Source organism: Geodermatophilus sp. CPCC 205761 (assembly GCF_051383655.1).
In the GTDB taxonomy this organism is placed as follows: Bacteria; Actinomycetota; Actinomycetes; order Mycobacteriales; family Geodermatophilaceae; genus Geodermatophilus.
Genome location: NZ_JALPKQ010000014.1, coordinates 1 through 112,451, shown reverse-complemented (window position 1 = coordinate 112,451; position 112,451 = coordinate 1). Strand labels below are relative to the sequence as shown.

Sequence of the window (112,451 nt, the reverse complement as noted above, 5' to 3'; positions counted from 1 at the left end):
GGCGCCGCTCGCCGGGAGCAGGTCGAGCAGGCGCGGGGTGTCCTCGAGCGGCGTCGTCGTGACGGCGGGCGTGACCGACCGGGGGGAGGTCACGGCGGCCGCTGTCACGGACCCAGCGTAGGCAGCCCGGTAGCGTCCCCGCCGTGGGAGACCGGGGAGAGGACGCACACACCGCCGGCCTGCGGGCCGGTCTGGACAAGCGCCCCGCCGACGTCGCCGCGATGTTCGACCAGGTCGCCGCGCGCTACGACCTCACCAACACGGTGCTCTCCGCCGGACTCGACGCCTCCTGGCGGCGGGCCACCCGCGAGGCCCTGGGCGCGTGCCCTGGGCAGACGGTGCTCGACGTCGCCGCCGGGACGGCGGTCTCCACGGTGGAGCTGGCCGCCGGCGGGGTGACCGCGATCGCGTGCGACTTCTCGCAGGGGATGCTGCGGGCCGGCGCCGCCCGGGCGGTGCCCAAGGTGGCCGGCGACGCGATGGCCCTGCCGCTGGCCGACGAGAGCGTCGACGGCGTCGTCATCTCCTTCGGCCTGCGCAACGTCGCCGACCCCGACGCCGCGCTGCGCGAGTTCTCCCGGGTGACCCGGCCCGGCGGCACGCTGGTGGTCTGCGAGTTCTCCAGTCCCACCTGGACGCCGTTCCGCACCGTCTACACCGAGTACCTGATGCGCGCGCTGCCGCGGATCGCCCGCGCGGTGAGCAGCAACCCCGACGCCTACGTCTACCTGGCCGAGTCGATCCGGGCCTGGCCCGACCAGCCGGCGCTCGCCGCCCGGCTGGCGGCGGCCGGGTGGGCCGACGTCGGCTGGCGCAACCTCACCGGCGGGATCGTCGCGCTGCACCGCGGCCGCAAGCCCCGCGCCTGACCCCCGGCCCCGCTGCAGGGGCCCTCGGCGAGCTCGCGAGCGGTGGGGTAGCGGGTGTTTCTGGGCGCCGCTCGGAAGCCGACTTGTCACCCGTGTCACAGCCGGGCCTAGAGTAGTGACCGACAGACTTTGTGAAGCAATTCACAAAGTCGGGCGCGGAACTCCGGGGAGGGGTCGAGGTGGACGGCGGCGACCGGCGGGCCGACGTGGTCGTCGTCGGCGCCGGCCCGGCGGGGTCGTCGGCCGCCTGGCACCTCGCCCGGGCCGGCCTCGACGTCGTCGTCCTGGAGAAGTCCCGGTTCCCCCGCGAGAAGGTCTGCGGCGACGGGCTCACCCCGCGCGGGGTCAAGGCGCTCGCCGACCTGGGCGTGGACACCACCGGCTGGGTGCGGCACAAGGGGCTGCGGGTCACCGGCGGCGGCCGGGTGGTCGAGGTCGACTGGCCGCGGCTGGACCACTGGCCCGCGTACAGCCTGGTGCGCAACCGCCGCGACCTCGACGCCGGCCTGGCCGCGCACGCCGAGACCGCCGGCGCCCGGCTGGTGCAGGACGTCACGGTCACCGACCCCCTCCTCGACGACGCCGGCCGGGTCGCCGGCGTGCACGCCACCGAGGGCCCCGACCGGGTGCCGGTCACCTGGCGGGCCCGGCTGGTCGTCTCCGCCGAGGGGCTCTCCGGCCGGCTGGGCAAGGCCCTCGGCCTGGTCCGCCGCGAGGACCGGCCGATGGGCGTCGCCGTCCGTCGGTACGTGTCCTCCCCGCGCGCCGACGACGACTACCTCGACATCTCCTTCGACCTGTCGGCGTCCGGGCCCAGCGCGGACGGCATGCCCGGGTACGGCTGGGCCTTCGGCATGGGCGACGGCACGAGCAACGTCGGTTTCGGCCTGCTCGACACCCGCCGCGGCTCCGGCGCCGAGCCCCGGACGGTGCTCCGCGAGTGGCTGGCCACCCTCCCACCCGAGTGGCAGTACGACGAGGAGCACGCGGTCACGCCGCTGCGGGGCGCGGGCCTGCCCATGGCGCTGCACCGGCGCCCGGCGTACACCCGCGGGCTGCTGCTCGCCGGGGACGCCGCGGGCACGGTGAACCCGTTCAACGGCGAGGGCATCAGCTACGCGCTGGAGACCGGCGCCATGGCCGCCGAGGCCGCGGCCGAGGCGCTGGCCCGCCCCGAGGGCCCGGCCCGGGAGGCCGCGCTGCGCCGCTACCCGGCCCGGCTGCGCGAGGAGTACGGCCGGCACCACCGGCTGGGCACGGCGTTCCTCGCCCTGCTCGCCCGGCCGGGCCTGGTCCGCTTCGCCACCGCGCACGGGCTGACGCGGCCGGCGATGGTCACGGCCGCGCTGAAGCTCATGGGGAACCTCTCCGACGGGCGCGACGGCGATCGGTTCGACCGCGTCGTCGCCGTCCTCACCCGGCTGGCACCGGCGGTCTGAGCCATGCGCGCCGTCACGTCCAGCCGCCATGTCGACACGCTGTGTCGAAGGTCACCTGCTGCCCTGTCCGTGATCTCCGCCGCCGTAGGGTGCCGCTGATGCTCTCGACCTACGTCCCGATCGTCGGGCTGTTCGCGCTGGCCGCGGCGTTCGCGCTGTTCTCGGTCACCGTCGCCCCGTTCGTCGGGCCCCGCCGGTACAACCAGGCCAAGCTCGCCGCCTACGAGTGCGGCATCGAGCCGGTCGACCAGCCGCTCACCGGCGGTCGGTTCCCGGTCAAGTACTACCTGGTCGCGATGCTCTTCATCGTCTTCGACATCGAGATCGTCTTCCTCTACCCGTGGGCCGTGGCCAACGACGCGCTCGGCGTCTTCGGCCTGGTCGAGATGGTCGTGTTCATCGGCACCGTCTTCATCGCGTACGCCTACGTCTGGCGTCGCGGCGGGCTCGACTGGGACTGACAGGAGCGCACCCATGGGACTCGAGGAGAAGCTGCCGAGCGGCGTCCTGCTGACCACCGTCGAGAAGCTGGTCAACTGGACCCGCAAGTCCTCGCTGTGGCCGGCGACGTTCGGGCTGGCCTGCTGCGCGATCGAGATGATGGCCACCGGCGCCGGGCGCTACGACCTGGCCCGCTTCGGCATGGAGGTCTTCCGCGCCTCCCCGCGGCAGGCCGACCTGATGATCGTGGCCGGCCGGGTGAGCCAGAAGATGGCGCCGGTGCTGCGGCAGATCTACGACCAGATGCCCGAGCCGCGCTGGGTGCTGGCGATGGGCGTCTGCGCCAGCTCCGGCGGGATGTTCAACAACTACGCGATCGTGCAGGGCGTCGACCACATCGTGCCGGTGGACATGTACCTGCCCGGCTGCCCGCCGCGCCCGGAGATGCTCACCGACGCGATCCTCAAGCTGCACCACAAGATCATGAACGAGCCGCTGGGGCCGAAGCGGGCCCGCGAGCTCGAGCGCGCCCGCGAGGAGGGACGCGCCGAGGACCTGCTCGTCGAGATGCCCTCGACGGTGCGGGTGGACAAGACGGCGCGGGCGGCCTACGAGCGGGCGGCCGCGGAGCGGCGCACCGGCCAGTTCGCGATCGAGCAGCGGGGCGGGAACGCCGTCCTGCTGCCGGAGCCCCATGTGCGGAGCACGTCATGAGCAACGACGGCGGGTTCCCGACCCCGGGACCGGACGGCGGCCAGCAGGGGATCGGCGGTGGCGGACCGGACGGTGGCTTCCGGCGCGGCGCGTTCGGCGTCTCCGGCAGCGGCGACACCTCCGGGTTCGGCGGCCTGGTCCGCGTGGAGCCCGGCGGCGCGGTCGCCCTGCACTCCACCGACCGGCCCTACGGCGGCTACTTCGACGAGGTCACCGACGCCCTGGTCGATGCGGTCGGCGAGGCCACCTACGCCGCCGCGGTGCAGCGGGTGGTCGTCGACCGCGGCGAGATCACCTACTTCGTCGCCCGGGAGCACCTGCTCACGCTGGTCCAGGCCCTGCGCGACGACGAGGCGCTGCGCTTCGAGCTGTGCAGCAGCGTCTCGGGCGTCGACTACCTCGACAGCGGCGGCCCGGCGGCGACGTCGAACCGGCCCCGGCTGCACGTCGTGCTCCACCTGACCTCGATGACCTACCGCCGGCGCATCCGCCTGGAGGTCGCGGTCACCGCCGAGGACCCGCACGTCCCCTCGGTCACCGGCATCTACCCGACGGCGGACTGGCACGAGCGGGAGACCTGGGACATGTTCGGGATCGTCTTCGACGGCCACCCGGCGCTGACCCGGATCCTCATGCCCGACGACTGGGACGGCCACCCCCAGCGCAAGGACTACCCGCTCGGCGGGGTGCCGGTCGAGTACCACGACGCCACCATCCCGCCGCCGGACACCCGCCGGAGTTACAGGTGAGGACGACGGGCGAGCGAGCATCGCAGGGAGCGCCAGCGACCGAGGAGCGGAACGAGTCCGGAGTCGAACGGGAGGCATTGTGAGCACCACCTACGACCCCTACGCCGGCTCGCGGGAGACCACCGAGGGCCGGGTCTACACCGTCACCGGCGGCGACTGGGACCAGACGCTCGGCACCGAGGCGTATGGCGAGGAGCGGCTCGTCGTCAACATGGGGCCGCAGCACCCCTCCACCCACGGCGTGCTCCGCCTGGTGCTCGACCTCGAGGGCGAGACGGTCACCAAGGCGCGGGTGGTCATCGGCTACCTGCACACCGGCATCGAGAAGAACACCGAGTACCGGAACTGGACGCAGGGCACGACGTTCGTGACGCGGATGGACTACCTGTCCCCGCTGTACAACGAGGCCGGCTACTGCATGGCCGTCGAGAAGCTGCTCGGCATCGAGGTGCCGCAGCGGGCGCAGACGATCCGCGTGCTGGTGATGGAGCTCAACCGGATCGCCTCGCACCTGGTCGCCCTGGCCACCTTCGGCATGGAGATGGGCGCGCTGACCGGCATGACCAACGGCTTCCGGGAGCGGGAGCTCGTCCTCGACCTGCTCGAGGAGATCACCGGCCTGCGGATGAACCACGCCTACATCCGCCCCGGCGGCCTGGCGCAGGACCTCCCGGTCGGCTCGGTCGAGCACATCCGGGAGTTCCTCGAGCTCATGCCGGCCCGGGTCACCGACTTCCACAAGCTGCTCACCGGCCAGCCGATCTGGCAGGCCCGCCTCAAGGACGCCGGCTACCTCGACGTCACCGGCTGCATCGCGCTCGGCGTCACCGGTCCGGTGCTGCGCGCCGCGGGCCTGCCGTGGGACCTCCGCAAGGTCGAGCCGTACCTGGGCTACGAGACCTACGACTTCGAGGTGCCGACCGCCGACACCTGCGACGCGTGGGGCCGCTACCTCGTGCGCATGGCCGAGGTGAACGAGTCGCTGAAGATCATCGAGCAGGCGCTGGACCGGCTCGAGCCGGGGCCGGTCATGGTGCAGGACCGGAAGATCGCCTGGCCCGCGCAGCTCTCCCTCGGTCCCGACGGCATGGGCAACTCCCTCGAGCACGTCCAGCACATCATGGGCCAGTCGATGGAGGCCCTGATCCACCACTTCAAGCTGGTCACCGAGGGCTTCCGGGTGCCGGCCGGGCAGGTCTACGTGCCGATCGAGTCCCCCCGCGGCGAGCTCGGCTACCACGTGGTCAGCGACGGCGGCACCAGGCCGTGGCGGGTCCACGTGCGCGACCCCAGCTTCGTCAACCTGCAGGCCACGGCGGCGATGAGCGAGGGCGGCATGATCGCCGACGTCATCGCGGCGATCGCCTCGCTCGACCCGGTGATGGGAGGTGTCGACCGGTGAGCGCGCTCCCCGGATCGGCCGAGGGGACGGCGGTCACCGGGCTGGACTCCAGCCCGGTGGAGCCCGCGGCCGCCGACCTGCCGCCGCTGACCGAGCAGACCCGGCTCGAGGCGCGCGAGATCATCGCTCGCTACCCGCAGCCGCGCTCGGCCCTGCTGCCGATGCTGCACCTGGTGCAGAGCTACCAGGGCTACGTCTCGCCCGAGGGCGTGGCGCTGTGCGCCGAGGAGCTCGGCCTCACCAAGGCGGAGGTCGGCGCGGTGGCGACCTTCTACACGATGTACAAGCGCCGTCCCACCGGCCGGCACCTGGTCAGCGTCTGCACCAACACGCTGTGCAGCGTCCTGGGCGGGCAGCGGATCTTCGACGCGCTCGCCGCCGACCTCGCCGTCCACCACGACGAGACCGCCGCGGACGGCTCGATCACCCTCGAGCACGCCGAGTGCCTCGCGGCCTGCGACTACGCGCCGGTGGTCACCGTCGACTACGAGTTCTACGACCAGCAGGACGTCGACGGCGCCCGCGCCCTGGTCGCCGCGCTGCGCCGCGGCGAGAAGCCGCACCCCACCCGCGGCGCACCGCTCACCGACTTCCGCGGGATCTCCCGGCAGTTGGCGGGGTTCTCCCAGTACGAGGACCCCTACGACATGGCCGCCGCCATCGACGCCGAGGGGCGCATCGAGCCCACGCTCGCCGGGCTGCGGCTGGCCGTGGAGCGTGGCGAGTCCGCCCCGCCGATGCCCGGTCCCGAGCAGCCACCGGCCGACGCCGGCGAGCCCCGGGAGACGGTGCAGCCCACGGGTCGCACCGGACAGACCCCGGGGGAGGAGGCGGCCGACGCGCGCGTCGCCGCCGCCGACACCCCGGCGGAGAAGGCGGGCGCCGCCGGAGCGCACCCCGACGCCCCCGAGCCGGCCGGACGGCGGCTGCCGGACGGGGAGACCGGCACCGAGACCCCGCCCGCGGCCCAACCCGCGACCGGGACCAAGCCCCGCACCTCGCCCCGCCCGAATCCACGCCGAGCCAAGAGCAAGGAGGCCTGACCCGTGCCTCTCGCACCCGTGCTGACCTCCCGCTGGGGGGCCGAGCGGTCCTGGCGGCTGTCGACGTACGAGTCCCTCGACGGCTACACCGCGCTGCGCACCGCCCTGGGGATGAGCCCCGACGAGCTGGTGGCGCTGGTCAAGGACTCCGGCCTGCGCGGCCGCGGCGGCGCCGGCTTCCCGACCGGCATGAAGTGGAGCTTCATCCCGCAGCCGAAGCCGGGGGAGACGCCGACCGGCCCGGCCGCGATGCCCAAGTACCTGGTGGTCAACGCCGACGAGGGCGAGCCGGGCACCTGCAAGGACCTCCCGCTGATGATGGCCGACCCGCACTCGCTCATCGAGGGCGTGGTCATCGCGGCGTACGCGATCCGGTCGCACCTGGCGGTCATCTACGTCCGGGGCGAGGCGGTGCACGCCCACCGGCGGCTGCAGTCCGCCGTCGAGGAGGCCTACGCCGCCGGCTACCTCGGCCGCGACGTCCTCGGCTCGGGCTACGACCTGGAGCTGATCGTCCACGCCGGCGCCGGTGCCTACATCTGCGGCGAGGAGACCGCGCTGCTGGACTCGCTGGAGGGCTACCGGGGCCAGCCGCGCCTGAAGCCGCCGTTCCCCGCCGTCGCCGGGCTGTACGGCGCCCCGACGGTGATCAACAACGTGGAGACGCTGGCCAGCGTGCCGTTCGTCGTCCGCGGCGGGTCGGACTGGTTCAAGGAGTTCGGGCCGGAGAAGTCGCCCGGGCCGAAGATCTACTCGCTGTCGGGCCGCGTCGTCCGGCCGGGGCAGTACGAGGCCCCCATGGGGACGACGATGCGCGAGCTGCTGGAGATGGCCGGCGGCGTCCGCCCCGGCCACGAGCTGAAGTTCTGGACGCCGGGTGGCTCCTCGACGCCGTACTTCACCGCGGAGCACCTCGACGTCCCGCTCGACTTCGACTCCGTCGCCGCCGCGGGCTCGATGCTCGGCACCACCGCGCTGATGGTGTTCGACGAGACCGACTCGATCGTCGAGGCGACCCTGCGGTTCACCGAGTTCTACGCGCACGAGAGCTGCGGCAAGTGCACCCCGTGCCGGGAGGGCACCTACTGGCTGGTCCAGATCCTCGACCGGCTCGTGCACGGGCGGGGCACGGCGGCCGACCTCGACCTGCTGACCGACACCTGCGACAACATCCTGGGCCGGTCCTTCTGCGCCCTCGGTGACGGCGCGACCAGCTGCATCGCCAGCTCGCTGAAGTACTTCCGCGACGACTACGTCGCGCTGCTGCCGCCCGAGGAGCAGGCGCGGCTCGGCCGCAGCCTGCCGATCGAGCCCGTCACGGTCGGAGCCGCATAGTGACCGAGCTTGCGAGGGCACCCAGGGACCGAGCGACGCTCGTCACCGGTCCGACGAGCGCGCGCGAGGAGGACCAGTGACGACTCCCCAGCCCGCACCGGCCGCGGTGCCGGCGGTGCCCGGCCCGCACACGCCGCCGGACGCCGTCCACTGCGTCATCGACGGCTTCGACGTCGCCGTGCCCAAGGGGACGCTGATCATCCGGGCCGCAGAGCAGGTCGGGATCCAGATCCCCCGGTTCTGCGACCACCCGCTGCTCGAGCCGGTCGGCGCCTGCCGGCAGTGCCTGGTCGAGGTGGAGGGCCAGCGCAAGCCGGTGGCCTCGTGCACCATGCCGGTGACCGACGGGATGGTGGTGAAGACCCAGCTCACCAGCCCGGTCGCGGACAAGGCGCAGCAGGGGACGATGGAGCTGCTGCTCATCAACCACCCGCTGGACTGCCCGGTCTGCGACAAGGGCGGCGAGTGCCCCCTGCAGAACCAGGCGATGAGCAACGGCCGCACCGAGAGCCGGTTCGTCGACGTCAAGCGGACCTATCCCAAGCCACTGCCGATCAGCAGCGAGGTCCTGCTCGACCGCGAGCGCTGCGTGCTGTGCGCCCGCTGCACCCGCTTCTCCCAGCAGGTGGCCGGCGACCCGTTCATCGAGCTGTTCGAGCGCGGTGCCCTGGAGCAGGTCGCCATCTACGAGGACGAGCCGTTCTCCTCCTACTTCTCCGGCAACACCACCCAGATCTGCCCGGTCGGCGCGCTCACCAGCGCCCAGTACCGGTTCCGCTCCCGCCCCTTCGACCTGCGCAGCGAGCCCAGCGTCTGCGAGCACTGCGCGTCCGGCTGCGCCCAGCGCACCGACTACCGCCGCGGCAAGGTCCTGCGCCGGCTGGCCGGTGAGGACCCGGCGGTCAACGAGGAGTGGAACTGCGACAAGGGCCGCTTCGCCTTCCGCTACGCCGCCGCCAACGACCGGCTGACCACGCCCCTGGTGCGGCGGGACGGCGTGCTGGAGTCCGCGTCATGGCCCGAGGCCTGGGCCGCGGCGGCCGAGGGGCTGCGCGCCGCGCGGGCGGCCGGCGGCGTCGGCGTCCTGCCCGGCGGCCGGCTGACGGTCGAGGACGCCTACGCCTACGCGAAGTTCGCACGGGTCGCGCTCGGCACCAACGACGTCGACGCCCGCGCCCGCGCCCACTCGGCCGAGGAGCTGGCCTTCCTCGCCGCGCACGTCGCCGGCACCGGGCCGTTCAACGGCGCGGTCACCTACGCCGACCTCGGGGACGCCCCGGCGGTGCTGCTCGCCGGCTTCGAGCCGGAGGAGGAGTCGCCGATCGTCTTCCTGCGGCTGCGCCGCGCCGTCCGCACCCGCAAGCTGCCGGTCTTCGACCTCGCCCCCTTCGTCACCCGGGCCGCCGAGAAGCTGCAGGCCACGGTGCTCACCACCCTGCCCGGCACCGAGTCCCGCTCGCTGGCCGCGCTCGCCGAGGGCACGTGGGGCGGGCCTGCGGTCGACGCGCTGCGCACGCCCGGCGCGGTCGTGCTGGCCGGGGAGCGGCTGGCCGAGGTGCCCGGTGCCTTCTCCGCGCTGGCCGCACTCGTGCGCGCCACCGGTGTCCGCGTGGCCTGGGTGCCGCGCCGCGCCGGCGAGCGCGGCGCCGTCGAGGCCGGCGCGCTGCCCATGCTGCTGCCGGGCGGCCGCCCGGTCAGCGACGCCGGGGCGCGAGCCCAGGTCGCCGCCGCCTGGGGCGTCGCCGAGCTGCCGGTCACCCCCGGCCGCGACACCACCGGCATCCTCACCGCCGCCCGCGACGGGCTCCTCGGCGGCCTGCTCGTCGGCGGGGTGGACCCGGCCGACCTGCCCGACCCGCGGCTGGCCGAGGCGGCATTGGCCGCCGCGGGGTTCGTGGTCAGCCTGGAGCTGTTCCCGAGCGCCGTCACCGAGCACGCGGACGTCGTCCTCCCGGTGGCCGCGGCCCCGGAGAAGGCCGGGGCCTACCTGGACTGGGAGGGCCGGCTGCGTCCGTTCGACGCCACGCTGCACGGCACCGGCCAGCTGCCCGACGGCCGCGTGCTCCAGGGCCTGGCCGACGAGCTGGACGTCGACCTGCGGCTGCCGGCGCCCGAGGTGGCCCGCGCGGAGCTCGCCGCGCTCGGGGTCGTCGCGGAGCGTCCTGATGTCCACGGTCTGGACGTCGCGCCGGCGGCCGACCCCGCCCTGGCCGACGACGAGGCGGTGCTCGCCTCGTGGCGGCAGCTGCTCGACGTCGGGACGCTGCAGCGCGACGAGCCCGAGCTGGCCGGCACCGCCCGCCTCCCGGTCGCCCGCCTCGGCAAGGACGTCGCCCGCCGCCTGGACCTGGCCGACGGGGACCGGGTCACCGTCTGCGGCGCGATGGGGGAGGTCAGCCTGCCCGTGCTGGTCACCGAGATGCCCGACCAGGTGGTCTGGCTGCCGATGCGCGCTCCCGGCAGCGAGATCAGGACCCAGTTGGGCACCCCGCCCGGCGGCGTGGTCCGCCTCGTCGCCGGAGGTGCCGCATGAGCGTCCTGGCCGCCGCCGACCAGCCCACCCTCGAGGACTTCGGCACCGACGTCTGGTGGATCGTCCTCATCAAGATCGTCGGCGTGTTCGTCGTCCTGGTGCTGCTGACGCTGTTCGCCATCGTGTTCGAGCGCAAGGTCGTCGCCCGCATGCAGCAGCGGATCGGTCCCAACCGGGTCGGCCCGCGCGGCTACCTGCAGAGCCTCGCCGACGGGCTGAAGCTGGCGTTCAAGGAAGACATCATGCCGGCGCTCGCGGACAAGCCGGTCTACTTCCTGGCCCCAGTGATCGCGACCATCCCGGCGTTCCTCGCGTTCTCGGTCATCCCGCTGGGCCCGACGGTCAGCATCTTCGGCCAGCGCACCCCGCTCCAGCTGACCGACGCCCCCATCGGCGTGCTCGTCGTCCTGGCCTGCTCGGCGATGGGCGTCTACGGCATCGTGCTGGCCGGCTGGGCGTCGGGCTCGACCTACCCGCTGCTGGGCAGCCTGCGCAGCGCCGCGCAGATGGTCAGCTACGAGATCGCGATGGGGCTGTCGATCGTCGCGGTCTTCCTCTACGCCGGCTCGATGTCGACCTCGGAGATCGTCGCGGCGCAGGCCGACGGCAACCGGGTGTCGTTCTTCGGCCTGGAGTTCACCGGACCCAGCTGGTACGCGATCCTGCTGCCGATCTCCTTCGTCATCTACGCCATCGCGGTCGTCGGGGAGACCAACCGGGCCCCGTTCGACCTGCCGGAGGCCGAGAGCGAGCTGGTCGGCGGCTTCCACACCGAGTACTCGTCGCTGAAGTTCGCGCTGTTCTTCCTCGCCGAGTACATCAACATGGTCACCGTCTCGGCGCTGGCCGCGACGCTGTTCCTCGGCGGGTGGCGGGCTCCGTGGCCGCTGTCGATCTGGGACGGCGCCAACGCCGGCTGGTGGCCCCTGCTGTGGTTCTTCCTCAAGGTCGTCGTCGCGCTGTTCGTCTTCATCTGGCTGCGCGGCACCCTGCCCCGGCTCCGCTACGACCAGTTCATGCGGTTCGGCTGGAAGGTGCTCGTCCCAACGGCGCTGGTCTGGATCCTCGCCGTCGCCACGATGCGCACCGTCGCCCGGGAGGCCGACCTGTCCACCGGGCAGGTGGCGTTGTTCGTCGGCGTGCCGATGGCCCTGCTCGTGCTCGCCGGGCTGCTCATCGCCAGCCGGGCCAGCTACCGGGAGACCCGGATCGCGGCGACCAAGGCCGCGGCCGGCTCCATCCACCCGACCGACGCCGAGCCGGAGGTGCTGCCCCCGGCCGGGCCGCGCCGGCGCCCGGCCCAGCCCGCCGGCCCGAGCCGGGCCGAGGGCGGTTTCCCGATCCCGCCCATGGACCTCAAGGTCCCGCCGTCGCCGCGGCTGCGCCGGCGGGAGCCGGTGGCACCCGACGGCGCCGTGGTCGGCACCGGACGGCGGTCCGCCGCCACCAGCCAGGAGGACGGCGATGCCTGAGTGGAACCCGTCGGACGAGAAGGGGCTGGCGCCGACCTCGCGGGGCGAACTGGCCCGCCGGGACCCCGACGCCGGCCCGGTCAAGCGGACGAGCTGGCTGCCCGGCCCGGGCCAGGGCTTCGGCGTCACCTTCGCCCAGATCTTCCGCAAGGTGACCACGGAGGAGTACCCCGAGGTCCCGAAGGTGACCAAGCCGCGCTACCACGGGCGGCACGTGCTCAACCGGCACCCGGACGGGCTGGAGAAGTGCGTCGGGTGCGAGCTGTGCGCGTGGGCCTGCCCGGCCGACGCCATCTACGTCGAGGGTGGCGACAACACCGAGGACGAGCGCTACTCGCCGGGTGAGCGGTACGGCCGCATCTACCAGATCAACTACCTGCGCTGCATCTTCTGCGGGCTGTGCATCGAGGCCTGCCCGACCCGCTCGCTGACCATGAGCAACGACTTCGAGCTGGCCGACGACAACCGGCGGGACCTCATCTACACCAAGGAGCAGCTGATGGCCCCGCTGCTGCCCGGCATGGAGGCCCCGCCGCACCCGATGCGGCTGGGCGACGACGAGAAGGACTACTACGTGCGCGACCGGCAGGCCGCGCCGCCCCGTGACCCCGCGGCCGGGGCGCGGGAGGACCAGCCCGTGGCCGAGGGGGCGGCGGGGCGGGCGGAAGGCGCGGTGCAGGCGTGAACGACGTCGTCATCGGCGCCGGCGAGGCCGTCGTCTTCTGGGTGCTGGGCCCGATCGCCCTGGCCGGCGCGCTGGGCATGGTGCTCTCGCGCAACGCCGTCCACTCGGCGCTGTGGCTGGTCAACACGATGCTGGCGCTGGGCGTCTTCTACGTCGTCCAGGAGGCGCCGTTCCTCGGCGCGGTGCAGATCATCGTCTACACCGGCGCGATCATGATCCTCTTCCTGTTCGTGCTCATGCTGGTCGGCCGTGACTCCTCCGACTCGGTGGTGGAGACCCTCCGCGGGCAGCGGGTGGCCGCCATCGTGCTGGGCATCGGCTTCGCCGGGCTGGTCGGCGCGGGCATCGCCCGGGCCACCCAGGACCTCCCGCTGACCGGCCTGGCGGCGGTGCAGGGCGGGGCGACCAGCAACATCGAGGCGATCGCCGAGCTGATCTTCACCCGTTACCTGCTGGCGTTCGAGGTGACCAGCGCGCTGCTGATCACCGCCGCCGTCGGCGCGATGGTGCTCGCCCACATCGAGCGCGAGCCCGGCACCCGGCGCACCCAGAAGGAGCTCTCCCGCGCCCGGTTCCTCACCGACCGGCCGCAGACCTTCCCCGGCCCCGGCGTGTTCGCCCGGGCCAACTCCGTGGCCGCGCCGGCGCTGCTGCCCGACGGCCGGCTGTCCGAGGACAGCTTCGCCACCGGGATCGATCCCCAGGAGGTCGACCAGATGCCGCGTCCCACCGGCCGGGCCGAGCTCGGCAGCCCCGACGCGGCGCTGGGGTCGCTCGACCCCACGGTCAGCGACACCCCCGGCGGCCGCGACGGAGGGCAGCACAGGTGAGCGGGCTCGCGAGCTCACCCGGGAGCAGAGCAGCCCGGCGAGCGGGGACGACGAGCGCCGGCGAGGAGAAGCCGTGAGCCTCACGCACTACCTGGTGCTGGCGGCGATGCTGTTCACCATCGGCGCGGTCGGCGTGCTCGTGCGGCGCAACGCGATCGTCGTCTTCATGTGCATCGAGCTGATGCTCAACTCGGTGAACCTCACGCTGGTCACCTTCGCCCGGTCCAGCGGGACCGTCGACGGCCAGATCATGGCGTTCTTCGTCATGGTCGTCGCCGCGGCGGAGGTCGTCGTCGGCCTCGCGATCATCATGTCCATCTACCGGACCCGCCGGTCGGCGTCGGTCGACGACGCCAACCTGCTCAAGTACTGACGAGACGGGGACTCCGGGAATGGACACCGTGCCCGCCGACGGGCTGCTCGTTGCCTCCTGGCTGCTGATCGCGCTGCCGCTGGCCGGCGCCGCCGTGCTGCTGCTCGGCGGCCGCCGCACCGACCGCTGGGGCCACCTGCTCGGCACCGGGACGGTGGTCGCCGCGTTCGTGCTCGGCCTGCTCTGCACGTTCGCCGTGGACGGCCGGCAGGTCGACGTCGACCTGTTCACCTTCATCTCCAGCGGGTCGCTGGACGTGCAGGCCGGCCTGCTGGTCGACCCGCTCTCGGTGGCGTTCGTCCTGCTGATCACCGGGGTGGGCGCGCTCATCCACATCTACTCGATCGGCTACATGGCGCACGACCCGCGGCGCCGGCGGTTCTTCGCCTACCTCAACCTCTTCGTCGCCGCGATGCTGCTGCTCGTCCTCGGCGACAACTACGTGGCCCTCTACGTCGGCTGGGAGGGCGTGGGCCTGGCCTCCTACCTGCTCATCGCCTTCTGGCACGAGCGCCCGGAGGCGGCCACCGCCGCGAAGAAGGCGTTCGTCATGAACCGGGTCGGCGACGTCGGGCTGGCGCTGGCGATCTTCCTGATGTTCGCCCAGCTCGGCACCGTCACCTACGAGGGTGTCTTCGGCTCCGTCGGCGCGGTGGCCGGCGGCACGGTCACCGCGATCGGCCTGCTGCTCCTGCTCGGCGCCTGCGGCAAGTCCGGCCAGTTCCCGCTCCAGGCGTGGCTGCCCGACGCGATGGAGGGCCCGACCCCGGTCTCCGCTCTCATCCACGCCGCGACCATGGTCACCGCCGGCGTGTACCTGATCTCCCGGAGCGCGCCGGTCTTCGACGAGACGCCGACCGCGCGGGCCGTGGTCCTCGCCGTCGGTGCGATCACGCTGATGATCGGGGCGATCGCCGGCTGCGCGCAGGACGACATCAAGAAGGTGCTGGCCTACTCCACGGTCAGCCAGATCGGCTACATGTTCCTCGCCGTCGGTCTCGGCCCGGTCGGGTACGTGGCCGGCCTGACCCACCTCTTCACGCACGGCTTCTTCAAGGCCGGGCTCTTCCTCGGCGCCGGCTCGGTCATGCACGCGATGAACGACTCGGTCGACATGCGCCGCTACGGCGGGCTGGCCTCGACGATGCGCATCACGTTCGTGACCTTCGGCCTGGGCTACCTGGCGCTGATCGGCTTCCCGTTCCTGTCCGGCTTCTTCAGCAAGGACGCGATCATCGAGGCCGCGCTCGACCGCGGCGACGGCTGGGGCTACGTGCTCGGCGGGCTGGCCATCCTGGCGGCCGGCCTGACCGCGTTCTACATGACCCGGCTGATGCTCATGACCTTCTTCGGCCGGCCGCGCTGGGAGGACGGCGTCCACCCGCACGAGTCCCCGCCGGTCATGACCGTGCCGATGATCGTGCTCGCCGTGGGCTCGGTGTTCGCCGGCTTCCTGCTGGTCGTCGTCTTCCCGCTCGAGGAGTGGATGGCCCCGGTGTTCGGCGAGCCGGAGGAGGCCGAGCACGTGGTCGCGCCGCTGGTCGTGAGCGTGCTGGTCACCGTGGTGATGGCGCTCGGCGTGCTCGCCGCCTGGCTGTTCGTCGGACGGCGCGAGGTGCCGGTGGCCGCGCCGGCGCGGGTGTCCCCGGTGGTGCGGGCCGCCCGCCGCGCGCTCTACGCCGACACGGTCAACGAGTCGCTGTTCATGCGCCCCGGCCAGTGGCTGACCCGCGCGCTGGTGTTCGTGGACAACCGCGGGGTGGACGGCGCGGTGAACGGGATGGCGGCCGCGCTGGGCGGGTCGTCGTCCCGGCTGGGTCGCACCCAGACCGGCTTCGTCCGCTCGTACGCCCTGTCGATGCTCGGCGGCGCGGTCATCGTGGCCGGGGCGCTGCTGGCGGTGACGGCCGGGTGAGCGGGCTGCTTTCCGATCGAGAGGCGACGTCGTGAGTGACTTCCCGTTCCTGCTCGCCATGATCGCCGTCCCGGCGGTGGGGGCCGCGGTGGTCGCGGCGCTGCCCACGGGCCGGGACGAGGCGGCCAAGCGGCTCGCCCTCGGCGTCAGCGGGCTGGTCCTCCTGCTCGCCGTCCTCGCGACGATCGCCTTCGACTCCGGCGGCGACCGGTTCCAGCTGACGACGTCGGTCTCCTGGATCCCCGACTTCGGCGTCTACTTCGCCCTCGGCGTCGACGGCATCGCCCTGGTCATGCTGCTGCTGGTCGGCGTGCTGGTGCCGGTCGTCGTGGTCGCCTCCTGGCGGGACACCCCGCCCGGCGGCCGGTCGATGCAGACCTTCTTCGCCTGGCTGCTGCTGCTCGAGGCGATGATGGTCGGCGTCTTCGCGGCGACCGACGTCTTCCTGTTCTACGTCTTCTTCGAGGCGATGCTCGTCCCGATGTACTTCCTGATCGGCAGCTACGGCGGGCCGCGACGGCAGTACGCCGCGGTGAAGTTCTTCCTCTACAGCCTGGTCGGCGGCCTGGTCATGCTGGCGGCGGTGATCGGGCTGTACGTGGTGAGCCGGAGCGAGCTGGGCGAGGGCACCTTCGCGTTCGACGCGCTCCGGCAGCTCGAGATCGACCCGGGTGTGCAGAAGCTGCTGTTCCTCGGCTTCTTCATCGCCTTCGCGATCAAGGCGCCGCTGGTGCCCTTCCACACCTGGCTGCCCGACTCCGGTGCCGAGGCGCCGATCGGGGGCGCGGTGCTGCTGGTCGGCGTCCTGGACAAGGTGGGCACCTTCGGGTTCATCCGCTACTGCCTGCCGCTGTTCCCCGACGCATCCCGCGACCTCGCACCGTTCGTGCTGGTGCTCGCCGTGGCCGGCATCCTCTACGCCGCGCTGCTGGCGATGGGGCAGAACGACATGAAGCGGCTGGTCTCCTACACCTCGATCGCGCACTTCGGCTTCATCGCGCTGGGCATCTTCGCCTTCACGACCGAGGCGACCACCGGCGCGGTGCTCTACATGGTCAACCACGGCATCGCGACCGGCCTGCTGTTCCTGGTCGTCGGCATGCTCATCGCCCGGGGCGGCTCCCGGCTGATCGGCGACTACGGCGGCGTCGCCCGCCAGGCGCCGCGGCTGGCCGGCGTCTTCCTCATCGCCGGGCTCGCCTCGCTGGCACTGCCGGGCACCAACAGCTTCGTCAGCGAGTTCCTCGTGCTGGTCGGCTCGTTCCCGTCGCGGCCGGTGTTCACCATCGTGGCGACCGTCGGCATCATCCTGGCCGCGCTCTACGTGCTGCTCATGTACCAGCGCACGATGCACGGCCCGCCGCGCGGCGTGCTCCTGGAGACCGGCGAGGGGACGCCCGCCGGCACCGGCACCGGCACGGGCGCCACCGGCACCGGCACCGGCAGTACCGCCGCCGGCAGCACCGCGACCCTGACCGCCCCGACCGCCCCGACCGCCGCGCCTGCCCGGCTGCGGGTGCGCGACCTCGGCCGCCGCGAGATGGCCGTCGCCGCCCCGATGGTCGCGCTGGTCATCGTGCTCGGCTTCTACCCGCAGCCGCTCATCGACCTCATCGAGCCGGCCGTCGCCGCCACCATGAGCGACGTCGGCGCCGACCCCGCCGGCGTCGAGCCGGCCACCACCGACGCCGGGGAGACCGACTGATGCTCAGCGCGGCGGACGCGATCGAGGCCCCGAGCCTGTCGCTGGGCGCCCTCGCCCCGTTCCTCCTCGTCTTCGGCGCGGCCTGCATCGGGGTCCTCGTCGAGGCGTTCCTGCCCCGCGAGCACCGGCACCCGGTCCAGGTGGCCGTGGCGCTCGCCGGCACGCTCGGCGGGCTGGTCACCAGCCTGCTGCTCGCGGGGGAGCGGGAGGTCACCGCCGGCGGCGCGCTCGCCGTCGACGGCGCCGCGGTGTTCCTGCAGGCCACCATCGCCGGGCTCGGCGCGCTGTCGCTGCTGCTGTTCGCCGAGCGCTCGCTGGACCCGGCGCGGTCGGCCTTCGTCGCCGCCGCGGCGGTGCCCGCCGGCAGCCCGCGCGACCGGGAGCTGATGACGGCGTCGCGGGTGCAGACCGAGGTCTACCCGCTGGCCACCTTCGCCATCGGCGGCATGATGCTGTTCGTCGCCTCCAACGACCTGCTCATCATGTTCGTCGCGCTCGAGGTGCTCAGCCTGCCGCTGTACCTGATCAGCGGGCTGGCCCGCCGCCGGCGGCTGCTCTCGCAGGAGGCGGCGGTCAAGTACTTCCTGCTGGGCGCGTTCGCCTCCGCCTTCTTCCTCTACGGCCTGGCGCTGGTCTACGGCGCCACCGGCAGCGTCCGGCTGGCCGACATCCGCTCCGCCTCGGCCGCCGGCGGCACCGACGTCCTGCTGGTCCTCGGGCTGGCGCTGCTGATCGTCGGGCTGATGTTCAAGGCCAGCGTCGCGCCGTTCCACTCCTGGACGCCGGACGTCTACCAGGGCGCCCCGACGCCGGTCACCGCGTTCATGGCCGCCTGCACCAAGGTCGCTGCGTTCGGGGCGATCCTGCGGCTGCTCTACGTCGCCTTCGGCACCAGCGAGTGGACCTGGCGACCGCTGCTCTACGGCATCGCGATCGTCTCGATGGTCGTGGGCGCCGTCCTCGGCCTCACCCAGACCGACCTCAAGCGGATGCTCGCCTACTCCTCGATCGCGCACGCGGGCTTCCTGCTCACCGGCGTCATCGGCCTCGGTGGCGGTGCGGAGGGCGACGGCTCGGGGCTGGGCCCGACGATGTTCTACCTGCTGGCCTACGGCCTGACCACGATCGGCACCTTCGCCGTCCTGACCCTGGTCCGCGACGGCGACGGCGAGGCCACGCACCTGGCCAAGTGGGCCGGCCTGGCGCGTCGGTCCCCGCTCACGGCGGCGGTCATGGGCCTGTTCCTGCTCGCGCTCGCCGGCCTCCCGCTCACCAGCGGCTTCACCGGGAAGTTCGCCGTCTTCCGGGCGGCGATCGACGACGGCGCGTGGCCGCTGGTCGTGATCGCGCTGCTGGCCAGCGCGGTGGCGGCGTTCTTCTACCTGCGGGTGCTCGTGCTCATGTACTTCAGCGAGCCGGCGGCCGACGGCCCGACGGTCGGCGTCCCCGGTCTACCGACCACGATCGTGCTGGCCGTGACCGTCACCGCGACCGTCGTCCTGGGGGTCGTGCCCGGGGCGGTGCTGGACCTGGCCGAGCAGGCGGCTATCTTCGTCGGTTGATGACCGGAGCCAGCGCCGCCCTCGACGGGGACACCCCGGCCGACACCTGGCAGCGGGTCTCGACCCCCGCCTCGACGATCGGGCCGTGGCTGCCCGAGGGAGACCTCGGCGCGCGGCTCGCCGAGGGGCTGGCCCGGGTCGAGGACGCGCTGCTGACCGCCGTGCAGAGCGAGCACGCCTTCATCCAGGAGGCCGCCGGTCACCTCGTCGCCGCTGGCGGCAAGCGGTTCCGCCCGCTGCTGGCGCTGCTCGCCGCCGAGCTCGGCGACCCGCGCGCGCCGGGAGTGACCGAGGCGGCGGTGGTGTGCGAGCTCACCCACCTCGCCACGCTGTACCACGACGACGTCATGGACGAGGCCGCCGTGCGCCGCGGTGCGCCCAGTGCGAACAGCCGGTGGTCCAACAGCATCGCCATCCTCACCGGCGACTTCCTCTTCGCGCGGGCCTCCGACCTGCTCGCCGACCTCGGCCCGGACGCGGTGCGCATCCAGGCACGCACCTTCGAGCGGCTGGTGACCGGGCAGATCCGGGAGACCGTCGGCGCCCGCCCCGGCGACGACCCGGTCGCGCACTACCTCGAGGTGCTGGCCGACAAGACCGGCTCCCTGGTGGCCACCTCGGCCCGGTTCGGCGCCTCGTTCGCCGGGGTGGACCCCGTGCTCGTCACCGCGCTGACCGCCTTCGCCGAGGAGGTCGGGGTCGCCTTCCAGATGTCCGACGACCTGCTCGACATCGTCAGCGAGGGCGGCGCCTCCGGGAAGTCGCCCGGCACCGACCTGCGGGAGGGCGTGGCGACGCTGCCCGCGCTGATCGCCCTCGCCGGCGACGACCCGGCCGAGGCGCGGCTGCGCCAGCTGGTCTCCGGCCCGATCACCGACGACGGCGAGCACGCGGAGGCGCTGGACCTGCTGCGCTCGTCGGCGGCGCTGGCGCGAGCGACCGAGGTGCTGGGGGAGTACGCCGACCGGGCCCGGGTGCGGCTGGCCGCGGTGCCGGCCGGGTCGGTCCGTGAGGCGCTCTCGGCGCTGTGCGACTACGTGGTCACGCGCACCAGCTGACCATCCGGGGCATCCTGTGCGGGTGTCCAGCCGCCTGACCTGCCTGGTTGCCGCTGTCCTGCTGCTCGCCGCCTGCAGCGGGACGGCGGAACCCGCTGGCCCGGGCACGCCGACCGCCGCCTCGTCACTCCCACCGGCCAGCCCGTCCGGCTCACCCACGTCGGCGCCGACGTCGCCGGCGCTCGACGTCGCGGTGGTCGTCGACGGGCTGGACCACCCCTGGGACGTCGCCCAGGCGCCCGACGGCACCCTGCTCGTCGACGAGCGCGGGGGCGGCCTCACCGCGGTGCTGCCGGACGGCGCGGTGCAGGAGGTGGCGGCCGACTTCGACGACCTGTTCGCCGACGGGGAGACCGGCCTCATGGGGCTGGTGCTCGACCCCGCGTTCGACCGGAGCCGGCGCTTCTACACCTGCCAGGGCCAGGAGGACGGCGGCGAGCGGTCGATCGCGGTCGTCGCCTGGACCGTCGACCCGGCCTGGCGCAGCGCGACCCGGGTCGCCGACCCGCTGCTGGGCGGCATCCCGGTCAACGAGCGGTCCGGCCGGCACGGCGGGTGCCGCCTGCGCTTCGACCCGACGGGCGCGCTGCTGGTGGGCACCGGCGACAACGCCGTCGGGACCAACCCGCAGGACCTCGGCACCCTCGCCGGCAAGGTGCTGCGGATCGACGCGGCCACCGGCGCCCCGGCGCCGGACAACCCGTTCGCCGGCCGCGGCGGCGCGGCGGCGTACGTCTGGACGTACGGGCAGCGCAACGTGCAGGGGCTGGCGGTCCGGCCCGGCAGCGGCCAGGTCTACGCCGCTGAGCAGGGCACCGACCGGGACGACGAGGTGACGCTGCTGCGCGCCGGCGGCAACGGAGGCTACGACCCGGACGGCCGCGGCAGCTACGACGAGAGCGTGCCGATGACCGACCCGGCGCTGCCCGACGTCGTGCCGGCCACCTGGGCCTCCGGGGACCCCACGATCGCGACCTGCGGGGCCACCTTCCTCGACGGGGACCAGTGGCAGGGCTACGAGGGGCTGCTGCTGGTCGGCGTCCTCAAGGACCGTGGCGTGCTGGCGCTGCTCATCGCCGACGACGGGCGGCTGCTCGAGCAGTTCCGGTTGCCCGAGCTGGAGGGGTCGTACGGCCGCATCCGCACGGTGCAGCAAGGGGGTGACGGCGCACTCTACGTGACCACCGACAACGGGGGTGGTGAGGATCAGCTACTGCGGGTGACGCCGCGCTCCTGACCCGCTACCGGCGGCCGAGGTTTTCTCCCAGCGGGTTGTGACCGAACTCACAGGTTCGACAGGGTCGCCGGGTCAGGTTCCACGGTCGCATCCCGCGGCCGAGTGACAAGGGGAAAACCATGCACCGCTCACGTCTTCTCGTCGTCGTCCCCGCCGCCACGGCGCTGGTTCTCACCGGCCTGTCGCCCGCCTGGGCCGATGACGGGCATCCCGACCGCCACGGGCACGACGATGCCTGGGCCAAGGTCCTCCGGATCGACGACGAGGCCGAGCTGGACGATCGCGGCCGCGTGCTCGAGGTCAGCTTCGAGTACAAGTGCGAGGAAGACGACAGGAACAGCGTCACGGCCGACGTGACGGCCGTGAACAGGCACGAGGACCTCCGCTACGAGGCGGACGACGCCGATCTCAACTGCGACGGCCGCGCCCACTGGATCACCGTCCGGCTGGCCAAGGAAGAGGACAGGGCCCGGGAGGGCGACAGGGTCGACGTGACGGTGGAGATCAACGAGGACGGCGACGAACTCGACTCGGAGACCCGGCGTGACGTCGAGGTCGTGGACGAGGAGAACGGTGACCGCGACGGTGACCACCACCACGACGACAAGGACCACGACGACCCTCACTGAGCCAACGGCTCTGAGGGACTGACCTCCGACACGAGAAGGGGCGCCCGGACCTGGTGGTCCGGGCGCCCCTTCTCTGGTGTCTGTCAGGCGCTGACGGTCCAGGTGTCGCTGCCGGTGAGGATGGCGTCGAGGTCGGCCGGGGTGGTGGCGGTGGCCTGGTCGAGCTGATCGGCCATCATCCGGTCGTAGGTGGGCTTCTGCACGGCCCGGAAGACGCCCATCGGGGTGTAGCGGAGGTCCTGGGAGGACAGCCGGGACAGCGCGAAGGCGTAGGAGGGGTCGGCGCGGTGGGCGTCGTGGACGACGATGTCGGCCTCGTCGGTCTGGGTGGTCTCGGCGATGGCCAGCCCGCCGAACGGGTCGCGGACCACGCAGGAGGCGCCGTCCGGGCCGAACACCAGCGGCCGGCCGTGCTCGAGCGGGATGGTCCACTGCGGTCCGGTGGCCGGGTCCTTGAGCAGGTCGAAGGCGCCGTCGTTGAAGATGTTGCAGTTCTGGTAGATCTCCACCAGCGCGGTGCCCTGGTGTTCGGCGGCCTGCCGCAGCACGTCGGTCAGCCCCTTGCGGTCGGAGTCCATCGCCCGCCCGACGAAGGTGGCGTCGGCGCCCAGCGCCAGGGAGACCGGGTTGAACGGGTGGTCCAGGGAGCCCATCGGGGTGGACTTGGTGACCTTGCCGACCTCGCTGGTGGGGGAGTACTGGCCCTTGGTGAGCCCGTAGATCCGGTTGTTGAACAGCAGGATGGTCAGGTTCACGTTGCGGCGCAGGGTGTGGATGAGGTGGTTGCCGCCGATGGACAGCGCGTCGCCGTCGCCGGTGACCACCCACACCGACAGGTCCGGGCGGGAGGCGGCCAGGCCGGTGGCGATCGCCGGGGCGCGGCCGTGGATGGAGTGCATCCCGTAGGTGTTCATGTAGTACGGGAACCGGGAGGAGCAGCCGATCCCGGAGACGATGACCATGTCCTCGCGGGCGATGCCGAGGGAGGGCAGGAAGCTCTGCACGGCGTTGAGGATCACGTAGTCCCCGCAGCCGGGGCACCAGCGCACCTCCTGGTCGGTCTTCATGTCCTTGGCCTTGAGCGCCGTCTGCTTGTCGCCCTGGGTGGCGACCGACGCGGAGATGGCGTCGGCGATCGGGCCTCCGGGTGCGTCGGGCATGCCGAGGTCGTGCACGTGGTCGGTGGTGGTCATTCCGCCCCTCCGATGGGGTCGGCGGCGAGGGGGGCGCCGCTGGTGGAGTCGATGACGTCCTGCAGCACCGCGGCCAGTTCGGCGGCGCGGAAGGGCAGCCCGCGGACCTGGGTGTGGGACTGGACGTCGATCAGGTACTTGGCGCGCAGCAGCAGCGCGAGCTGACCGAGGTTCATCTCCGGGCAGACCACCCGCTCGTAGCGGGCCAGCAGCTCGCCCAGATCGGCGGGCAGCGGGTTGAGGTGCCGCAGGTGCAACTGCGCGACCGACCGCCCCGAGCGGCGGATCCGCCGGCAGGCCGCGCCGATCGGCCCGTAGGTGGAGCCCCAGCCGATCACCGCCACGGTCGCGTCGCCGTCGGGGTCGTCGACCTCGGTGGGCGGCAGCGTGGCCGCGATCCCGTCGACCTTGGCCTGGCGCAGCCGGGTCATCAGGTCGTGGTTGACCGGGTCGTAGGAGATGTTGCCGGTCTTGTCGGCCTTCTCCAGGCCGCCGATGCGGTGCTGCATGCCGGCGGTGCCGGGGATCGCCCACGGCCGGGCCAGCGTGTCCTCGTCGCGCAGGTAGGGCAGGAACTCGCCGTCGGCGCCGTTGGGCTCGGTGGCGAAGCCGACCGCCGGCGTCAGGTCGGGCAGGTCGTCGACGTCGGGGATCGGCCAGGGCTCGGCGCCGTTGGCCAGATAGCCGTCGGACAGCAGGATCACCGGCGTCCGGTAGGCCAGCGCGATCCGGGCGGCCTCCAGCGCGGCGTCGAAGCAGTCCCCCGGCGAGCGCGGGGCGATCACCGGCAGCGGCGCCTCGCCGTTGCGGCCGAACATGGCCTGCAGCAGATCCGACTGCTCGGTCTTGGTCGGCAGCCCGGTCGACGGGCCGCCGCGCTGCACGTCGATGACCAGCAGCGGCAGCTCGGTCATCACCGCCAGCCCGATCGCCTCGCTCTTCAGCGAGATGCCGGGACCGGAGGTGGTGGTCACGCCCAGCGCGCCGCCGAAGGACGCGCCGATCGCCGACGCCACCCCGGCGATCTCGTCCTCGGCCTGGAAGGTCCGCACACCGAAGGACTTGTGCTTGGACAGCTCGTGCAGGATGTCGGAGGCGGGGGTGATCGGATAGGCGCCGAGGAACACCGGCAGCCCGGACCGCTGCCCGGCCGCCACGATGCCCAGCGCCAGCGCCTGGTTGCCGGAGATGTTGCGGTACCGGCCCGGCGCCATCGGGGCGGGCTTGATCTCGTAGGAGACGGCGAACGCCTCGGTGGTCTCGCCGTAGTTGTAGCCGGCCCGGAAGGCGGCGATGTTGGCCGCGGCGATCTCGGGCTTGCGGCGGAACTGCCGCTCCAGGAACCGCACCGTGCCCTCGGTGGGCCGGTGGTACATCCAGGACAGCAGGCCGAGGGTGAACATGTTCTTGCTCCGCTCGGCCTCCTTCTTGCCCAGCCCGGAGTCGGCCAGCGCGTCCAGGGTCATCGAGGTCAGCGGCACGGCCACGGTCTGCCAGCCTTCCAGCGACCCGTCCTCGAGCGGGTTGGTGGCGTAGCCGACCTTCGCCAGGTTGCGGGGGGTGAACTCGTCGGAGTCCACGATCAGCAGCCCGCCGCCGGGTAGGTCGGACAGGTTCGCCTTCAGCGCCGCCGGGTTCATCGCCACCAGCACGTCCGGGGCGTCGCCGGGGGTCATGATGTCGTGGTCGGCGAAGTGCAGCTGGAACGACGACACCCCGGGCAGGGTCCCCGTCGGCGCCCGGATCTCGGCCGGGAAGTTCGGCAGCGTGGACAGGTCGTTCCCGAAGGACGCCGTCTCGCTGGTGAACCGGTTCCCGGTCAGCTGCATCCCGTCACCGGAGTCACCGGCCAGCCGGATAACCACCCGGTCCAGCTCGACGACGCTCTTGACGAAGGGCGCGGAGCCCTCGCCGGCGTCGGCGGTGACGGGCGTGTTGGTCGCAGTCATCAGTGGTGTACCTCCACCGGCCGAGATTACGTGGCTCACCCGTCACGGTTCCCGTGACGGGGGTCACAAGTGCAGAACGTCCGGGGTTCCCGGCACCGCCACGGTGCAACCGGACCGGCATCGGCCGCATTCCGTGACCGTGTCGCAGCCGCCGGGCCGGCCCTCAGGGGAACGGCGCCCCCGGGGCCGCCGTTGACCCGGGCGTGCAGCGCTGGAGCAACGGGCTGAAGACCGCGGTCCTCCTCGGTCTCATGGGGGCGCTGATCCTCGCCGCCGGCGCGCTGATCGGCGGACGGGGCGGACTCTTGATCGCACTCGTCGTCGCCCTCGCGGTCAACGGCTACGCGTACGTCAACAGCGACACGCTCGCCCTGCGGGCGATGCGTGCCTTCCCGGTGACCGAGACGCAGGCCCCGGCGCTCTACGCGATGGTCCGGGAGCTGGCCACCGGGGCCCGGCAGCCGATGCCCCGGCTCTACGTGAGCCCGACCGACCAGCCCAACGCGTTCGCCACCGGCCGCAACCCGCGCAGGGCGGCCGTCTGCGTCACCCAGGGCATCCTGGAACTGCTCGACCGCCGGGAGCTGCGCGGCGTCCTCGCCCACGAGCTGTCGCACGTCTACAACCGCGACATCCTCATCAGCTCGGTCGCCGGCGCGATGGCGACGGTGGTCACCTATCTCGCGCACATGGCGATGTTCGCCTCGCTGTTCGGCGGCCGGTCCGACGAGCGGGGCGGCGGCAACGCCCTCGGCAGCCTGCTGCTGGTCTTCCTGGGCCCGGTCGCGGCGGGGGTGGTGCGGATGGCGGTCAGCCGCAGCCGCGAGTACCAGGCCGACGCCTCGGGGGCCGCGCTCTCGCACGACCCACTCGCGCTGGCCGCGGCGCTGCGCAAGATCGAGCGCGGCGCCACCGCCCGGCCTCTGCCGCAGGAGGACCGGCTGGTGACCCAGAGCCACCTGATGATCGCCAACCCGTTCCGCGGTCAGGGGCTCGCGTCGCTGTTCACCACCCACCCGCCGATGGCTCAGCGGATCGCCCGGCTGGAGCAGATGGCCCGGGAGCCCGACCAGCGCTGAGAGGGCGGGGCCTTCGTCAGCGGTAGTTGTCGAACTGCAGGGCGACGTCGAGGTCCTTGCCGCGCAGCAGCTGCTGGACCGCCTGCAGGTCGTCGCGCTTCTTCCCGCTGACCCGCAGCTGGTCACCCTGGATCTGGGCCTGGACGCCCTTGGGCCCCTCGTCACGGATGATCTTGGCGATCTGCTTGGCCTTGTCCGACTCGATGCCCTGCTTGATCCGCGCGGAGATCTTGTAGGACCGCCCCGAGGACTGTGGCTCGTCGGCGTCCAACGACTTGAGCGAGATGCCACGCTTGATCAGCTTCTCCTTGAAGACGTCGAGCGCGGCGGCGACCCGCTCCTCGGTGTCGGCGCTGAGAGTCACGCCCTCCTCGCCGGCCCAGGCGATCGTGGCGTTGGTGCCGCGGAAGTCGAAGCGCTGGGAGAGCTCCTTGGCCGCCTGGTTGAGGGCGTTGTCGACCTCCTGGCGGTCGACCTTGCTCACCACGTCGAACGATGCGTCGGCCATCGGGTGCTCCTCTCGGTCCGCCGCGCGCCGTCCGGAGCCCCGGTGGGACACCGGCGAGGCCGGGCGACGTCGTCTTGTACGCTTCCCGGGTACCACCACGGCGGGTTGCCCGAGTGGCCAATGGGAGCGGACTGTAAATCCGTCGGCTTAGCCTACGAAGGTTCGAATCCTTCACCCGCCACGGGTACGACCAGGGTCCCCGACCTCCGCTGAGGTCGGGGGCCCTGTGCTGTCTCAGGGGGCCGTGGGGGCCCGGGCGCTCGCGACGGCGGTCCGCTCGAGCGGCTCCCCGCCGAGGAACAGCCAGCCGAAGGCGATCTGCACGCTGCGCGTGCACGTCACCGTGACCTCCGCCCCGTCGGTGTCCGTCGACCACGCGTCGAGCCCGCCGCCGCCGTCGGCGAGCTGGTCGGCGACGGCGGCCTGCGTGCTGGCCCGGGTGAGCGGCAGCGTCGCCCCGACCCCCGTCGCGTAGAGCGCCGCCTCGTCGGTCGCGTTCGCGGCCGCGAGGGCCGCCCCGTCGCACACCGACTGCACCTCCTGCTGCTCGAGGAAGGCGTCCGAGGCCGCGATCGCGCCGAACGCCATGAGCGCCGCGACCAGCCAGCACACGAGGACCAGCGGCAGTGTCGAGCCACGCTCGGCGGCGTCCCCGGTCTGTCGCACGCGGGGCAGCGTAGGGGGCGTCCTCGATCTCTCCACGGCCTGTGGACGCCGCTGTGGACGCGTGTGGACGGTCGGGGGACGCCCCCGGTCCGCCGCGGCCGCCCCTGTGGACCGCCCCCGACACGCCGACGGCACGACACGCGAGACCCCGCCGGCACCAGCCGTCCCACCGCCCCCTCGTGTCATGCGTTCGGGTGACACAGTGCCATTTTCGACCACGGACAGTGACGACATAGCGAGGCGTCACCCCGTCGTGATCTTCCGTGCTTGTCCCGATCGGGTGACGGGCAGCAATCTTCCCGGCGCGGTCCGTACCGAACGACGCTCTGCCCCCGCGCCTGGGTGACTGCCGCGCTCTTGGAGCAGTCCTTCATGCCTGAGGAGGCGTCATGCGCACGAACACGTCCGACCGTGGCACCCGCTGGAACCGTGGCACCCGGTGGAACCGTGGCACCCGGTGGAACCGCGGGACCCGCTGGAACAGCTGACCGGCCTCTGACGAAGGGTGGCCGGCCCGTTTGCCGGCTGCCCCTTTCGGGGTGCACGCTCGAACCGGAGCCGCCTGCAACCCGACTGGCGCTGTTAGCCTCTCGGCCGCACTTCTCCCTCACTTCTTCGCTGGGAACGGGTGACCGTGGCCGAACTCGATCCGAGCGCGCCCGCGCGGTGGTCGGCGTTCCGCCAACCGTCCGTGGTGGCGTTCGGCAGCATCGCTCTGGCGCTGCCGTTCGTCGTCTACCTGCTGGGCACGGCCACCGCGCCGGTGGACCTGTGGGTGGTGCCGGCGTTCTTCGCCGCCTTCCTCGTCGCCGAACGGCTGACGCTGGCCGTCGAGGTGCGCTCGCACACCTTCACCTGCTCCGTCGGTGAGGTCGTGCTGGTCGTCGCCCTCGTCGAGATGGGCGGCACCTGGACGGCGGTCGCGTGGGCGGCCGCGATCTGGGTGATCAGCGTCCGCGACCCGATCGCCATCTCCAAGACCCTCACCAACGTCGCGGCGACCGTCATCCAGGTCGGCGTCGTGGTCCTGGTCCTGGACAACCTGCCGGTCGGTCCGCTCACCGACCCGCTCACCTGGCTCTGCTACATCCTCGCGGTCGCCACGGCCACCGCCGTCGGCACGCTCATCGTCATCGCGGCCATCGCCATCACGCAGGGCAACCCGGGCCGGGTGATGCTGGCCCGGCTGTTCGTCCCCGTGCTGGTCGTCTACCCGCTCTCGGTGGTCATCGGCCTGGTCGCCTCGCTGCTGGTCGACCGGACCGCGTGGGCCTGGCTGCTGCTCCTGCCGGTGCTCGTGGCCCTGGCGCTGCTGTACCAGCGCTTCGCCCGGGTGGCCCGGGAGAGCGAGCGGCTGGAGCGGGTCTACGAGTTCGCCCGGCGGGTGGAGCAGGTCAGCTCCGACGAGGACGGCACCCGGCTGATCGTCGAGGCGGTCAAGGAACTGCTCAACGCCGAGCGCGTGGCGCTGTGGCTGCCGCCCTACCTGGACGAGGGGCCGCGCCTGGTCGTCGCGACCGAGGACGGCCGCAGCTGGTACGACGGCCCGAGCGACCCCGACGACCTCATCCGCCGGCGGGCCACCGACGGCTCGGTGGACGGCCCCGTCCTCGTCTCCCTGGCGCGGGCGACCGACGCCGAGGCCGCCGCCCTCGCCCGCCGCGGCGCCGAGGACCTGCTCGCCGCTCCCGTGGCCACCGCGGCCGGGGAGCCGGGTTACCTGGAGATCTGCGACCGGCGCAGCGACGTCGTCTCCTTCGTCGACGGCGACCGCGCCGCGCTGGACTCGATGCTGACCCACGTCAACGCGGCGATCCGGCAGCAGCAGCTGCTCACCCAGATCCGCTACGACGCCGACCACGACCGGCTCACCGGGCTGCCCAACCGGCAGCGCCTCGCGGTGGAGATCGACCAGCTGCTCGCCGCCGACCCGGTGGCCGGCCGCGCCGGGCTGATCCTCGCCGCCCTGGACAACTGCACCGAGGTCACCGACACCCTCGGGCACGCGGCCAGCGACGAGCTGCTGCTGGTCACCGCCGGCCTGCTCCGGGAGCACGCGCCCCCGCAGGCCCTCGTGGCCCGCATGGAGGGTGAGCAGTTCGCCGTCCTGCTGCCCGGGCTGTCCCTCGCCGCCACCGAGCGGGCCGCCCGGCGGCTGCGGGAGGCCACCTCCACGCGGGCGCGGGTGGCCGGCCTGGACCTCGAGGTGACGCTGTCCATCGGCGTGGCCGCGGCCCCGGTCCACGGCACCGACGCCGGCACGCTCATGCAGCGGGCCGACGTCGCGCTGCTGGCCGGGTCCGGCTCCAGCGGCGTGGCGAGCTACCACCCGGTGCTCGACCAGCAGAGCCTGCGCCGGCTGCAGCTGGGCACCGAGCTCGAGCAGGCGATGGCCGAGGGCCAGATCAGCGTCGTCTTCCAGCCGATCATCGACGCGCGGTCCTCCGACATCGTGTCGGTCGAGACGCTGGTCCGCTGGGCGCACCCGCGGTACGGCGCGATCGCGCCGGACGACTTCATCCACCTGGCCGAGCAGATCGGCCGGATCGGGCTGCTCACCGACCACGTGCTCGACCTGGCGCTGGCCCGCTGCCGCAAGTGGCTGGACCAGGACATCGCCCTGTCGGTGGCGGTCAACCTGTCCGCGCGCTGCCTGGCCGAGCCGGACCTCGTCGACCGGGTGCGGCGCGCGCTGCGGCGGCACGGGGTCCCGGGGGAGCTGCTGACGCTGGAGCTCACCGAGGGCAGCGTCGTCGACGACTCGGTGCGCAGCAGCACCGTCCTGGCCGACCTGCACGCCCTGGGCCTGCGGCTGTCGATGGACGACTTCGGCACCGGCTACTCGTCGCTGTCCCAGCTGCGCCAGCTGCCGATCGACGAGGTGAAGATCGACAAGTCCTTCGTGCTGGGGATGTCCACCAGCCAGGGCGAGTCGTTCATCGCCCGGTCGATCATCGAGCTGGCGCACAACCTGGGCCTGCGGGTCGTCGCCGAGGGCGTCGAGGACGAGCTGACCCGCAACCTGCTGGCCGAGATGGGCTGCGACAAGCTGCAGGGCTTCCTGGTCAGCCGGCCGCTGCCCGACGAGCGGCTGGAGAGCTGGATCCTGGCCCGCACCGGCGTCCGCTCGGCGGCTCCGGGTGCGCCGCACCGGCGGCTGTTCGTCCGCACCTGACGGCGCGCCGGAAACCCCGGCGACGGACGGCCGACGGCGTCGGGTACAGTTCTCGACGGCTCCGGCCACCGCCCCTTTAGCTCAGTCGGCAGAGCGTCTCCATGGTAAGGAGAAGGTCTACGGTTCGATTCCGTAAAGGGGCTCCGACCGACCGGTCCTGTCGCGAGACCGGGCCGCACGGTCTCCCGGCGGTGTAGCTCAGCCAGGCAGAGCAAGCGGCTCATAATCGCTGTGTCACCGGTTCAAATCCGGTCACCGCTACTCTCGACGGACCCCGCACCTCGGGGTCCGTCGGCGTGTTGCACCACCGCGCGGGCACCCGTCCGCGCGCACCGGGTCCGGCAGGCCCGTTCCGACAAGGCGAGGAGCCTCCATGGCAGCCACCGACGTCCGTCCGAAGATCACCCTGGCGTGCCAGGAGTGCAAGAACCGCAACTACATCACCCGCAAGAACCGGCGCAACGACCCCGACCGGCTCGAGCTGAAGAAGTACTGCCCCAAGGACCGCCGCCACACCGTCCACCGCGAGACCCGCTGACCCAGCGGTCTCTGCGGCAGGGAGGGCGGGAGCATGGCGCTTGATCCGACACTGGTCGGGCGCAGCTACCCGCCCTCCGCCGTCTACGAGGTCGGCCGCGAGAAGATCGCCGAGTTCGCCGCCGCGATCGGCGAGACCGACCCGGTCCACCGCGACGCCGGGGCCGCCCGCGCCGCCGGCCACCTCGACGTCATCGCCCCGCCGACGTTCGCGATCGTGCTGACCCTCTCCGCGGCCGGCGTCGTCGTGGAGGACCCCGACGTCGCCCTCGACTACAGCCGCGTGGTGCACGGCGAGCAGCGGTTCACCCACCACCGGCCGATCCGCGCCGGCGACCGGCTGGTCGCGACGCCCACCATCGAGGCCGTCCGCAGCGTGGCCGGCAACGACCTGCTCACCACGCGGGTCGACGTCGCCACCGAGGAGGGGGAGCCGGTCTGCTCCGCGTCCTCGATGCTCGTGGCCCGGGGGACGGCATGACCGTGCGCGCCGCCGACGCACCCGTCGGCACCGAGCTGCCCGAGCAGACCTACCGGGTCACCCGCGCCGACCTCGTCCGCTACGCCGGCGCCTCCGGGGACTTCAACCCCATCCACTGGAACGAGCGGGTGGCCACCGGGGTCGGCCTGCCCGGGGTCATCGCCCACGGCATGTTCACGATGGCGCTGGCCGCCCGCGCCGTCACCGCGTGGACCGGCGACCCGGCCGCCCTCGTCGAGTACCAGGTCCGCTTCGGCCGGCCGGTGGTCGTCCCCGACGACGACGCCGGTGCCGAGGTCGTCGTCCGGGGCAAGGTGGGCACCCTCGCCGACGGCGGCCGCGCCCGCGTCGACCTCACCGTGACCAGCGCCGGGGAGAAGGTGCTGTCCCTGGCGCGGGCCACCGTCCAGTTGGCGTGAGCACCCGCCGCCACCTCTCGTTCCCCCTCGCCGCGCTGCTGCTCCTGTCCGGGTGCGGCACGTCGTTCGTCGACACCCTCGCCGCCGAGCAGGAGAGCGCGGCGCCTGCGGACGCCCCGCCTCCCGGGTGCGGCGAGCGGGCCGCGCCCGACCCCGACCGCCCCGTCGTCCGGCTGGACTTCCGCCTGGACGCGGCCCTCCGCACGGTCACCGGCACGGAGCGCGTCGTCTTCACGCCCGACCGCCGCACCGACGAGCTGGTGTTCCGGCTGGTGCCCAACTCGCCGTCCGCCGCGGCCGGCGGCAACCGGCTGGCCGTGGACGGCGCGACCGGGGACGACGTCGCCGGCGGCGGCTACGAGGACGCCGGCGCCGAGGGGCCGGGCGGGCTCTACGTCGTCCGGCTGGACCGGGAGCTGGCGGCGGGCGAGTCCACGGAGGTGTCGCTGGAGTTCACGCTGACGCTGGGCCGGGGCGAGTTCGAGCGGGTGGGCGCCGCCGACGGCGTCTCCTGGTGGGCCAGCGGCGCGCCGCTGCTGGCGTGGGAGCCCGGCGCCGGGTGGGCGCGGGACCCGTTCGTCGAGATCATCGGCGAGACCGCCGTCAGCCCGGTCGCCGACACCCGCATCAGCGTCTCCGCACCGGCGGAGCTGACCGTCCTCATGACCGGCGACCAGGAGGAGCCCTCCGCCGAGCGCGACGGCCGGCGCACCTGGACCTCCACCGAGCCGGTCGCCCGGGACGTCAGCGTGGCCGTGGGGGAGTTCGGCACCGCCACGCGGACCACGCCCGGCGGGGTCGAGGTGACCACCGGCGTCCTGCCCGGCGCCGCGGTCGCTGCCGACGCCCTGGCCGACCGAACCGTGGCGGCCATCGGCGACCTCGAGGTCCGCTTCGGCGCCTTCCCGTACCGCACGCTCACCGTGCCGCTGCTGCCCGATCTCGGCGGCGGCATCGAGTACCCGAGCTCGATCCTCCTGGCCGGCGCCAGCGAGCTGGTGCTGGTGCACGAGGCGGCGCACATGTGGTTCTACGGGATGGTGGGCGACTCCCAGTTCCGCGACCCGTGGCTGGACGAGGCCTTCGCCAGCTACGCGGAGTCGGTGGCGTTCCCACCCGATCCGGCCCAGGTCGCGCAGGGGCTGGCCCTCCCCGGCGACGTGGGGGTGGCCATGGACGAGTTCCGCAGCGTCGAGGACTACTTCGCCCGCGTCTACGGCAAGGGCGCGGCGGCGCTGCACCGCGCTCGGGAGGCGGCCGGCGCCGAGGCCTTCGACGCGGCGCTGCGCTGCTACGTGGACACCAACGCCTGGACCATCGCCACCCCGGACGACGTCGCCGCGGCTCTGGCCGACCTGCCCGCCGCCCTCGACGTCCTCCTGGCGGCCGGCGCCGTCCGGCCGGAGGACCTGCCCGACTGAGGCCCCCTGCAGGGTCCCGGCGCGAGCCTGCGAGCGGTGGGGGGCAGGGGGTCCTTGTTCTCAGCCGGCGGACCCCAGCAGGCGCTGCATCCGGGTCACGCCCTCGACCAGGTCGTCGTCACCGAGCGCGTAGGACATCCGCAGGTAGCCCGGGGTGCCGAACGCCTCGCCGGGGACGACGGCCACCTCCGCCTCCTCGAGGATGATCTCGGCCAGCTCCACGCTGTCGTTCGCGGTGCGCCCGGCGATCGGCCGGCCGAGCAGCGACTTGACCGACGGGTAGACGTAGAACGCGCCCTGCGGCTCCGGACAGGCCACCCCGGGGATCTCGCGCAGCATCGACACGATCGTCCGGCGGCGCCGGTCGAAGGCCTCCTTCATGCGGGCCACCGCCGACAGGTCGCCGGTCAGCGCGGCGATCGCCGCCGCCTGCGACACGTTGGCGACGTTGGACGTGGCGTGGGACTGCAGGTTGGTCGCCGCCTTGACGATGTCGGCGGGTCCGACGATCCAGCCGACCCGCCAGCCGGTCATCGCGTAGGTCTTGGCCACCCCGTTGACGACGACGCAGCGGTCGGCGAGCTCCGGCACCAGCACCGGCATCGACGGCGCGGTCACCCCGTCGTAGGTCAGGTGCTCGTAGATCTCGTCGGTGAGCACCCAGATCCCGTTGTCCAGCGCCCACCGGCCGATCTCCTCCACCACCTCCGGCGGGTACACCGCGCCGGTCGGGTTGGACGGCGAGCAGAACAGCAGCACCTTGGTCCGCGGCGTCCGGGCCGCCTCGAGCTGGGCGACCGAGACGAGGTACCCGCTCTGCTCGTCGGCGACCACCGGAACCGGCACGCCACCGGCCAGCGCGATCGCCTCGGGGTAGGTCGTCCAGTAGGGGGCGGGCAGGAGCACCTCGTCGCCGGGGTCGAGCATCGTGGCGAACGCCTCGTAGACGGCCTGCTTGCCGCCGTTGGTGACCAGCACGTTGGCAGCCGAGACCTGCAGCCCGGAGTCGCGGGCGGTCTTGGCGACGATCGCCTCCTTGAGCGCCGGCAGCCCGCCCGCGGGCGTGTACCGGTGCATCGCCGGCTGCGAGCAGGCGGCGACGGCGGCCGCGACGATGTAGTCCGGCGTCGGGAAGTCCGGTTCCCCCGCGCCGAACCCGATCACCGGCTTGCCCGCGGCCTTGAGGGCCTTGGCCTTGGCGTCGACGGCGAGCGTCGCCGACTCGGCGATCGCGGCGATGCGGCGGGAGATGCGGCGCTCGGCGGGCGGCAGCTCGGCGGACGGGGCGGCGGACTCCGAGGAGGAGACGGCGGTCATGTGCTCATCGTGTCAAAGGGCGGAGCTGCCGGTCGCCCCCGTTCCCGGCTACCCCGTGCCGGCGTCCCGGCGGAGCCGGACGTGGGCCACCGCCCGGGACGGGGCGAACTCCACGCTGGACCAGCCCTCGAGCGCGTCGCCGAGCTCACCGAACAGCCGCTCGCCGTCCCCGAGCAGCATCGGGACGACAGCCACGTGCAGTTCGTCGAGCAGACCGGCCAAGAGGTACTGCCGGATCGTGGACGCGCCGCCACCGAGCCGGACGTGCCGGTCGCCGGCCGCGGCCCGGGCGCGGTCGAGCGCGGCCTCGATCCCGTCGGTCACGCAGTGGGAGGTCGTGCCGCCGGCCATCGGGACGCTGTCGCGGGCGTGGTGGGTGAGGACGAAGACGTCGTGGTGGAAGGGCGGTCCTCGCCCCACCAGCCGGTCACTCCTCGTCGCTCCACGGGCCGCGAACGGGGCCGAACACGTTGCGGCCCATGATCGTGGCGCCGATGTCCTGGTCGCCGAGGGCGCGGAACCGGCGGTCGACCTCCGTGGCGTCGGGGGAGAAGATCCAGTCGTGCAGGCGCTCGCCGCCGATCCCGAGCGGGTCGGCGGGGCTCTGCGCGGGGCCGGCGGCGTAGCCGTCGAGGGACACGGAGAGGTCGTGCACGCGCAGCTCGGTCACGGAGGACAGACCGGGTCGGGGTGGTGGAACTCATCCGCGTCTCCGCGTCCTCCTGCCGGGAGCGCGTTGGCTGCCGGGCCCGGCGGTCCCGTACACTCGCTGTCCTGGGGCAGGTGGCCCCGCCACCGGCGTGCCCCGGATCCCCTGCGGGGCCCGGTGTCGCCCGGGGCGGGCATCCGGTCCCGGCCTCCTAGGGGTGTAGCTCAATTGGCAGAGCAGCGGTCTCCAAAACCGCAGGCTGCAGGTTCAAGTCCTGTCACCCCTGCCCGTGCCGCCGGCCGTCCCGCCGGCGACGTGCACGACCCGCAGGACAGCACCGACCCGGACAGACGGCCCGAGAGCAGCGGCCACCACCACCGACTGAGCGAGGCGCAGTGAGCGACGAGAAGCCGGCACGCGAGGACGACCCTCGCGCCGCCTCCGACGCCGACCTCACCGACGAGCAGCTCGACGCCGAGGCGCCGGGCGTCGACGACGCGGCCGAGCTCGAGGCCGCCGAGGCCGCGGTCGCCGCCGAGGCCGAGGCCGACGAGGACAAGGTCGTGGCCGCACCGGCCCGTCGACGCGGTGGCCGGATCACCGCCGGCGACGACGAGGACGACGACGAGCCGGTGGCCTCGCGCACCCGGCGTCCCGCCCGGGAGCGCACCGCGGCCCGCCCGGCCGGCCGGACCACCGACGGCAGCGGCACGCGCTCGCGCGCCGCGGCGGAGAAGGCCCGCGCCGAGGAGGTCCGCCAGCGCCGCAGCCTGCGCCGGTTCCTCCGCGAGGTCGTCGCCGAGCTGCGCAAGGTCATCTGGCCGGGCCGGCGTGAGCTCATCACCTACACGACCGTCGTCATCGTCTTCGTGGCCTTCATGGTCGCACTGGTGGCCGGCCTGGACCTCCTCTTCAGCGCGGGTGTGCTCGCCGTCTTCGGCTGAGCCCGTCCCCGCGCCTGCACGCCACCGACAAGGAAGAGACACCTGTGACCGACCCCCGCGAGCCCTTCGACACCGACAGCGCCGTCGAGGAGATCGATCTCGACGACGACCGCTTCGACGTGCGCGGCAGCGCGGACCTGGAGACGGGCGCCGGTGAGACCGGCGCCGCCGAGGGCTCCACCGACACCGCCGACCAGGACGCGCTCACCGGCGTGGCCGACGCGATCCCCGAGGTCGAGGACGGCGACGTCGACAGCCTGGTCTCCGACCCGCTCACCGAGCCGGCGCCGTCGTCGGACGTGGAGCCGGAGGAGGACGAGGACCCGGTCGAGGCGCTGCGCAAGGCGCTGCGGATCGCCCCCGGCGACTGGTACGTCGTGCACTCCTACGCGGGCTACGAGAACAAGGTGAAGACCAACCTCGAGTCCCGCATCCAGTCGCTGGACATGGAGGACTACATCTACCAGATCGAGGTGCCCACCGAGGAGGTCACCGAGATCAAGAACGGCAAGCGCACGCAGGTCAACCGCAAGGTCTTCCCCGGCTACCTGCTGGTCCGGATGGAGCTCAACGACGAGTCGTGGGGCGCGGTGCGCAACACCCCCGGCGTCACCGGCTTCGTGGGCGCCACCTCCCGGCCCTCGCCGCTGACCCTCGACGAGGTCGCCAAGATCCTCGCCCCGGCGACGACGCCGCAGGCGGCCAAGGCCACCGAGGCGCAGGCCGCCACCGCGGCCGCCCCGACCGCCGTCGTCGACTTCGAGGTCGGCGAGTCGGTCACCGTCATGGACGGGCCGTTCGCCACGCTGCCCGCCACGATCAACGAGATCAACGCCGAGCAGCAGAAGCTCCAGGTGCTCGTCTCGATCTTCGGCCGGGAGACGCCGGTCGAGCTCTCGTTCAGCCAGGTCCAGAAGATCTGAGCAACGGCTCCGCTGGTCCCCGACCCTCGCTCCGCTGGGGCCGGGGCCCTGCACAGGGGCCGCACCGTTCCATCCCGTCACCAAGAAGGAAGTCATGCCCCCCAGGAAGCGGTTGACCGCGGTCATCAAGCTCCAGATCAACGCCGGTGCGGCCACGCCCGCCCCGCCCGTGGGTCCGGCGCTCGGCCAGCACGGCGTCAACATCATGGAGTTCTGCAAGGCGTACAACGCCGCCACGGAGTCGCAGCGCGGCAACGTGATCCCGGTCGAGATCTCGGTCTACGAGGACCGCTCGTTCACCTTCGTCACCAAGACCCCGCCGGCGGCGCGCATGCTGCTCAAGGCCGCCGGTGTCGAGAAGGGTTCCGGCGAGCCGCACAAGACCAAGGTCGCCACCGTCACCCGCGACCAGGTCCGCGAGATCGCCCAGACCAAGATGGCCGACCTCAACGCCAACTCGCTCGACGAGGCCGAGAAGATCATCGCCGGGACCGCCCGGTCGATGGGCATCACCGTTCAGTAACGGCCCTCTCCCGGGTCCCGCCCCGAGCTCCCGAGGGGTGGGGAGGAGAGGGTCCTCCACGTGGGAGGGCCACGCCAGGCCCGTTCACCACACGACTCCCGGCCGCGTGCCGGGGGAGAGGACACACCATGGCGAAGCACGGCAAGAAGTTCCGCGAGGCGGCCGCGAAGGTCGACCGCGAGCAGCTGTACACCCCGCTGCAGGCGGCCACCCTGGCCAAGGAGACGTCGCCGACGTCCTACGACGCCACCGTCGAGGTGGCCATGCGGCTGGGTGTCGACCCCCGCAAGGCCGACCAGATGGTCCGCGGCACGGTCAACCTGCCGCACGGCACCGGCAAGACCGCTCGCGTCATCGTCTTCGCGACCGGTGACAAGGCCGCCGAGGCCGAGGCCGCCGGCGCCGACGTCGTCGGCTCCGACGACCTGATCGAGCGCATCCAGGGCGGCTTCCTGGACTTCGACGCGGCGATCGCCACCCCCGACCAGATGGCCAAGGTCGGCCGGATCGCCCGCATCCTCGGCCCCCGCGGCCTGATGCCGAACCCGAAGACCGGCACCGTGACCCCCGACGTCACCAAGGCCGTCAACGACATCAAGGGCGGGAAGATCAACTTCCGCGTCGACAAGCAGGCCAACCTGCACCTGGTCATCGGCAAGACCTCGTTCGACCAGACCAAGCTGGTGGAGAACTACGCCGCGGCGCTGGACGAGGTGCTGCGGGCCAAGCCGGCCGCGGCCAAGGGCCGGTACCTGAAGAAGGTCACCGTCTCCACGACGATGGGCCCGGGCATCCCGGTCGACCCGAACCGCACCCGCAACCTGACGGTGGACGAGCCCACCTCCTGAACCCAGGAGCGGGCCGCCCGGAGGCCCCGTCGCGCAGGAGCGCGGCGGGGCCTCCGTCGTTCCTCGGTCCTCTCGGCGCCCCGTCCGGCGGTGTGCCCCGACGCGCGGTGCGGAGCCGGATCCCCCCGGGGCACCCGCGCGACGTCGCCCGGGCAGCCGCTGCGCCGTCCAGGGGACAGGGTCCGTCGACCGCGGAACCGGGCGGTCACCGCCGCGCGCGATCCATCGCGTACTCTTGGCGGCGTTCCCCCCAAGACCGTTGGTCGTCGCACGTCCGCGTGCGATCGAAGGTCCCGGATCCCGGGCGACCCGCGCAGGAGGACGGTTCGATCGATGGACGCCGTGCGTCCGTCCCTCGCCCCGTGCGCCCTGCGCCGGGGCGTTCCTCGTCTCCGGGGCCGACTCGATCGCCCGCAGTCGTGCCGCGTCCGGTGGTCGCCCGACAGACGAGAGGAGGCCCATGCCCACGCAGGCGAAGGCCGCGGTGATCGACGAGATCACCGAGCGGTTCCAGTCGTCCAGCGCGGCGGTGCTCACCGAGTACCGCGGGCTGACCGTGGCCCAGCTGACCCAGCTGCGCCGTTCCCTCGGTGAGGGCAGCAGCTACGCCGTCGTCAAGAACACCCTGACGAAGCGCGCCGCGGAGCAGGTCGGCTTCGCCGACCTCGCCCCGCTGCTCAACGGGCCCACCGCGATCGCCTTCATCGAGGGCGACCCGGTGACCGCGGCCAAGGCCATCCGTGACTTCGCGCGCGCCAACCCGCTGCTCGTCGTCAAGGGCGGCGTGGTCGAGGGCCGCACCGTCGGCGCCGGTGAGGTCACCGCCCTCGCCGACGTCGAGCCGCGCGAGGTCCTGCTCGCCAAGCTGGCCGGCGCGATGAAGGGCAACCTCACCAAGGCCGCGGGTCTTTTCCAGGCCCCGCTGTCCCAGGTCGCCCGCCTCGCCGCCGCGCTGCAGGAGAAGAAGGAGTCCGCCGAGGGCTCCGCTGCTCCGGCCGCCGGCGACGACGCTGCTGCTGCTGACACCACCCCGGCCGCCCAGGCCACCGATGACACCGCTGCCGCCGCGGACGCCGCGGCCAGCACCGACTGACCCAAGGAGACACCATGGCCAAGCTGTCCACTGACGAGCTGCTCGACGCCTTCAAGGAGATGACCCTCCTGGAGCTGTCGGACTTCGTGAAGCAGTTCGAGGAGACCTTCGAGGTCACCGCTGCTGCCCCCGTCGCCGTCGCGGCCGCCCCGGCCGCCGGTGGCGGCGCTGCCGCCGAGGAGACCGTCGAGCAGGACGAGTTCGACGTCATCCTCGAGAGCGCCGGCGACAAGAAGATCCAGGTCATCAAGGAGGTGCGCGGCCTGACCTCGCTCGGCCTCAAGGAGGCCAAGGACCTGGTCGACGGCGCGCCGAAGCCGGTCCTGGAGAAGGTCGCCAAGGACGCCGCGGAGAAGGCCAAGGCCGCCCTCGAGGGCGCCGGCGCCACCGTCACGGTCAAGTGACCCCCCACCCGGCGCTCGCCGGGTGAGCACCACCTCGCACGACCCGCAGGGGCCGTCCTCCTCCCGGAGGGCGGCCCCTGCGGCGTGTCCGGCCGCCCCCGCGGCGTGTCCGAGTGCCGCCTCCGGCCGGAAAATCGCGGCGTGGCTGCTGACCGGAGGCCGTCAGACTGGCATCATCAACTCGTCGTCATGGAGAGGGCCCCTCGGACCCCGCCGGTCGGCTGCCCTTTCCGGGATGTGTGTCCGGTCGCACGGACCCCCCCGACGTGGACAGCCCGCCCGAGCAGGGGTAGGGTTCTCTGTTGCGCTGCCCCCTGACTGCCTGCCCGCTACCGACGGGTCACCAGTGGTGCCCGGGACCCGTCCCGGGACACCCGGTGGACCCTCCTGGTGCAGGACGACGCGGACAGCCCCGCCATTAACGACGACGACCCAGGACGAACAAGCACCCACCGCCCGCACGTCGTGAGGTCCTTGGAAGGACGCATCTTGGCAGGCTCTCGCCCCACCAGCATCAACCCCGGCACCACCGAGTCAGGTACCACCCAGAACACCCCGCAGGCCCCCCAGTCCGGCCCCCGCACCGGCGAGGCCGACCAGCAGAAGATCCCCGGCGCGCCGCTGCGGGTCTCGTTCGCCAAGATCTCCGAGCCCCTCGAGGTGCCGGACCTGCTGGCCCTGCAGACCGCCTCCTTCGACTGGCTCATCGGCAGCCCCGAGTGGCGGGCGACGCTCTCGCCCGAGGAGCAGGCCGACGCCGTCGGCGGCCTCGCCGAGATCCTCGAGGAGATCTCGCCGATCGAGGACTTCAGCGGCTCGATGTCGCTGTCCTTCTCCAACCCGCGCTTCGAGGACGTCAAGGCGTCCCTCGAGGAGTGCAAGGACAAGGACATGACCTACGCGGCGCCGCTGTTCGTCACCGCCGAGTTCATGAACAACACCACCGGCGAGATCAAGAGCCAGACGGTGTTCATGGGCGACTTCCCGATCATGACGAGCAAGGGCACGTTCGTCATCAACGGAACCGAGCGCGTCGTCGTCTCGCAGCTGGTCCGCAGCCCGGGCGTCTACTTCGACAAGACCCTGGACAAGACGTCGGACAAGGACGTCTTCAGCGCCAAGGTCATCCCCAGCCGGGGCGCGTGGCTGGAGTTCGACGTCGACAAGCGCGACACCGTCGGCGTCCGGATCGACCGCAAGCGCCGCCAGCCGGTCACCGTCCTGCTCAAGGCCCTGGGCTGGACAGAGGACCGCATCCGCGAGCACTTCCAGTGGTCGCCCACGGTCCTGGCCACCCTCGAGAAGGACCACATCCCCGGTCAGGACGAGGCCCTGCTCGACATCTACCGCAAGCTGCGGCCGGGCGAGCCGCCGACGCGCGAGTCGGCGCAGGCGCTGCTGGAGAACCTGTTCTTCAACTCCAAGCGCTACGACCTGGCCAAGGTGGGCCGGTACAAGGTCAACAAGAAGCTCGGCGTCGCGGTGCCGCAGAGCACGCTGACGCTGACCGAGGACGACATCGTCGCCACGATCGAGTACGTCGTCCGGCTGCACGCCGGCGAGCCGGACCACGGCGTCGACGACATCGACCACTTCGGCAACCGTCGCCTGCGCACCGTCGGCGAGCTGATCCAGAACCAGATCCGGGTCGGCCTCTCCCGCATGGAGCGCGTCGTCCGCGAGCGGATGACGACCCAGGACGTCGAGGCGATCACGCCGCAGACCCTGATCAACATCCGGCCGGTCGTCGCCTCCATCAAGGAGTTCTTCGGCACCAGCCAGCTGTCCCAGTTCATGGACCAGACCAACCCGCTCGCGGGCCTGACCCACAAGCGCCGCCTCTCGGCGCTGGGTCCGGGCGGTCTGTCGCGTGAGCGGGCCGGCATGGAGGTCCGCGACGTCCACCCGAGCCACTACGGCCGGATGTGCCCGATCGAGACGCCGGAAGGCCCGAACATCGGCCTGATCGGATCGCTGTCGGCTTACGGGCGGGTCAACGCGTTCGGCTTCATCGAGACGCCGTACCGCCGCGTCAACAACGGTGTGGTCAGCGAGTCGATCGACTACCTGACCGCCGACGAGGAGGACCGCTTCGTCGTCGCCCAGGCCAACTCGCCGCTGGACGCCGCCGGCCGGTTCGCCGAGGACCGCGTCCTGGTCCGCACCAAGGGCGGTGAGGTCGACTACCTCGTCCCCGAGAACGTCGACTACATGGACGTCTCGCCGCGGCAGATGACCTCGGTCGCGACGGCGATGATCCCGTTCCTCGAGCACGACGACGCCAACCGCGCGCTCATGGGCGCCAACATGCAGCGTCAGGCCGTCCCGTTGCTGCGCAGCGAGGCGCCGCTGGTCGGCACCGGCATGGAGCTGCGTGCCGCCGTCGACGCCGGCGACGTCGTGGTGGCCGAGAAGGCCGGTGTGGTCGAGGACTCCACCGCCGACTACGTCACCGTCATGGCCGACGACGGCACCCGGCAGACCTACCGGCTGCTGAAGTTCCGCCGCTCGAACCAGGGGACGTCGATCAACCAGTCCCCGGTCGTCGAGGAGGGCCAGCGGGTCGAGGTCGGCCAGGTCATCGCCGACGGTCCGTGCACCGACCAGGGCGAGATGGCGCTGGGCAAGAACCTGCTCGTCGCCTTCATGCCGTGGGAGGGCCACAACTACGAGGACGCGATCATCCTGTCGCAGCGCCTCGTGCAGGACGACGTCCTGTCCTCGATCCACATCGAGGAGTTCGAGGTCGACGCCCGCGACACCAAGCTGGGCGCCGAGGAGATCACCCGGGACATCCCGAACGTCTCCGAGGAGGTCCTCGCCGACCTCGACGAGCGCGGCATCATCCGCATCGGTGCCGAGGTCGTCCCCGGCGACATCCTCGTCGGCAAGGTCACGCCCAAGGGCGAGACCGAGCTGACCCCCGAGGAGCGGCTGCTGCGGGCGATCTTCGGTGAGAAGGCCCGCGAGGTCCGCGACACCAGCCTCAAGGTCAAGCACGGTGAGTCCGGCAAGGTCATCGGCGTCCGCGTGTTCTCGCGCGAGGACGGCGACGAGCTGCCCGCCGGCGTCAACGAGCTGATCCGGGTCTACGTCGCCCAGATGCGCAAGATCTCCGACGGTGACAAGCTCGCCGGCCGCCACGGCAACAAGGGCGTCATCGCGAAGATCCTGCCGCAGGAGGACATGCCGTTCCTCGAGGACGGCACCCCGGTGGACATCGTCCTCAACCCGCTCGGCGTGCCGGGCCGGATGAACGTCGGCCAGGTCCTGGAGACCCACCTCGGGTGGGTCGCCAAGCAGGGCTGGCAGGTCGAGGGCACCCCGGACTGGGCGAAGAACCTGCCCGAGGCCGCGAAGTCGGCGGCCCCCGGGACCCGGACCGCGACGCCGGTGTTCGACGGCGCCAAGGAGGAGGAGATCGTCGGCCTGCTGGGCTCGACGACCCCGAACCGCGACGGCAACCGCATGGTCGAGCCGACCGGCAAGGCGCGGCTGTTCGACGGCCGTTCCGGCGAGCCGTTCCCGGAGCCGATCTCGGTGGGCTACGTCTACATCCTGAAGCTGCTGCACCTGGTCGACGACAAGATCCACGCCCGGTCGACCGGCCCCTACTCGATGATCACGCAGCAGCCGCTGGGTGGTAAGGCGCAGTTCGGTGGCCAGCGCTTCGGTGAGATGGAGTGCTGGGCGATGCAGGCCTACGGCGCGGCCTACGCGCTGCAGGAGCTGCTCACCATCAAGTCCGACGACATCCTGGGCCGCGTCAAGGTCTACGAGGCGATCGTCAAGGGCGAGAACATCCCCGAGCCGGGCATCCCGGAGTCGTTCAAGGTGTTGCTCAAGGAGCTGCAGTCGCTCTGCCTGAACGTGGAGGTCCTCTCCGGCGACGGTCAGGCGATCGAGCTGCGCGACACCGACGACGAGGTCTTCCGGGCCGCGGAGGAGCTGGGCATCGACCTGTCCCGCCGCGAGCCCTCCAGCGTCGAGGACGTGTGATGTTCCGCGCCGGGTCTCTCCCCGCGAACTCCGAGGGACCCGGCGCGGCCACAAAGCCAACGACAAAGAAGAAAAGCATCACTAGCCCCGGAAAGGGGTCCACTCAGTGCTCGACGTCAACTTCTTCGACGAGTTGCGCATCGGTCTGGCCACCGGCGACGACATCCGCCAGTGGTCGCACGGTGAGGTGAAGAAGCCCGAGACCATCAACTACCGGACACTGCGTCCGGAGAAGGATGGCCTCTTCTGCGAGAAGATCTTCGGTCCCACCCGGGACTGGGAGTGCTACTGCGGCAAGTACAAGCGGGTCCGGTTCAAGGGCATCATCTGTGAGCGCTGCGGCGTCGAGGTGACCCGGGCCAAGGTCCGCCGCGAGCGGATGGGCCACATCGAGCTGGCCGCTCCGGTCACCCACATCTGGTTCTTCAAGGGCGTGCCCTCGCGCCTGGGCTACCTGCTCGACCTGGCACCCAAGGACCTCGAGAAGATCATCTACTTCGCCGCCTACCTGATCACCTCGGTCGACGACGAGACCCGCCACCGCGACCTCCCGACCATCGAGGCCGAGATCAGCGCGGAGAAGCACAACCTGGAGTCCCGCCGGGACGCCGACGTGGAGGCCCGCCAGCAGAAGCTGGAGGCCGACCTCGCCGAGCTCGAGGCCGAGGGCGCCAAGTCCGACGTCCGCCGCAAGGTGCGCGAGGGCGGCGAGCGCGAGATGCGCCAGCTGCGCGACCGTTCCCAGCGGGAGATCGACCGCCTCGAGGAGGTGCTCGACACCTTCCGCAAGCTGGAGGTCAAGCAGCTCATCGCCGACGAGGGCCTCTACCGCGAGCTGCGCGACCGCTTCGGTGAGTACTTCGAGGGCGGCATGGGCGCCGCGGCGCTGCAGAAGCTGCTCGCCGACTTCGACCTCGACGCCGAGGCCACCTCGCTGCGCGAGACGATCCGCACCGGCAAGGGCCAGCGCAAGCTGCGGGCCCTCAAGCGGCTGAAGGTCGTCGCGGCGTTCCAGCAGACCCGCAACTCGCCCATGGGCATGGTGCTGGACTGCGTCCCGGTCATCCCGCCGGACCTGCGCCCGATGGTGCAGCTCGACGGTGGCCGCTTCGCCACCAGCGACATGAACGACCTGTACCGCCGGGTGATCAACCGGAACAACCGGTTGAAGCGGCTGCTGGACCTCGGCGCGCCCGAGATCATCGTGAACAACGAGAAGCGGATGCTCCAGGAGTCCGTGGACGCGCTGTTCGACAACGGCCGTCGCGGCCGGCCGGTCACCGGCCCGGGCAACCGTCCCCTGAAGTCCCTGAGCGACCTGCTCAAGGGCAAGCAGGGCCGGTTCCGCCAGAACCTGCTCGGCAAGCGCGTCGACTACTCCGGCCGTTCGGTCATCGTCGTCGGCCCGCAGCTCAAGCTGCACCAGTGCGGCCTGCCCAAGCAGATGGCGCTCGAGCTGTTCAAGCCGTTCGTCATGAAGCGGCTGGTCGACCTCAACCACGCGCAGAACATCAAGTCCGCGAAGCGGATGGTGGAGCGCGCCCGTCCCGTCGTCTGGGACGTGCTGGAGGAGGTCATCACCGAGCACCCGGTGCTGCTGAACCGCGCGCCGACGCTGCACCGCCTGGGCATCCAGGCCTTCGAGCCGCAGCTGGTCGAGGGCAAGGCCATCCAGATCCACCCGCTGGTCTGCACCGCGTTCAACGCCGACTTCGACGGTGACCAGATGGCGGTGCACCTGCCGCTGTCGGCCGAGGCGCAGGCCGAGGCGCGGATCCTGATGCTGTCGTCGAACAACATCCTGTCGCCGGCCGACGGCCGCCCGATCACCGCGCCGACCCAGGACATGGTGCTGGGCCTCTACCACCTGACCACTCTGGTGGCCAGCCCGCTGGAGGCCGACGGCGGCCAGCCGCGGTCGTTCTCGTCCACGGCCGAGGCGATCATGGCCTACGACCAGGGCGGTCTCGGGCTGCAGGAGCGGGCCTGGATCCGCCTCGACGAGGTCTTCGGCGTCGACAACGGCACGGTGAACGAGCCGTGGGAGCAGCCGGAGGACTGGACGCCGGGCACCCCCGCCCGCGTGCTGACCAGCCTGGGCCGGGTGCTGTTCAACGAGGCCCTGCCCGAGGACTACCGGTTCGTCAACTACCAGGTGCCGAAGAAGGAGCTCGGGGCCATCGTCAACGACCTCGCCGAGCGCTACCCCAAGGTGCAGGTCGCGGCGACGCTGGACGCGCTCAAGTCCGCCGGGTTCCACTGGGCCACCCGCGCGGGGATCACGATCGCCATCGACGACGTGGTCACCCCGCCGGCCAAGCAGGAGATCCTGGACCGGCACGAGGCCGAGGCCCGGCAGATCGAGAAGCAGTACGAGCGCGGTGTCATCACCGACACCGAGCGTCGTGGAGAGCTCATCGAGATCTGGACCCGCGCGCGGGCCGAGGTCAGCCAGGCGATGGTGGACAACTTCCCGACCACCAACCCGGTCTGGGTCATGGTCAACTCGGGCGCCCGAGGCAACATGATGCAGATCAGCCAGATCGCCGGTATGCGTGGTCTGGTCGCCAACCCGAAGGGCGAGATCATCCCGCGGCCGATCAAGGCCAACTTCCGAGAGGGTCTGTCGGTGCTGGAGTACTTCATCTCCACGCACGGTGCCCGCAAGGGTCTGGCCGACACCGCGCTGCGTACCGCTGACTCGGGCTACCTCACCCGCCGGCTGGTCGACGTCTCCCAGGACGTCATCATCCGCGAGGAGGACTGCGGCACCGACCGCGGCGTGATCATGCCGATCGCGACCGTCGTGAACGGCACGCTGACCCGGGACGCGCACGTCGAGACCAGCGTCTACGCCCGTGCCCTGGCCGCCGACGTGGTGGCCGAGGACGGCACGCTGATCGCGCAGGCCAACCAGGACCTGGGCGACGTGCTCATCGCCGCGCTGGTCGAGGCGGGGGTCGCGGAGGTCAAGGTCCGCTGCGTCCTGACCTGCGAGTCGCTGCTCGGCACCTGCGCCACCTGCTACGGCCGGTCGCTCGCGACCGGCAAGCTGGTGGACGTCGGCGAGGCGGTCGGCATCATCGCCGCCCAGTCCATCGGTGAGCCCGGCACCCAGCTGACGATGCGCACCTTCCACACCGGTGGTGTCGCGGGTGAGGACATCACCCACGGCCTGCCGCGTGTGGTGGAGCTCTTCGAGGCCCGCGTCCCCAAGGGCAAGGCCCCGATCGCCGAGCTGGCCGGCACCGTGCGCATCGAGGACGGCGAGCAGTTCCGCAAGCTCACCATCACCCCGGACGACGGTTCGGACGAGGTCGTCTACGACAAGCTGTCGCGCCGGTCGCGGCTGCGGGTCGAGGACGGCGCGCACGTCGAGGTCGGCGAGCAGCTCACCGAAGGTGCGGTCGACCCGCACGAGGTGCTGCGGATCATGGGCCCGCGCGAGGTGCAGCTGCACCTGGTCCGCGAGGTCCAGGAGGTCTACCGCAGCCAGGGCGTGTCGATCCACGACAAGCACATCGAGGTGATCATCCGCCAGATGCTCAAGCGGGTGACCATCATCGACTCGGGTGCGACGGAGTTCCTGCCCGGTGCGCTGGTCGAGCGGACGCTGTTCGAGACCGAGAACCGTCGGGTGGTCGCCGAGGGCAGCGAGCCGGCCTCGGCCCGCCCGGTGCTCATGGGCATCACCAAGGCCTCGCTCGCGACCGAGTCGTGGCTGTCGGCCGCCTCCTTCCAGGAGACGACCAAGGTGCTCACCGACGCGGCGATCCAGGGCAAGAGCGACAGCCTGCTCGGTCTCAAGGAGAACGTGATCATCGGGAAGCTGATCCCGGCCGGTACCGGCATCAGCCGCTACCGGAACATCACGGTCGAGCCGACCGAGGAGGCCCGCGCCGCCGTCTACACCATGGCCGGCTACGACGACGGGCAGTACTACAGCCCCGACGTCTTCGGTCAGGGCACCGGCGAGGCCGTGCGCCTCGAGGAGTACGACTGGCGGGGCTGAACCCCCGGTAGTGCCTGAGGAGGGCCCCGCGGACCATCAGGTCCGCGGGGCCCTTCCGCGTCCCCGTGGCGGACTTCCGGCGCGGACGGTCCGGCTTCAGGACTCTCGGCGCCGAGAGTCCGGTGACGAAACGGTGTCGGAAGGCGACGGGATCAGGACGCCAGGCGCTTCATCGTCTCCACCGTGCGCAGCCGGCTCGTCCGGTCGTCGGCGAGCGGCTGGAGCATCAGCGTCGTGACGCCGGCCTCGCGGAAGGCGGCGATCCGCTCGGCCACGTAGGACTCCGGACCGATCAGCGACGCCGCCCGCGCCAGCTCCTCCGGGACGGCGGCCGCCGCCTCGTCCTTCTTGCCCGACAGGTAGAGGTCCTGGATCAGCTCGGCCTCGGCCTCGTAGCCGTAGCGCCGCGCGTGGTCGTTGTAGAAGTTCTTGCCCCGCGCCCCCATGCCGCCGATGTACAGCGCCAGCTGGGGCCGGACGGCGTCCACCAGGTGGTCGACGTCATCGCCGATCGCCACCGGCACGCCCACCACGATCGCGAGGTCGCCCAGCTGCGGGTCGCGCCGGGCCTTCCCGGCCGCCAGGGAGTCGCCCCACACCCGCGCCGCCTTCTCGGGCACGAAGAAGATCGGCTCCCACGCGTCGGCGATCTCCGCGGCCAGCTCCACGTTCTTGGGCCCGATCGCCGCGAGCAGCACCGGGATCCGGTCGCGCACCGGGGTGTTGATCAGCTTGAGCGGCTTGCCGAGGCCGGTGCCCTGCTCCGGCGGCAGCGGGATCGTGTACTTCGGGCCGTCGTGCACCAGCCGCTCCCGCCGCCAGACCTGCCGGCAGACCTCCACGACCTCGCGGGTGCGCTGCAGCGGGGCGTCGTAGGGGACGCCGTGCCAGCCCTCGATCACCTGCGGGCCCGAGGCGCCCAGGCCGAGGGTGAACCGGCCGTCGGAGACGTAGTCCAGCCCGGCCGCGGTCATCGCCGTCAGGGCGGGGGTGCGGCTGTAGATGGGGAAGATCCCGCTCATCAGCTGGACGCGCTCGGTCACGGCGGCCAGGTAGCCCAGCTGGCTCACCGCGTCGAAGGTGTAGACCTCCGCGACCATCGCGAGGTCGAGCCCCGCGGACTCGAGGTCGCGGATCTCCGCGGCGGTCTCCCGGAACCCACCGCTGTAGCTGGCCTGGATGCCGATGCGCACGTCCACTCCTCTGGTCGACGGCGCCACCGTCGGCGCCGGGCCCGACCGTATCGGCAGGAGCGGAGCGGCCCGAGGTCGCTCAGAGAGGACGGACGACGCCCACGACCTCGGTGACCACGCGGACGCCGTCGACGTCGCCGGGCACCCGGGTGGCCGCGTGCGCGTCGGCCAGGTCGACCTTCACCACGTACCCGCTCTCCCGGCGGGCCAGCCCGACCCCGACCACGTCCGGATCGGCGGCCAGCCGCGCGCTGAGGGCGCTCTTGGCGGCTCGGGCGGACGCGCGGTCGGTCATGCACCCATGGTGCCCCCGATCAGGCCGGCGCGACAGTAGCCGGACCCTGCCCCCCACCCCTCGCAGGCTCGGGGCGGGGCCCTGTAGGGGGCCGCCGTCCTCCTCCCCACCCCTCGTCGGCTCGGGGCGGGGCCGCTGGACGGCCCCGGCAGCTCAGGAGGCCACCCACTGCAGGCCCAGGACGTCGAGCACGGTGGCCAGCGGGTTGGCGAAGGTGACGCCACCGCCGGCCCGCCCGCCGGTCTCGCTGCCGGCGAAGAGCAGCCCCAGGGGCGTGCGGTCGCTGCTCCGCCAGATCACCGAGCCGCTGTCCCCGCCGGCGCTGAACCCGGCGGTCGCGCCGTCGATCTCCACCTGGTCGTCGAAGGTGTGGACGACGTCGCCGTACTGCACCGCCACCCCGTCGACCTCGACGGCGCTGATCCGGCCCCGCGTGTGCCCGGTCGTGCGGCCCACCTTCTCGACCGGCTCGTCGGGCTCCACGTCGTCGACCGCCAGCACCTCGTCGGACAGCGGACCGCCGGGGAACCGCCCGGGCTCGACCGGCACCTCGGCGTCCAGGACCGCGACGGCGGCGTCCACCAGGTTGGCCCGGCCGTCGGCGAGGAAGGCCTCGAAGGCGGCCAGCGTGGCGACCCGGTCGTCGTCGACGCCACCGTCGGCCGGACCCGGCTGCAGCACCGGGTCCCCGATCGCGGCGTCGCCGCTCGCGGCCAGGACGTGGCTGTTGGACAGCAGGGCCAGGCGGCCACCGACCCGGACGAAGCCACCCAGCGTCCCCGCGGTCACCGCCCCGTGCCCGACGGAGAGCCCCGGGTGCAGCGGCCGGGTGCCCTGCTGCAGCTGCTCGGGGGTGGGGGAGGAGAGGGCCCGGACGACGCCGATGACGCGCACGTCGATCTCCTCCAGGACGGCGTCGTCCAGGCCGGCCAGCAGGACGTCGACGTCGTCCTTGATCGCCAGGCGGATCGCCAGGTGCGCCTGGCCGGGACCGATCGGCGCCAGGCCGAGCGCGGGGCGCACCCAGCCGCCGGGTCCGAGGTCGCTGGCCGTGACGGGACCGGTGGCCTCGGCCAGCCGGGCCGACAGGTGGGCCTTGAGCTCGCGGGCGAGGTCGACGTGCACGGAGTCCTCCGGTGGCGGGATGTGGGCGTCCTGCGACCGACCGTAGGGCCGGGGTACGACAGCCGCGCGGTGCCCGGGTGACCGGGCGCCCCCGGGGTGTCGCGGACGACAGCCGTCCCGGTCGCCGTCCGCCCCGGTACAGTCGCCGCCACCGCCACCGCCACCGCCACCGCCGGGCCGGCCCGCCGGGTCCTCCCCCCGGGAATACCCCGGCTCCAGGGGCGTTGACCTGGCCGTACGCGCCCGGCGCGTGAGGCTGACCACCGCGTGTCGACATGTGGCGGACCCGGCTTTGACCGGCTTCGGGCACGCGGGTATCGTGGTCAGCCGTGCCCAGGGTGCCCTGGGCCTGCTCCCGTTCGCGGTGCGCCTGCCGACAGGTGGTGGCGCCGAGTCGCGGGGGGCGACCGATCCGGTTTGAAGCGCCGGCCGGTCCTGGCGAGGGCGACACGCCCGACCGCGGGGACCGGTGGTGATCCACGGCCGGGAACGGGTACGACCCCAGCAGGACCGGCACCCCGGGCACGACCGAGCAGAGCACCGTCCACAAGCACGACCCAGCGCAGGTAGGAGATCCAGGCCACCCATGCCCACGATCAACCAGCTGGTCCGCAAGGGCCGCGAGGACAAGGTCGAGAAGACCAAGACCCCGGCGCTGAAGGGCTCCCCTCAGCGTCGCGGCGTGTGCACCCGCGTGTACACGACGACGCCGAAGAAGCCGAACTCGGCGCTGCGCAAGGTCGCTCGCGTCCGCCTCACGAGTGGCATCGAGGTCACCGCCTACATCCCGGGCGTCGGCCACAACCTGCAGGAGCACTCGATGGTGCTCGTGCGCGGCGGCCGCGTGAAGGACCTCCCCGGCGTGCGCTACAAGATCATCCGTGGCTCGCTGGACACCCAGGGTGTCCGCAACCGCAAGCAGGCTCGCAGCCGGTACGGCGCGAAGAAGGAGAAGAGCTAATGCCGCGCAAGGGCCCCGCGCCGCGTCGCCCGCTGGTAGCCGACCCGGTGTACCAGTCGCCGCTGGTCACCCAGCTGGTCAACAAGGTGCTCGTCGACGGCAAGCGCTCGGTCGCCGAGGCGATCGTCTACGGCGCCCTCGAGGGTGCCCGCGCCAAGACCGACACCGACCCGGTGGTCACGCTCAAGCGGGCGCTGGACAACGTCAAGCCGGCCCTCGAGGTCCGCAGCCGCCGCGTCGGTGGCGCGACCTACCAGGTCCCGGTCGAGGTCCGCGCCTCGCGGAGCACCACCCTGGGCCTGCGCTGGCTGATCCAGTACAGCCGGGCACGGCGTGAGAAGACGATGACCGAGCGCCTCATGAACGAGCTGCTCGACGCGAGCAACGGCCTCGGTGCCGCGGTGAAGCGCCGCGAGGACACCCACAAGATGGCCGAGTCGAACAAGGCATTCGCGCACTACCGCTGGTGAGCGCGCCCCGCCGGTGAGAGCCGGCACCCGCGGCCGGCGGGAAGTCCGGGCCACCCCCGGACACCCGCACGCGGACCCGAACGAGGAGGAGTAGGAGATGGCCAAGAAGGCCGAGCTCGCCAAGACCCGCAACATCGGGATCATGGCGCACATCGACGCCGGCAAGACCACGACGACGGAGCGCATCCTCTTCTACACCGGTATCAACTACAAGATCGGTGAGGTCCACGACGGCGCGGCCACGATGGACTGGATGGAGCAGGAGCAGGAGCGCGGCATCACCATCACGTCCGCCGCGACGAAGTGCTCCTGGAACGGCCACGACATCAACATCATCGACACCCCGGGTCACGTCGACTTCACCGTCGAGGTGGAGCGGTCCCTGCGGGTGCTCGACGGTGCCGTCGCCGTCTACGACGGTGTCGCCGGCGTCGAGCCGCAGACCGAGCAGGTGTGGCGGCAGGCCGAGAAGTACGGCGTCCCGCGCATGTGCTTCGTCAACAAGCTCGACCGCACCGGTGCGAACTTCTTCCGCTGCGTCGACATGATGGTCGAGCGGCTGGGTGCCAACCCGCTGGTGCTGCAGATCCCGATCGGTGCCGAGGCCGACTTCATCGGCGTCGTGGACCTGGTCCAGATGAAGGCCCTCACCTGGCGCGGCGAGACCAAGCTCGGTGAGGACTACACGGTCGAGGACATCCCGGCCGAGCTCGCCGACCGGGCCGACGAGTACCGCGAGAAGCTGCTCGAGGGCATCGCGGACTTCGACGACTCGATCATGGAGTCCTACCTCGGCGGCGAGGAGATCTCGGTCGCCACCATCAAGGCCGCGATCCGCAAGGCCACCATCGCCGGCCAGGTCAACCCGGTCGTCACCGGTTCCGCGTTCAAGAACAAGGGCGTGCAGCCCATGCTCGACGCGGTCATCGACTACCTGCCCAGCCCGCTGGACATCGAGGCGATCGTCGGCACCGCGCTCGACGGCGAGACCGAGGTCCTGCGGCACGCCGACGAGGACGAGCCGTTCTCGGCGCTGGCCTTCAAGATCCAGACCGACCAGCACCTCGGCAAGCTGACCTACATCCGCGTGTACTCCGGCAAGCTGGACGCCGGGTCCCCGGTGCTGAACAGCACCAAGGACCGCAAGGAGCGGGTCGGCAAGATCTACCAGATGCACGCCAACAAGCGCGAGGAGCGCCAGGGCGTGGGTGCCGGCGAGATCGTCGCCGTCAACGGCATGAAGCAGACGACGACGGGTGACACCCTCAGCGACCCCCAGAAGCCGGTCATCCTGGAGTCGATGAGCTTCCCGGCCCCCGTCATCTCGGTGGCCATCGAGCCGAAGACCAAGAGCGACCAGGAGAAGCTGGGCACGGCCATCCAGAAGCTGGCCGAGGAGGACCCGACCTTCCAGGTCCGCCTCGACGAGGAGACCGGCCAGACGGTCATCTCCGGCATGGGCGAGCTGCACCTGGAGATCCTCGTCGACCGCATGCGCCGCGAGTTCAACGTCGAGGCCAACGTCGGCAAGCCGCAGGTGGCCTATCGCGAGACCATCCGCAAGGCGGTCGAGCGGTACGACTACACGCACAAGAAGCAGACCGGTGGCTCCGGCCAGTTCGCGAAGGTGCAGATCGCGCTCGAGCCGCTGCCGATGGCAGCCGACTCCGCGACCTACGAGTTCGAGAACAAGGTCACCGGTGGTCGCATCCCGCGGGAGTACATCCCCTCGGTGGACGCGGGCATGCAGGACGCCATGCAGTACGGCGTCCTCGCCGGCTACCCGATCGTCGGGGTCAAGGCCACGCTGCTCGACGGCCAGTACCACGAGGTCGACTCCTCGGAGATGGCCTTCAAGATCGCCGGCTCGATGGCCTTCAAGGAGGCCGCCCGCAAGGCCAGCCCGGCCCTGCTCGAGCCGCTCATGGCCGTCGAGGTCGTCACCCCGGAGGAGAACATGGGTGACGTCATCGGCGACCTGAACTCCCGGCGCGGGACCATCCAGGCGATGGAGGAGCGCTCCGGCGCCCGCGTCGTCCGGGCCCTGGTCCCGCTCTCGGAGATGTTCGGCTACGTGGGCGACCTGCGCAGCCGCACCCAGGGGCGGGCGAGCTACACCATGGTGTTCGACTCGTACGCCGAGGTCCCGCAGAACGTGGCCAAGGAGATCATCGCGAAGGTGACGGGCGAATGAGCATCGCAGGGCCGTCCACGGCCCGAGGAGCGGAGTTCGTCCGGAGCCGAGCCATGGACATCGCCAAGGTCACCGGCGAGTAAGCCCGGCGGCGGGCCCGAGCCCGCCGGCAACCCAGCACGCCCACCCCAGAGCACGCGCACGACTGCGAAGACACGGAGAGAGGATCCCAGTGGCCAAGGCCAAGTTCGAGCGGACCAAGCCGCACGTCAACATCGGCACCATCGGGCACATCGACCACGGCAAGACGACGCTGACCGCGGCGATCACCAAGGTGCTGCACGACAAGTACCCGGACCTCAACGAGGCGTCGGCCTTCGACCAGATCGACAAGGCGCCCGAGGAGAAGGCCCGCGGCATCACGATCTCGATCGCCCACGTCGAGTACCAGACCGAGAACCGGCACTACGCGCACGTCGACTGCCCCGGTCACGCGGACTACATCAAGAACATGATCACCGGTGCCGCGCAGATGGACGGCGCCATCCTGGTGGTCGCCGCGACCGACGGCCCGATGCCGCAGACCAAGGAGCACGTGCTCCTGGCCCGCCAGGTCGGCGTCCCCTACATCGTCGTGGCCCTCAACAAGGCCGACATGGTCGACGACGAGGAGATCCTCGAGCTCGTCGAGCTGGAGGTCCGTGAGCTGCTGTCCGAGTACGAGTTCCCGGGCGACGACGTCCCCGTGGTCCGCGTCTCGGCGCTGAAGGCCCTCGAGGGCGACGCCGAGTGGGGCAACAAGCTCATGGAGCTCATGGACGCGGTCGACACCGCGATCCCCGAGCCCGAGCGTGAGATCGACAAGCCGTTCCTCATGCCCGTCGAGGACGTCTTCACCATCACCGGTCGCGGCACCGTCGTCACCGGTCGCGTGGAGCGCGGCATCGTCAAGGTGTCCGAGGAGATCGAGATCGTCGGCATCCGCCCGACCTCGACCAAGACGACCGTCACCGGTGTCGAGATGTTCCGCAAGCTGCTCGACCAGGGCCAGGCCGGCGACAACGTCGGGCTGCTGCTGCGCGGCATCAAGCGTGAGGACGTCGAGCGCGGACAGGTCGTCGTGAAGCCGGGCTCGATCACCCCGCACACGAACTTCGAGGGCTCGGTCTACATCCTCTCGAAGGACGAGGGTGGCCGTCACACGCCCTTCTTCAACAACTACCGCCCGCAGTTCTACTTCCGGACCACGGACGTCACGGGCGTCGTGACCCTGCCGGCCGGCACCGAGATGGTCATGCCGGGCGACAACACCGAGATGACGGTCGAGCTGATCCAGCCGATCGCCATGGAGGAGGGCCTGCGGTTCGCCATCCGTGAGGGTGGCCGTACCGTCGGCGCTGGTCGCGTCACCAAGATCGTCAAGTAACACCCCCTGACGGGCGGCGGCGCGACCCTGCGCCGCCGCCCGTCCCCGGGTGGTCGTGCCTGTGTGCACCGCCACCCATCCCGCTGGGGCCCGACCGGATGACGGTTCGGACCTCCCGGCGTTCCCCAGCTACGAACTGACACCGATCGGCAGGAGCAGAAGACAGCGATGGCGGGACAGAAGATCCGCATCCGGTTGAAGGCCTACGACCACGAGGCGATCGACGCCTCGGCGCGGCGCATCGTCGACACGGTGACCAAGACCGGTGCGCGCGTCGTCGGCCCGGTGCCGCTGCCGACGGAGAAGAACGTGTACTGCGTCATCCGGTCCCCGCACAAGTACAAGGACTCGCGGGAGCACTTCGAGATGCGTACGCACAAGCGGCTCATCGACATCCTCGACCCGACGCCGAAGACGGTCGACGCGCTCATGCGCATCGACCTGCCGGCCTCGGTCGACGTCAACATCCAGTAAGGGCAGTCAGCAGACATGGCGAGCACATTCCGTGGTCTCCTCGGCGAGAAGCTGGGCATGACCCAGGTCTTCGACGAGAACAACCGCATCGTGCCGGTGACCGTCGTCAAGGCGGGCCCGTGTGTGGTGACCCAGGTGCGCACCCCCGAGGTCGACGGCTACTCGGCCGTCCAGCTCGGCTTCGGTGCGATCGACCCGCGCAAGGTGAACAAGCCCGAGGGTGGGCACTTCGCCAAGGCAGGCGTCACGCCGCGGCGGCACCTGGTGGAGCTGCGCACGGAGGACGCCTCGAACTTCACGGTCGGCCAGGAGCTGACCGCCGAGGTCTTCGACGGCGTCGCGAAGGTCGACGTCATCGGCACCAGCAAGGGCAAGGGCACCGCCGGTGTCATGAAGCGTCACGGCTTCAAGGGCCTGGGTGCCGCGCACGGCACCCAGCGAAAGCACCGGTCGCCCGGCTCCATCGGTGGCGCGTCGACCCCCGGTCGCGTGTTCAAGGGCCTGAAGATGGCCGGCCGCATGGGCAACGTGAAGACGACCACGCTCTCGCTGGTCGTGCACAAGGTCGACACGGAGCGCGGGCTGCTGCTCATCAAGGGCGCCGTTCCCGGTCCGAAGGGTGGCCTCCTCCTCGTCCGTTCCGCGGTCAAGGGCGGCCCCGTGGGGAGTGACAGCAAGTGAGCCAGTCGATCGAGACGCGCACCGACCGTCAGGTCGACGTCCGCACCCCGGCGGGGGAGACCTCCGGCAGCGTCACGCTGCCCGGTGACCTCTTCGACGCCGACGCGAACGTCTCCCTGATGCACCAGGTCGTCGTCGCCCAGCTGGCCGCGGCCCGCCAGGGCACGCACTCGACCAAGACCCGCGGCCAGGTCAGCGGTGGTGGCGCCAAGCCCTACCGCCAGAAGGGCACCGGCCGGGCCCGTCAGGGCTCGACCCGCGCACCGCAGTTCGAGGGCGGTGGCACCGTCCACGGCCCGCAGCCGCGTGACTACTCGCAGAAGACCCCGAAGAAGATGAAGGCCGCCGCCCTGCGCGGTGCCCTCTCCGACCGGGCCCGCGAGGACCGCGTGCACGTGGTCAGCACCTTCGTCGACGGCGACGCGCCGAAGACCAAGGCCGCCCTGGCCACACTGCAGGCGATCACCTCGGCCAAGCGGGTGCTCGTGGTCCTCGACCACGACGACGTCCTCAGCTGGGTGAGCCTGCGCAACGTGCCGCAGGTGCACCTCATCGAGGCCGGCCAGCTCAACACCTACGACGTGCTGGTCGCCGACGAGATCGTCTTCACCGAGGCCGCGCTCGCCGAGTTCGTCGCCGGGCCGGTCAAGGGCAAGGGCAGGGACCGCGGCGTCGTGCTGCCGGACCTCTCGACCCACGAGACGCCGGGCGGGGTGCCGTCGATCGCCCCCGCCGAGGGTGAGGGCACCGTCGAGACCGCCAGCACCGACGACACCACCGAGGAGAAGGCATGAGCGTCCGCGACCCCCGGGACGTCCTGCTGTCCCCGGTCATCTCGGAGAAGAGCTACGGGCTGCTGGACGACAACCAGTACACGTTCATCGTCCGGCCCGAGGCGAACAAGACGCAGATCAAGATCGCGGTCGAGCAGATCTTCAAGGTGAAGGTCCTCGGCGTGAACACGATCAACCGCCAGGGCAAGCGCAAGCGGGCCAAGGGCGGGATGGGCAAGCGCAAGGACACCAAGCGCGCCATCGTGTCCCTCGCCCCCGGCGACCGCATCGAGATCTTCGGCGGCCCGGGCGCCTGAGGCGCCTGGATCACGGACCAGAGATAGAGGACTGAGTCAGCAATGGCTATCCGCAAGTACAAGCCGACGACGCCGGGCCGCCGCGGCTCCAGCGTCGCCGACTTCGCCGAGGTCACCCGCGACCATCCCGAGAAGTCGCTGGTCCGGCCGCTGCACGGTCGCGGCGGGCGCAACGTCCACGGGAAGGTCACGGCACGGCACCAGGGCGGCGGGCACAAGCGCGCCTACCGGGTGATCGACTTCCGCCGGGCCGACAAGGACGGCGTGCCGGCCAAGGTCGCGCACATCGAGTACGACCCCAACCGGACGTCGCGCATCGCGCTGCTGCACTTCGCCGACGGCGAGAAGCGCTACATCATCGCGCCGGCCCGCCTCAAGCAGGGCGACACGGTGGAGTGCGGCCCGTCGGCCGACATCAAGCCGGGCAACAACCTGCCGCTGCGGAACATCCCGGTGGGCACGGTGGTTCACGCCATCGAGCTCCGCCCCGGTGGCGGCGCCAAGATCGCCCGCTCGGCCGGGACCAGCGTCCAGCTGGTCGCCCGTGAGGGCCGCTTCGCCCAGCTGCGCATGCCGTCCGGTGAGATCCGCAACGTCGACGTGCGCTGCCGCGCCACCGTCGGCGAGGTGGGCAACGCCGAGCAGTCGAACATCAACTGGGGCAAGGCCGGCCGGATGCGGTGGAAGGGCAAGCGCCCGACCGTCCGCGGTGTGGCCATGAACCCGGTGGACCACCCGCACGGTGGTGGTGAGGGCAAGACCTCCGGTGGTCGCCACCCGGTGAACCCGAAGGGCAAGCCGGAGGGCCGCACGCGCAAGCGCAAGGCCAGTGATGCCCTGATCGTGCGCCGCCGGCGCACCAACAAGAAGCGCTGAGCGGGTAGAGGAGTCCGACAGACATGCCACGCAGCCTGAAGAAGGGCCCGTTCGTCGACGACCACCTGCTCAAGAAGGTGGACGCGCAGAACGAGAAGGGCACCAAGACCGTCATCCGCACGTGGTCGCGCCGCTCGACGATCATCCCCGACATGCTCGGGCACACGATCGCCGTGCACGACGGCCGCAAGCACGTCCCGGTCTTCGTGACCGAGGCGATGGTCGGGCACAAGCTCGGCGAGTTCGCGCCCACGCGCACGTTCCGTGGGCACGTCAAGGACGACCGCCGGTCGCGGCGCGGCTGACGGCGAGGAGACATCAGATGACTTCCCAGTTGGGGCAGGAGACGCCGGTCGCCCGGGCCACGGCCCGATTCGTCCGCGTCACCCCCATGAAGGCACGGCGCGTGGTGGACCTGGTCCGCTACCTGCCGACCGACGAGGCCCTGGCCCTGCTGCGCTTCGCGCCGCAGGCCGCCAGCGAGCCGGTCGCCAAGGTGGTGGCCAGCGCCGTCGCCAACGCCGAGCACAACCTGCGGCTGGACCCGGCGGCCCTGGTCGTGAGCGCTGCCTACGTCGACGAGGGCCCGACCCTGAAGCGGATCCGTCCGCGCGCCCAGGGCCGTGCGTTCCGCATCAACAAGCGGACGTGCCACATCACGATCGAGGTCAGCGAGGTGACCGCCAGCGATGAGCTCGCCGGCAAGTCGCGCACGGCCCGTCGTCGCACCGGCCAGTCCGGTCCGGCCACCCAGCAGCAGAAGACCAACACGAGGGGAGGGACCCGCTAGTGGGTCAGAAGGTCAACCCGCACGGGTTCCGCTTGGGCATCACCACCGACTACAAGTCCCGGTGGTACGCCGACAAGCTGTACAAGGACTACGTCAAGGAAGACGTGGCCATCCGCAAGCTCATGTCCAAGGGCATGGAGCGGGCCGGCATCTCCAAGGTGGAGATCGAGCGCACGCGTGACCGCGTCCGCGTCGACATCCACACCGCCCGGCCGGGCATCGTCATCGGCCGGCGCGGCGCCGAGGCCGACCGCATCCGCGGCGAGCTGGAGAAGCTCACCGGCAAGCAGGTGCAGCTGAACATCCTCGAGGTGAAGAACCCCGAGGCCGACGCCCAGCTGGTCGCCCAGGCCGTGGCCGAGCAGCTGTCCAGCCGGGTCAGCTTCCGTCGCGCCATGCGCAAGGCGATGCAGTCCGCGCAGCGCAGCCCGCAGGTCAAGGGCATCCGCGTGCAGTGCTCCGGTCGCCTCGGCGGCACGGAGATGAGCCGGTCGGAGTTCTACCGCGAGGGTCGCGTCCCGCTGCACACCCTCCGGGCGAACATCGACTACGGGCTGTACGAGGCCCGCACGACCTTCGGTCGCATCGGCGTCAAGGTGTGGATCTACAAGGGCGACGCCAGCGGCTCCCGCGCCGAGCGCGAGGCCCTCGAGGCCCTCGCCGCCCGCCAGCAGCGCCGCGAGCGGGCCCAGCGTCCGCGTCGCTCGGGTTCGTCGGGCACCACCGCCGGCGGCACCGAGGCCGGCCGCGCCGCGGCCGAGGGCTCGACCGGCCCGGCCGTCGACGCCACCGACAGCGCCGTGGCCGTGTCCTCCCCCGAGGCTGCGCCCGAGCAGACCGTCGCCGACGCCGTGGGCCCCGAGGCCACCGCTGCCGCCGAGACGACGGCCACCGAGAACACGGAGGGCTGACACGTGCTGATCCCACGGCGCGTCAAGCACCGCAAGCAGCACCACCCGAGCCGCTCGGGTCGTGCCAAGGGCGGGACCGAGATCAACTTCGGTGACTACGCCATCCAGGCCCTCGAGCCGGCCTACGTCACCAACCGGCAGATCGAGTCCGCCCGTATCGCCATGACGCGTCACATCCGTCGTGGCGGCAAGGTGTGGATCTCGATCTACCCGGACCGTCCGCTCACCAAGAAGCCGGCCGAGACCCGCATGGGTTCCGGTAAGGGCTCGCCCGAGTGGTGGGTCGCCAACGTCAAGCCCGGCCGGATCATGTTCGAGCTGTCCGGTGTCGCCGAGCCCGTGGCCCGCGAGGCCATGCGCCGCGCGATCCACAAGCTGCCGATGAAGTGCCGCTTCGTCACTCGTGAAGGAGAGGTGTGATGGCCGCCGGTCTGACCGCCCCCGAGCTGCGTGAGCTCTCCGCCGACGAGCTCGCCACGCGGCTGCGCGAGTCCAAGGAAGAGCTGTTCAACCTGCGGTTCCAGGTGGCCACCGGCCAACTGGACAACAACCGGCGGCTGCAGACCGTCCGCCGCGACATCGCCCGGATCTACACGATCATGCGCGAGCGCGAGCTGGGCCTCTCGGTCGCCCCGAACGAGGGTGTGGCATGAGCGAGCCCCAGCAGACGCAGTCGTCGACCGGGCCCGGGCTGGCCGGCCGCGGCTACCGCAAGGTCCGTGAGGGCCTCGTGGTCAGCGACAAGATGGACAAGACGATCGTCGTCGAGGTCGAGGACCGTGTGAAGCACGGCCTCTACGGCAAGGTCATCCGTCGCACCAGCAAGCTGAAGGCGCACGATGAGCAGCAGGTCGCCGGCATCGGCGACCGGGTGCAGATCATGGAGACCCGGCCGACGTCGGCCACCAAGCGGTGGCGGCTGGTCGAGGTCATCGAGAAGGCCAAGTAGGACGAGCGGGGTCCGGTCCGGGCCCTGTGGGAGGCGGCCCTCCGGGGCCGCGCGTCGACCAGGTACTCTGGACGACTGGCGCGCCCCCCGGGGGGAAGCGCGCCGCATCCCGGTACCCGTGCTCGGACGCACCGGCGGCAGAACGCCCGCCGGTGCGTCCGCACGTGGGTGCCGGACAGCCGGTTCACCGACTCGGCCCGGCTGTCACAACTGAGAATTGGGAGTGGGACGTGATCCAGCAGGAGTCACGACTCCGGGTCGCCGACAACACCGGTGCGAAGGAGATCCTCTGCATCCGGGTGCTCGGCGGGTCCGGGCGGCGCTACGCCGGGATCGGTGACGTCATCGTCGCCACCGTCAAGGACGCGCTGCCCGGTGCCGGCGTCAAGCGGGGTGACGTGGTGAAGGCCGTCGTCGTCCGCACGGTGAAGGAGCGTCGTCGTCCGGACGGCTCGTACATCCGCTTCGACGAGAACGCCGCGGTGATCATCCGCGACAGTGGCGACCCCCGCGGGACCCGCATCTTCGGTCCGGTCGGTCGCGAGCTGCGCGACAAGCGCTTCATGCGGATCATCTCGCTCGCCCCGGAGGTGTTGTGACCATGGCGGAGAAGACCCCCTCCATGAAGGTCAAGAAGGGCGACACCGTCGTCGTGCTGTCCGGCAAGGACAAGGGCGCGAAGGGCCGTGTCATCGCCGCCTTCCCGAAGCAGCAGAAGGTGCTGGTCGAGGGCGTCGGCCGGGTGAAGAAGCACACGCGGATCAGCTCGACGCAGCGCGGCGCCCAGCAGGGCGGGATCGTCACGCAGGAGGCGCGCATCCACGTGAGCAACGTGATGGTGATCGACTCCGAGGACAAGCCGACCCGGGTCGGCTACCGCAAGGACGAGGAAGGCCGCAGCATCCGGGTCTCGCGGCGCACCGGTAAGGACCTCTGATCCCATGAGTGCACCCACCCGTGAGCTGCCCCGCATGCTCGCCCACTACCGCGAGCAGATCGCCCCGGCCCTGCGGTCGGAGTTCGGCTACGACAACGTCATGCAGATCCCGCGGCTGACGAAGATCGTCGTCAACATGGGCGTCGGCGAGGCGACCCGCGACGCCAAGCTGATGGACGGCGCGGTCCGTGACCTCACCGCCATCACCGGCCAGAAGCCGGCCGTCGTCCGGGCCCGCAAGTCCATCGCGCAGTTCAAGCTCCGCGAGGGCATGCCCATCGGCGCGAAGGTGACCCTCCGCGGCGACCGCATGTGGGAGTTCCTGGACCGCCTGCTGTCCCTGGCCCTGCCCCGCATCCGTGACTTCCGCGGCCTCAACGCCAAGCAGTTCGACGGTCACGGCAACTACACGTTCGGCCTGACCGAGCAGTCGATGTTCCGCGAGATCGACGTCGACAAGATCGACCGGCCGCGCGGCATGGACATCACGCTGGTCACCACCGCCACGAACGACGAGGAGGGTCGCGAGCTCCTCCGCCTGCTGGGTTTCCCGTTCGCCGGCCAGCCCGTCGTGACCACCACCCGCTGAGCCGGGGCGAGGAGACACCGAGATGGCCAAGAAGGCGCTTGTCAACAAGGCGGCCCGCAAGCCGAAGTTCGCGGTCCGCGGTTACACCCGTTGCCAGCGGTGCGGGCGTCCGCACGCCGTCTTCCGCAAGTTCGGCCTGTGCCGGATCTGCCTGCGGGAGATGGCGCACGCCGGCGAGCTGCCGGGTGTGAGCAAGTCCAGCTGGTGAGAGGGCCCCGTCCCGGGCCGCTCCAGTAAGTCACCTACCAACGCACCACCGATCGCCGAGAGGCCCCCGCGCCAAGTCACTGACCCGGCGCCTGAGGAACCGCGGCGAGAGAGGCACGACACCCATGACGATGACCGACCCGATCGCGGACATGCTGACGCGGATCCGGAACGCCAACCAGGCGTACCACGACGCCGCGACCATGCCGTCGTCGAAGCTGAAGACGCACATCGCCGAGATCCTCCAGCAGGAGGGCTACATCGCCGGCTGGACCGTCAACGAGGTCGAGAAGGACGGCACCACCCGCAAGGAGCTGGTGATCGACCTCAAGTACGGCCCCAACCGTGAGCGGAGCATCGCCGGCGTCCGGCGCGTCTCCAAGCCCGGTCTGCGGGTGTACGCCAAGTCCACCGCGCTGCCCAAGGTGCTCGGCGGCCTCGGGGTGGCCATCATCTCCACCTCCACCGGGCTGCTCACCGACCGGCAGGCGAACAAGAAGGGCGTGGGCGGGGAAGTCCTCGCCTACGTCTGGTAAGGGGAGCGAGAAGATGTCACGGATCGGACGACTCCCGATCGCCGTGCCCGGGGGCGTGGACGTCGCCATCGACGGTCAGACCGTCAGCGTGAAGGGCCCCAAGGGGTCGCTGACCCACACCGTCGCGGCGCCGATCACCGTCGAGCGCGGCGAGGACGGCACGCTCAGCGTGCAGCGCCCCAACGACGAGCGGGAGAGCCGGGCCCTGCACGGGCTGTCGCGCACCCTGATCGCCAACATGATCACCGGCGTCACCGAGGGGTACACCAAGACCCTCGAGATCGTCGGCGTCGGCTACCGCGTCGCCGCCAAGGGCTCGGACCTCGAGTTCGCCCTGGGCTACAGCCACCCGGTGCCGGTCAAGGCCCCCGAGGGGATCAGCTTCACCGTCGAGTCGCCGACCCGCCTGCGGGTCACCGGCATCGACAAGCAGCAGGTGGGCCAGATCGCGGCCAACATCCGCAAGCTGCGCCGCCCCGACCCGTACAAGGGCAAGGGCGTGCGCTACCAGGGCGAGGTCATCAAGCGCAAGGTCGGGAAGACGGGTAAGTGATGGCACAGACCGAGAAGAGTGCCGCTCGGGTGCACAAGCCCGTCGGTACCGACGTCAGCACCGCACGGCGGGTCTCCCGCCTGCGCCGGCACAACCGGCTGCGCAAGCGCGTGGCCGGCACGCCGGAGCGTCCGCGCCTGGTGGTCAAGCGCAGCTCGCGTCACATCCACGTGCAGCTGGTCGACGACACGGTGGGCCGCACGCTGGCCAGTGCCTCGACGATGGGCCTGCGCGGGACGGACGGCGACAAGTCGGCCCTCGCCCGCCAGGTCGGTGGACTGATCGCCGAGCGCGCGAAGGCGGCCGGCATCTCCGCGGTCGTCTTCGACCGTGGCGGCAACCGGTACGCCGGGCGGATCGCCGCCCTGGCCGACGGTGCCCGCGAGGGCGGGCTGGACTTCTGATGAGCATGACCCAGTGCGGCAACGACACGCTGCGGATCGAGAGGGACGTCTGATGCCAGGACCACAGCGACGCGGCGGCGGCGCCGGCGGCGGTAACGACCGCCGGGACCGTCGTGACGGCGGGCGGGGGCCCGGCGGCGCACCTGCCGAGAAGAGCAACTTCATCGAGCGCGTGGTGGCCATCAACCGCGTGTCCAAGGTCGTCAAGGGTGGTCGGCGCTTCAGCTTCACCGCCCTGGTGATCGTGGGCGACGGCGACGGCACCGTGGGCGTCGGCTACGGCAAGGCCAAGGAGGTGCCCGCGGCCATCGCCAAGGGTGTCGAGGAGGCCAAGAAGCACTTCTACAAGGTGCCGCGGATCGCCAGCACCATCCCGCACCCCGTGCAGGGTGAGGCTGCGGCCGGCGTCGTGCTGCTCAAGCCGGCCAGCCCCGGTACCGGTGTCATCGCCGGTGGCCCGGTGCGCGCCGTCCTGGAGTGCGCGGGCATCCACGACGTGCTCTCCAAGAGCCTCGGGTCGTCGAACCCGATCAACATCGTGCACGCGACCATGCAGGCGCTGAAGGACCTCGTCCGCCCCGAGGAGATCGCGGCCCGCCGCGGTCTGCCCCTCGAGGACGTCGCTCCCGCGGCCATGCTGCGGGCTCGCGCGGGCCAGGGGGTCTGACATGGCGCAGATCAAGGTCACCCAGGTCAAGTCCGCCATCGGGACCAAGCCGAACCAGCGTCAGACGCTGCGGTCGCTCGGCCTCAAGCGGATCAACGACTCGGTCGTGCAGGAGGACCGTCCCGAGATCCGCGGGATGGTCGCGACGGTGCCGCATCTGGTCACCGTCGAAGAGATCAGCTGAACCACGGCTGAGTAGGGACATCTCATGACTCTCAAGGTCCACCACCTGCGTCCGGCTCCGGGCGCCCACACCCCCAAGACCCGCGTGGGTCGCGGTGAGGGCTCCAAGGGCAAGACGGCCGGTCGCGGCACCAAGGGCACCGGCGCGCGGGGCAACACCTCGGCGCGGTTCGAGGGCGGGCAGACGCCGCTGCACATGCGGCTGCCCAAGCTCTCGGGCTTCAAGAACCGGAACAAGGTCGTCTTCCAGGTCGTCAACCTCGACCGGATCGCGGCGCTGTTCCCCCAGGGCGGCTCGGTCAACCCCGACTCCCTCGCCGAGGCCGGCGCCGTGCGCCGTGGCCAGCCGGTGAAGGTGCTGGGCACCGGCGACCTGGGCGGTGTCGAGGTGCACGTGCACGCGCACGCGTTCTCGACCTCCGCGGCCGAGAAGATCTCCGCGGCCGGGGGCAGCACCACCCGCATCTGACGCCGATGACCCCCGGGGCGCGTCTCCTCCGCGAGACGTCCGGCCCCGGGGGTCGTCTGCTGCCCGGCCCCGCGAGGTGACCGGGCGACCGGGGGACGCCGACGGCGCGCGGCACCCCGTCCACCGGGTGCTCGGCCGACCGGGCCCCCGCCGTTGCTAACCTCATCCGACCGAAGCAGGGGAGGGCACGTGCTGCAGGCGTTCGCCGCGGCGTTCCGGACGCCAGACCTCCGGCGCAAGCTGCTGTTCTCCCTGGCGATCATCGCCGTGTACCGGCTGGGTGCGCAGATCCCCGGGCCGGGCGTCTCCACGGAGGCGATCAACAGCTGTCTGGAGGCCGCGCAGGCCTCGGACCAGCGGGACCTCTACTCGCTGGTGAACCTGTTCTCCGGCGGTGCACTGCTCCAGCTGTCGGTGTTCGCGCTGGGGATCATGCCGTACATCACCGCGAGCATCATCGTGCAGCTGCTGGTGGTGGTGATCCCGCGCTTCGAGCAGCTCAAGCGGGAAGGCCAGTCCGGCCAGGCCAAGCTGACGCAGTACACCCGTTACCTGACGATCGCGCTGGCGATCCTGCAGAGCACCGGTGTCATCGCGCTGGCCCGCAGCGGCCAGCTGTTCCCGAACTGCAGCGCCGACCTCATCCCCGAGGACGCGATCTGGTCCACGGTCGTGCTCGTCGTCACCATGACGGCCGGCACCGCGATGGTCATGTGGCTGGGCGAGCTGCTGACCGAGAAGGGGATCGGCAACGGCATGTCCGTGCTGATCTTCACCTCGATCGCCGCCCGCATCCCGTCCGAGGGCGGCGCCATCCTGCAGACCCGCGGCGGCTTCGTCTTCACCCTGGTGTGCCTGCTGGCCGTCGTCATCATCACGTCGGTCGTCTACGTGGAGCAGGCCCAGCGCCGCATCCCCGTGCAGTACGCCAAGCGCATGGTCGGCCGCCGCATGTACGGCGGGACGTCGACCTACCTGCCGCTCAAGGTGAACCAGGCCGGCGTCATCCCGGTCATCTTCGCCTCGTCGCTGCTCTACCTGCCGCAGCTGATCACCCAGCTGCAGGGCGACGAGACCGGCCCGGTGCGGCGGTTCTTCGAGAACTACGTCATCGACCAGAGCAGCCCCGTCCACATCGCCGTCTACTTCGGCCTGATCGTGTTCTTCACGTACTTCTACGTGTCGATCACGTTCAACCCGGAGGAGCGCGCCGAGGACATGAAGCGCTACGGCGGCTTCATCCCCGGCATCCGCCCCGGCCGGCCGACGGCGGAGTACCTGCAGTACGTGCTGTCCCGGATCACCCTCCCCGGTTCGATCTACCTGGGACTGGTGGCAGTGTTGCCCAACCTGTTCCTCTCGCTCACGCAACAGGGGCAGAACCAGAACTTCCCGTTCGGCGGGACCGCGGTGCTGATCATGGTGGGAGTGGGGTTGGAGACGGTGAAGCAGATCGAGACGCAACTCAACCAGCGCAACTACGAAGGGTTCCTGAAGTAGTGCGCGTCGTGCTGCTCGGCCCCCCCGGGGCGGGCAAGGGCACCCAGGCCCAGTTCATCGCCGCGCAGCTCGGGGTGCCGGCGATCTCCACCGGCGACATCTTCCGGGCGAACGTCAGCGGCCAGACCGAGCTCGGCCTCAAGGCCAAGCAGTACATGGACGCCGGCGACCTGGTGCCCGACGAGATCACCGTCGCCATGGTGCGCGACCGCCTGGCCGAGACCGACGCCAAGGGCGGGTTCCTGCTCGACGGCTTCCCCCGCACCATCGCGCAGGCCGAGCAGCTCCGGGCGTCGCTGCAGGAGCTGGGGCACTCGCTGGACTGCGTGCTCGAGCTCGTCGTCGACGAGGACGAGCTGGTGCGCCGGCTCTCCGGGCGGCGGATGCTCGTCGACGGCGAGTGGGTGCAGCGCGAGGACGACAAGCCGGAGACCGTGCGGCACCGGCTGCAGGTGTACCGGGAACAGACGGCGCCGCTGTCGGGGTTCTACGAGAACGAGGGGCTGCTGGCCCGCATCGACGCCATCGGCGCGGTGGACGAGGTCACCCAGCGGGCGATGACCGCGCTCGGAGCGGGCGCGGGCGCGCCGTCCGACGGGCCGAGCGCGGACTGAGGGGCGCCGGCGCACATGACGGCCGCCGGGATCCTCGGACGCCTCCCGCTGCTGGCGAAGTGGAGTGGACGGATGATCCAGATCAAGACCCCGCGCGAGATCGAGCTCATGCGTGCCTCCGGGCTGGTGACCGCGGGAGCGCTCGCCGCCGTGCGCGCCGCCGTGCGGCCCGGCGTGACCACCAAGGAGCTCGACGCCGTCGCCGAGGACCACATCCGGTCCCGCGGCGCGGTGCCCAACTTCCTCGGGTACCACGGGTTCACCGGCACGATCTGCGCCTCCATCAACGACGAGATCGTGCACGGGATCCCGAACGCCGAGCGTCGCCTGGTCGAGGGGGACAACATCTCCATCGACTGCGGGGCCATCCTCGACGGCTGGCACAGCGACTCCGCGATCACCGTGACGGTGGGGCAGGCCTCGGCCGAGGACTCCGCGCTGCTCGCCGTCACCGAGCGGTCGATGTGGGCGGGGCTGGCCCGGGCGATCGCCGGCGGGCGGCTGACCGACATCAGCCACGCCGTCGAGGAGACGATCACCGCCGAGGCGCACCCCTACGGCATCGTCGACCACTACGGCGGGCACGGCATCGGCACCGAGATGCACCAGGACCCGCACGTGCTGAACTACGGCCGCCCCGGGCGCGGCCCCAAGCTGGTGCCCGGCCTCGCGCTGGCCATCGAGCCGATGGTCACCATTGGCGATCCGGCCACCGCCGAACTCGAGGACGGCTGGACCGTGGTGACCAAGGACGGGTCGCGCGCGGCCCACTTCGAGCACACCGTCGCCATCACGCCGGAGGGTCCCTGGGTCCTCACGGCCGAGGACGGTGGCGTCGCGGGGCTGGCCCCGTTCGGGGTCACGCCCCGTCAGTAGCAGGACTCCCTCCTCTTCTGTGACCGAGGCCGGGTTGGAGCGTCCCGCTGCGGCGGGGTAGAGTGGCCGATGGCGTTCACGCCGTCCTGTCGTCGTGCTGTGGCCGCATGACGCGGGACGCCCTCGCGAGAGCGCCTGCACCACCTGTTCTGTAGACAACCGAGCACGCCCGCCGGGGTATCGGCATGGGCACGCGAGGACACCAGCACCACCGAGTCAGGGAGGCCGTGTAGGGCATGGCGAAGAAGGACGGGGCCATCGAGGTCGAGGGTCGCGTCGTCGAGCCGCTGCCCAACGCGATGTTCCGGGTCGAGCTGCAGAACGGGCACCGGGTGCTCGCCCACATCAGCGGCAAGATGCGGCAGCACTACATCCGCATCCTGCCCGAGGACCGCGTGGTCGTGGAGCTCTCGCCCTACGACCTGACCCGCGGTCGCATCGTCTACCGGTACAAGTAACCCGCCGTTGTGCGCCCGGCCCATCCGGGCGGCGCGCTCGGCGCACGATCTGAGGAATGAGGGGCGGCACCGGTGAAGGTCCAGCCGTCGGTGAAGAAGATCTGCGACAAGTGCAAGGTGATCCGCCGGCACGGCCGGGTCATGGTCATCTGCGACAACGCCCGCCACAAGCAGCGGCAGGGCTGAGGGAGTACCTGGACATGGCACGACTGGCCGGCGTCGACCTGCCCCGCGAGAAGCGGATGGAGATCGCGCTCACCTACATCTACGGCATCGGCAAGTCCCACGCGAAGGAGACCCTGGCCGCGACGGGCGTAAGCCCCGACCTGCGCGCCAAGGACCTCTCGGACGAGGACCTGCTGAAGCTGCGTGACTACATCGACGAGCACTTCCGCGTCGAGGGTGACCTGCGCCGCGAGGTGGCCGCCGACATCCGCCGCAAGGTGGAGATCGGCTGCTACCAGGGGCTGCGTCACCGTCGCGGACTGCCCGTCCACGGTCAGCGCACCCGCACCAACGCGCGCTCGAGCAAGGGCCCGCGCAAGACCATCGCCGGCAAGAAGAAGGCCGGCAAGAAGTAAGCCGTAGAGCGCGCCGTCGCAGCGACCCGTGAGGGCGGGGGCGACGGCGCGCGACGTGCTTCACCTGGCCACTGATCAGAGAGAAACCGGAGAGACATGCCTCCCAGGGCTCGCGCCGCGGCTGGTGCCAAGAAGGTCCGCCGCAAGGAGAAGAAGAACGTCGCCCACGGCGCCGCGCACATCAAGAGCACCTTCAACAACACGATCGTCTCGATCACCGACCCCAACGGGAACGTGATCAGCTGGGCCTCGGCCGGCCACGTCGGCTTCAAGGGCTCGCGCAAGTCCACTCCGTTCGCCGCGCAGATGGCTGCCGAGAACGCCGCGCGCAAGGCGCAGGAGCACGGCATGCGCAAGGTGGACGTCTTCGTGAAGGGCCCCGGCTCCGGCCGGGAGACCGCCATCCGGTCCCTCCAGGCCACCGGCCTCGAGGTCGGCCAGATCCAGGACGTCACCCCGCAGCCGCACAACGGCTGCCGCCCCAAGAAGCGCCGCCGGGTCTGACCGGCCACTGACGAGACGAACGAGGAGTACCTGACGTGGCCCGTTACACCGGAGCCGACTGCCGCCTGTGCCGGCGCGAGAAGATGAAGCTGTTCCTCAAGGGCAGCAAGTGCGAGTCCCCCAAGTGCCCGATCGAGATCCGGCCCTACCCGCCGGGCGAGCACGGCCGTGGCCGCACCAAGGACAGCGAGTACCTGCTGCAGCTCCGCGAGAAGCAGAAGGCCCGCCGCATCTACGGCGTGCTGGAGAAGCAGTTCCGCGGCTACTACGAAGAGGCCAACAAGAAGTCGGGCAAGACCGGTGAGGTCCTGCTGCAGATCCTCGAGTCGCGCCTGGACAACGTGGTCTACCGGGCCGGCTTCGCCGAGTCCCGCGACATGGCCCGCCAGCTGGTGCGCCACGGTCACATCCGGGTGAACGGCCGCAAGGTCGACATCCCGTCGTACCGCGTGACCGCGAACGACATCGTCGAGGTCGCGGAGAAGTCGCGCCGGATGATGCCCTTCGAGGTGGCCCAGGCCCGCGCCGGCGAGCGCCCCGTGCCCCCGTGGCTCGAGGTCATCACCAGCCAGCTGCGCGTGCTGGTCCACAGCATCCCGGCCCGCCAGGTGATCGACACCCCGGTCCAGGAGCAGCTGATCGTCGAGCTCTACTCGAAGTGAGAGCTTCCTGAGGGGCCGGGATGCATCCCGGCCCCTCAGGAGACGGCCCCGGCGGGCGGACCGATGCCCGCGGAGCCGGCACCACCCCCTCACGGCGTCATATGGCGGTCGCCGGAGGACACGAAGGAGAACCACCATGCTCATCGCACAGCGCCCCACGCTGACCGAGGAGACCATCTCGGAGCAGCGCTCGCGGTTCGTCATCGAGCCGCTCGAGCCCGGCTTCGGCTACACCCTCGGCAACTCGCTGCGCCGCACGCTCCTGTCCTCGATCCCCGGCGCTGCTGTCACCAGCATCCGGATCGAGGGGACCCTGCACGAGTTCACCACCGTGCCCGGGGTCAAGGAGGACGTCACCGAGATCATCCTCAACCTCAAGGGCCTGGTCGTCAGCTCCGACTCCGACGAGCCGGTGACGATGTACCTGCGCAAGCAGGGCCCCGGCGAGGTCACCGCCGCCGACATCGCCCCCCCGGCCGGTGTCGAGGTGCACAACCCCGAGCTGCACATCGCGACGCTCAACGGCAAGGGCCGGCTGGAGATCGAGCTGGTCGTCGAGCGTGGCCGCGGCTACGTGCCCGCGCCGCAGAACAAGCAGCCGGGCCAGGAGATCGGCCGGATCCCCGTCGACTCCATCTACTCGCCGGTCCTCAAGGTGACCTACGCCGTCGAGGCGACCCGCGTCGAGCAGCGCACGGACTTCGACCGGCTGGTCGTCGACGTCGAGACCAAGCCGTCGATCGCCCCCCGGGACGCGATCGCGAGCGCCGGCTCCACGCTGGTCGAGCTGTTCGGCCTGCTGCGCGAGCTGAACATCGACGCCGAGGGCATCGAGGTCGGCCCGAGCCCGGCCGAGGCCGCCGACATCGCGAACTTCTCGATGCCGATCGAGGACATGGACCTCACCGTCCGGTCCTACAACTGCCTCAAGCGCGAGGGCGTGCACACCGTCGGTGAGCTCGTCACCCGCTCGGAGGCCGACCTGCTCGACATCCGCAACTTCGGGGCCAAGTCCATCGACGAGGTCAAGATGAAGCTGGCGGCCATGGGCCTGGCGCTCAAGGACAGCCCGCCCGGGTTCATCCCCACCTCGGTGGAGAGCTACGACGAGGGCTACGAGACCGACGCGTACCACGGCACCGCCGAGTACGGGGACATCGAGTACAGCGACGGGTCCTACCAGGAGACCGAGCAGCTCTGAGCTGCACGGTCGTCCGGGCCGGGCGGCGGGGCGACCCGCCGTCCGGCGCCGTCGTCCGGACAGCCACACTGAAGCGACGCACAGCACCACGGATGACAGATCCATGGACGACGTGGCCCGGCCCTCCCAGCCCGGCCGCCTGAGGAAGGACCGACATGCCCACCCCCACCAAGGGCCCCCGTCTCGGCGGGTCCCCCTCGCACGAGCGGCTGATGCTGGCCAACCTGGCCACGTCGCTGTTCGAGCACGGGCGGATCACCACCACCGAGGCGAAGGCCAAGCGGCTGCGCCCGCTGGCCGAGAAGCTGGTCACGTTCGCCAAGCGCGGTGACCTGCACGCCCGGCGTCAGGTGATGACGACCATCCGGGACAAGAGCGTCGTCCACACGCTGTTCGCCGAGATCGGCCCGCGGTTCGTGAACCGTCCGGGTGGCTACACCCGCATCACCAAGGTCGGTCCGCGCAAGGGTGACAACGCCCCCATGGCCGTCATCGAGCTGGTCGAGGGCCTGACCGTGGCCCAGGAGGCCGTCGGCGAGGGCGAGCGCGCCCGGGGCACCCGGTTCGCCAGCGGCGCCGGTGCGGCCGCGGCCTCCGGTGAGGTCACCGCCGACGCGCTCGAGTCGTCCTCCGCCGGGGCCGGCACCGGGGAGACCGGGGACGCCGAGGCGCAGCAGATCGTCACCGACGTCTTCACCCCCGACGACGAGCGGCAGGACGACGGCGACGTCACTCCCGAGCCGAAGGCCGAGAACGCCGCGGTCGTCGATGACCCGGCCCTCTCGCCCGAGGTCGCCGCGGCCGCCGCTGCCGAGGTCGAGGCCGCCGAGCTGGGCGACGCCGCCACCGCCGGCACCCAGGCCCCCGGTGGCGAGGCAGCGCCCGACCCCAAGTGAGCGGTCGCTGACCACTCCCTCGCCGGGCGCGGAGCCCAGCACCGTGCACGACATCGACGAGCCCGCCACCGCACCCGGTGGCGGGCTCGTCCGTCTCCGGCTGGCGATCTCCTACGACGGCACCGCGCTGCACGGCTGGGCCCGCCAGCCGACGCTGCGGACCGTGCAGGGCGATCTCGAGGAGGCGCTGCGCACGGTGCTGCGCTGCCCCGTCGAGCTGACCGTCGCCGGGCGCACCGATGCGGGCGTGCACGCCACCGGGCAGGTGGCCCACGCCGACGTACCGCGGGACGTGTGGGAGCAGCACCGGGCGAAGCTGGTCCGCCGGCTGCGCGGGGTGCTGGCGCCGGACGTCGCGGTTCCCGCCGTGGACGAGGCGCCGGCCGACTTCGACGCGCGTTTCGGTGCGCTCCGTCGTCACTACGTCTACCGGCTGAGCGACGCCGACTCCGGCCCCGCGCCGCTGCGCCGGCTGGACACCGTCGGCTGGCCGCGCCGGCTGGACGTCGAGGCGATGCAGCGGGCCGCCGGGCTGCTCCTGGGCGAGCACGACTTCGCCGCCTTCTGCCGGCGCCGGGAGGGGGCGACCACCATCCGCACCCTGCTGGCCCTGGCGGTGTCCCGCGACGGGGAGCTGATCGAGGTCCGGGCGTCGGCCGACGCCTTCTGCCACTCGATGGTGCGCAGCCTGGTCGGCGCCCTGCTGGCCGTGGGAGAGGGGCGGCGTCCGCCCGAGTGGCCGGCCGGGTTGCTGGCGCGCACCCGGCGGGCCGACGAGGTGCCGGTCGCTCCGGCGGGGGGCCTGACCCTCGTGGGCGTCGACTACCCGCCGGACGCCGAACTGGCCGGCCGCGCGCAGGTCACGCGGGCCCGCCGGGTGTGAGACCGTCCCCTGCCGGGGTCCCGCCGCGAGCCTGCGCGGGGGGCAGGGGTCCGCTGTCACGGGAGGGCGGCGACCGCCTCGGCGATCGGCGTCGGACCGCTGACCAGCTCGGCCACCACGTCGGCGGTGCCCGCGTCGAGGAGGGCGACCAGCACCGCGGCCACGTCGTCCCGGGGCACCTCGCCGTCCTCGATGCCGTGGCGGAGGGTCACCCGGCCGGTGCCCGGCTCGTCGGTCAGCCGCCCCGGCCGGACGATCACCGTGTCCAGCGCCGGCCGGGGCAGGACGGCGTCCTCGGCGGCGAGCTTGGCCTGCAGGTAGGCGGCGAAGACGGGGTCCATCCCGCGCGGCGTCCCCTGCCGGGCCTGCTCGACGCCCATCGAGGAGACGAGCAGGTAGCGCCGGACCCCGGCGCGCTCGGCGGCGTCCGCGAGCAGGACGGCGGCGCCCCGGTCGACGGTGTGCTTGCGGGCCGCGCCGCTCCCCGGCCCGGCGCCGGCGGCGAACACGACCGCGTCAGCGCCCTCGACGACGCGCGCGACGTCGTCCACCGGAGCCCGTTCGAGGTCGAGGACGGCCGGCTCCACGCCGTCCTCCCGCAGGTCGGACCCGTGGTCGGGGTTGCGGACGATGCCCACGACGGCGTCGCCCCGGGCCGACAGCAGGCGGCCGAGGCGGCGGGCGATCTGCCCGTGGGCTCCGGCGATGACGACGCGCATGGTCCCGGGCCTACCCGCGGCGGCGCCGGCGCACCCGGTCGGCCTCGGCGGCCGCGGCCCGCGCCCGGGCGAGGTCGGCCGGGGTGTCGCAGTCGGTCCAGGGCGGCGGCTGGCCGGGCTGGAGCACCGGGCGCAGCCGGCGCACCGCCAGCGGCGCGAGCACCTTGCGCACCGACGTCGGCCCGCGGACCCCGGCCACCGCGTCGCGCAGTGCCGCCGTGCGCCACACGCCGAGCAGCAGCTGGTCCTGGTCGGTGTCGTCCACGACCAGCACGCCGTCCCCGGTCAGCCGCTCGCGCAGTTCCCGGACCAGCCCGGCGGTGAGGAACGGCAGGTCGCCGGCGAGCACGGCGACGACCTCGGTCGGCACCAGGTCCAGGCCGGCCCGCATGGCCGCCACCGGGCCGCCGCGCGGCGGCTCCTCGCGGACGACGGTGACGTCCGGCGGCACCGGCTGGGGCGGTCCGACGACGATCCGCGGCTCGGCGTCGCGGACGGCGGACAGGACGGCGGCGAGGATGCTCCGGCCGCCGACGTCCAGCTGGGGCTTGGCCTGCCCGCCCATGCGGGCCGCGCGCCCGCCGGCGAGGACGACGGCGGCGTAGGGCGGCAGCTCGGGCACACCGAGACCGTAGAGGTCCGGACGTGGGTACCGTCGCCGTTCGTGGGACGAGTGACCAGCCGGACACCGGTGCTGCGGATCCGCGGGTCGGCGCGGACGACCCGCCCGGACACCGTGGCGGCCGAGGAGCCGCTGGAGATCCGGCTGTCCGGCACCCCGCTCGCGGTGACCATGCGCACCCCCGGCCACGACTTCGACCTGGTGCACGGGTTCCTGGCCACCGAGGGCGTGATCGCCGGATCCGACGACGTCCTGGGGCTGCGGTACTGCGACTCCGTCGACGCCGAGGGCCGCAACACCTACAACGTCGTCGACGTCGACCTCGCGCCCGGCGTGGAGCCGCCGGACACGGCGCTGGACCGGAACTTCTACACGTCGAGCTCGTGCGGGGTGTGCGGCAAGGCGAGCATCGACGCCATCCGCACCCGCACGCGGCACGACATCGCCGCCGACGGCACGCGGGTGAGCCTGGAGACGCTGCTGGCGCTGCCGGACCGGCTGCGGGCGGCGCAGGAGGTGTTCGACCGGACCGGTGGCCTGCACGCGGCCGGCCTGTTCACCGCCGACGGGGAGCTGGTCGCGCTGCGCGAGGACGTCGGCCGGCACAACGCCGTCGACAAGGTGGTCGGGGACGCGCTGCGTGTCGGGCGGCTGCCGCTGCCCGGGCACGTGCTCATGGTCAGCGGCCGGGCCAGCTTCGAGCTGACGCAGAAGGCGGCGATGGCGGGCATCCCGGTGCTCGCCGCGGTTTCGGCGCCGTCGTCCCTGGCCGTGGAGCTGGCCGCCGACGTCGGGATCACCCTCGTCGGCTTCCTCCGCGGCGACGGCTGCAACGTCTACACCCGCACCGAGCGCCTCACCGGGGTCTGAGCGGAGTCGCCGGTGACGGAATCCTTCACCGGACGACTCCGCTCAGGTGTGGTCGCCGCCGCGGAGCTGGCTGACCACGTGCGGCAGCAGCGGGCCGAGCACGGCCAGGCCGTCGCGCACGCCGCCGGTGGAGCCGGGCAGGTTGACGATCAGCGTGCGGCCGGCCGTCCCGGCCAGCCCGCGGGACAGCACCGACGTCGGCACCTCCGGCTCGCCGTACCGGCGGACCGCCTCGGCGACGCCCGGTGCCTCCCGCTCGATCACGGCGCGGGTCGCCTCCGGGGTGACGTCGGTGGGGGAGAGCCCGGTGCCGCCGGTGGTGAGGACGACGTCGGCGCCGGAGGCCACGGCCTCGCGCAGCACCTCCTCGAGCAGCGCCACGTCGTCCTCGCGGACGTGCGGGCCGTCCACGGCGAAGCCGAGCGCCCGGAGCCCCTCGGCCAGGGCCTGACCGCTGCGGTCGGGGTAGACGCCGGCGGCCGCGCGGTTGGACGCGGTGACGACGACGGCGCGGGCGCCCGGCGGGAGGTCGCTCACCGCCGCCACTCCCCGCTCTTGCCGCCGGACTTGGCCAGCAGGCGGACGTCGGTGATCGAGGCCCGCGGGTCCACCGCCTTGACCATGTCGATCACGGTGAGCCCGGCGACGGCGACCGACGTGAGCGCCTCCATCTCCACGCCGGTGCGGTCGGCCGTGCGCGCGGTCGCGGTGATCTCGACGGCGTCGTCGGCGACGGTCAGGTCGACGGTGACGCCGTGCAGGGCGATGGGGTGGCACAGCGGCACGAGGTCGGGGGTGCGCTTGGCACCCGCGATGCCGGCGATCCGCGCGACGGCGACGGCGTCGCCCTTCGGCACGCCCTCGCCGCGGAGCAGCGCGACCACCTCGGAGCTGACCAGCACCCGCCCGGCGGCCGTCGCCTCCCGGGCGGTGACCGGTTTGGCGGAGACGTCGACCATCCGGGCGGCGCCGGCCTCGTCGACGTGGGTCAGGCGCGGTTCCGTCACTGGAGGGCTCCTTCGATCAGCACGACGTCCACCGGGGCGCCGGCGGGCAGTTCGGTCACGTCCTCGGGGACGACGACCAGGCAGTTGGCGCGGGCCAGGTGCGCCACCAGGTGCGAGCCCGGCCCGCCCACCTGGGACACCTGCCCGCCGTCGTAGCGGCCGCGGAGGAACTGCCGCTTGCCGGCGGGGGAGCGCAGCGGGGCGGTGAGCGTGGCCGGGGCGCGCAGCCGGCCGGGGGCGGCGTGGCCGAGCGCGCGGCGCAGCGCCGGGCGCACGAACACCTCGAAGGAGACGAACGCGCTCACCGGGTTGCCGGGCAGCGTGACCACCGGGATCCCGTCCACCGTGCCCGCGCCCTGCGGCCCGCCCGGCTGCATGGCCACCTTGACGAACTCGACCGTGCCGAGGGCGCGGAAGGCGTCCTTGACGACCTCGTACGCGCCGGCGCTCACCCCGCCGCTGGTCACCAGCAGGTCGGCCGTGGCCAGCTCGGCGCGGACCGTGGCGAGGAACTGGTCGACGTCGTCCGGGACGAAGTGCAGCCGCCGCGCCGTTCCGCCGGCGTCCTCCACCGCGGCCACCAGCAGCGCGGAGTTCGACTCGTAGATCTGACCGGGGAGCAGCGGGGCGCCGGGCTCGACCAGCTCGCTGCCGGTGGAGAGCACCAGCACGCGGGGCCGGCGGCGCACCGGCAGCGCGCGCACGCCGACGGCCGCGGCCAGGCCCAGCTGCGCGGCGCCCAGCGGGGTGCCGGCCGTGAGCGCGACCGTGCCCGCGGCGATGTCCTCGCCCGCGGAGCGCACGTGGGTGCCGGCCGCGGGCACCTCGCGGATCTCCACGACGTCGGTGCCGCCGTCGGTGGACTCGACCGGCACCACGACGTCGGCGCCCTCGGGCAGCGGCGCGCCGGTCATGATCCGCTGCACCGTGCCGGGCGCCAGCGGGACGACGTCGGTGCGCCCGGCGGGGACGTCGTCGGACACCGGCAGCCGCACCGGGGTGGTGGACACCTCGGCCCAGCGTGCGGCGTAGCCGTCCATCGCGGAGTTGTCGAAGCCGGGCAGGGCCACGCGGGCCGGCACGTCGCGGGCCAGGACCCGGTTGTGGGCGGCCGCCAGTGGCACCTCCTCCTCCGCGAGCGGGGACAGGAGCGCGGCCACGACCGCCTGGTGTTCCTCGACCGTGCGCACGGGGCACATCCTGACCGATCACCGACGGCAGTCGACCGGGAGGGAGCCGCGCATGGCCGACGTGGTGGTCCTCGGACAGGTCGGCCGGGACCTCGTGCTCCGGGTCGGCGCGCTGCCGGAGGCCGGCGGCTCGGCGGTGGTCACCGAGCGTCGGGAGGTGCTGGGCGGCAAGGGTGCGAACCAGGCGGTGACGCTGGCCCAGCTGGGCGTGCCGGTGGCGCTCGTCGGCGTCGTCGGCACCGACGGGCCGGGCGCGGAGGCCCTGGCGCAGGCGGCCGCCGACGGGATCGACGTCTCGGCGGTGCGGCGGCGCCGGGGGGCCACGACGGCGCTGCTGGTCGACGTCGTCGCCGACGGCGGGGCGCGGCGGCTGCTCGAAGACGTGCCCGACGCCGTGCGGCTCACCCCGGAGGACGTCGCGGCGGCCGCGGACCAGCTCGCGGCGGCGCAGCTGGTGATCCTGCAGCTGCAGCAGCCCGCCGCCGCGGTCCGGGCGGCCCTGGACCGGGTGCCGGCCGGCGCGGTGGTGGTCGCCGACGGCGCCCCGGCCGACGCGGCGACCCGCGCGGCGGTCCTGGCCCGCGCCGACGTCGTCCGGGCCGACACGGCCGAGGCCGCCCCGCTGACCGGCCGGGAGCCGACCGGGCCGGAGGAGCTGGCGGAGGCGGCCGCCGAGCTGCTGACCGCCGGGCCCCGGGTGGTCGCGATCGGTGCGGGGGAGGCCGGCGACCTGGTCTCCTGGCGGGCCGGCCCCCGGCTCGGGGTCGCGGCCGAGGAGCTCGAGGTGGACCCGGAGTGGGCCGACGGAGAGGTGCTCGTGCCGCTGCTCGGCGGGCCGCCGGCCGATCCGACCGGCGCCGGGGACGCCTATGTCGCCACGCTGGCCGCCACGCTGCTCGGCGGCGGAGCACCGGAGGACGCGGCCTGGGCGGCGTCGGCGGCCGCCTGCCTCACCGTGGCGCACGCCGGCGGCCGCCCGGACCTCAGCCCGGAGGCGGTGCGCCGGGTCGTCCGCCGGGCCCGCGCCTACTGACCGGCCTCCGGGGCTCCCGCCGGCGCGGATCACCGCCGTCCCGGTGTGAGCCCGGGCCCACCCGGGCGCCGGCGCACTCCCCGCCGATAGGGTCGGCCGGAAGTCGTCGGGAGGGGACGGGCGTGGCGGAGTTCGAGAAGATGCTGACCGCGAACGAGGAGTGGGCGAGGAGCTTCCCCGGCGAGCTGCCGGTGCGCCCGGCCCGGCAGGTGGCGGTCGTCGCCTGCATGGACTCCCGGATGCCACTGTTCCCCCTGCTGGGGCTGGCGGTCGGCGACGCGCACGTGATCCGCAACGCCGGCGGGGTGGTCACCGAGGACACCATCCGCTCCCTGACCATCTCCCAGCACCTGCTGGGCACCCGCGAGATCGTCCTGGTGCACCACACGAACTGCGGGCTGCAGGCCACCGACGACACCGCCTTCGCCGACCTGGTCGAGCGGGCCACGGGACGGCGTCCGCCGTGGGCGGCGCGGGCGTTCGTCGACGTCGAGGACGACGTCCGGGAGTCGATGCGACTGCTGCGCGACTGCCCCTACCTCGTCTCGCGGGAGATCTGCGGGAGCGTCTACGACGTGGCCACCGGGCGGCTGAACCCGGTCGCGCTGGAGGTCTGAGAAGGGGCCCTCCTGCCCACCGCCCCTCGCTCCGCTCAGGGGCGGGCCCCTGAAGGAGGGCCGTTCCGGCACGTCTCCTCGCGGCTGGGCCCGGACGGCGACTGGTATCGTGACCGGTTGGCGCGCGGAGTCGGCTGGTGCCCGCGCGCGTTGCACCGTCTCCCGTGTTCGGTGAGGCGATCCCACCAGCCGATCCGACAACGACGGAGGACACGAGCGCCGTGCGCACGTACACCCCCAAGCCCGGCGAGGTCAGCCGGGCCTGGCACGTCATCGACGCCACTGATGTGGTGCTCGGTCGACTCGCCAGCCAGACCGCGATCCTGCTCCGCGGCAAGCACAAGCCCCAGTACGCCCCGCACGTCGACGTCGGTGACTTCGTCGTGATCGTCAACGCCGGCAAGGTGGCGCTGACCGGGTCCAAGCGCGACGACAAGGTCGCGTACCGCCACTCGGGTTACCCGGGCGGCCTCAAGACGATCAACGTCGGCGACCAGCTGCGCACGCACCCCGACCGCGTCGTGGAGCGGGCGATCAAGGGGATGCTGCCGCACAACACCCTGGGCCGGCAGATGCTCAAGAAGCTCAAGGTGTACGCCGGGCCCGAGCACCCGCACGCCGCGCAGCAGCCCCAGCCCTTCGAGATCAAGCAGGTGGCCCAGTGACGACCGCACTGACCGTGACCGACGCCGAGGGGCGTCCGGTGCAGACCGTCGGCCGGCGCAAGGAGGCCATCGTCCGGGTGCGTCTCCTGCCCGGTACCGGCCAGTTCCGGCTCAACGGCCGCACCATCGAGGACTACTTCCCCAACAAGGTGCACCAGCAGCTCATCCGTGAGCCGTTCGTGATCCTGGAGAAGGGTGAGCAGTACGACGTCGTCGGCATCCTCCACGGTGGCGGCGTCAGCGGTCAGGCCGGCGCGCTGCGCCTGGCGATCGCCCGTGCCCTCATCGAGGTCGAGCCCGACGACCGTCCGGCGCTGAAGAAGGCCGGCTTCCTCACTCGTGACGCCCGCGTCACCGAGCGCAAGAAGTACGGGCTCAAGAAGGCCCGCAAGGCGCCTCAGTACTCGAAGCGCTGACCGGTACGCCCGTGGGTCGCCTCTTCGGGACCGACGGCGTCCGGGGTCGGGCCAACGCCGACCTCACGCCGGAGTTGGCCCTCTCGGTGGCACGTGCTGCCGCCGGCGTGCTCGCCGACCGCGACGGGACCTCGCGTCCCGTCGCGGTCGTCGGCCGCGACCCCCGCGCCAGTGGGGAGATGCTCGAGGCCGCCGTCGTGGCGGGCCTCGCCAGTGCCGGTGCGGAGGTGCTGCGCGCCGGGGTGCTGCCCACCCCGGCGATCGCGCACCTGACCGCGGACACCGGCGCCGACCTCGGCGTGATGATCTCCGCCAGTCACAACCCGATGCCCGACAACGGCATCAAGCTCTTCAGCCGCGGCGGTCACAAGCTGCCCGACGCCCTCGAGATCGCGATCGAGCAGGCCGTCGCCGACGGCACGGCGGGGCACCGGCCGACCGGTGCCGGGATCGGCCGCGTCCGCGACCTCCCCGGTGCCGCCGAGAGCTACGCGCAGCACCTGCTGTCGACGGTGGCGCAGCCGCTCACCGGCCTCACCCTCGTCGTCGACTGCGCGCACGGCGCGGCCGCGACCGTCGCGCCCGAGGTCTACCGCCGGGCCGGCGCGACGGTGCACGTCATCGGTGGCGAGCCCGACGGCTGGAACATCAACGACGGCATCGGCTCCACCCACCTCGGGCCGCTGATGAAGGCGGTCGCGGAGGTCGGCGCCGACCTCGGCATCGCCCACGACGGGGACGCCGACCGGTGCCTGGCGATCACCGCGACCGGGGACACCGTCGACGGCGACGCGATCCTGGCGATCTGCGCGCTGGCCCTCCACGAGCGCGGCGCGCTGGCCGGCGAGACCGTCGTCGCCACGGTGATGAGCAACCTCGGCTTCCACCACGCCATGCGCGGCGCCGGGATCGCGGTGCACACCACGGCGGTCGGCGACCGCTACGTGCTCGAGGCGCTGCGTGCGCAGGAGCTCAGCCTGGGCGGCGAGCAGAGCGGCCACCTGGTCTTCCTCGACCACGCCACCACCGGTGACGGCCTGCTGACCGGGCTGGCCCTGCTCTCGCGCATGGCGGCCACCGGGTCGTCGCTGGCCGAGCTCGCCTCGGTGGTGCAGCGCCTGCCGCAGACCCTGGTCAACGTGCCCGTGCGGGACCGGCTGGCGGTCGCCGAGAGCGACGCGGTCGCCGACGCGGTGAACGCCGTCGAGGCCGAGCTCGGCGCCGACGGCCGGGTGCTGCTGCGCCCGTCGGGCACCGAGCAGCTGGTGCGCGTGATGGTCGAGGCCCCCACCCAGGAACAGGCCGACAGCATCGCCGAGCGGCTGGCCGCGGTCGTCGCCTCCTGCAACTGACCGCTCCCGCGGCGGACTGAGGCGAGGCTCTCGCTCGATCGAGGGACGGCTCCGGCCGCGGTCGCCGGTACCCTCGACGAAATGTGCGGAATCGTGGGATACGTCGGCCCGCAGAACGCCCTGGACGTCGTCGTCGAGGGTCTGCGCCGGCTGGAGTACCGGGGGTACGACTCGGCAGGGGTCGCCGTCCTGGCTGACGGGACGATGACGACGGCCAAGAAGGCCGGCAAGCTGGCCAACCTGGAGAAGCTGCTCGCCGAGCACGCGCTGCCCCCGTCGACGATCGGGCTCGGCCACACCCGGTGGGCCACGCACGGCGGCCCCACCGACCGCAACGCCCACCCGCACGTCTCCGCGGACGGCAAGGTCGCGGTCATCCACAACGGGATCATCGAGAACTTCGCCGCCCTCCGTGCGGAGTGCGAGGCCGCCGGCGTCGAGTTCAGCTCCGAGACCGACACCGAGGTCGCCGCGCACCTGCTCGCGCGTGCCTACGCGCAGACCCCGGACGGGCCGGGCCGGCTGGCCGAGGCGATGCGCGCCGTCAGCCGCCGCCTGGAGGGTGCCTTCACCCTCGTCGCCTCGCACGCCGACGAGCCGGACACCCTCGTCGCCTCCCGCCGCAACAGCCCGCTGGTGGTCGGCGTCGGTGACGGCGAGTACTTCCTCGGCTCCGACGTCGCCGCCTTCATCGCGCACACCCGCGAGGCGCGCGAGCTCGGCCAGGACCAGGTCGTCGAGATCGACCGGGCCCGCGGGCTGACGGTCACCGACTTCGCCGGCAGCGTCGTCGAGCCGGTGGCCTACACCGTCGACTGGGACGCCGCGGCCGCCGAGAAGGGCGGCCACGACTGGTTCATGCTCAAGGAGATCGCCGAGCAGCCGCAGGCGGTCGCCGACACCCTGCTCGGCCGGATCGGCGACGACGGCGCGCTGATGCTCGACGAGGTCCGGCTGTCCGACCAGGACCTGCGCGACATCGACAAGATCTTCGTCGTCTCGTGCGGCACCTCGTACCACGCCGGCCTGATCGCGAAGTACGCCATCGAGCACTGGACCCGGATCCCGGTCGAGGTCGAGGTGGCCAGCGAGTTCCGCTACCGCGACCCGGTGCTGGACCGCTCCACGCTCGTCGTCGTCATCAGCCAGTCCGGCGAGACCATGGACACCCTGATGGCGCTGCGGCACGCCAAGGACCAGAAGGCCCGCGTGCTGGCCATCTGCAACGTCAACGGCTCGACCATCCCGCGCGAGTCCGACGCCGTCCTGTACACCCACGCCGGGCCGGAGGTCGCGGTCGCCTCGACCAAGAGCTTCCTGGCCCAGATCGTGGCCTGCTACCTCGTCGGGCTCATCCTCGCCCAGGTGCGCGGCGTGAAGTACGCCGACGAGATCGCCGCCATCGTCGAGGACCTGCGCCGGCTGCCGGACGCCGTGGCCGAGGTGCTGCTGCAGATGGAGCCGGTGCGCGAGCTCGGCCGCTCGCTGGCCGGCGCCAACACGATCCTGTTCCTGGGCCGGCACGTCGCCTACCCGGTGGCGCTCGAGGGCGCGCTCAAGCTCAAGGAGCTGGCCTACATCCACGCCGAGGGCTTCGCCGCGGGCGAGCTCAAGCACGGGCCGATCGCGCTGATCGACGAGGGGACACCGGTCGTCGTCGTCGTCCCGTCGCCGCGCAGCCGGGAGTCGGTGCACGGCAAGGTGGTCTCCAACATCCAGGAGGTCCGGGCCCGCGGGGCGCGCACCATCGTGATCGCCGAGGAGGGCGACGAGGACGTCGTCCCGTACGCCGACCACGTGATCCGGGTGCCGCGGACGCCGACGCTGATGGCCCCGGTGGTCACCACCGTGCCGCTGCAGGTGCTGGCCTGCGAGATCGCCGACACCCGCGGCTACGACGTCGACCAGCCGCGCAACCTGGCGAAGTCGGTCACCGTCGAGTGACGGCGGCCTGAGCCTCGCCCGAGCGCCGGCGGCGCCCGGGACCTCAGCGACGGCACCGTCGAGGCAGGACGGCGGTCGGGGGTGACGGGACGGGTCCGAGCGGGGAGCATGACCTCCACGCCGCCGTCCGGTCGCCCGTTCGATCCGGCAGGACCCGGTCGAGGGAACACGCGCTGCCCGGCCGGCCTGGCCACTCGGACCAGCTCAGCCGCCGACGACGGGACCGCGGATGAGCACCGTGCACGGCCACGAGAGCCCGGCGGACGAGTTCCGTCGCGTCACATCGGTCGATGGCACCTCCCTCGTCGTGGAGCGGGTCACCAGGGGACCGGCGGTGGTGGTGATGGTCCCGGGCGGACCGAACGGCCGGCGGGTGTGGGCCGCCGTTGCGCACGGCTCGACGGGACCCATTCCTGCTGGCTGATGGACCGACGCGGCAAGGGCGACTCCGGTGACACCGCCCCCTACAGCCTGGAGCGTGAGTACGAGGACGTCACGGCCGTGGCCGGCTCCTTCGACGAACCGGTCCTCGTCGCCGGTCACTCCTCCGGGGCGGTCTGCGTCCTCGGCGCGGCGACCCGTGGTGCCCGGCTGACCGGCCTGGTCCTCTACGAACCGCCCTGGCCGCACGCCGGCTGGCACCCGACCGCCGAGGGCGCCGACGAGATGGACGAGTTCATCGCTGCCGGCCGACCGGAACGCGCGCTGGAGTTCGGTCTGCGGGAACTCGTCGGGATGCCTGCGGCGGCCGTGGCGGCGATGCGGGGCGGCCCCGGATGGGCCGACCGGGTCGCGCTGGTCCACACCTGGCCCCGGGAGGTCAGGGAGATCACCCGGCTACCGGCCGACCTGGCGCCGCTGCGCTGGATCGCCGCCCCGGTGCTGCTCCTCGACGGCGAGAGGAGCCCGGCACACCACCGACAGGCCACATCCGGTATCGCAGCGGCTCTGCCGAACGCGACCGTGTGACCGAGCTGCCCGGCCAACACCACGCTGCCCTGCAGATGGCGCCACAGCTCGTGGCGGACGCCATCCGGGCCTTCCGGCCCCCGTCCCGGCCTGAGCGGTCCGCCGGCCGGCCGGACGGTCCGTCCACCACCCTGCACGGCCGGACGGGCGGGACGGCGGGGTGCGCGGCGGCACGGCAGACTGATCGTCGTGATCATCGGCGTGGGGATCGACGTGGTGCCGGTGGACCGCTTCGCCGAGTCGCTGACCCGCACCCCCGGGCTGCGCGACCGGCTGTTCACCGCCGCCGAGCAGAGCACGCCGTCTGGCACGCCCCGCAGCGGGGAGTCGCTGGCCGCCCGGTTCGCCGCCAAGGAGGCCGTGGCCAAGGCACTCGGCGCCCCCGGCGACCTGCAGTGGCACGACGCCGAGGTGTGCGTCGGCGACCGCGGCCGACCGCACCTGGAGGTCCGGGGCACGGTCGCCGGCCGCGCCGCGATGCTCGGCGTCACCTCGTGGCACGTGTCGCTGAGTCACGACGGCGGGATCGCCTCCGCGGTGGTCGTCGCCGAGGGCGTGCCGCGGGGCGCCGAGGCGTGATCCCGCTCTTCACCGCCGGGGAGGTCCGCGACGCCGAGGCGCCGCTGCTGGCCGCGACCCGCGAGGGCGAGCTCATGCAGCGGGCCGCGACGGGCCTGGCCACGGTCTGCCTGCGGCTGCTCGGCCGAGCACACGGCGTGCGGGTCACCGCCTTGGTCGGTGCGGGCAACAACGGTGGCGACGCCCTGTTCGCCGGCGCGCAGCTGGCCCGGCGCGGCGCCCGGGTGACCGCCGTCCTCCTGGACGCCGAGCGCGCGCACGCCGCAGGCCTGGCGGCCCTGCGCGCCGCCGGCGGCCGGGTCACCGCGCCGGGCGCGCCGACCGGGCTGGACCGCGCCGACCTCGTCCTGGACGGGATCGTCGGCATCGGCGGCACCGGTGGCCTGCGCCCGGCGGCCGCGGCGCTGGTAGAGCGGGCCGCGACCGGCCCGGGCCTGATGGTCGCCGTGGACGTGCCGAGCGGCGTGGACGCGAGCACGGGCGCGGTCCCCGGCGCGGCGTTCCCGGCCCAGCACACGGTCACCTTCGGCGCGGTCAAGGCCGGCCTGGTGGTGGGGGAGGGCCGCGGGTACGCCGGCGCCGTCCACCTCGTCGACATCGGGCTGGACCTGCCGGCCGCCTCGGTGCACCGGCTGACCGACGCCGACGCCGCGGCCCGCATCCGGCCGCCGCACGCGGGCGACGACAAGTACACGCAGGGCGTCGTCGGTGTCGTGGCGGGCTCCGCCACCTACCCGGGGGCCGCCGTCCTCTGCACGGGGGCGGCGCTGCGCACCCGACCGGGGCTGGTCCGCTACGCCGGGACGGCGGCCGACGGCGTGCGGGCCGCCTGGCCGGAGACGATCGTGACCGCGGGCCGGCCGAGCGACGCCGGCCGGGTGCAGGCATGGGTGGTCGGCCCCGGCATGGGCACCGACGACGACGCCCGCAGCGTGCTGGCCGAGGTGCTGGCCACCGACCTGCCGGTGCTGGTGGACGCCGACGCGCTGACGATGGCGGCGCAGGACCCCGCCCTGGTGCGCGACCGGACCGCGCCGACCGTGCTCACCCCGCACGACCGGGAGTTCGCGCGGTTCGGTCAGGAGGTCGGGGACGACCGGATCACCGCGGCCCGCCGCCTGGCCGCCGACCTGGGTGCCGTCGTCCTGCTCAAGGGCGACGCCACCGTGGTCGCCGGCCCCGACGGCACCGCCTACGTCAACGGCACCGGCACCCCCTGGCTGGCGACGGCCGGCACCGGCGACGTCCTCTCCGGCATCGGCGGGGCGTTGCTGGCCACCGGGCTGCCGGCCGTGGAGGCGGCCGCGGTCGCCGCGCACGTGCACGGGCGGGCGGGGCAGGTGGCGGCCGAGGGCGGGCCGCTGATCGCCGGCGACCTGGTGCGCCGGCTGCCTGCGACGCTGGCCCGCCTGCACGGGGAGCCGGCCGCCGGCCTGGGAGACTCGACGGCGTGACCGAGCTCGCGAGGTCACGCGGAGGCACAGCACGATCCGGCACGTCTCCGACGAGCGCACGCGAGGAGGGGACGTGACGAACCGAGCCCGCGCGGAGGTGGTGGTCGATCTCGACGCCATCGCCGCCAACACCGCCGCGCTGCGCGAGCGCGTCGGCCGGCCGCTGATGGCCGTGGTCAAGGCCGACGGCTACGGGCACGGCATGGTGCCGGCCGCCCGGGCCGCGCTGGCGGGGGGCGCCGACGCGCTGGGGGTCGCGGTCCTGGAGGAGGCGCTGGCGCTGCGCGCGGCCGGCGTCACCGCTCCGGTGCTCGCCTGGCTGCACACGCCGGGCACCGACTACGCCGCCGCGCTCACCGCCGACGTCGAGCTGTCGGTCAACGCGGAGTGGGGCCTGGCCGAGGTGGTCGCGGCGGCCCGTGCCACCGGCCGCACCGCCCAGCTCCACCTGTTCGCCGACACCGGGCTGTCCCGCGAGGGGGCCACCGAGGCCGACTGGCCCGGCCTCGTCGCCGCGGCGGCCCGCGCTCAGGCCGACGGCGAGGTCGAGGTGGTCGGGCTGTGGAGCCACATGGCCTACGCCGACGCCCCCACGCACCCGACCATCGGCGCGCAGGTCCGCGTGTTCGAGGAGGCGGTCGCGATCGGGCGGGCGGCCGGGCTGACCGACGCCCGGCTGCACCTGGCCAACTCCGCGGCCACCGTCGCGCTGCCCGAGACCTGGTACGACATGGTCCGGCCGGGCGTCGCGATCTACGGCCTCGACCCGCTCGGCGGGGACCCCGCGGTCCACGGGCTGCGCCCGGCGATGACGGTGCGGGCGTCGGTCGCGCTGACCAAGCGGGTGCCGGCCGGCGTCGGCGTCTCCTACGGGCACACCTACTTCCCGGAGGCCGAGACCACGCTCGTCCTCGTGCCGGTCGGCTACGCCGACGGCGTGCCGCGGGCGGCCGGGAACCGCGCCCCCGTCCTCGCCGCCGGGGCGCAGTGGACGATCGCCGGCCGGGTCTGCATGGACCAGTTCGTGCTCGACGTGGGCGACGCCGAGGTGCGGGCCGGCGACGAGGTCCTGCTGTGGGGGCCGGGGGACCGGGGCGAGCCGACGGCGCAGCAGTGGGCCGACGCCGTCGACACCATCCACTACGAGCTGGTCACCCGGATCGGGGGCCGCTTCGTCCGCCGGCACGTCGGCTCGGCGGGGGCGGTCTGATGGCGGCCCGCAAGCCCGCCAAGCGCACCGGGCACCACCACCGGGTCGGGATCGTCGGCGCCGTCCTCGGCCTGGCCGCCGCGGGTACCGCGGTCGGCGTCGCGGTCAGCCGGGCCGCGGCCCGCCGGGTGGGGGCCGAGCGGCTGGGGTCGGCGGCCGGGCTGCCGGCCGGGGCCTCGGACGCCGAGCTGCGCGAGGACGACCCGCTGGGCGCCGCGGCCCGGCCGGCCGACCGGACGGCGCTGGTGCTGGCCGACGACGGCGTGCTGCTCGACGTGGAGGAGGTCGGCCCGGCCGACGCGCCGCTGACCGTCGTCTTCGTGCACGGCTACACGATCTCGATGGCGTCGTGGACCTTCCAGCGGCGGGCGCTGGGCGCGGAGCTCGCCACGGCCAACGGCTCGCGCCCCACGGCCCGGCTGGTCTTCTACGACCAGCGCGGCCACGGCGCCTCCGGCCGCGGGCCTGCCGAGCACTCGACGATGGAGCAGCTGGGCCGCGACCTGGCGCGGGTCGTCGAGTCGCGGGCGCCGCGCGGGCCGGTGGTGCTCGTCGGCCACTCGATGGGCGGGATGACGGTCATGGCGCTGGCGGCGCTGCGGCCGGAGCTGTTCGGCACGAAGATCGTCGGCGCCGCGCTGCTGAGCACGTCCAGCGGCAACCTCGCCGACCTCGACTTCGGCATGCCGGAGCTGCTCACCCGGGTCCGGGCGGCGCTCTTCCCGGTCGCGGCGTTCACGATGCGCCGGAGGCCGGCGTTCGCCGAGCGCACCCGCCGGCTGGCCGCCGACCTGATCTCGCACGTCACGTGGTCGCTGTCGTTCGCCTCCGCCGACGTCGACCCCGCCCTGGGCCGCTACGTCGACTCGATGATCGCCGGCACGCCGGTCGAGGTGATCGCGGAGTTCTACCCGGCGCTGGCCGGCATGGACCACACGGCCGCACTCGAGCCGCTGCGCGCGGTGCCGACCCTGGTGCTCACCGGCGACCGGGACACCCTCATCCCGGGCGAGCACAGCGAGGCGATCGTGGAGCGGCTGCCCGACAGCGAGTACGTCGTCGTCCCCGACGCCGGGCACATGGTGCTGCTCGAGCAGCCCGATGTGGTCACCGCGGCGATCTCGGGGCTGCTGCGCCGGGTGGTCGCCGAGCTGCCGGCCGCCGCCGGCCGCTGATCAGAGTCCGCCGTAGGGCGTCCACGTGCCGCCGGGGTTGGCCGGCCCGCCGGGCGCGTACCACCCGGTGTGGGCGTTCTGGTGCCGGTCGAGCCGTCCGTCGGGTGGGGCGGCGGGTGCGGGCGCGAACCGGCGGCGCAGCCCGGTGCCGGTCGGCTCGGTCGCGGCGGCCGGCCGCTCGAAGACCCGCTCGCGCAGCCCGGCGTCGGTCATGGCCTGTCGCCCGCCCAGCGCCACCTCGCCGGCGGGACCACGGCCGGCCAGCACCGCCGCGGCCTCGGCGAGCACCCGCCTGCCCGCCGGGGTGGGGGCGGCTGCCGCCGCCGGGTGCAGCAGCCGGGCGACGGCGGCCCGGCGGAGCAGGCCGGCCTCGGTGAGCCGCGCGCCGACGGCGGTCAGCCGGTCGTCGCCCGTGGCACGCCACTGGATCGTGTCGGCCGAGCGGTGTCCGTGCGTCCCCACCGCGTCGAGCACCGCCGCCTCCACCGGGTGCCGGCGGGTGGGCCGGACGGCGGCCAGCAGCCCCGGCGAGGGGGCGCGGACCCGGCCGGCCAGCACCAGGGCGACCAGCGCGGTGTCCACCACCCGCGCCGGGCCGCCGGAGAGGTACGCGACCTCGTACAGGTCGAGCTCGCTCGCGGAGCGGGGCCCGGTCATGGCCGTCCACCTCCCGGTGCAGCGGTCGTCGGGGGAACGGTCCCACCGGGCGGCCCGGGCGGGGAAGGGCCGCTCCGTGGGCGGCTCGTAGGGTGGCCCCCGTGGCCGCCCCCCGACCGCCCCGGTTCGACGCCGCCGCCGAGGAGGTCGCCCGCGTCGCCGCCGCTGCGCCCGACTGGCCGGCGCTGGCCGCGGCCGCGCGCCCCTGCGTCGCCTGCCCCGAGCTGGCCGCGAGCCGGCAGCACGTGGTCGTCGGGGACGTGCCGGCGGCCGGCCGGCCCCGGTTCGCGCTCGTGGGCGAGGCCCCCGGGGCGACCGAGGACGAGACGGGGCGGCCGTTCGTCGGGCGGTCGGGCGCGCTGCTCGACCAGCTGCTCGCCGAGGCCGGCCTCGACCGCGGTGCGGCCGCCGTCCTCAACGTGGTGAAGTGCCGCCCGCCGGGCAACCGGACGCCGAAGGCCCCGGAGGTGGCCCGGTGCAGCGGCTGGCTGCGCCGCCAGCTGGAGCTGCTCGACCCGCCGGTGGTGGTCGCCCTCGGCCTGTCGTCGGCGAAGTGGTTCCTCGGCCCCCGGACGGTGCTGGCCGCGGTCCGCGGGCGCCCGCACGAGGTGGACCGCCGCGCCGTCTGGGCGACGTACCACCCGTCGGCGGCGATCCGGTTCGGCCCCAACGGCGCGCCGCGGGCGGGCCTGCTGGCCGACCTCACCGCGGTCGCGGAGAGCCTGGCGTGAGGCGGGAGCACCTGCTGCCCTCCCCGGAGGACACCCGGGCGCTGGGCGCGGCACTCGCCGAGCTGGTGCGCCCGGGCGACCTGGTGGTGGTGGTCGGGCCGCTCGGCGCGGGCAAGACCGCGTTCACCCAGGGCGTCGGCGCGGCCCTCGGCGTCCGGGAGCCGGTGACCTCGCCGACGTTCGTCATCGCCCGCGTGCACCGGGGCGGCCGGCTGCCGCTGGTGCACGTCGACGCCTACCGGCTGGGCAGCGTGGCCGACGTCGACGACCTGGACCTGGACGTGACCGTCTCCGACTCCGTCACCGTCGTCGAGTGGGGGCAGGGGCTGGTCGAGCAACTGGCCGACGAGCACCTCGAGGTCCGGCTGGACCGCCGCGACGACGACGTCCGGACGGCGCTGCTCGTGCCGCACGGCCCGAGCTGGGAGCAGCGCCTGGACGGCGCTGCGTAACCTCGTCGGTCGTGCTCGTCCTCGCTCTCGACACCGCCACCCCGACGCTGGTCGCCGGCCTGGCGCGCCGGTCGCCGGAGGGTGCGGTCGAGGTGCTCGCCGAGCGGGCGGTGCCCTCGGGGAACCGGCACGCCGAGCTGCTGACCATCGCGGTCGCCGAGGTGCTCGCCGAGGCCGGGACCACGGTCGCCGCGCTCGACGCGGTCGTCACCGGGCTGGGCCCGGGACCCTTCACCGGGCTGCGGGTCGGCGTGGTGACCGCGGCGGCGCTGGCCGACGCCCGCGGCGTCCCGGCCCTCGGCGTCTGCTCGCTGGACGCCGTCGGCTCCGGTGCCCGCACGGTGGTCACCGACGCCCGGCGCAAGGAGGTCTACTGGGCCGCCTACGGCGCCGACGGCGTGCGCACGGGCGGCCCCGGGGTGGCGCGGCCGGAGGAGCTGACCGCCGAGGGCCCGGTGGTCGGCGACCCGCGCTTCGCCGAGCGGCTCGGCGTCGAGGTCGCCCCGGCCGAGGTGACGACGGCGGGGCTGCTGCGCGCGGCCGCAGCCCAGCTGGCCGACCCGTCGTCCGCCGGCCCGCTGGTGCCGCTGTACCTGCGCCGCCCGGACGCCGTCCCGCCGACGTCGTTCAAGCCGGTGACGACGACGTGAGCGAGGGACTGCGGCCGATGCGGCTGACCGACCTGACCGCCGTCCTGGCGCTGGAGGAGGAGCTGTTCGCCCCGGACACCTGGACGGCGGCGATGTACCGCGACGAGCTGGCCCGCACCGACACCCGGCACTACCTCGTCGCCGAGGACGACGGCCGGGTCGTCGGCTACGCGGGCCTGATCGCCTACGACGACGAGGCGCACGTGGCCACCATCGGGGTGGCGACCGACCGGCAGGGCGAGGGGATCGGCGCCCGGCTGCTCGACGCGCTGCTGGCCGAGGCCGACCGGCGGGGGAGCCCGGTGGTGCTGCTGGAGGTGCGCGCCGACAACGAGGTGGCCCAGGGGCTCTACCGGCGCCGCGGGTTCGCCGAGATCGGCCGGCGGCGCGGCTACTACCAGCCCAGCGGCGCGGACGCCGTGGTGATGAAGCGGGAGAGGGTGCGTGGCTGACCAGCCGTTGGTCCTGGGGTTCGAGACCTCGTGCGACGAGACCGGCGTCGGGCTGGTCCGTGGGCAGACGCTGCTGTCGGACGCGCTGGCCACCTCCGTGGCCGAGCACGAGCGGTTCGGCGGCGTCGTCCCGGAGATCGCCTCCCGGGCGCACCTGGAGGCGATGGTGCCGACCGTGCACCGCGCGCTGGCCGAGGCAGGCGTGCGGGCCTCCGACGTCGACGCGGTGGCGGTGACCGCCGGTCCGGGGCTGACCGGCGCGCTGCTGGTCGGGCTGGCCGCGGCCAAGGCCTACGCGCTGGCCCTCGGCGTCCCGCTGTACGGGGTCAACCACCTGGCCGCTCACGTCGCCGTCGACGAGCTGCAGCACGGCCGGCTGGCCGAGCCGTCGCTGGCGCTGCTGGTCTCCGGCGGGCACAGCTCGCTGCTGCTCGTCCCCGACCTCGCCCGCGAAGTGCAGTCGCTCGGCCGCACCATCGACGACGCCGCGGGGGAGGCCTTCGACAAGGTCGCCCGCGTGCTGGGCATGCCGTTCCCCGGCGGCCCGCCCATCGACCGGGCCGCCCGCGACGGCGACACGCACGCCATCGACTTCCCGCGCGGGCTGACCGGTCCGCGGGACGCGCCCTACGACTTCTCGTTCTCCGGCCTGAAGACCGCCGTCGCCCGCTGGGTGGAGGTCCGGGAGCGGGCGGGGGAGCCGGTCCCGGTGGCCGACGTCGCGGCCTCGTTCCAGGAGGCGGTCGCGGACGTGCTGACGAGGAAGGCCGTCCGCGCCTGCCAGGACTCCGGCGTCGACCACCTGGTGCTCGGCGGCGGGGTGGCGGCCAACTCGCGGCTGCGCGCGCTCGCGGAGGAGCGCTGCGCGGAGGCCGGCATCGTGCTCCGGGTGCCCAGCCCGCGGCTGTGCACGGACAACGGCGCGATGGTCGCCGCGCTCGGCTCGCGGCTGGTGGAGGCGGGCGTGCCGCCGTCCGCCCCGGACGTCGGCGCCGACAGCTCCCTGCCGATCGACGTCGTCACCCGGTAGGGGCCGAAGTGGCCACTTCGGCCCTCAGGTGAGGTCGCAGACGAGGGCGGTCGGGGCACCGGCGACCCGGGTGACGACGACGACCGCCGACCCCGCACCGGGTCCGCGCAGCTGCCGCACCAGCGCCTCCGGCTCGATCGGCGAGCCGCGCTTCTTCACCACCACCCGGCCGACACCCCGGGTCCGCAGGAGCGCCTTGAGCTTCTTCAGGTTGAACGGCAGCACCTCGTCGACCCGGTACGAGGAGACCCAGGCGGAGCCGGCCGGCGCGTCCGAGGTCAGGTAGGCGATCGTCGGGTCGACCAGCGTGGCGTCGAGCTCGGCGGCGACCACCGACACCAGCCCCGACCGGATCACCGCGGGATCCGGCTCGTGCAGCCAGCCGCGGACCGGGCCGGCCGGAGCGGGTCCGGGGTCGGCGTCCGCCGTCAGCTCCAGCACCTCGTCGCCCCGCACCAGCGACGCCCGCCGCCAGGCCGTCGAGCGGCCGCGCCCCCACAGCAGCGCCTCGACGATCGAGCCCCCGGCCGACACCCACTCCGCCTCGACCCCGGTGGGCACCCGGTCGTGGTCCAGGCCGGGCGCCACCTTGACGACGGCGTGCGGCGCCCGGTCGAGCAGCGCGGCCACCGTCGACCAGGGCGGGGACCAGCGGTCGGGGTCCAGGAGGCGCCGTCCGCCGGCCCTGCGTGCGGGGTCGAGGACGGCGCCGGCGCACCCGGCCACCTCGCCACCGCGGGCGGCGTCGACCAGCTCGACGGCGTCGCCCGCGACCACCCACACCTGGTCGGACAGCCCCAGCACCTCGGCGTTGGCGGCGGTGAGCTCGCGGGCCAGCGGGTCCAGGTCTACGGCGAGCACGCGGGCGCCGGCCCGCGCGAGCGCCACCGTGTCGGTGCCCGACGCGCAGCCGAGGTCGGCCACGCTGTCGACGCCCCACCCGTCTGCGGTGTCCGCCAGCAGCCGGCGTGCCCGCCGGGCAGCCAGCGCGGGGCGGCCGGCCTGCTCCAGGGTGTCCGCGGTGAGGAACAGGACGTCGGCGTCGGCGCCGAAGGCCGGCCGCGCCCGCGCCCGCAGCCGGGCCAGCTCCCAGGCCGGGCCGGCGTGCTCGGGGCCCACCTCCGCGCGCAGCCGGGCCAGGCCGGTCAGCAGGTCGCTGCCCTCGGCCAGCAGGACGGCGGCCCGGGCGGCGGCCGCGGCCCCCTCGGGGGTGCGCAACCAGCGGAGCTGGGCCAGCGCGTCGTCGGGCACGGGGACAGACTGGCGCACGGCTCGGTCCCCGCTCGGGGGACCCCGGTTGAGCGGCTGGCACTCTCGTGGGTAGAGTGCCAAATCGACACGGGCAGGTGCCTGACCCCCGCGACGGCAGGCCCGGATCCCGTGCCACAGCATCAGCTCCACCCGACCCAGCCGATCGACACCGAAGGGGGCGTCACCGACGTGACGACCGCTACCAAGGTCACCATCAAGCCGCTGGAGGACCGCGTCGTGGTCCAGGCCAACGAGGCCGAGACCACCACCGCCTCCGGCCTGGTCATCCCGGACACCGCCAAGGAGAAGCCGCAGGAGGGCACGGTCGTGGCCGTGGGCCCCGGCCGCGTCGACGACAACGGCAACCGCGTCCCGCTCGACGTCCAGGTCGGCGACGTGGTCATCTACTCCAAGTACGGCGGCACCGAGGTCAAGTACGCCGGCGAGGAGTACCTCGTGCTCTCCGCCCGCGACCTGCTCGCCGTCGTGGAGAAGTGACCTCTCCGCCTCCCTGAGCTGAACAGCTCCGCCTCGACCGCCCCGGCGACCCGATTTCACCGGGTCCCGGGGCGGTCGTCGTCTGACCCCGCACCCTGATCGGAAGGGCCCCATGGCCAAGATCATCAAGTTCAACGAGGACGCCCGCCGCGCGCTCGAGCGCGGTGTGGACAAGCTGGCCGACGCGGTCAAGGTCACCCTCGGCCCGCGTGGGCGCAACGTCGTCCTCGACAAGAAGTTCGGCGCTCCCACCATCACCAACGACGGCGTCACCATCGCCCGCGAGGTGGAGCTCGACGACCCGTTCGAGAACCTCGGCGCCCAGCTGGCCAAGAACGTCGCCACCAAGACCAACGACGTCGCCGGCGACGGCACCACCACCGCGACCGTCCTGGCCCAGGCGCTGGTGCACGAGGGCATGCGCAACGTCGCGGCCGGCGCCAGCCCGACGGCCCTCGGCGCCGGCATGCGCGCCGCCGCCGACGCCGTCTCCGCGGCGCTCGACGAGGTCGCCATCCCGGTCTCCGACCAGCAGTCCATCGCCGAGGTCGCGACGATCTCCGCGCAGGACGCCGAGGTCGGTCAGCTGATCGGCGAGGCGATGGAGAAGGTCGGCAAGGACGGCGTCATCACCGTCGAGGAGAGCAACACCCTCTCCACCGACCTCGAGGTGACCGAGGGCGTGCAGTTCGACAAGGGCTACCTGTCGCCGTACTTCGTCACCGACCAGGAGGCCATGGAGGCCGTCCTCGAGGACGCTCTCGTGCTCCTGGTCAGCGGCAAGGTCAGCGCCCTGGCCGACCTGCTCCCGCTGCTGGAGAAGATCCTCTCCACCGGCAGCCGCCCGCTGCTGATCGTCGCCGAGGACGTCGAGGGTGAGGCGCTGTCGACCCTGGTCGTCAACTCCATCCGCAAGACGATCAAGGTCGTCGCGGTGAAGTCGCCGTACTTCGGCGACCGGCGCAAGGCCTTCATGACCGACCTCGCCGTCGTCACCGGCGGCCAGGTGGTCAGCGAGGACGTCGGCCTGAAGCTCGACCAGGTCGGCCTCGAGGTCCTGGGCACCGCCCGGCGGGTCACCGTCGACAAGGACAACACCACGATCGTCGACGGCGGCGGCACCTCCGAGGGCATCGGCGACCGCGTGGCCCAGATCCGCCGCGAGATCGACGCGACCGACTCCGACTGGGACCGCGAGAAGCTGCAGGAGCGGCTGGCCAAGCTGGCCGGCGGCATCGGCGTCATCCGCGTCGGGGCGGCCACCGAGGTCGAGATGAAGGAGAAGAAGCACCGGATCGAGGACGCCATCGCCGCCACCCGCGCCGCGGTGGAGGAGGGCGTCGTCCCCGGTGGCGGCTCGGCGCTGGTGCACGCGGCCACCGCGATCGACGCCCTGGACCTCACCGGTGACGAGCTGACCGGGGCCCAGGTCGTCCGGCGGGCGCTGGACGCCCCGCTGGCCCGCATCGCCGGCAACGCCGGCTTCGAGGGCCAGGTCGTGGTGAGCAAGGTCCGCGACGCCGGGAAGGGCTCCGGCTTCAACGCCGCCACCGGCGAGTACGGCGACCTGGCCGCCCAGGGCGTCATCGACCCGGTCAAGGTCACCAAGGCCGCGCTCGGCAACGCCGTCTCGATCGCCGCGATGGTGCTCACCACCGACTCCGCCGTCGTCGAGGCTCCTGAGGAGGAGCACGACCACGCCGGCGCCGGGCACCACACGCACGGCCACTCGCACGGCCACGGGCACAGCCACTGAGCTGAGCGCGACCGGTGTTGATCATCGGCACGTGGCGGCGCGCTCCGCCGCGTCGCGCGACCACGTGCCGATGATCAACACCTGAGGCGGCGTCGACGCAGACACGAGAGAGGGCCGGTCCAGCAGTCGCTGGACCGGCCCTCTCGGCGTCTCTGGTGGGCGTCAGACCCCCGCGGCGACGGCGGCGGGCTCCGCGGCGATCAGCCGGGCCCGCTCCTCCTCGCTCATCCCGCCCCACACCCCGTAGGGCTCGCGGACCGACAGCGCGTGCTTGAGGCAGGCGTCGATGACGGGGCAGCGGGCGCACACGGCCTTGGCGGCCGCCTGACGACGGGCCCGGGCGGGACCGCGCTCACCGTCGGGGTGGAAGAACAGCGCCGTGCTCTCGCCACGGCAGGATCCGTGCAGCTGCCAGTCCCAGACTTCGGCAACGGGCGTGGGCAGGCGGCGGATGTCGGCCATTCGTCCTCCTCGGCTCGGTGCGAGCCGGAGGGGGCGGTCCGGCTGCAAGGGGCCGGTGCCCGAGGCCTCCGCGGGTCAAACACACCGTGACCCCGCATTTTCTCGGATGTCGTCTCCCCCCGCTGGGTGAGAGCGGCTGTCCACACCACCTGTAGTCGATCAAGGTGACTGCAGGGCGTGCCGACCTCCGGCGTGGGACACCCGCCAGAGCCCGGCACAGCCACGGCGACGGCGGGGGACCCCGGGCAGGGGATCGACCGCCCGAGCGACACCCGGCCGGGGGATCCGGGCGGTGGCACCCGACCGGCAACGAGCGGTCGGGAGAGCGAGGAGCAGGCGTGATCGACGACAGGATGCGGGGTCCCGGACACGGGACGACGACCGTGTGGGTCTACGACGAGCGGCGTCGGGTCCGCGACGACATCGCGGGCCGGCTGGTGGCGCTGCCGTTCGTCGGCCGCGTGGAGGTCGTCGGCGACGCCGCGGCCCTCATGTCCCGGCTGGCCACGCGGATGCCCGACGTGCTCCTCATCGGCACCCAGCGGGCCATGGACTCCGGGCTGACGGTCGCCACCCAGGCGCTGCGGGCCCACCCCCGGCTGCCCGTCCTGGTGCTCGGTGCGCCCGACGACGCCGAGACCGTCCGCGCGGCGGTCTCCGTCGGTGCCCGCGGGTACCTGCGGTGGGACGCCAGCGCCCTGGAGATGGGTCTGGGCCTGTCCCGCGTCGGCCTGCGCGTCGACGGCCGGGGTCCCGCGCCGGCGATCCCGCACCAGCCGGTGCCGCTGGCCTCGGTCGGCGCCTCCGCCTCGGCGGGCATGGTGCCGTCCTGGAACGGCGCCACCGCGCTGGCCGGAGCCGCCCCGACGACGGTGCGCTCGACGGTCCGCGAGGCCGCTCAGGTCAGCCTGTCGATGCGGGAGATGCAGGTGCTCACCGGCATGAGCCAGGGCAAGAGCAACGCCCAGATCGGCCGGGAGCTCTACCTGTCCGAGGACACCATCAAGACCCACGCCCGCCGGCTGTTCCGCAAGCTCGGGGCCAAGGACCGCGCCGAGGCGGTGGCCACCGGCTTCCGCCGCGGCATGATGTCGTAGCGCCACGACGGTCGTAGCGCCACGACGACGAGGGCCCTCTCCCGGTCACCGGGAGGGGGCCCTCAACCTGTTCCGGCCCCGCTGCAGGGGCCCGCCCCGAGCGTGCGAGGGGCGGGGGCAGCGGGGCCCCTCTCCTCAGTCCTCGCGGGCGTGCTTCCCGCCGCGGCCCTCGCCACCGGGCTCCTCGCGGTCGGCCATCGCGGCGATCCCGTCGGCGTACCCGCTGGCGTAGTCCCAGCTGACGTAGTCGTCGGGGTCGGGGTCGAACGGGGGCTCGTGCCGGCCGGTCTGGCCCTCCTCCAGGAGCTGGCGCAGGTTGGCCTGCATCAGGGCCCAGTCGACGTGGTGCTCCTCGTCGCAGTCGGGGCAGTCGACGACGATGCCCTTGATGCCGGTCGGCTCCAGCAGCGTCCGGAAGACCTCCAGCTCGGCGAGGTCGTCCAGCACGCCGGCCCGTTCCTCCATGGTCAGCGGCGGGGGCCCCGGCTGGTCGGCGGGCCCGAAGTCGGGGCCGGCCGTGTCGTCGAACGGGTTCACGCTGCCTCCTCGCTGGCGCTCGTCGGTGCGTTCACCAGGTTGCTGTGCCTCTGCGCGGGCTCGCCCGCCCGCGCGCGGTCCCCACGGTAGTGGCCTGACGGGGATCACATCGAGCCCCGGACGTCGCCGCCTACGATCGACGTCGGCTCCCCGCGCGCCCAGGAGGGTGCCGGCCGATCCGGAGGGGTGGCGGCATCCATGCAGCCCGACCAGTTCGTCCCCGAGCTGCCGGCGAAGTTCGCGCCGCTCGGCCTGACCTACGACGACGTCCTGCTCATCCCCGGTGAGTCCGACGTCGTCCCGGCCGAGGTGGACACCAGCAGCCAGCTGACCAGGGGCATCCGGCTGGCCGTGCCGCTGGTGTCCAGCGCGATGGACACGGTGACCGAGGCGCGCATGGCGATCGCCATGGCCCGTGTCGGCGGCGTGGGGGTCCTGCACCGCAACCTCGCCGCCGAGGAGCAGGCCGGCCAGGTCGACCTGGTCAAGCGCTCCGAGGCCGGCATGGTCACCAACCCGGTGACCTGCTCGCCGGACAACACCCTCGCCGAGGTGGACGCGCTCTCCGCCCGCTACCGCATCTCCGGCGCGCCCGTGGTCGACGCCGACGGCGTCCTGCTGGGCATCGTCACCAACCGCGACATGCGGTTCGAGACCGACCAGTCGGTGCTGGTCCGCGACGTGATGACGCCGATGCCGCTGATCACTGCCCCGGTCGGCGTGGACGCCGACACCGCCCTGCGGCTGCTGTCGAAGCACAAGGTGGAGAAGTTGCCGCTGGTCGACGACGCGGGCCGGCTGCGCGGGCTGATCACCGTCAAGGACTTCGTCAAGCGCGACCAGTACCCGAACGCGACCAAGGACGCCGACGGCCGGCTGGTCGTCGGCGCCGCGCTCGGCGTGGGCGAGGACGCCTACAAGCGGGCCGGGCTCCTGGTCGACGCCGGGGTCGACGTGCTCGTCGTCGACACCGCGCACGGCCACCAGCGCGCGGTGCTGGAGATGGTCACGCGGGTCAAGGCCGACTTCGGCGTCCAGGTGGTCGGCGGCAACGTCGCCACGCGGGCCGGCGCGCAGGCGCTGGTCGACGCCGGGGCGGACGCGGTGAAGGTCGGTGTCGGCCCGGGCTCGATCTGCACCACGCGGGTGGTCGCCGGTGTCGGCGTCCCCCAGGTCACCGCCATCTACGAGGCGGCGCTGGCGGCGCGGCCGGCCGGCATCCCGGTGATCGCCGACGGCGGCCTGCAGTACTCCGGCGACATCGCCAAGGCCCTGGTCGCCGGCGCGTCCACGGTGATGATCGGCGGCCTGTTCGCCGGCGTCGAGGAGGCCCCCGGCGAGCTGGTCTTCGTCAACGGCAAGCAGTACAAGACCTACCGCGGCATGGGGTCGCTGGGCGCGATGCAGAAGCGCGGCAACCAGTCCTACAGCCGGGACCGCTACTTCGCCGACGACGTCCTCTCCGACGACAAGCTCGTCCCCGAGGGCATCGAGGGTCAGGTGCCCTACCGCGGCCCGCTGGCCGGCGTGGCGCACCAGCTGGTCGGCGGGCTGCGGGCCTCGATGGGCTACGCCGGTGCGTCGACCGTCGAGGACCTGCAGGACCGCGGCCAGCTGACCCGCATCACCTCGGCCGGGCTCGTGGAGAGCCACCCGCACGACATCCAGATGACGGTGGAAGCACCGAACTACAGGGGGCGCTGAGCATGCCCACGCGTGACACCGTCGAGATCGGGCTCAACCGCTTCGCCCGCCGCGGCTACGACCTCGACGAGGTCTCGATCGTGCCGTCCCGGCGCACGCGGGACGTCGACGACGTCTCGACGGCCTGGCAGATCGACGCCTTCCGGTTCGACATCCCCCTGGTGACCAGCCCCTCGGACGCCGTGGTCAGCCCCGCGACCGCGATCGCCGTCGGGCAGGCCGGCGGCCTCGGCGTGCTCAACGCCGAGGGCCTGTGGACCCGCTACGACGACCCGATGCCGGCCTACCGGCAGCTGCGCGAGGCGGCCGGCGAGGTCGCCCCGCCCGTGTCGCTGCTGCAGGAGATCTACTGCGAGCCGGTGAAGCCGGACCTGATCACCGCCCGCATCAAGGAGATGCGCGACGCCGGCGTCACCACCGCGGTGCGCGTCTCGCCGCAGCACACCGTGCAGCTGGCGCCCACGGTGCTGGCGGCCGGGGTGGACCTGCTGGTCATCCAGGGCACGATCGTCTCCGCCGAGCACGTCACCAGCCAGGGGGACGCGCTCAACCTCAAGGAGTTCATCGCCGACCTCGACGTGCCGGTGATCGTCGGCGGCGCGGCCAACTACCAGACCGCGTTGCACCTCATGCGCACCGGCGCGGCCGGCGTGATCGTCGGCGTGGGCGCGGACAGCTTCTCGACCGGCGACGCCGTCATGGGCGTGCGGGTGCCGCTGGCCAGCGCGATCGTCGACGCGGCCGCCGCCCGCCGCGACTACCTGGACGAGACCGGCGGCCGGTACGTGCACGTGATCGCCAACGGCCGGATCGAGACGAGCGGCGCCATCGCCCGAGCGCTGGCCTGCGGCGCGGACGCCGTCCAGCTCGGCGAGCCGCTGCGCACCGCGGCCGAGGCGCCCGGGGGCGGCATCTGGTGGGACTCCGTGGCCGCCCACCCGCGTCTGCCGCGCGGCGGCACGTCCGCGCCGGTGGCCCCGAACGGGTCGCTGGAGCAGGTGCTCCTGGGCCCGGCGGAGACGGCGGACGGCCGCACCAACCTGTTCGGCGCGCTGGCGCGCACCATGGCCAAGACCGGCTACCGCGACCTCAAGGAGTTCCAGCGGGTCGACCTCGTCATCGGCGGGAACGGCGCCGGCTGATGGACTTCCCGACCGTGCTCGTCGTCGACTTCGGCGCCCAGTACGCGCAGCTGATCGCCCGGCGGATCCGCGAGGCCGGCGTGTACTCCGAGATCGTGCCCTCCGACGTCCCGGCCGAGGAGATCGTCGCCCGCAAGCCGGCCGCGATCGTGCTCTCCGGCGGGCCGTCCAGCGTCTACGCCGAGGGTGCCCCGCAGGTCGACCCGACCCTGTTCGAGGCCGGGGTGCCGGCGTTCGGCATCTGCTACGGCTTCCAGGCGATGGCGCAGAGCCTGGGCGGGACGGTCGCGCACACCGGCGACCGCGAGTACGGCGGCACCCCGCTCACGGTCACCACGCAGGCCAGGCTGTTCGGGTCGCTGCCGGTCGAGCAGTCGGTGTGGATGAGCCACGGGGACGCCGTCAGCACCGCCCCGCCCGGCTTCACCGTCACCGCCACCTCCACCGGGGCGCCGGTCGCGGCCTTCGAGGACGTCGACCGCAAGCTGGCCGGGGTCCAGTTCCACCCCGAGGTGCGGCACACCGCGCACGGCCAGACGGTGCTCGAGCACTTCCTCTTCGACATCGCCGGCCTCGAGCCCACCTGGACGATGGCCAACGTCGTCGAGGAGCAGGTCGAGCGGATCCGGGCCCAGGTCGGCGACCGGCGGGCGCTGTGCGCGCTGTCGGGCGGGGTCGACTCCGCCGTCGCCGCCGCGCTCGTGCAGCGGGCCATCGGCGACCGGCTGACCTGCGTCTACGTCGACCACGGCCTCATGCGGGCGGGCGAGACCGAGCAGATCGAGCGGGACTTCGTCGCGGTCACCGGCGCCGACCTGCGCGTGGTCGACGCCCGCGAGCAGTTCCTGTCCGCGCTGGCCGGGGTGAGCGACCCGGAGCAGAAGCGGAAGATCATCGGCCGGGAGTTCATCCGCGTCTTCGAGCAGGCCGCGCTCGACGTCGTCCACGACGCCCAGGCGCACGGCGAGGCCGTCGACTTCCTCGTGCAGGGCACGCTGTACCCCGACGTCGTCGAGTCCGGCGGCGGCACCGGGACGGCGAACATCAAGAGCCACCACAACGTCGGCGGGCTGCCCGAGGACCTGACCTTCACCCTCGTCGAGCCGCTGCGGACCCTGTTCAAGGACGAGGTGCGCGAGGTCGGCCTGCAGCTCGGGCTGCCCGAGTCGCTGGTGTGGCGGCAGCCGTTCCCGGGGCCGGGGCTGGGCATCCGCATCGTCGGCGAGGTCACCCAGGAGCGCCTCGACGTGCTCCGGCAGGCCGACGCGATCGCCCGCGCCGAGCTGACCGCCGCCGGCCTGGACCGCGAGATCTGGCAGTGCCCGGTCGTGCTGCTGGCCGACGTCCGGTCGGTGGGTGTCCAGGGCGACGGGCGGACCTACGGGCACCCGATCGTGCTGCGGCCGGTGTCCAGCGAGGACGCGATGACCGCCGACTGGACCCGGCTGCCCTACGACGTGCTGGCCCGCATCTCCACGCGGATCACCAACGAGGTGCGCGAGGTCAACCGCGTCGTCCTCGACGTCACCAGCAAGCCGCCGGGCACCATCGAGTGGGAGTGAGCCCGGTCTGACCCGGCCTGGGCGGGGCGCCGAGACCTGCGCAGTCGTGGCGATCAGAGGCTGATGGCCCCCGGTTCGCAGGTCTGGATGTCAGTGGGCTGGGCCAGGCTGGCGGCATGGCCTCGATCGCGCTCTTCCACTCCGTCCTCGGCGTCCGCCCGGGGATCACCGACGCCGCCGCCCGGCTGCGGGCCGCCGGGCACGAGGTGCTCGTCGTCGACCAGTACGGCGGCCGGGTGTTCGACGACTACGCGGAGGCCGGCGCGCACGTCGACGCGGTCGGCTTCCCGGCGCTCATGCAGCTGGCACTGGACGCGGTCGGGGAGCTGCCCGACGGCTTCGTCGCGGCCGGGTTCTCCAACGGCGCCGGGATGGCCGAGTACGTCGCCACGCAGCGGCGCTGCGCCGGGGCGCTGCTCGTGTCCGGCGCGCTGCCGGTGGCGGTGCTCGGCGCCGGCGCCTGGCCGGCGGGGGTGCCCGTCCAGCTGCACTACGGCGAGCGGGACCCGCACCGCGTCCAGGAGTGGGTCGACGGCTTCCTCGCCGACGTGCGGAGCAGCGGCGCGGAGGTCGAGTTCGTCGAGCACCCCGTCGCCGGGCACCTGTTCACCGATCCCAGCCTGCCCGGCGAGCACGACGCGGCCGCCACCGAGGTGTTCTGGGAGCGGGCGCTGGCCTTCTGCGCCCGCGTCGCCGGCTGAGGACGCCGGAGGGCCCGGGGAGCGATGTGCTCCCCGGGCCCTCCACCCGTCCGCCCCCGCGGGGCTCAGCCCCTCCGGCGGCGGGCCTTCCGGACCTCGCTGAGCAGCAGGGCCACGCCGGCCCCGATGAGCAGCAGCCACAGCAGGCCACCCTCGGCCACCAGGCCGAACGGGACCACCGCACCGGCCATCAGGACGATGGCCAGGATGCAGAACGCCAGTCCGGGGACCAGGGCGGCGAGGTCGACACCGCGGCGCTGGGGCGGCGGCGGAGCCGGGTCCTCGAGGGCCAGCGGGGCCACGTCCTGCCAGGCCTGCTCCTGCCAGGCGGTGGGCGTCGTCGGGAACTCGCTGTAGTCAGGCACGGGTCACCTCCACGTCGCCGATGCCGGCGTCGATGTCCAGGACGATCTCGGGGTCGTCGTCACCGGTCCAGGCCGCGGAGCCCTGTCCGGGGAACAGGCCGCCGTCGGAGGTCCGGTCGCCGAAGACCTCGATGCTGCCGATGCCGCTGTTCGCCTCGACCCGGACGTCGGCCGAGCGGGGGACCCGGATCTCGACGTCCCCCACGCCGGCGTCGAGCCGGGTGGTGATCGCGCCGTCCAGGTCGCTCAGGTCGATGTCGGAGAGGTCGAGGACCACGTCCCCGACGCCTCCGCTGTACACCGGCCGGACGGCGTCGGCGGTCGTCGGGTGGTACGTGCGGTCACCGACGCCGCCCTCGATGTTCCGCCACGGCTCGGCGGTCACCGCGATGAGCGCGACGGAGAGGAGGGCGCCGAGGGCGATCAGGCCGCCCTTGGCCCGCCGTCCACCGGAGAAGGCCGCGGCCACCAGGCCGAGACCGACCACCAGCAGGGCCGAGCCGAGCACGAACCGCGGGGCGACGGACCAGTCGGTGAACCGGCTGATCAGCACCATCGTCCCGACGACGATCAGCAGCCCGGCCACCGTGATCCCCGGCACCGGGGAGCGCGGGCCGGCCGGCGCCTTGACGCGGCCGGCGCGGGACGCCCCGATGCCGCCGCCCGAGCCGGCCGACATGAAGATCCACAGCAGCAGGTAGACGGGGATGCCCGGGCCGGCGAGGGCCAGGGCGACGAAGCCGACCCGCCACAGCAGCGCGTCGATGCCGGTGTACTCGGCCAGGCCGCCGGAGACGCCGCCGATGACCTTGTCGGTGCCGCTTCGTCGCAGCGGCGGGCGGACCTGCGGGCCGGGCGGGAACGCGTACTCGGCGGCCGGCGGGTCGAGCGGTGGGGGAGCGGGTGGTGCGGGGGGAGGAGGGGGTACGGACGTCATGCCACAGAGCCTGCGACGCGACGGGCGCCTCGGACATCAGGGAACGCCCCCAATCGACCCTGGTCCCCCTTCCAGGGTGGTCACCGGTGTCGAGCCGGGGCCGCGTGGTGCGACGATCGACAGCGTGACGACGACTGCCCTCGTGCCGCAGCGCCCGCCGCTGGCGCGGCCGCGCTCGGGGCGGCTGCTGGCCGGCGTCGCCGCGGGGACGGCGGTCCACCTGCGGCTGGACCCGCTCGTCGTCCGGATCGCCCTCGTCGCCCTCGCGGTGACCGGCATCGGCGTCGTCGTGTACGCGCTGCTGTGGTTCTTCATGCCCGTCGCCGCCGTCGACGCCGAGCCCTCCGCCGCCGCGCCGGGCGAGGAGCCCAGCCGCCGGCAGGCGCTCGGGCTGAGCCTGCTCGGGGTCGGGGCGCTGGTGCTGGTCACCAACATGGCCACCTGGGGCAACAGCGACCTCGTCCTCCCCCTGCTGCTGGTCGGCTCCGGATTGGCGGTCATCTGGCGGCAGCTGGACACCGACCGCACCCTCGCCCAGCCGGGCGTGCCGTGGGTGCTCGCCGGCGGGATCGCGCTCGGCGCGGTCGGCCTGGTGCTGCTGCTGGCCACGACCGGGCAGCTGACCAACGCCCGCAACGGCTTCGCCGCCACGCTGGTGATCCTCGTCGGCGTGACCCTGGCGACGGCGCCGCTGTGGCGCCGGCTGCTCGCCTCCCGGGAGGCCGAGCGCACCGCCCGGGTCCGCTCGGAGGAGCGGGCCGCGGTCGCGGCGCACCTGCACGACTCGGTGCTGCAGACCCTCGCGCTCATCCAGCGGCACGCCGAGGACCCCAAGGCGGTGGCGCGGCTGGCCCGCAGCCAGGAGCGTGAGCTGCGCACCTGGCTCTACGAGCCGGAGAAGGCCGCCGAGGGCACCTGGTCCGCCCTCGTCTCGGGGGTGGTCGCCGACGTGGAGGCGGACCACGCGCTGACCGTGGAGTCCGTGGTCGTCGGCGACGCCCCGGTCGACGAGGCGCTCGCCGCCCTCGGCGCCGCCACCCGGGAGGCGCTGGTCAACGCGGCCAAGCACTCGGGTGCGACGTCGGCCGACCTCTACACCGAGGTCACCCCGCAGCGGGTGGCCGTCTTCGTGCGCGACCGGGGTGCCGGGTTCGACCCGTCGTCCGTGCCGGCCGACCGGCGCGGGCTGCGCGACTCGGTCACCGGCCGGCTGGACCGGGTCGGGGGGTCGGCGACCGTCCGGTCGTCGCCGGGAGAGGGGACCGAGGTGGAGCTGTTCCTGCCCAGGGAGGCGGCGTGACGTCGGCGGCCGCGCCGGCCGGGACGCGCGTCTTCCTCGTCGACGACCACGCGATGGTGCGCTCCGGCGTGCGCGCCGAGCTCGGCGACGCCGTGACGGTGGTCGGCGAGGCCCCCGACGTGTCCACCGCGATCGAGGGCATCCGGACGACGGTGCCTGACGTCGTCCTGCTCGACGTGCACCTGCCCGGCGGCGGCGGGCACGCGGTGCTCGAGGCGCTGCGCGGCGAGCTGCCCTCTGTGCGCTGGCTCGCGCTGTCGGTGTCCGACGCGGCCGAGGACGTGATCGCCGTCATCCGCGCCGGTGCCCGCGGGTACGTCACCAAGACGATCTCCGGACCGGACCTCCGCGACGCGGTGAACCGGGTCGCCGAGGGCGACGTCGTCTTCAGCCCGCGGCTGGCCGGCTTCGTGCTCGACGCGTTCGCCGCGACCTCCTCGTCGGCTCCGGCGGCGCAGGCGGACCCGGCCACCGACCCCGGTCTGGACCTGCTCAGCGCCCGCGAGCGGGAGGTCATGCAGCTCCTGGCCCGCGGCTACACCTACCGCGAGATCGGCTCCCGGCTGTTCATCTCGGTGAAGACGGTCGAGTCGCACGCGTCGAACGTGCTGCGCAAGCTGCAGCTGTCCAACCGCAACGAGCTCACCCGCTGGGCGGCGACCAACCGCCTGCTCTGAGGGGCAGAGATGGCCATCTCTGCCCCTCAGAGGCGCCGAGGGAGGCCCCGCTCGGCCGGCCCTCAGCCGAAGTGGCTCTTGGGGATCACCGCGTGCACGCCGACGGTCCGGTCGACGACCTGCGACACCATGAAGTCCGCGGCCGCCGACAGGTAGGCGTAGGCGACGGCGCGGTCCATGCCGAGGTCGTCCTGCAGGAAGTCCAGCGCGTTGAGCACCGCGCGCCGGCTGGCGGTGTCGAGGTCGCTCACCTGGCCGCCGCGCGACCCGTCGGGGTCGGAGAGCCCGATCGGCACCCAGGCGTCCGGCGTCTCGCCGAACGGGTACCGGTAGGCGACCGACGGTGCGTCGCCCGACCCCGGCTTGCACACCGTCAGCCGGTAGGTGAGCCGGAGCGAACCCTCCAGCGCGGTGAGCGCCACCTCGCCGTTCCCCATCGACATGTGCGGGTCGCCGACGGAGAACAGGGCGCCCGGGGCGACGACGGGCAGGTAGAACGCCGAGCCGACGTTCAGCAGCCGCACGTCGATGTTCCCGCCGCCCACGGTCGGTGGGATGGAGTTCACCAGCGCGTCGTTCAGCGCCGGGGCGTCGGCGACGGTGGCGACCGCCATCAGGCCGGCGAACGGGTCGACCGGCCAGGCCACGCGGCCCCGGCTGCCGACGGGGAGGTGCGCCCGGGCGCCGTCCCGGCCGTCCTCCAGCGGCGTGAAGGTGGACACGTTGTTGTAGCGCAGGGGGTCGCGGGTGCTGCGGCCGTCGGGCGTCGTCGGCATGACCTCCTCCGGGCGCAGCTCGCCGGCCGGCGGGAGGAAGCCGGCCGACAGGGCGCCGCGGCCGTGGCGGCTGGAGACGACGCCGTAGGGCACCCGGGGCAGGGCGCTCAGCGTCTCGACCTTGAGCACGTCGCCGGGCTCGGCGCCCTCCACCCACACCGGACCGGTGACCACGTGCGGCCCGTCGGTGTCGAAGTTGCGCGGGTGCCGGTCGTACCCGGCCGCGACGGCGACCGCGTCGTCCAGCACGTGCTCCCGGGGGACGCCGTGCCCGGCGAAGAAGGCGGCCGGGTCGCGGCCCTGGTCCTCGAGGATCCCCTCGTGACTGACCGTGTCGACAGTGAGCGTGCCGCCCGAGCGCACCGACGCGACCGGGGCGTCGCCGACGCGGGGCAGGTAGCCCCAGCGGACCTCGTCCGGGAGGGACTGCAGGTAGACCTCGCCGTCGATCGGGCCCCGGCCCGGCTGCAGGATCTCGCGGGGCAGGCGGGTGGTCGTGCGGGGGGCGGCTGACGCCGGCGAGGCGACCGCGACGCCGGCGCCGAGCACCGCCCCGGCGGCGAGCGCGGCCTGGACGAAGGCGCGCCGGCCGATCCCGCGTTCGACGATCTGCGCGGCGGCGGCCGGGTCCGGCCGGCCCTCCTCGGGCGTGGTCAGTGTCATGGGTCTCCCGTCGCTGGTGTGCTGGACGGGTCGAGTGGAACCGAGGGCCGGTTACGAACCGGAGTCACGCGTTCCACGAGGGTTTCCGGGTGCGCGGCGGCTCCGCTGCGTCGTCAGGCCGTGTACACGACGTGGAAGGCCTCGCCCAGCCGGCCCGGGGGCAGGCCCAGCCGGCGGCCGGTCTCCCGCATCCACCCGGTGACGAACTCCTCGAGCCCGGTCATGTGGCTGACCTGCGTGACGTGGCTCTTGAGCGCCGCGAACTTCAGCTCCACCACGTCGGTCACGTCGACGACGTGGTCGGCGCGCGGACTGGCGGTCAGCCAGACCTCGGGCACCGTCCAGGCCTCGAGCCCCTCCTCGGCCAGCAGTTCCGGGAAGGCGAACGGGTTGCGGGCGTCGGGGTAGACCGCCCGCATCGTGGACTCCCCGACGGTCATGTGGTCGGGGTGGCTCGCCCCGATCCGCTCCCAGAACCGCTCGGGGGAGCTGGTGAGCACCCGCTGCGGCCGGACCTGCCGGATGACCCGGCTGATGTCGCGGCGCAGGTCCAGGGTCAGCTCCAGCCGGCCGTCGGGGTAGCCGAGGAACCGGACGTCCTCGCACCCGACGACCTTGGCCGCGGCCTGCTGCTCGGCCCGCCGCAGCGGACCCATCTCCTCGCGCGGCGTCTCGTCGTGGCCGCCCGCGTCCCCGTCGGTGACGATGCAGTAGGTGACCTCGGTGCCCGCCGCCGTCCAGGTGGCGACTGTGCCGGCGCTGCCGAAGTCGACGTCGTCGGGGTGGGCGAGCACGCACAGGGCGCGCTCGACGTGCTCGGCCGGGCTGCGGGGCTGTGGGGAGGTCACCCGCGGGAGCCTAGAAGAAGGCCCCTCCGGTCCCGGCGGCTCGCGGCCGGTTCCTGCACGAGGGCTGTCAGGGCAGGACCAGCCCGCGCAGCTTGTCCGGGTTGCGGACGACGAGCACCTGCTGGACCAGCCCGTCGACCAGCACCAGGGACATCGTCACGTAGGGCTCGTCCCCGACCCACGCGACGACGGCCGGCTGGCCGTTGACGTCGACGACCTCGGCCCGCAGGCCCTCGATCGCCTGGCCCTGCGTCGTGGTCGCGAGGAGGAAGCGGAGCACCTTCTCCGCGCCCGCGATCGGCCGCAGCGCCGCCTTCGCCTTGCCCCCGCCGTCGGTCACCAGCACCACGTCCGGCGCGAGCGCGGCGAGGAGCGCGTCGACGTCCCCACCGGCGCAGGCGGCGAGGAAGCGCTCGGTCACCTCCCGCTGCGCGGACCGGTCGGCGTCGAAGCGGGGCTGGCGGGCCTGCACGTGCTCGCGCGCGCGGTGCGCGGTCTGCCGGACGGCGGCCTCGCTGCGGCCCAGGACCGCGGCCACCTCCGCGGCCGGCAGCCCGAACACCTCCCGCAGCACGAAGACGGCCCGCTCGGCCGGGGACAGCGTCTCGAGGACGACCAGGAGCGCCAGCGAGACCTGCTCGCCGAGCACCGCCGCCTCGTCGGGGTCGCGTGGAGGAGCGGCGCCCGCGACCGGGGCGGACCCGGTGAGCAGCGGCTCGGGCAGCCACGGGCCGACGTAGCTCTCCCGGCGGCTGCGCGCGGAGTCCAGCCGGTCGAGGGCCAGCCGGGAGGTGATCCGCACCAGGTAGGCCCGCGGGTCGGCGACGTCGCCCCGGTCGGTCGCCGACCACCGCAGCCAGGTGTCCTGGACGACGTCCTCGGCGTCGGCCACGCTGCCGAGCATCTGGTAGGCGACGGTGAACAGCAGCCGCCGGTGCCGGTCGAAGGGCGCCAGCGCGTCGGTGCCGGTCATGCCCGGGCGGGGAGCTCGCAGCGGTCCCGGAAGCCCTGGCTGGTGAGGCCGAGCGCGCTGTTGAACCGCGACCGGGTGTTCTCCACGGCGACCATCATCGTCAGCTCCACCAGGGCGGCGTCGTCCAGCCGGCGCCGCAGACCGGCCACCATCTCGTCGGTGACGGCGAGCGGTGTGGTGCTCATGGCCTCGGCGTAGGCCATCACGTCCCGCTCCAGGTCGGTGAAGACGTCGCTGTCCCGCCACGTCGGGACCGCCCGCAGCTTGACGGGGTCCACGCCCTCCCGGGTGCTGATCCAGTAGCCGAAGTCCACGCACCAGGAGCAGCCGATGTGGACGGCGGAGGCCATGACGGCCAGCGCCTTCAGGGTCGGGTCGAGCTCGTTCCAGCGCGCGAGGGAGGTCTCGAACCGGCTGTCGGTGACCAGCACCCGCCGGTTGTGCGCCATGGCGGAGAACGGTTCGGGCACCACGCCGAAGGTGCGGCGGGCGTACCACTCGGCGAGCCGGTTCAGGCGGGTGCGGGGCGGGTCGAGCGAGATGCGGGCCATGGCGGTCGTCCTCTCCATCGGGTGTGCACAGGGAGACGGGACGGCGCCGCGGAACGTGACACGCCGCCGCGGGGTTCCGCGGGTCCGCGGCCGGGAGGACCCTGGCCGTCCACGGTGCTGGGGGACGGCGGGCTGCACGACGGGTCCGCCGGGGAGGAGTGGACGTGGACCCGGACTTCACCGCGACCCTGGAGCGGACGGCGAAGGCGCTGCAGGCGATGGGTTCCGGCGACCCCGGGCCGTACGCGGCCCTGTGGGCCCGGTCGGACGACGTCACGCTCTTCGGTGCCTGGGGGCCCATCGAGAAGGGCCACGAGGCGGTGACCACCACCTTCCAGTGGGTGGGCAGCCGGTTCAGCGACGGGGGCCTCACGCCCACCTACGACGTCGTCGAGGTGCGGGGCGACCTGGCGTACACGGTCGGCATGGAGAAGGGCGTGGTCCGCGTCGACGGTGGTGAGCCGCGGCCCATGACCATCCGCGCCACCCACGTGTACCGGCGGCTCGACGGCCAGTGGTGGCTGGTGCACCGGCACGCCGACTTCCCGCCCCCCGACCAGCGCCGCAGCTAGTGCCGCGGCTGCCAACCTTTGCCCGGTGCAGGACCGGTTCTCGGCTGGGGCGGTGCCGG

122 protein-coding genes and 4 tRNA genes (1 of these 126 running past the window's edge) are annotated in these 112,451 nt (G+C 73.0%); 100 read left to right on the top strand and 26 right to left on the bottom strand.

Annotated features, from left to right (window positions below):
- A protein-coding gene (locus MY526_RS11210; RefSeq protein WP_436703893.1) for an isochorismate synthase crosses the window boundary here: on the bottom strand, window positions 1–108 show its 5' portion. Its footprint begins 1,164 nt before the window's first position; 108 of the gene's 1,272 nt are visible here — the first part of the coding sequence; the start codon lies at window positions 106–108; its stop codon lies beyond the left edge, outside the window.
- 35 nt (window positions 109–143) lie between these two features.
- On the opposite strand from MY526_RS11210, the gene MY526_RS11205 reads away from it, so the two are divergent.
- The 19 genes from MY526_RS11205 (at window position 144) to MY526_RS11115 (ending at window position 21,991) form a co-directional block, all read left to right on the top strand.
- Entirely contained in the window at window positions 144–869 is a 726-nt protein-coding gene (locus tag MY526_RS11205; RefSeq protein ID WP_436692540.1) for a demethylmenaquinone methyltransferase, read from the top strand.
- A 131-nt stretch (window positions 870–1,000) separates the two neighbouring features.
- Window positions 1,001–2,308, top strand: a complete 1,308-nt coding sequence (locus MY526_RS11200; RefSeq protein ID WP_436692541.1) for a geranylgeranyl reductase family protein — start codon at window positions 1,001–1,003, stop codon at window positions 2,306–2,308.
- A 98-nt stretch (window positions 2,309–2,406) separates the two neighbouring features.
- Complete coding sequence (locus MY526_RS11195) at window positions 2,407–2,769, top strand: NADH-quinone oxidoreductase subunit A (RefSeq protein WP_436692542.1); 363 nt, start codon at window positions 2,407–2,409, stop codon at window positions 2,767–2,769.
- 13 nt (window positions 2,770–2,782) lie between these two features.
- Window positions 2,783–3,463: a NuoB/complex I 20 kDa subunit family protein gene (locus tag MY526_RS11190; protein ID WP_436692543.1), complete on the top strand. Its 681-nt coding sequence runs from the start codon at window positions 2,783–2,785 to the stop codon at window positions 3,461–3,463.
- Window positions 3,460–4,212: an NADH-quinone oxidoreductase subunit C gene (locus MY526_RS11185; protein WP_436692544.1), complete on the top strand. Its 753-nt coding sequence runs from the start codon at window positions 3,460–3,462 to the stop codon at window positions 4,210–4,212. Before MY526_RS11190 ends, MY526_RS11185 begins: the two co-directional genes overlap by 4 nt.
- A 79-nt stretch (window positions 4,213–4,291) precedes the next feature.
- Window positions 4,292–5,614, top strand: coding sequence for an NADH-quinone oxidoreductase subunit D (locus MY526_RS11180; RefSeq protein WP_436692545.1), 1,323 nt, complete (start codon window positions 4,292–4,294; stop codon window positions 5,612–5,614).
- A complete protein-coding gene (gene nuoE / locus MY526_RS11175; protein WP_436703892.1) occupies window positions 5,611–6,657 on the top strand; it encodes an NADH-quinone oxidoreductase subunit NuoE in 1,047 nt (348 codons plus the stop codon). The genes MY526_RS11180 and nuoE overlap by 4 nt, the downstream gene beginning before the upstream one ends.
- 3 nt (window positions 6,658–6,660) lie before the next feature.
- Entirely contained in the window at window positions 6,661–7,992 is a 1,332-nt protein-coding gene (gene nuoF / locus MY526_RS11170; protein ID WP_436692547.1) for an NADH-quinone oxidoreductase subunit NuoF, read from the top strand.
- A gap of 76 nt (window positions 7,993–8,068) precedes the next feature.
- On the top strand, window positions 8,069–10,525 hold the full coding sequence (locus MY526_RS11165; RefSeq protein WP_436703891.1) for an NADH-quinone oxidoreductase subunit G: 2,457 nt from the start codon (window positions 8,069–8,071) through the stop codon (window positions 10,523–10,525).
- Window positions 10,522–11,997 carry an NADH-quinone oxidoreductase subunit NuoH gene (nuoH, locus tag MY526_RS11160; protein ID WP_436703890.1) on the top strand — a complete coding sequence of 492 codons (1,476 nt, stop codon included), beginning with the start codon at window positions 10,522–10,524 and terminating at the stop codon, window positions 11,995–11,997. The genes MY526_RS11165 and nuoH overlap by 4 nt, the downstream gene beginning before the upstream one ends.
- The gene (nuoI, locus tag MY526_RS11155) at window positions 11,990–12,682 is read left to right on the top strand and encodes an NADH-quinone oxidoreductase subunit NuoI (RefSeq protein ID WP_436692550.1); all 693 of its coding nucleotides are present in this window, start codon (window positions 11,990–11,992) and stop codon (window positions 12,680–12,682) included. The genes nuoH and nuoI overlap by 8 nt, the downstream gene beginning before the upstream one ends.
- Window positions 12,679–13,512: an NADH-quinone oxidoreductase subunit J gene (locus MY526_RS11150; RefSeq protein WP_436692551.1), complete on the top strand. Its 834-nt coding sequence runs from the start codon at window positions 12,679–12,681 to the stop codon at window positions 13,510–13,512. Before nuoI ends, MY526_RS11150 begins: the two co-directional genes overlap by 4 nt.
- A gap of 73 nt (window positions 13,513–13,585) precedes the next feature.
- A complete protein-coding gene (gene nuoK, locus MY526_RS11145; protein ID WP_436692552.1) occupies window positions 13,586–13,885 on the top strand; it encodes an NADH-quinone oxidoreductase subunit NuoK in 300 nt (99 codons plus the stop codon).
- Between the two features lie 19 nt (window positions 13,886–13,904).
- Entirely contained in the window at window positions 13,905–15,800 is a 1,896-nt protein-coding gene (nuoL, locus tag MY526_RS11140; RefSeq protein ID WP_436703889.1) for an NADH-quinone oxidoreductase subunit L, read from the top strand.
- 31 nt (window positions 15,801–15,831) lie between these two features.
- Window positions 15,832–17,505 carry an NADH-quinone oxidoreductase subunit M gene (locus tag MY526_RS11135; protein ID WP_436703888.1) on the top strand — a complete coding sequence of 558 codons (1,674 nt, stop codon included), beginning with the start codon at window positions 15,832–15,834 and terminating at the stop codon, window positions 17,503–17,505.
- Window positions 17,505–19,067 carry an NADH-quinone oxidoreductase subunit NuoN gene (gene nuoN, locus MY526_RS11130; protein WP_436692555.1) on the top strand — a complete coding sequence of 521 codons (1,563 nt, stop codon included), beginning with the start codon at window positions 17,505–17,507 and terminating at the stop codon, window positions 19,065–19,067. Before MY526_RS11135 ends, nuoN begins: the two co-directional genes overlap by 1 nt.
- Window positions 19,067–20,125, top strand: a complete 1,059-nt coding sequence (locus MY526_RS11125; RefSeq protein WP_436692556.1) for a polyprenyl synthetase family protein — start codon at window positions 19,067–19,069, stop codon at window positions 20,123–20,125. Before nuoN ends, MY526_RS11125 begins: the two co-directional genes overlap by 1 nt.
- Before the next feature lie 22 nt (window positions 20,126–20,147).
- The gene (locus MY526_RS11120) at window positions 20,148–21,362 is read left to right on the top strand and encodes a PQQ-dependent sugar dehydrogenase (RefSeq protein WP_436703887.1); all 1,215 of its coding nucleotides are present in this window, start codon (window positions 20,148–20,150) and stop codon (window positions 21,360–21,362) included.
- 290 nt (window positions 21,363–21,652) lie between these two features.
- Window positions 21,653–21,991, top strand: a complete 339-nt coding sequence (locus MY526_RS11115) for a hypothetical protein (RefSeq protein WP_436692558.1) — start codon at window positions 21,653–21,655, stop codon at window positions 21,989–21,991.
- A gap of 83 nt (window positions 21,992–22,074) precedes the next feature.
- Here the strand turns inward: MY526_RS11115 and MY526_RS11110 are convergent, their stop codons facing one another.
- A complete protein-coding gene (locus MY526_RS11110) occupies window positions 22,075–23,184 on the bottom strand; it encodes a 2-oxoacid:ferredoxin oxidoreductase subunit beta (RefSeq protein ID WP_436692559.1) in 1,110 nt (369 codons plus the stop codon).
- Window positions 23,181–25,133 carry a 2-oxoacid:acceptor oxidoreductase subunit alpha gene (locus MY526_RS11105; RefSeq protein WP_436692560.1) on the bottom strand — a complete coding sequence of 651 codons (1,953 nt, stop codon included), beginning with the start codon at window positions 25,131–25,133 and terminating at the stop codon, window positions 23,181–23,183. Before MY526_RS11105 ends, MY526_RS11110 begins: the two co-directional genes overlap by 4 nt.
- A 203-nt stretch (window positions 25,134–25,336) precedes the next feature.
- On the opposite strand from MY526_RS11105, the gene htpX reads away from it, so the two are divergent.
- The gene (gene htpX, locus MY526_RS11100; RefSeq protein ID WP_436692561.1) at window positions 25,337–26,212 is read left to right on the top strand and encodes a zinc metalloprotease HtpX; all 876 of its coding nucleotides are present in this window, start codon (window positions 25,337–25,339) and stop codon (window positions 26,210–26,212) included.
- A gap of 16 nt (window positions 26,213–26,228) precedes the next feature.
- Here htpX and MY526_RS11095 read toward each other — a convergent pair whose 3' ends face one another.
- Window positions 26,229–26,720 carry a YajQ family cyclic di-GMP-binding protein gene (locus MY526_RS11095; protein WP_436692562.1) on the bottom strand — a complete coding sequence of 164 codons (492 nt, stop codon included), beginning with the start codon at window positions 26,718–26,720 and terminating at the stop codon, window positions 26,229–26,231.
- 99 nt (window positions 26,721–26,819) lie between these two features.
- Here MY526_RS11095 and MY526_RS11090 point away from each other — a divergent pair.
- A tRNA-Tyr gene (locus MY526_RS11090) sits at window positions 26,820–26,901 on the top strand.
- Between the two features lie 53 nt (window positions 26,902–26,954).
- Here the strand turns inward: MY526_RS11090 and MY526_RS11085 are convergent.
- A complete protein-coding gene (locus tag MY526_RS11085; protein WP_436692563.1) occupies window positions 26,955–27,386 on the bottom strand; it encodes a pilus assembly protein TadG-related protein in 432 nt (143 codons plus the stop codon).
- Between the two features lie 628 nt (window positions 27,387–28,014).
- On the opposite strand from MY526_RS11085, the gene MY526_RS11080 reads away from it, so the two are divergent.
- The 7 genes from MY526_RS11080 (at window position 28,015) to MY526_RS11050 (ending at window position 33,419) form a co-directional block, all read left to right on the top strand.
- Window positions 28,015–30,561, top strand: coding sequence for a putative bifunctional diguanylate cyclase/phosphodiesterase (locus MY526_RS11080; RefSeq protein WP_436692564.1), 2,547 nt, complete (start codon window positions 28,015–28,017; stop codon window positions 30,559–30,561).
- Window positions 30,562–30,631: 70 nt separating this feature from the next.
- Window positions 30,632–30,704 (top strand) — tRNA-Thr (locus tag MY526_RS11075).
- Between the two features lie 44 nt (window positions 30,705–30,748).
- A tRNA-Met gene (locus MY526_RS11070) sits at window positions 30,749–30,822 on the top strand.
- A 112-nt stretch (window positions 30,823–30,934) separates the two neighbouring features.
- Complete coding sequence (gene rpmG / locus MY526_RS11065) at window positions 30,935–31,099, top strand: 50S ribosomal protein L33 (protein ID WP_436692565.1); 165 nt, start codon at window positions 30,935–30,937, stop codon at window positions 31,097–31,099.
- Between the two features lie 33 nt (window positions 31,100–31,132).
- On the top strand, window positions 31,133–31,579 hold the full coding sequence (locus MY526_RS11060; RefSeq protein ID WP_436692566.1) for an FAS1-like dehydratase domain-containing protein: 447 nt from the start codon (window positions 31,133–31,135) through the stop codon (window positions 31,577–31,579).
- Window positions 31,576–31,998: a MaoC family dehydratase gene (locus tag MY526_RS11055; protein WP_436692567.1), complete on the top strand. Its 423-nt coding sequence runs from the start codon at window positions 31,576–31,578 to the stop codon at window positions 31,996–31,998. The genes MY526_RS11060 and MY526_RS11055 overlap by 4 nt, the downstream gene beginning before the upstream one ends.
- The gene (locus tag MY526_RS11050; RefSeq protein ID WP_436703886.1) at window positions 31,995–33,419 is read left to right on the top strand and encodes a M1 family aminopeptidase; all 1,425 of its coding nucleotides are present in this window, start codon (window positions 31,995–31,997) and stop codon (window positions 33,417–33,419) included. Before MY526_RS11055 ends, MY526_RS11050 begins: the two co-directional genes overlap by 4 nt.
- A 60-nt stretch (window positions 33,420–33,479) precedes the next feature.
- Here the strand turns inward: MY526_RS11050 and MY526_RS11045 are convergent, their stop codons facing one another.
- The 3 genes from MY526_RS11045 to MY526_RS11035 are packed head-to-tail and all read right to left on the bottom strand — an operon-like array spanning window position 33,480 to window position 35,406.
- Window positions 33,480–34,736, bottom strand: a complete 1,257-nt coding sequence (locus tag MY526_RS11045; RefSeq protein WP_436703885.1) for a pyridoxal phosphate-dependent aminotransferase — start codon at window positions 34,734–34,736, stop codon at window positions 33,480–33,482.
- A 48-nt stretch (window positions 34,737–34,784) separates the two neighbouring features.
- Window positions 34,785–35,156, bottom strand: a complete 372-nt coding sequence (locus MY526_RS11040) for a dihydrofolate reductase family protein (RefSeq protein WP_436703884.1) — start codon at window positions 35,154–35,156, stop codon at window positions 34,785–34,787.
- 7 nt (window positions 35,157–35,163) lie between these two features.
- Complete coding sequence (locus MY526_RS11035; RefSeq protein WP_436703883.1) at window positions 35,164–35,406, bottom strand: hypothetical protein; 243 nt, start codon at window positions 35,404–35,406, stop codon at window positions 35,164–35,166.
- Window positions 35,407–35,598: 192 nt separating this feature from the next.
- Here MY526_RS11035 and MY526_RS11030 point away from each other — a divergent pair.
- The 9 genes from MY526_RS11030 (at window position 35,599) to MY526_RS10990 (ending at window position 48,131) form a co-directional block, all read left to right on the top strand.
- Window positions 35,599–35,671: transfer RNA gene (locus MY526_RS11030), tRNA-Trp, on the top strand.
- 109 nt (window positions 35,672–35,780) lie between these two features.
- Window positions 35,781–36,329 carry a preprotein translocase subunit SecE gene (gene secE / locus MY526_RS11025; protein WP_436692572.1) on the top strand — a complete coding sequence of 183 codons (549 nt, stop codon included), beginning with the start codon at window positions 35,781–35,783 and terminating at the stop codon, window positions 36,327–36,329.
- A gap of 44 nt (window positions 36,330–36,373) precedes the next feature.
- The gene (gene nusG / locus MY526_RS11020; protein WP_436692573.1) at window positions 36,374–37,252 is read left to right on the top strand and encodes a transcription termination/antitermination protein NusG; all 879 of its coding nucleotides are present in this window, start codon (window positions 36,374–36,376) and stop codon (window positions 37,250–37,252) included.
- 94 nt (window positions 37,253–37,346) lie between these two features.
- Window positions 37,347–37,775, top strand: coding sequence for a 50S ribosomal protein L11 (rplK, locus tag MY526_RS11015; RefSeq protein WP_012950499.1), 429 nt, complete (start codon window positions 37,347–37,349; stop codon window positions 37,773–37,775).
- 128 nt (window positions 37,776–37,903) lie between these two features.
- Window positions 37,904–38,623, top strand: coding sequence for a 50S ribosomal protein L1 (gene rplA, locus MY526_RS11010; protein WP_436692574.1), 720 nt, complete (start codon window positions 37,904–37,906; stop codon window positions 38,621–38,623).
- Between the two features lie 460 nt (window positions 38,624–39,083).
- Window positions 39,084–39,716, top strand: a complete 633-nt coding sequence (gene rplJ / locus MY526_RS11005; protein WP_436692575.1) for a 50S ribosomal protein L10 — start codon at window positions 39,084–39,086, stop codon at window positions 39,714–39,716.
- 14 nt (window positions 39,717–39,730) lie between these two features.
- The gene (rplL, locus tag MY526_RS11000) at window positions 39,731–40,120 is read left to right on the top strand and encodes a 50S ribosomal protein L7/L12 (protein WP_436692576.1); all 390 of its coding nucleotides are present in this window, start codon (window positions 39,731–39,733) and stop codon (window positions 40,118–40,120) included.
- A 489-nt stretch (window positions 40,121–40,609) separates the two neighbouring features.
- Window positions 40,610–44,119, top strand: coding sequence for a DNA-directed RNA polymerase subunit beta (gene rpoB / locus MY526_RS10995; protein ID WP_436692577.1), 3,510 nt, complete (start codon window positions 40,610–40,612; stop codon window positions 44,117–44,119).
- A 106-nt stretch (window positions 44,120–44,225) separates the two neighbouring features.
- Entirely contained in the window at window positions 44,226–48,131 is a 3,906-nt protein-coding gene (locus MY526_RS10990) for a DNA-directed RNA polymerase subunit beta' (protein ID WP_436692578.1), read from the top strand.
- A 152-nt stretch (window positions 48,132–48,283) separates the two neighbouring features.
- Here MY526_RS10990 and MY526_RS10985 read toward each other — a convergent pair whose 3' ends face one another.
- The 3 genes from MY526_RS10985 to MY526_RS10975 all read right to left on the bottom strand — a co-directional run bounded on the left by MY526_RS10985 (window position 48,284) and on the right by MY526_RS10975 (window position 50,744).
- A complete protein-coding gene (locus MY526_RS10985; RefSeq protein WP_436703882.1) occupies window positions 48,284–49,324 on the bottom strand; it encodes an LLM class F420-dependent oxidoreductase in 1,041 nt (346 codons plus the stop codon).
- 79 nt (window positions 49,325–49,403) lie between these two features.
- Entirely contained in the window at window positions 49,404–49,619 is a 216-nt protein-coding gene (locus MY526_RS10980; RefSeq protein ID WP_436692580.1) for a hypothetical protein, read from the bottom strand.
- 153 nt (window positions 49,620–49,772) lie between these two features.
- Window positions 49,773–50,744, bottom strand: a complete 972-nt coding sequence (locus MY526_RS10975) for a hypothetical protein (RefSeq protein ID WP_436703881.1) — start codon at window positions 50,742–50,744, stop codon at window positions 49,773–49,775.
- A gap of 586 nt (window positions 50,745–51,330) precedes the next feature.
- Here MY526_RS10975 and rpsL point away from each other — a divergent pair.
- The 36 genes from rpsL to truA all read left to right on the top strand — a co-directional run bounded on the left by rpsL (window position 51,331) and on the right by truA (window position 74,226).
- Window positions 51,331–51,705, top strand: coding sequence for a 30S ribosomal protein S12 (gene rpsL / locus MY526_RS10970; protein ID WP_012950487.1), 375 nt, complete (start codon window positions 51,331–51,333; stop codon window positions 51,703–51,705).
- Window positions 51,705–52,175 (top strand): 30S ribosomal protein S7, encoded by a 471-nt coding sequence (rpsG, locus tag MY526_RS10965; RefSeq protein WP_073421335.1) that lies wholly within the window; start codon window positions 51,705–51,707, stop codon window positions 52,173–52,175. The genes rpsL and rpsG overlap by 1 nt, the downstream gene beginning before the upstream one ends.
- 97 nt (window positions 52,176–52,272) lie before the next feature.
- Window positions 52,273–54,369 carry an elongation factor G gene (gene fusA, locus MY526_RS10960; protein ID WP_436703880.1) on the top strand — a complete coding sequence of 699 codons (2,097 nt, stop codon included), beginning with the start codon at window positions 52,273–52,275 and terminating at the stop codon, window positions 54,367–54,369.
- Between the two features lie 172 nt (window positions 54,370–54,541).
- A complete protein-coding gene (gene tuf, locus MY526_RS10955) occupies window positions 54,542–55,735 on the top strand; it encodes an elongation factor Tu (protein WP_436692583.1) in 1,194 nt (397 codons plus the stop codon).
- Between the two features lie 168 nt (window positions 55,736–55,903).
- On the top strand, window positions 55,904–56,209 hold the full coding sequence (gene rpsJ / locus MY526_RS10950; protein WP_014742859.1) for a 30S ribosomal protein S10: 306 nt from the start codon (window positions 55,904–55,906) through the stop codon (window positions 56,207–56,209).
- 15 nt (window positions 56,210–56,224) lie between these two features.
- On the top strand, window positions 56,225–56,890 hold the full coding sequence (gene rplC, locus MY526_RS10945; RefSeq protein WP_436692584.1) for a 50S ribosomal protein L3: 666 nt from the start codon (window positions 56,225–56,227) through the stop codon (window positions 56,888–56,890).
- Window positions 56,887–57,684, top strand: a complete 798-nt coding sequence (rplD, locus tag MY526_RS10940) for a 50S ribosomal protein L4 (RefSeq protein ID WP_436692585.1) — start codon at window positions 56,887–56,889, stop codon at window positions 57,682–57,684. Before rplC ends, rplD begins: the two co-directional genes overlap by 4 nt.
- Window positions 57,681–57,980 (top strand): 50S ribosomal protein L23, encoded by a 300-nt coding sequence (gene rplW / locus MY526_RS10935; RefSeq protein WP_436692586.1) that lies wholly within the window; start codon window positions 57,681–57,683, stop codon window positions 57,978–57,980. Before rplD ends, rplW begins: the two co-directional genes overlap by 4 nt.
- 42 nt (window positions 57,981–58,022) lie before the next feature.
- On the top strand, window positions 58,023–58,856 hold the full coding sequence (gene rplB, locus MY526_RS10930; RefSeq protein WP_387987748.1) for a 50S ribosomal protein L2: 834 nt from the start codon (window positions 58,023–58,025) through the stop codon (window positions 58,854–58,856).
- A gap of 23 nt (window positions 58,857–58,879) precedes the next feature.
- On the top strand, window positions 58,880–59,161 hold the full coding sequence (gene rpsS, locus MY526_RS10925; protein WP_089402109.1) for a 30S ribosomal protein S19: 282 nt from the start codon (window positions 58,880–58,882) through the stop codon (window positions 59,159–59,161).
- Between the two features lie 17 nt (window positions 59,162–59,178).
- On the top strand, window positions 59,179–59,646 hold the full coding sequence (gene rplV / locus MY526_RS10920) for a 50S ribosomal protein L22 (protein ID WP_436692587.1): 468 nt from the start codon (window positions 59,179–59,181) through the stop codon (window positions 59,644–59,646).
- Entirely contained in the window at window positions 59,646–60,557 is a 912-nt protein-coding gene (rpsC, locus tag MY526_RS10915) for a 30S ribosomal protein S3 (protein WP_436703879.1), read from the top strand. Before rplV ends, rpsC begins: the two co-directional genes overlap by 1 nt.
- Before the next feature lie 3 nt (window positions 60,558–60,560).
- Window positions 60,561–60,977: a 50S ribosomal protein L16 gene (rplP, locus tag MY526_RS10910; RefSeq protein WP_436692589.1), complete on the top strand. Its 417-nt coding sequence runs from the start codon at window positions 60,561–60,563 to the stop codon at window positions 60,975–60,977.
- Window positions 60,977–61,210 (top strand): 50S ribosomal protein L29, encoded by a 234-nt coding sequence (rpmC, locus tag MY526_RS10905; protein WP_040338545.1) that lies wholly within the window; start codon window positions 60,977–60,979, stop codon window positions 61,208–61,210. Before rplP ends, rpmC begins: the two co-directional genes overlap by 1 nt.
- On the top strand, window positions 61,207–61,506 hold the full coding sequence (gene rpsQ, locus MY526_RS10900; protein ID WP_436692590.1) for a 30S ribosomal protein S17: 300 nt from the start codon (window positions 61,207–61,209) through the stop codon (window positions 61,504–61,506). The genes rpmC and rpsQ overlap by 4 nt, the downstream gene beginning before the upstream one ends.
- 230 nt (window positions 61,507–61,736) lie before the next feature.
- Window positions 61,737–62,105 carry a 50S ribosomal protein L14 gene (rplN, locus tag MY526_RS10895; RefSeq protein ID WP_012950472.1) on the top strand — a complete coding sequence of 123 codons (369 nt, stop codon included), beginning with the start codon at window positions 61,737–61,739 and terminating at the stop codon, window positions 62,103–62,105.
- A 2-nt stretch (window positions 62,106–62,107) separates the two neighbouring features.
- Window positions 62,108–62,443, top strand: a complete 336-nt coding sequence (rplX, locus tag MY526_RS10890) for a 50S ribosomal protein L24 (protein WP_436692591.1) — start codon at window positions 62,108–62,110, stop codon at window positions 62,441–62,443.
- Window positions 62,444–62,447: 4 nt separating this feature from the next.
- A complete protein-coding gene (gene rplE / locus MY526_RS10885) occupies window positions 62,448–63,032 on the top strand; it encodes a 50S ribosomal protein L5 (RefSeq protein ID WP_436692592.1) in 585 nt (194 codons plus the stop codon).
- Window positions 63,033–63,054: 22 nt separating this feature from the next.
- Window positions 63,055–63,240, top strand: coding sequence for a type Z 30S ribosomal protein S14 (locus MY526_RS10880; RefSeq protein WP_029433453.1), 186 nt, complete (start codon window positions 63,055–63,057; stop codon window positions 63,238–63,240).
- Between the two features lie 130 nt (window positions 63,241–63,370).
- Window positions 63,371–63,775, top strand: a complete 405-nt coding sequence (gene rpsH / locus MY526_RS10875; protein ID WP_436692593.1) for a 30S ribosomal protein S8 — start codon at window positions 63,371–63,373, stop codon at window positions 63,773–63,775.
- A 13-nt stretch (window positions 63,776–63,788) separates the two neighbouring features.
- Complete coding sequence (rplF, locus tag MY526_RS10870; RefSeq protein ID WP_436692594.1) at window positions 63,789–64,328, top strand: 50S ribosomal protein L6; 540 nt, start codon at window positions 63,789–63,791, stop codon at window positions 64,326–64,328.
- Window positions 64,328–64,732, top strand: a complete 405-nt coding sequence (rplR, locus tag MY526_RS10865; RefSeq protein ID WP_436703878.1) for a 50S ribosomal protein L18 — start codon at window positions 64,328–64,330, stop codon at window positions 64,730–64,732. The genes rplF and rplR overlap by 1 nt, the downstream gene beginning before the upstream one ends.
- Window positions 64,733–64,784: 52 nt before the next feature.
- A complete protein-coding gene (rpsE, locus tag MY526_RS10860; protein WP_072919083.1) occupies window positions 64,785–65,399 on the top strand; it encodes a 30S ribosomal protein S5 in 615 nt (204 codons plus the stop codon).
- 1 nt (window position 65,400) lies between these two features.
- Window positions 65,401–65,583 carry a 50S ribosomal protein L30 gene (rpmD, locus tag MY526_RS10855; RefSeq protein WP_436692596.1) on the top strand — a complete coding sequence of 61 codons (183 nt, stop codon included), beginning with the start codon at window positions 65,401–65,403 and terminating at the stop codon, window positions 65,581–65,583.
- 24 nt (window positions 65,584–65,607) lie between these two features.
- The gene (gene rplO / locus MY526_RS10850) at window positions 65,608–66,051 is read left to right on the top strand and encodes a 50S ribosomal protein L15 (protein ID WP_436692597.1); all 444 of its coding nucleotides are present in this window, start codon (window positions 65,608–65,610) and stop codon (window positions 66,049–66,051) included.
- Window positions 66,052–66,240: 189 nt separating this feature from the next.
- Window positions 66,241–67,551, top strand: coding sequence for a preprotein translocase subunit SecY (gene secY, locus MY526_RS10845; RefSeq protein WP_436692598.1), 1,311 nt, complete (start codon window positions 66,241–66,243; stop codon window positions 67,549–67,551).
- 8 nt (window positions 67,552–67,559) lie between these two features.
- Window positions 67,560–68,165: an adenylate kinase gene (locus MY526_RS10840; RefSeq protein ID WP_436692599.1), complete on the top strand. Its 606-nt coding sequence runs from the start codon at window positions 67,560–67,562 to the stop codon at window positions 68,163–68,165.
- A gap of 72 nt (window positions 68,166–68,237) precedes the next feature.
- A complete protein-coding gene (gene map, locus MY526_RS10835; protein WP_436692600.1) occupies window positions 68,238–69,041 on the top strand; it encodes a type I methionyl aminopeptidase in 804 nt (267 codons plus the stop codon).
- A gap of 236 nt (window positions 69,042–69,277) precedes the next feature.
- A complete protein-coding gene (gene infA, locus MY526_RS10830) occupies window positions 69,278–69,499 on the top strand; it encodes a translation initiation factor IF-1 (protein WP_012950459.1) in 222 nt (73 codons plus the stop codon).
- Between the two features lie 72 nt (window positions 69,500–69,571).
- Entirely contained in the window at window positions 69,572–69,685 is a 114-nt protein-coding gene (gene rpmJ, locus MY526_RS10825; RefSeq protein WP_012950458.1) for a 50S ribosomal protein L36, read from the top strand.
- Window positions 69,686–69,699: 14 nt separating this feature from the next.
- Window positions 69,700–70,080, top strand: coding sequence for a 30S ribosomal protein S13 (gene rpsM / locus MY526_RS10820; RefSeq protein ID WP_436692601.1), 381 nt, complete (start codon window positions 69,700–69,702; stop codon window positions 70,078–70,080).
- A gap of 96 nt (window positions 70,081–70,176) precedes the next feature.
- Window positions 70,177–70,584 carry a 30S ribosomal protein S11 gene (gene rpsK / locus MY526_RS10815; RefSeq protein ID WP_014377968.1) on the top strand — a complete coding sequence of 136 codons (408 nt, stop codon included), beginning with the start codon at window positions 70,177–70,179 and terminating at the stop codon, window positions 70,582–70,584.
- A 35-nt stretch (window positions 70,585–70,619) separates the two neighbouring features.
- Complete coding sequence (gene rpsD / locus MY526_RS10810) at window positions 70,620–71,246, top strand: 30S ribosomal protein S4 (RefSeq protein ID WP_436692602.1); 627 nt, start codon at window positions 70,620–70,622, stop codon at window positions 71,244–71,246.
- Between the two features lie 136 nt (window positions 71,247–71,382).
- A complete protein-coding gene (locus MY526_RS10805; protein ID WP_436692603.1) occupies window positions 71,383–72,447 on the top strand; it encodes a DNA-directed RNA polymerase subunit alpha in 1,065 nt (354 codons plus the stop codon).
- 155 nt (window positions 72,448–72,602) lie between these two features.
- A complete protein-coding gene (gene rplQ, locus MY526_RS10800) occupies window positions 72,603–73,343 on the top strand; it encodes a 50S ribosomal protein L17 (protein WP_436703877.1) in 741 nt (246 codons plus the stop codon).
- Window positions 73,344–73,386: 43 nt separating this feature from the next.
- Entirely contained in the window at window positions 73,387–74,226 is an 840-nt protein-coding gene (gene truA, locus MY526_RS10795; RefSeq protein ID WP_436692605.1) for a tRNA pseudouridine(38-40) synthase TruA, read from the top strand.
- A gap of 56 nt (window positions 74,227–74,282) precedes the next feature.
- Here truA and MY526_RS10790 read toward each other — a convergent pair whose 3' ends face one another.
- Together MY526_RS10790 and mobA are read right to left on the bottom strand one after the other, a co-directional pair.
- Window positions 74,283–74,945, bottom strand: a complete 663-nt coding sequence (locus MY526_RS10790) for an NAD(P)-binding oxidoreductase (protein WP_436692606.1) — start codon at window positions 74,943–74,945, stop codon at window positions 74,283–74,285.
- 10 nt (window positions 74,946–74,955) lie between these two features.
- Window positions 74,956–75,567, bottom strand: coding sequence for a molybdenum cofactor guanylyltransferase (gene mobA, locus MY526_RS10785; RefSeq protein ID WP_436692607.1), 612 nt, complete (start codon window positions 75,565–75,567; stop codon window positions 74,956–74,958).
- Between the two features lie 42 nt (window positions 75,568–75,609).
- Between mobA and fdhD the strand changes: the two genes are divergently transcribed.
- On the top strand, window positions 75,610–76,437 hold the full coding sequence (gene fdhD / locus MY526_RS10780; RefSeq protein ID WP_436692608.1) for a formate dehydrogenase accessory sulfurtransferase FdhD: 828 nt from the start codon (window positions 75,610–75,612) through the stop codon (window positions 76,435–76,437).
- A 42-nt stretch (window positions 76,438–76,479) separates the two neighbouring features.
- On the opposite strand, the gene MY526_RS10775 is transcribed toward fdhD, so the two are convergent.
- Genes MY526_RS10775 through moeA form a run of 3 tightly spaced genes read right to left on the bottom strand, consistent with a single transcriptional unit; the run spans window position 76,480 to window position 78,643 of the window.
- Window positions 76,480–76,974, bottom strand: a complete 495-nt coding sequence (locus MY526_RS10775) for a MogA/MoaB family molybdenum cofactor biosynthesis protein (protein ID WP_436703876.1) — start codon at window positions 76,972–76,974, stop codon at window positions 76,480–76,482.
- Window positions 76,971–77,444 (bottom strand): cyclic pyranopterin monophosphate synthase MoaC, encoded by a 474-nt coding sequence (moaC, locus tag MY526_RS10770; RefSeq protein ID WP_436692610.1) that lies wholly within the window; start codon window positions 77,442–77,444, stop codon window positions 76,971–76,973. Before moaC ends, MY526_RS10775 begins: the two co-directional genes overlap by 4 nt.
- Window positions 77,441–78,643, bottom strand: a complete 1,203-nt coding sequence (gene moeA / locus MY526_RS10765) for a molybdopterin molybdotransferase MoeA (protein WP_436703875.1) — start codon at window positions 78,641–78,643, stop codon at window positions 77,441–77,443. The genes moaC and moeA overlap by 4 nt, the downstream gene beginning before the upstream one ends.
- Before the next feature lie 43 nt (window positions 78,644–78,686).
- Between moeA and MY526_RS10760 the strand changes: the two genes are divergently transcribed.
- From MY526_RS10760 to MY526_RS10710, 11 genes are all read left to right on the top strand, one after another.
- Window positions 78,687–79,667 (top strand): PfkB family carbohydrate kinase, encoded by a 981-nt coding sequence (locus MY526_RS10760; RefSeq protein ID WP_436703874.1) that lies wholly within the window; start codon window positions 78,687–78,689, stop codon window positions 79,665–79,667.
- A 122-nt stretch (window positions 79,668–79,789) separates the two neighbouring features.
- Entirely contained in the window at window positions 79,790–80,284 is a 495-nt protein-coding gene (locus MY526_RS10755) for a beta-class carbonic anhydrase (protein ID WP_436692613.1), read from the top strand.
- Window positions 80,285–80,505: 221 nt separating this feature from the next.
- On the top strand, window positions 80,506–80,949 hold the full coding sequence (rplM, locus tag MY526_RS10750; protein ID WP_436692614.1) for a 50S ribosomal protein L13: 444 nt from the start codon (window positions 80,506–80,508) through the stop codon (window positions 80,947–80,949).
- The gene (gene rpsI, locus MY526_RS10745) at window positions 80,946–81,365 is read left to right on the top strand and encodes a 30S ribosomal protein S9 (protein WP_436692615.1); all 420 of its coding nucleotides are present in this window, start codon (window positions 80,946–80,948) and stop codon (window positions 81,363–81,365) included. The genes rplM and rpsI overlap by 4 nt, the downstream gene beginning before the upstream one ends.
- A gap of 11 nt (window positions 81,366–81,376) precedes the next feature.
- Complete coding sequence (gene glmM, locus MY526_RS10740) at window positions 81,377–82,717, top strand: phosphoglucosamine mutase (protein ID WP_436703873.1); 1,341 nt, start codon at window positions 81,377–81,379, stop codon at window positions 82,715–82,717.
- Between the two features lie 81 nt (window positions 82,718–82,798).
- On the top strand, window positions 82,799–84,661 hold the full coding sequence (glmS, locus tag MY526_RS10735) for a glutamine--fructose-6-phosphate transaminase (isomerizing) (protein WP_436703872.1): 1,863 nt from the start codon (window positions 82,799–82,801) through the stop codon (window positions 84,659–84,661).
- 108 nt (window positions 84,662–84,769) lie between these two features.
- Window positions 84,770–85,630 carry an alpha/beta fold hydrolase gene (locus MY526_RS10730; protein WP_436703871.1) on the top strand — a complete coding sequence of 287 codons (861 nt, stop codon included), beginning with the start codon at window positions 84,770–84,772 and terminating at the stop codon, window positions 85,628–85,630.
- Window positions 85,631–85,819: 189 nt separating this feature from the next.
- Window positions 85,820–86,209 carry a holo-ACP synthase gene (locus MY526_RS10725; protein ID WP_436692619.1) on the top strand — a complete coding sequence of 130 codons (390 nt, stop codon included), beginning with the start codon at window positions 85,820–85,822 and terminating at the stop codon, window positions 86,207–86,209.
- Window positions 86,206–87,663 carry an NAD(P)H-hydrate dehydratase gene (locus MY526_RS10720; RefSeq protein WP_436703870.1) on the top strand — a complete coding sequence of 486 codons (1,458 nt, stop codon included), beginning with the start codon at window positions 86,206–86,208 and terminating at the stop codon, window positions 87,661–87,663. The genes MY526_RS10725 and MY526_RS10720 overlap by 4 nt, the downstream gene beginning before the upstream one ends.
- 73 nt (window positions 87,664–87,736) lie before the next feature.
- Entirely contained in the window at window positions 87,737–88,873 is a 1,137-nt protein-coding gene (gene alr, locus MY526_RS10715; RefSeq protein ID WP_436695321.1) for an alanine racemase, read from the top strand.
- On the top strand, window positions 88,873–90,048 hold the full coding sequence (locus MY526_RS10710; RefSeq protein ID WP_436703869.1) for an alpha/beta fold hydrolase: 1,176 nt from the start codon (window positions 88,873–88,875) through the stop codon (window positions 90,046–90,048). The genes alr and MY526_RS10710 overlap by 1 nt, the downstream gene beginning before the upstream one ends.
- On the opposite strand, the gene MY526_RS10705 is transcribed toward MY526_RS10710, so the two are convergent.
- On the bottom strand, window positions 90,049–90,705 hold the full coding sequence (locus MY526_RS10705; RefSeq protein ID WP_436703868.1) for a TIGR04222 domain-containing membrane protein: 657 nt from the start codon (window positions 90,703–90,705) through the stop codon (window positions 90,049–90,051).
- 101 nt (window positions 90,706–90,806) lie between these two features.
- On the opposite strand from MY526_RS10705, the gene MY526_RS10700 reads away from it, so the two are divergent.
- From MY526_RS10700 to tsaD, 5 genes are read left to right on the top strand one after another with little or no spacing between them, the layout of a single operon-like run.
- A complete protein-coding gene (locus MY526_RS10700; protein WP_436703867.1) occupies window positions 90,807–91,436 on the top strand; it encodes a uracil-DNA glycosylase in 630 nt (209 codons plus the stop codon).
- Window positions 91,433–91,888, top strand: a complete 456-nt coding sequence (tsaE, locus tag MY526_RS10695) for a tRNA (adenosine(37)-N6)-threonylcarbamoyltransferase complex ATPase subunit type 1 TsaE (RefSeq protein ID WP_436703866.1) — start codon at window positions 91,433–91,435, stop codon at window positions 91,886–91,888. Before MY526_RS10700 ends, tsaE begins: the two co-directional genes overlap by 4 nt.
- 11 nt (window positions 91,889–91,899) lie before the next feature.
- The gene (gene tsaB, locus MY526_RS10690; RefSeq protein WP_436703865.1) at window positions 91,900–92,538 is read left to right on the top strand and encodes a tRNA (adenosine(37)-N6)-threonylcarbamoyltransferase complex dimerization subunit type 1 TsaB; all 639 of its coding nucleotides are present in this window, start codon (window positions 91,900–91,902) and stop codon (window positions 92,536–92,538) included.
- The gene (rimI, locus tag MY526_RS10685) at window positions 92,535–92,990 is read left to right on the top strand and encodes a ribosomal protein S18-alanine N-acetyltransferase (RefSeq protein WP_436695327.1); all 456 of its coding nucleotides are present in this window, start codon (window positions 92,535–92,537) and stop codon (window positions 92,988–92,990) included. Before tsaB ends, rimI begins: the two co-directional genes overlap by 4 nt.
- On the top strand, window positions 92,983–94,020 hold the full coding sequence (gene tsaD / locus MY526_RS10680) for a tRNA (adenosine(37)-N6)-threonylcarbamoyltransferase complex transferase subunit TsaD (protein WP_436703864.1): 1,038 nt from the start codon (window positions 92,983–92,985) through the stop codon (window positions 94,018–94,020). Before rimI ends, tsaD begins: the two co-directional genes overlap by 8 nt.
- A gap of 24 nt (window positions 94,021–94,044) precedes the next feature.
- Here tsaD and MY526_RS10675 read toward each other — a convergent pair whose 3' ends face one another.
- The gene (locus MY526_RS10675; RefSeq protein ID WP_436703863.1) at window positions 94,045–95,271 is read right to left on the bottom strand and encodes a THUMP-like domain-containing protein; all 1,227 of its coding nucleotides are present in this window, start codon (window positions 95,269–95,271) and stop codon (window positions 94,045–94,047) included.
- Window positions 95,272–95,460: 189 nt separating this feature from the next.
- On the opposite strand from MY526_RS10675, the gene groES reads away from it, so the two are divergent.
- Window positions 95,461–95,769, top strand: a complete 309-nt coding sequence (groES, locus tag MY526_RS10670; RefSeq protein WP_436695330.1) for a co-chaperone GroES — start codon at window positions 95,461–95,463, stop codon at window positions 95,767–95,769.
- 112 nt (window positions 95,770–95,881) lie between these two features.
- Window positions 95,882–97,525: a chaperonin GroEL gene (gene groL, locus MY526_RS10665; RefSeq protein WP_436695331.1), complete on the top strand. Its 1,644-nt coding sequence runs from the start codon at window positions 95,882–95,884 to the stop codon at window positions 97,523–97,525.
- A gap of 162 nt (window positions 97,526–97,687) precedes the next feature.
- Here groL and MY526_RS10660 read toward each other — a convergent pair whose 3' ends face one another.
- Window positions 97,688–97,987 (bottom strand): WhiB family transcriptional regulator, encoded by a 300-nt coding sequence (locus tag MY526_RS10660; protein WP_436695332.1) that lies wholly within the window; start codon window positions 97,985–97,987, stop codon window positions 97,688–97,690.
- A gap of 338 nt (window positions 97,988–98,325) precedes the next feature.
- On the opposite strand from MY526_RS10660, the gene MY526_RS10655 reads away from it, so the two are divergent.
- Complete coding sequence (locus MY526_RS10655) at window positions 98,326–99,084, top strand: response regulator transcription factor (protein ID WP_436695333.1); 759 nt, start codon at window positions 98,326–98,328, stop codon at window positions 99,082–99,084.
- Window positions 99,085–99,219: 135 nt separating this feature from the next.
- On the opposite strand, the gene MY526_RS10650 is transcribed toward MY526_RS10655, so the two are convergent.
- Complete coding sequence (locus MY526_RS10650) at window positions 99,220–99,621, bottom strand: DUF5319 family protein (protein ID WP_436695334.1); 402 nt, start codon at window positions 99,619–99,621, stop codon at window positions 99,220–99,222.
- A gap of 198 nt (window positions 99,622–99,819) precedes the next feature.
- On the opposite strand from MY526_RS10650, the gene guaB reads away from it, so the two are divergent.
- From guaB to MY526_RS10630, 4 genes are all read left to right on the top strand, one after another.
- Entirely contained in the window at window positions 99,820–101,325 is a 1,506-nt protein-coding gene (gene guaB, locus MY526_RS10645) for an IMP dehydrogenase (protein ID WP_436695335.1), read from the top strand.
- Window positions 101,326–101,327: 2 nt separating this feature from the next.
- On the top strand, window positions 101,328–102,467 hold the full coding sequence (locus MY526_RS10640; protein WP_436695336.1) for a GuaB3 family IMP dehydrogenase-related protein: 1,140 nt from the start codon (window positions 101,328–101,330) through the stop codon (window positions 102,465–102,467).
- Complete coding sequence (gene guaA, locus MY526_RS10635; RefSeq protein WP_436695337.1) at window positions 102,467–104,029, top strand: glutamine-hydrolyzing GMP synthase; 1,563 nt, start codon at window positions 102,467–102,469, stop codon at window positions 104,027–104,029. The genes MY526_RS10640 and guaA overlap by 1 nt, the downstream gene beginning before the upstream one ends.
- A 116-nt stretch (window positions 104,030–104,145) precedes the next feature.
- Window positions 104,146–104,730, top strand: a complete 585-nt coding sequence (locus MY526_RS10630; RefSeq protein WP_436695338.1) for a dienelactone hydrolase family protein — start codon at window positions 104,146–104,148, stop codon at window positions 104,728–104,730.
- A gap of 65 nt (window positions 104,731–104,795) precedes the next feature.
- Here MY526_RS10630 and MY526_RS10625 read toward each other — a convergent pair whose 3' ends face one another.
- Window positions 104,796–105,095, bottom strand: coding sequence for a hypothetical protein (locus MY526_RS10625; RefSeq protein ID WP_436703862.1), 300 nt, complete (start codon window positions 105,093–105,095; stop codon window positions 104,796–104,798).
- On the bottom strand, window positions 105,088–106,032 hold the full coding sequence (locus tag MY526_RS10620; RefSeq protein ID WP_436703861.1) for a PspC domain-containing protein: 945 nt from the start codon (window positions 106,030–106,032) through the stop codon (window positions 105,088–105,090). Before MY526_RS10620 ends, MY526_RS10625 begins: the two co-directional genes overlap by 8 nt.
- A gap of 124 nt (window positions 106,033–106,156) precedes the next feature.
- Between MY526_RS10620 and MY526_RS10615 the strand changes: the two genes are divergently transcribed.
- Both MY526_RS10615 and MY526_RS10610 read left to right on the top strand, forming a co-directional pair.
- Window positions 106,157–107,332, top strand: a complete 1,176-nt coding sequence (locus tag MY526_RS10615) for an ATP-binding protein (protein WP_436695341.1) — start codon at window positions 106,157–106,159, stop codon at window positions 107,330–107,332.
- The gene (locus tag MY526_RS10610; RefSeq protein WP_436703860.1) at window positions 107,329–108,009 is read left to right on the top strand and encodes a response regulator; all 681 of its coding nucleotides are present in this window, start codon (window positions 107,329–107,331) and stop codon (window positions 108,007–108,009) included. The genes MY526_RS10615 and MY526_RS10610 overlap by 4 nt, the downstream gene beginning before the upstream one ends.
- Window positions 108,010–108,071: 62 nt before the next feature.
- On the opposite strand, the gene MY526_RS10605 is transcribed toward MY526_RS10610, so the two are convergent.
- The 4 genes from MY526_RS10605 to MY526_RS10590 all read right to left on the bottom strand — a co-directional run bounded on the left by MY526_RS10605 (window position 108,072) and on the right by MY526_RS10590 (window position 111,820).
- Window positions 108,072–109,448 carry an acetamidase/formamidase family protein gene (locus tag MY526_RS10605; RefSeq protein ID WP_436695343.1) on the bottom strand — a complete coding sequence of 459 codons (1,377 nt, stop codon included), beginning with the start codon at window positions 109,446–109,448 and terminating at the stop codon, window positions 108,072–108,074.
- Between the two features lie 113 nt (window positions 109,449–109,561).
- Complete coding sequence (locus tag MY526_RS10600; protein ID WP_436695344.1) at window positions 109,562–110,296, bottom strand: PIG-L deacetylase family protein; 735 nt, start codon at window positions 110,294–110,296, stop codon at window positions 109,562–109,564.
- 67 nt (window positions 110,297–110,363) lie between these two features.
- Window positions 110,364–111,269, bottom strand: coding sequence for an RNA polymerase sigma factor SigJ (sigJ, locus tag MY526_RS10595; protein WP_436695345.1), 906 nt, complete (start codon window positions 111,267–111,269; stop codon window positions 110,364–110,366).
- Window positions 111,266–111,820: a carboxymuconolactone decarboxylase family protein gene (locus MY526_RS10590; protein ID WP_436695346.1), complete on the bottom strand. Its 555-nt coding sequence runs from the start codon at window positions 111,818–111,820 to the stop codon at window positions 111,266–111,268. Before MY526_RS10590 ends, sigJ begins: the two co-directional genes overlap by 4 nt.
- A gap of 164 nt (window positions 111,821–111,984) precedes the next feature.
- Between MY526_RS10590 and MY526_RS10585 the strand changes: the two genes are divergently transcribed.
- Window positions 111,985–112,392, top strand: coding sequence for a YybH family protein (locus MY526_RS10585; RefSeq protein WP_436695347.1), 408 nt, complete (start codon window positions 111,985–111,987; stop codon window positions 112,390–112,392).
- Window positions 112,393–112,451: the final 59 nt, after the last annotated feature.

Coding starts and splice junctions, on each gene's coding strand:
- guaA (WP_436695337.1), top strand. CDS start 102,467: ATGGACTTCCCGACCGTGCTCGTCGTCGACTTCGGCGCCCAGTACGCG.
- MY526_RS10620 (WP_436703861.1), bottom strand. CDS start 106,032: ATGACGTCCGTACCCCCTCCTCCCCCCGCACCACCCGCTCCCCCACCG.
- rplF (WP_436692594.1), top strand. CDS start 63,789: ATGTCACGGATCGGACGACTCCCGATCGCCGTGCCCGGGGGCGTGGAC.
- MY526_RS10790 (WP_436692606.1), bottom strand. CDS start 74,945: ATGCGCGTCGTCATCGCCGGAGCCCACGGGCAGATCGCCCGCCGCCTC.
- MY526_RS11105 (WP_436692560.1), bottom strand. CDS start 25,133: ATGACTGCGACCAACACGCCCGTCACCGCCGACGCCGGCGAGGGCTCC.
- MY526_RS10640 (WP_436695336.1), top strand. CDS start 101,328: ATGCCCACGCGTGACACCGTCGAGATCGGGCTCAACCGCTTCGCCCGC.
- guaB (WP_436695335.1), top strand. CDS start 99,820: ATGCAGCCCGACCAGTTCGTCCCCGAGCTGCCGGCGAAGTTCGCGCCG.
- MY526_RS11195 (WP_436692542.1), top strand. CDS start 2,407: ATGCTCTCGACCTACGTCCCGATCGTCGGGCTGTTCGCGCTGGCCGCG.
- MY526_RS11125 (WP_436692556.1), top strand. CDS start 19,067: ATGACCGGAGCCAGCGCCGCCCTCGACGGGGACACCCCGGCCGACACC.
- rpsG (WP_073421335.1), top strand. CDS start 51,705: ATGCCGCGCAAGGGCCCCGCGCCGCGTCGCCCGCTGGTAGCCGACCCG.
- MY526_RS10760 (WP_436703874.1), top strand. CDS start 78,687: ATGGCCGACGTGGTGGTCCTCGGACAGGTCGGCCGGGACCTCGTGCTC.
- MY526_RS10590 (WP_436695346.1), bottom strand. CDS start 111,820: ATGGCCCGCATCTCGCTCGACCCGCCCCGCACCCGCCTGAACCGGCTC.
- rplV (WP_436692587.1), top strand. CDS start 59,179: ATGACTTCCCAGTTGGGGCAGGAGACGCCGGTCGCCCGGGCCACGGCC.
- rpmC (WP_040338545.1), top strand. CDS start 60,977: ATGGCCGCCGGTCTGACCGCCCCCGAGCTGCGTGAGCTCTCCGCCGAC.
- MY526_RS11060 (WP_436692566.1), top strand. CDS start 31,133: ATGGCGCTTGATCCGACACTGGTCGGGCGCAGCTACCCGCCCTCCGCC.
- nuoH (WP_436703890.1), top strand. CDS start 10,522: ATGAGCGTCCTGGCCGCCGCCGACCAGCCCACCCTCGAGGACTTCGGC.
- glmS (WP_436703872.1), top strand. CDS start 82,799: ATGTGCGGAATCGTGGGATACGTCGGCCCGCAGAACGCCCTGGACGTC.
- MY526_RS10605 (WP_436695343.1), bottom strand. CDS start 109,448: ATGACACTGACCACGCCCGAGGAGGGCCGGCCGGACCCGGCCGCCGCC.
- MY526_RS11185 (WP_436692544.1), top strand. CDS start 3,460: ATGAGCAACGACGGCGGGTTCCCGACCCCGGGACCGGACGGCGGCCAG.
- groL (WP_436695331.1), top strand. CDS start 95,882: ATGGCCAAGATCATCAAGTTCAACGAGGACGCCCGCCGCGCGCTCGAG.
- MY526_RS10705 (WP_436703868.1), bottom strand. CDS start 90,705: ATGACCGGGCCCCGCTCCGCGAGCGAGCTCGACCTGTACGAGGTCGCG.
- rplW (WP_436692586.1), top strand. CDS start 57,681: ATGAGCGTCCGCGACCCCCGGGACGTCCTGCTGTCCCCGGTCATCTCG.
- rplO (WP_436692597.1), top strand. CDS start 65,608: ATGACTCTCAAGGTCCACCACCTGCGTCCGGCTCCGGGCGCCCACACC.
- MY526_RS10880 (WP_029433453.1), top strand. CDS start 63,055: ATGGCCAAGAAGGCGCTTGTCAACAAGGCGGCCCGCAAGCCGAAGTTC.
- infA (WP_012950459.1), top strand. CDS start 69,278: ATGGCGAAGAAGGACGGGGCCATCGAGGTCGAGGGTCGCGTCGTCGAG.
- rplJ (WP_436692575.1), top strand. CDS start 39,084: ATGCCCACGCAGGCGAAGGCCGCGGTGATCGACGAGATCACCGAGCGG.
- rpsS (WP_089402109.1), top strand. CDS start 58,880: ATGCCACGCAGCCTGAAGAAGGGCCCGTTCGTCGACGACCACCTGCTC.
- MY526_RS10630 (WP_436695338.1), top strand. CDS start 104,146: ATGGCCTCGATCGCGCTCTTCCACTCCGTCCTCGGCGTCCGCCCGGGG.
- rplK (WP_012950499.1), top strand. CDS start 37,347: ATGCCCCCCAGGAAGCGGTTGACCGCGGTCATCAAGCTCCAGATCAAC.
- rplQ (WP_436703877.1), top strand. CDS start 72,603: ATGCCCACCCCCACCAAGGGCCCCCGTCTCGGCGGGTCCCCCTCGCAC.
- MY526_RS10730 (WP_436703871.1), top strand. CDS start 84,770: ATGACCTCCACGCCGCCGTCCGGTCGCCCGTTCGATCCGGCAGGACCC.
- rpsH (WP_436692593.1), top strand. CDS start 63,371: ATGACCGACCCGATCGCGGACATGCTGACGCGGATCCGGAACGCCAAC.
- MY526_RS11110 (WP_436692559.1), bottom strand. CDS start 23,184: ATGACCACCACCGACCACGTGCACGACCTCGGCATGCCCGACGCACCC.
- MY526_RS11045 (WP_436703885.1), bottom strand. CDS start 34,736: ATGACCGCCGTCTCCTCCTCGGAGTCCGCCGCCCCGTCCGCCGAGCTG.
- MY526_RS10710 (WP_436703869.1), top strand. CDS start 88,873: ATGGCGGCCCGCAAGCCCGCCAAGCGCACCGGGCACCACCACCGGGTC.
- rplL (WP_436692576.1), top strand. CDS start 39,731: ATGGCCAAGCTGTCCACTGACGAGCTGCTCGACGCCTTCAAGGAGATG.
- moeA (WP_436703875.1), bottom strand. CDS start 78,643: ATGTGCCCCGTGCGCACGGTCGAGGAACACCAGGCGGTCGTGGCCGCG.
- nuoN (WP_436692555.1), top strand. CDS start 17,505: ATGCTCAGCGCGGCGGACGCGATCGAGGCCCCGAGCCTGTCGCTGGGC.
- nuoI (WP_436692550.1), top strand. CDS start 11,990: ATGCCTGAGTGGAACCCGTCGGACGAGAAGGGGCTGGCGCCGACCTCG.
- rpmG (WP_436692565.1), top strand. CDS start 30,935: ATGGCAGCCACCGACGTCCGTCCGAAGATCACCCTGGCGTGCCAGGAG.
- rpsM (WP_436692601.1), top strand. CDS start 69,700: ATGGCACGACTGGCCGGCGTCGACCTGCCCCGCGAGAAGCGGATGGAG.
- MY526_RS11190 (WP_436692543.1), top strand. CDS start 2,783: ATGGGACTCGAGGAGAAGCTGCCGAGCGGCGTCCTGCTGACCACCGTC.
- rplR (WP_436703878.1), top strand. CDS start 64,328: ATGGCACAGACCGAGAAGAGTGCCGCTCGGGTGCACAAGCCCGTCGGT.
- rpsK (WP_014377968.1), top strand. CDS start 70,177: ATGCCTCCCAGGGCTCGCGCCGCGGCTGGTGCCAAGAAGGTCCGCCGC.
- rplA (WP_436692574.1), top strand. CDS start 37,904: ATGGCGAAGCACGGCAAGAAGTTCCGCGAGGCGGCCGCGAAGGTCGAC.
- rpsE (WP_072919083.1), top strand. CDS start 64,785: ATGCCAGGACCACAGCGACGCGGCGGCGGCGCCGGCGGCGGTAACGAC.
- MY526_RS10660 (WP_436695332.1), bottom strand. CDS start 97,987: ATGGCCGACATCCGCCGCCTGCCCACGCCCGTTGCCGAAGTCTGGGAC.
- rpsL (WP_012950487.1), top strand. CDS start 51,331: ATGCCCACGATCAACCAGCTGGTCCGCAAGGGCCGCGAGGACAAGGTC.
- fusA (WP_436703880.1), top strand. CDS start 52,273: ATGGCCAAGAAGGCCGAGCTCGCCAAGACCCGCAACATCGGGATCATG.
- rplC (WP_436692584.1), top strand. CDS start 56,225: ATGGCGAGCACATTCCGTGGTCTCCTCGGCGAGAAGCTGGGCATGACC.
- rplB (WP_387987748.1), top strand. CDS start 58,023: ATGGCTATCCGCAAGTACAAGCCGACGACGCCGGGCCGCCGCGGCTCC.
- MY526_RS11055 (WP_436692567.1), top strand. CDS start 31,576: ATGACCGTGCGCGCCGCCGACGCACCCGTCGGCACCGAGCTGCCCGAG.
- MY526_RS10980 (WP_436692580.1), bottom strand. CDS start 49,619: ATGACCGACCGCGCGTCCGCCCGAGCCGCCAAGAGCGCCCTCAGCGCG.
- MY526_RS11095 (WP_436692562.1), bottom strand. CDS start 26,720: ATGGCCGACGCATCGTTCGACGTGGTGAGCAAGGTCGACCGCCAGGAG.
- rpsJ (WP_014742859.1), top strand. CDS start 55,904: ATGGCGGGACAGAAGATCCGCATCCGGTTGAAGGCCTACGACCACGAG.
- rpsQ (WP_436692590.1), top strand. CDS start 61,207: ATGAGCGAGCCCCAGCAGACGCAGTCGTCGACCGGGCCCGGGCTGGCC.
- rplX (WP_436692591.1), top strand. CDS start 62,108: ATGGCGGAGAAGACCCCCTCCATGAAGGTCAAGAAGGGCGACACCGTC.
- sigJ (WP_436695345.1), bottom strand. CDS start 111,269: ATGACCGGCACCGACGCGCTGGCGCCCTTCGACCGGCACCGGCGGCTG.
- rplE (WP_436692592.1), top strand. CDS start 62,448: ATGAGTGCACCCACCCGTGAGCTGCCCCGCATGCTCGCCCACTACCGC.
- rpmD (WP_436692596.1), top strand. CDS start 65,401: ATGGCGCAGATCAAGGTCACCCAGGTCAAGTCCGCCATCGGGACCAAG.
- nuoL (WP_436703889.1), top strand. CDS start 13,905: ATGGACACCGTGCCCGCCGACGGGCTGCTCGTTGCCTCCTGGCTGCTG.
- MY526_RS10805 (WP_436692603.1), top strand. CDS start 71,383: ATGCTCATCGCACAGCGCCCCACGCTGACCGAGGAGACCATCTCGGAG.
- map (WP_436692600.1), top strand. CDS start 68,238: ATGATCCAGATCAAGACCCCGCGCGAGATCGAGCTCATGCGTGCCTCC.